This is a genomic window from Acidovorax sp. BLS4 (genome assembly GCF_032929295.1).
GTDB lineage: Bacteria > Pseudomonadota > Gammaproteobacteria > Burkholderiales > Burkholderiaceae_C > Paracidovorax.
Window position 1 is genome coordinate 1,348,010 of record NZ_CP136797.1, and the last position, 111,788, is coordinate 1,459,797.

Here is a 111,788-nt window from a genome sequence, read left to right on the forward strand (position 1 = left end):
CGTGGGCGCGACCCGACCGCTGGACGAAGCCATCAGCACCGCGGGCGGGGTGCCGTTCGAGGCGATGGATGGCAGTCTCATGCTGACGGCCCTGCCCGGCGTTTTCTGCGCGGGCGAAATGCTGGACTGGGAGGCCCCCACGGGCGGCTACCTGATGACGGCCTGCATGGCCAGTGGCATGGCCGCTGCCGAAGGGGCGAAGGCCTGGCTGCAGCGGGCCTGATCAGGCGCTTTGAGGCTGGGGCTGAGGCTGTGCCGTCGCTGCCGGGGACGCCTCGCCGTCGGGGCCGAAGTGCATGCAGAAACGGTTCTTGCCTTCGCGCTTGGCCCGGTAAAGGCCCAGGTCCGCGCGCCGGATCAGTTCGGAGGTGGTGCAGTCCGCCTCCCCGCGGGTCAGGCCTGCGCTGATGGACAGCCGGCGGCCCTGGAAGGCAGGGTGGTCCACCGGCACCGCGTACAACGTGTTCACGGTGTTGACCAGCGCCTGGGCGAGTTCACAGGCCTCGGGCAACGTGGCGGCATCCACCACCACGCCGAACTCCTCGCCGCCCAGGCGGCCGCACAGGTGCCGGCCGGCCTGCCGCTTCAATGCCGACGCGACGTCCTTCAACACCACATCGCCCTGGTCGTGCCCGAACTGGTCGTTGATCGATTTGAAGTCATCGATGTCGATCATCATGAAATACAGGCCTTCGATGTGCCCGGCGTCCTGCAGCGACTGCATGTGCTTGAGCAGGCTGCGGCGGTTGGCCAGGCCGGTCAATGCATCCTGGTAGGCCAGGGTTTCCAATTCCAGTTGCTGCCGGTGGCTGTCTTCCCGCAGGCGAAAGAGGGCCATGTTCAGCAGCATCCCGCACAGCGATGACAGGGTGACGATCAGCATGCTCCAGACCGGATCGTGCGCGGAGCGCATCTGCTGGAAATCGCCATGCCCGAACGCGAGCCAGATGACGGCCACGGACGCCAGGTACTGCCATGTCGTGATGAACATGAAGGCGATCAGCAGCGTGAAGGCCACCCCCAGGGCCAGGCAGAAGTAGACCCCGACCGGACTCGGCACCGACAGCAGCCAGAACCCGTGGGCCAGCAGGCCACAGGCCGGCAGGGCGGCCAGCACCACCCTGCCGGGGGTGCTGGCGAACATCGATGCGATGATGCAGCAGTAGAAGGCGATCGCCAGCAGGGCGAACAGGATGTTGTCGTAGTGATAGGTGGGCGCGGCCGTCCACCAAGCCGCCAGCCAGCCCAGGGAGCCGAACGCAAGGAGGGAGCCGTTGACGCGCCGCATCTTTTCGAACGTGAACTGGTCCAGTGGCTTGGGAGTGGACTCTTCTTCGATCGCTGACGGGCTCGCACTGGCAACACGCGCGGGTTCGGCTGCGGACGGCACACCCGCCGCGCCGCGCAGGGCGGCAGTTCCTTGCGCTGGACCTTCTGCCATAAGGGCTCCTCAAAAGAAACAAATAGTAACTTGAAATTGCTAAATGTGAATATTTTGATAGGTTGGCCGTGGTTTTTGAGCCGTGCAAAGACAAAGACGCGCGGGTGATGGCTGCCAGAGCGGGACCGGTCCGAATGCCGGCCACGGAATCGACCGTGGCGAATGCTACGAAGGCTTTGGAAGGGGAAAACCCTGCAGAAAGGGGGAGCCCTGAAGTGCGTGGACCGCTGGGGTGGCGCATGCCCTGCGCCAGGGGCCGTGATGGCATGGCAGGGATGGCTGAAAGATAGTTGACGAGCCTTACCCCCGGCACTGACTCTACAGTTAGGGCTGCTTGGTTCCCCACCTGACCCGGTTGGCTGCTTCACCATGCGGGGAGGCCCGTCACCGCCGATTGTAGGCGATAAAGCAGGCCGTTCCGGCCGGGACGACCCTGCACGCCGTGCAGGTGTTGGCCATGGTGGCCTGACAGCGGGGCGCACCGGGGCCCGGCGTGGAATCGGTACCCCGGCGATCCGGGAGGGCGCGCCCGGCCACATAGAATCCCCCCATGTCTTACCTCGTGCTCGCCCGCAAATACCGTCCCAAGACCTTCTCGGAGATGGTGGGCCAGGAGCATGTGGTGCAGGCGCTGTCCAATGCGCTCACGCAGCAGCGGCTGCACCACGCCTATCTTTTCACCGGCACGCGCGGCGTGGGCAAGACCACGGTGTCGCGCATTCTGGCCAAGTCGCTCAATTGCCAGGGCCCGGACGGGCAGGGCGGCATCACGGCCACCCCTTGCGGCGTGTGCCAGGCCTGCACCGACATCGACAGCGGCCGTTTCGTGGACTACACCGAGCTCGATGCCGCCTCCAACCGCGGCGTGGACGAAGTGCAGGGCCTGCTGGAGCAGGCGGTCTACAAGCCGGTGCAGGGGCGCTTCAAGGTCTTCATGATCGACGAAGTGCACATGCTCACCAACACGGCGTTCAACGCCATGCTGAAGACGCTGGAAGAGCCGCCGGAATACCTCAAGTTCGTGCTGGCCACGACCGATCCGCAGAAGGTGCCGGTCACGGTGCTCTCGCGCTGCCTGCAGTTCAACCTGCGCCCGATGGCGCCTGAGACGGTGCTCGAGCACCTGGGGCGCGTTCTGGCGCAGGAGAACGTGCAGGCCGAACCCCAGGCGCTTCGCCTGCTGTCGCGTGCGGCGCGGGGCTCGATGCGCGATGCGCTTTCGCTCACCGACCAGGCCATCGCGTTCGGCAGCGGCCAGTTGCAGGAAGCGGGCGTGCGCCAGATGCTGGGCAGCGTGGACCGGTCGTATGTGTTCCGCCTGATCGAAGCCCTGGCCCAGGGCGATGGCCGCACGGTGGTGGAAACCTCCGATGTCCTGCGCCTGAACGGCTTGTCTGCCGCCTCCACGCTGGAGGAGATGAGCGCGGTGCTCCAGCGCATGGCCGTCATGCAGGCCGTGCCGAACATGGCCCAGGCGCTGGATGCCAACGACCCAGAAGCCGTGGAAATCGCCCGTCTGGCCGCGCAGATGCCCGCGGACGAAACCCAATTGCTCTACAGCATCTGCCTTCACGGCCGTGCCGAACTGGGGCTGGCCCCGGACGAATACGCGGCGCTGACCATGGCGCTGCTGCGGCTGCTGGCCTTCAAGCCGGCGGATGGCTCGGCAGTCCCGGCCCCTTCGGCTGAAAAAAAAACTCTGACGCCGGTTGAGCCGGCACCCGCGCAGGCTGCGACCCGGGTGGCTGCGGCCGCCGATGCGTCGCCAGGGCAGCGGCCCGCGGCCGAACCGGCGCGCGATGCGGGTGCGCCAGCAGTGACCGTGCCTGCCGAGCTGATGCCCACGCAGACCACCAGCGCCCCCGTTGCTGAGCCGGAACCATCCGTCGCAGCCCTGCCGGTGCCTGCGCCCGATTCCACGCCCGCGTGGGAAGACGCCGGCACGCCAGTGCAACCCCCTCCCGGCGAGCCCCAGCCGGCAGCCTCGCCGGTGCGGCTACCTGTCCATTCGCCCGATGATTTCCGCCGCGCGGCCTCTCCAGCCCCTGTGCCAGCGCAACGACCAGTGGCGTCGGCGCCCGAATACATGGCGATCCCCGTGCGCACCGCTCCCGAGCCGGGCGCGCGCCTGCAGCCGCTCGCGCCGACGGGCTCCCTTCCCGCATCCGCCCGCTACACGGCCACGGAAGAGGGCGATGTCTGGCACGCCACCGTGCAGCAACTCGTGGCTGCCGAGGCCATTGCGGCGCTGGTGCGGGAATTGGCCCTGCAGTCCCAATTGGTGGCACGTGACGCCGGACACTGGCTGCTGCGCGTGGAGCGCGAATCGCTCAACCAGCCCGTGGCGCGCGAGCGCCTGCGGGCGGCGCTGGAGGCCGCGGGCCATGCGACCCAGATCAGCGTCGAACTGGGCGTGGTCATCGACAGCCCGGCCCGGCGCAATGCGGCCGCCGCGGCAGAGCGCCAGCGCGTGGCCGAGGAGATCGTGCACAACGACCCATACGTGCAGACGCTGGTGCGGGACTTCGGCGCCAAGATCGTGCCGGGCAGCATCAAGCCGGCATGACGGCAGGCGTTGCCATCCTCCAGACGATTCGCTGATTCATTCATTCCATTCAAGCCTCCCCTTCATTCCCATCAGAAAAGGAAAACTCACATGTTCAACAAGGGACAACTCGCCGGCCTCATGAAGCAGGCCCAGGCCATGCAGGACAACCTGAAGAAGGCCCAGGACGAACTCGGCAACATCGAAGTGGAAGGCGAATCCGGCGCGGGCCTGGTGAAGGTGCTCATGACCTGCAAGCACGACGTCAAGCGCGTGACCATCGACCCCAGCCTGCTGGCCGATGACAAGGACATGCTCGAAGACCTGGTGGCGGCCGCCTTCAATGCGGCGGTGCGCAAGGCAGAAGAAACCTCGCAGGAAAAGATGGGCAAGCTGACTGCTGGCATGCCGGGGCTGCCTCCCGGGATGAAATTCCCTTTCTGATCCAGGTGGCGGCCGCCGGGCGCGCCGCACCCTTTCATTGCCTTTCGCGGGCATGTCTCTTTGATTCTTGAACGGCGCCTTGCATGTCCGACACCAATTCCCTCGATGCCCTGGTCCAGGCGCTGCGCCGCCTGCCGGGCGTGGGCGTGAAGTCGGCACAGCGCATGGCCTTCCATCTGCTGCAGCACGACCGCGAAGGCGCCGAGGTGCTGTCGCGGGCGCTCCATGAAGCGACGGTGTCGGTGCACCACTGCGAACGCTGCCACACCTTCACCGAAGCCGCGGTGTGCGACACCTGCCTGGACCCGGAACGCGATGCCAGCCGGCTGGCCGTGGTGGAAACCCCGGCCGATCAGGCCGCGCTGGAGCGCACGGCGGCGTTTCGCGGGCTGTACTTCGTACTCATGGGGCGGCTGTCGCCACTGGACGGAGTGGGGCCGAAGGACATCGGGCTGCAAAAGCTCATGGAGCGGGCCACCGATGGCGTGGTGCAGGAGGTGATTCTGGCCACCAATTTCACGGCCGAGGGCGAGGCCACGGCCTATGTCATCAGCGAGGCACTCAAGAGCCGGGGGCTGCACGTCACCCGGCTGGCCCGCGGTGTTCCGGTGGGCAGCGAACTGGAATACGTGGACCTGGGCACCATCGCGCATGCGCTGGTCGATCGCCGCTGACACTATAAAATTGATAGCTGCCAGCGCAATGTTCAATGGCGCTGGAGCACGAAAAGGCTTGAACCATGAATTCCCTGCATTTGGCGCATTTCACCGTCGCCTACTGGTGCGTGCTGCTGATGGCGCTGCTGCCCACGGGGTGCGCCCTGATCGCCAAGCGCGGCAGCTTCCAGGTGTCGGACAACCGCGATCCGCGTGGATGGGCCTCCCGGCAGACCGACTGGCGCGCCCGTGCCCTGGCCGCACAGTCCAACACCTTCGAAGCGCTGCCGTTCTTCATCGGTGCGGTGGTGATCGCGCACCAACTGGGGGCCGGGCAGACGCTGCTCGATATCCTGGCGTTCCTCTTCGTGATGCTACGCGTCTTCTACGTGATGATGTACGTGTCCGACCTGCCCACCGCCCGCAGTGCCGTGTGGCTCGGGGCGCTGGTGGTCAACATCGCCATTCTCTTCATCGGCTACCGCTGAGGCGCCGCCGCGGTGGTACCGCGGCAATCCACCGCCTGGATCGCCCTGGCATCCATCCATTAACCCGACTTTCCGTGCCTGTCCCTCAGGGATTGCCCTGACGGGGCGGCTGCGCGCAGGTGGCACGATTGCTGCACTGCAGCATTTCCTTGAATTCGCTTTTCCCCATGGATTTTCCTCGCATCCGCCGCCGCCACTTCGGTACGTTGTCCGCCCTCTCGATGGCGGCCTGGGCGGGCGCGGATGCCTTGGCGGTGCCGTCGCCGTTCAAGGCTGGGACCGGTCCGCTGCGGGTGGCGGTTGGAGGCTCGGGGCTGCTGTACCACCTGCCGCTGACCATCGCTCAGGAGCTGGGCTTCTTCCGGGCCGAGGGTCTGCACGTGGTGGTTCAGGACTACCAGGGCGGCGCCCTGGCCTTGCAGGCGTTGCAGGACGGCGAGGCCGATGTGTGCTCGGGCGCGTACGACCACGTGCTGCGTCAGCAACTGCAGGGCCGCAGCTACTGCGCCATCGTGCTGCAGGGGCGGGCGCCGCAACTGGCCCTGGCGGCATCGACACGGGCATGGCCCGTCAAGAGCGTGAGCCGCTTCAAGGGCATGCGCGTGGGCGTGTCGGCCCTGGGGTCTTCCACCCACCATGTGGCGCAGTTGATGCTGTCGCGGGATGGCGCGCCGCTGGACGAGGTGTCCTTTGTCGGTGTGGGCTCCGCCCTGGGGGCGGTGGCCGCGCTGCGACAGGGGCGGGTGCATGCGCTGTGCCATGCCGATCCGATCGTCAGCGCGCTGGAGCAGCGCGCCGAGGTGCGGGTGCTGTGCGACACGCGCTCGCTCAAAGGGTCACAGGAGCTGTTCGGCGGCACCATGCCGGCCGCCAGCCTCTATGCGCCGCAGTCGTTTGTGCAAAAGCAGCCGGCCCGCTCGCAGGCCCTGGCCAATGCCATGGTCCATGCCCTCAAATGGCTGCAGACAGCCAGCCCGGCCGACCTGGTGCGTGCCGTGCCGTCCGGGTACCTGCTGGGCGAGCGGGGGGCTTATCTGGCGGCATTCCACAAGGTGCGGGACACCTTCTCGCCCGACGGCCTCATGCCCGATGACGGCCCGGCCAACGCGGCGCGGGTGGTGGCCCGCCTGCGATCCGAACTGGCGCCGCTCAAGATCGATCTGGGGCGCACGTTCACGAACGAATTCGCGCGCAAGGCCAAGCAGAAGTTCAATGCCTGAGGGGCAGGTCTCTGCGGTGCCTGCTTGCGCCGGCCGGCATTTTGGCTGAACTGTCCGACACACGGCGGCAAGGGCGTGGCGATAGAGTCGAGGGCGCGCCGGCGTCGGTCTCACCGCGGCGCTGCAACGCAACGGTTGCGCTCCTTCATTCCATCACTCCAACAAGGATCTTTCCATGTCGCTGAACCTCAGTATCGGCCCCCTCGTTTCCCTGATCGCAGGCATCCTGATCCTGGTCATGCCCCGCCTGCTCAACTACATCGTGGCCCTGTACCTCATCGTGATGGGCGTGCTGGGCCTGGTCGGCATGCACAACCTGCGCCTCTGAAGCGCATGCTTGCCGGGCCGCCCCGCGCAAGCGTTGGACGGCCAGCCTCTCTGGGGCGATGCCTTGATTCGGCCCGGCTGCCGCTCAGCGCTTCTTGCGCGAGGGCGTTCCACCCTTGCGGGTGGGGGCCGCAGGGGCCTTGGCGCCTCGCGTGGAGGTCTGCTTGATCGCCGGGCGCGCGGACGAGGTGGCGGCCAGCTTCACCGGCAGGTACATCACGACCTGCTGGCCGGCCTTGAAGGCGGCGTTGGCCTTGACGTCGTTCCATTCGGCCACGTTGGCGGCGCTCACCTTGTAGCGGTTGGCAATGCTGGCGACCGAGTCGCGCTTGCCGGCGCGCACCGTGGTGCGGCGCGTGACGATTTCCGGCGTGAAAGCCACCTGCCCGTTGTCTGCCACCTGGCTGGACACGTCCTGGCGCGTGGTGGTGGCACGGGGCACCATCAGGGCCGAGCCCGCCTTGATCATCATGCGCGGCGGAATGCGGTTCACGTTGCGCAGGTCGTTCTCGCTCATGCCGACGCGTTGGGCAGCGGTTGCCACCGTCATGGTGGTGGGCACGCTCCACACCGTCCAGCTGGCGTACTGGCCTTCGCGGTGGGCTTCCAGGTTCTTGAGGAACACCTTGGCGTTGTCCCAGGGCAGCAGGATCTGCGGCATGCCCGCGGCCAGGATCACGGGGCGGTGCAGCGAGGGGTTGAGTGCGCGGAAGTCCTCTTCGCGCACGCCGGCCAGGCTGGCCACCAGCGAGACATCGATGTCGTGCGTGATGTCCACCGTCTGGAAGTAGGGGTGGTTTTCGATCAGCGGCAGTTCGGTGCGAAACGCCTGCGGGTTGGCGACGATGTTCTTCACCGCCTGCAGCTTGGGCACGTACATGCGGGTTTCGGCCGGCATGGTGAGTTCGGTGTAGCTGGTGCCCAGGCCCAGCTTCTGGTTGCGGGCGATGGCCCGGCTCACGCTGCCTTCGCCCCAGTTGTAGGCGGCCAATGCCAGGTGCCAGTCGCCGAACATGCCATACAGGCGCTGCAGGTAATCGAGTGCGGCGCGCGTGGAGGCCAGCACGTCGCGGCGGTCATCGCGGAAGGCGTTCTGCTTGAGCTGGTAGTCGCTGCCGGTGGCCGGCATGAACTGCCACATGCCGGCGGCCTTGGCGCTGGAGACGGCCTGCGGATTGAAGGCGCTCTCGATGTAGGGCAGCAGGGCCAGTTCGGTGGGCATGCCCCGCAGCTCGAGTTCTTCGACGATGTGGAACAGGTATTTGCTCGAGCGCTCGGTCATGCGCTGCATGTAGTCGGGGCGCGTGGCATACCACTGCTCGCGGTCTCGCACGAGGTCCTGGTCCAGGTCGGGCATGGCGAAACCGCGGCGGATGCGGTCCCACAGGTCGGAGGGCGCGTAGAGCGATGCCACCTCGCCGTTGCTGGCCTGCACGGCCGAGATCGGCTGCAGCGGCCCGGAGGGGATCAGGGGCGTGTGGGAGGACGAAGACGAGCTGTCGGTGGTGGCCGGCGAAGAACCGTCCTTGTTCGCGGCGCTTCCGGGCGGGGTGCCTTGCGTGGCGCAGCCGGTGAGCCAGACCACGCTTGCCAGGCCCAGGATGTGCAAAATTTTCATTGAAACTCGTTTTTCCATTGGCGCAGCGCCGCGAGAACGGCCACTGCATCTTGGGGATCGACCTGCGCATCGAAGGCCCGGGCGGCCTGGGCCACCGTGGGTTGCCGCGTGCGCAGGAAAGGGTTGATGTCGCGCTCGGTGGCCAGGCGCGAGGGCAGCGTGGGCCGGCCCTGCTGCCGCAGCGCCTCGCAGTCGCGGGTGTACTGCCGCAACGCCCCGTTGCCGGGCTCCACCGCCCGGGCGAACTTCAGGTTGGACAGCGTGTACTCGTGTGCGCAGCACACACGGGTGTCGCCTGGCAGCGCGGCCAGGGTGTCGAGCGACGCCTGCATCTGCGCGGGCGTGCCTTCGAACAGCCGGCCGCAGCCGCCGGAAAAGAGGGTGTCCCCGCAGAACAGCACGGGGGCGCCGTTCACATCGGGGGCGTAATAGGCGATGTGCCCCGCCGTGTGGCCGGGCACGTCGAAGACCTGAAAGCGCAGGCCCAGCACCTCGGCCGTGTCGCCCTGCACCAGGCGGGCGATGGGCTCGGGCACGGTTTCGTGCGCGGGTCCGAAGACGCGGGCGCCAGTGGCCTCGCGCAGCGCCGGCACGCCGCCGACATGATCGGCGTGGTGGTGCGTGACTAGAATCGCCTGCAATGGCAGGTCCAGGGTTTGCAATGCCTGCAACACCGGGCCCGCTTCTCCCGGATCGACCACGACCGCAGCCTGCGCGTCGTGCAGCATCCAGATGTAGTTGTCGGTAAAGGCGGGCAGCGGCAGCAAGTTCATGAGCGATGAAATTATAGGTTTGCACCACTGGTTCGACTCTTCCCCCGGCCGATACCTGCTGGCGTGGGAGCAGGAACGCTATGACGAGCTGGTGGCCGACATCTTCGGCTACCACGCCCTGCAGCTCGGAATGCCGGGTTTGCAGGGCCTGCGCGCCAACCGCATGCCTCACCGCTGGCTGGCGTTGGGCGCCGAAGAAACCCTGCTGTGGACCGACGAGGCGGCCGGCTGGCACGCGGCCGGGGCCCTGGGGGGCGGAGAACCGGGCGAGCCCGCCCTGCTGGCCGATCCGGTGGCCCTGCCTTTCTCGGAGAACAGCCTCGATCTGGTGCTGCTGCCGCATGCGCTGGAACTCAGCATCGACCCCCATGCCGCGCTGCGCGAGGTGCAGCGCGTGCTGGTGCCCGAGGGGCGGGTGGTCATCAGCGGCCTGAACCCCGTGAGCCTGTGGGGCCTGCGCCAGCGCCGGGCGCGGCTTTACCAGCGCCTGGGTGCGGGCGGGCGGCTGTACCTGCCCGACGTGGGCGAGTTCATCGGCCACTGGCGGCTGCGCGACTGGCTGCGGCTGCTCAATTTCGAGGTCGAGTCGGTCAGCTTCGGCTGCTACCGGCCGGCGGTGCGCAGCGCGCCCTGGCTGGAGCGTTTCGACTGGATGGACGGACTGGGGGCCCGCTGGTGGCCGATACTCGGGGCCGCCTATGTGGTGGTGGCGGTCAAGCGCGTGCACGGCGTGCGGCTGCTGGGCGCGCCCTGGCGCCGCGCGCCCAAGGGCGCTGCGGCGCCGGTGCCGGTGGCCAATCGCGGCACGGTCCGCGATGGCGGGCCGGCCTTTCATGTGGATGGACGGGAGTAACGTTTTTGAATCAGGTTGTGATCTATACCGACGGGGCTTGCAAAGGCAATCCGGGCCCTGGCGGCTGGGGGGTGGTGCTGCGTTCGGGCGCGCTGGAAAAGGAATTGTTCGGGGGGGAGCTGGGCACGACGAACAACCGCATGGAGCTGCTCGCGGTGATCGAGGCCCTGGGCGCGCTCAAGCGGCCGTGCGAGGTGACGCTGTTCCTGGACAGCCAGTACGTGCGCAAGGGCATCACCGAATGGATCCAGGGCTGGAAGAAAAAGGGCTGGCGCACGGCCGCTGGCCAGCCGGTCAAGAACGTGGAGCTGTGGAAGCGGCTGGACGATCTGGTGGCCCAGGGCGGCCACGTGATCGACTGGCGCTGGGTGAAGGGCCATGCGGGCGACCCGGGCAACGAGCGTGCCGATGCCCTGGCCAACAAAGGGGTGGACAAGGCGCTCGGGCGCGGCTGAGGCCGCCGTCGAGGCCCGCGTCTGAAAAGCCTGCGTCCGTCAGGCCCCGGGCGCGATCGCCTGCAGGCCCGCCTGCAGCGGCTCCGGTCCCTGGGGCCGCACCACGCGGTCCACCTCCTTGCCGTCGCGCAGGAAGACGAGGGTCGGCCAGAGCTTCACGCCGAAGCTGCGGCCCAGTCGCTGGCCGGGTCCGTCCTCGACCTTGACGTGGGCCACATCGTCCCGGCCCTCCAGCGCGGCCTGGATGAGCGGCTGCGCCCCCTGGCAGTGGCCGCACCAGGGCGTTCCGAACTCCAGCACCGTGGCACCGGCCAGGCGGTCCACGTCTTCGCGGGCGGGGGGCTGTTCGAGGTGGCGGGCGCAATAGGTCATGGCGATGGGGTCCTTGTCATGTGGTTGTGGGCAGGGCCTGGGTTGGCGGGGGAATCTGTCTTTCAGCATAGGCCTGTGCCCGCAGGCACCGCGTCCGGCGCATGCGCCGCCAGGCTGTGGGACCGGACTGGCAGGCGGTTCACAGCGCGCCATCGAACATCATCACGTCCACGGTCTCTCCTGCGGCCACCGGCCCCCGGGGCGGGTGCAGCACGATGAGGCCGTTGGCCTGCACCATCGAATGGAGCACCCCCGAGCCCTGGTGGCCGGTGGTGCGCACCTGCAGCGATCCATCCGGCGCGGTGCTGACGATGCCGCGCTGGTATTCGGTGCGGCCGGCCTTCTTGCGCAGGGGCTCGGTGCTGACCGCACGCAGCAGCGGCGGGGCCGCGCGGGTGCAGCCCATGGCGCGCAGCAGCGCAGGCCGCACGAACGCCAGGAAGGCCACCATCACGGCGACGGGATTGCCGGGCAGGCCGAACCAGAGGGTCCCGCTGGTTGAAACTAATTTGCTATTATTTTCATAGCTAAATGCCCTAGTATTGATTGCTCTGGAGGCCATTTCGGCATCTGCTCCCGAAGCGTGCTCGCCGTGCAGCCGCCCCACCGCCATCGGCCGGCCGGGCCGCATGGCGACCTGCCAGAACGCCACGTCGCCCAGCCGTTGCACCGTGGAGCGCAGGTGGTCCGCATCGCCTTCGCTCACGCCCCCGCTGGTGATGACGGCATCCGCCTGCTGCCCTGCCTGGCGCAGCGCGGCTTCGAGTTGCGCGGGCGAATCGGGCACCACGCCCAGGTCGATCGGCTCCACGCCCAGACGGGCCAGCAGGCCGATGATTGCGTAGCGGTTGCTGTCGTACACGGCGCCCTCGCGCGGGGCGTCGCCCGGGGCCAGCAACTCGTCGCCGGTCGAAAAGCACGCCACGCGCAGGCGGCGCAACACGGTGACGGTGGGCAGGCCCAGGCTGGCCACCAGGCCGAGCGCGGCGGGGGTGAGCCGCTCGCCACGGGCCAGCGCCACGCCGCCCTGCACCAGGTCTTCGCCCGCGCGGCGCCGGTGGTCGCCGGGCCGCACCGCGTCGGCCGCGAGGTGCACGGTGCCGCCCTGCACGGTGGCCAGCTCTTGCGGCACCACCGTGTCCAGCCCTGGCGGCATGACGGCGCCGGTCATGATGCGAACGCATTCCCCGGGTGCGGCATGGCCCGTCCAGGGCCGGCCGGCCAGGGCGGTGCCGGCCACCCGCAGCGACAGCGGCTGGCCGGCGCGCAATGCCGAACCGTCGAATGCATAGCCGTCCATGGCCGAGTTGTCGTGCGGCGGTACGCTGATGGGCGAGACGAGGTCGCAGGCCAGCACCCGGTCGAGCGCCGCGGACAGCGCCACGGTTTCGGTGCCGGCCACCGGCTGCACCAGTTGTTCGAGGAAGGCGGTGACGGCCTCGGCACCCAGGGCGTGGGCGTCGTAGCCGGGCAGGCCGGCGGCGATCTGTGCAAGGGTCTTCATGCGGCAGAAAAAAGAGGGGAGGCCGGCAGCCACCGCACCATGTGCAGCTTGTCGTGCCCGATGCCCTGGATGACCACCGCGCGCGGCAGCAGGCCCCAGGCGCGAAAGCCCGCGCGCTCGTACAGGCGCACGACGTGGGTGTTGGCGGCGGTGACGGTCAGCACCAGCTGTTCCAGCCCGGCCACCTGTTCGGCGAGCTGCACGCAGGCGTGCACCAGCGCGCGCCCGACGCCGCCGCGCTGCGCGCGCGGCGCCACCATCATGCCCACCACGCTGGCGCAGTGGCGCTGCTGCAGGCGGGCCTCGCGCTCGCAGCCGATGCTGCCAAGCAACTGGCCGTCCGCGGCGAACGCCCCGAGGAAAAAGGTGCCCGTGGCGGGCGCGCCGAAGCGCTCGGCATACGACTGGGCCGGGCGCAGCACCGCGCTGGCGTGGTCGGAGGTGAAGGCCTCGGGCGCGCAGCGCAGCGCCTCGTCGCGCAGGGCCTTGTAGGCATGCAGGTGCGCGGTGCCGAGCACGTCGATCCGGAAGGGGTCAGGGGTCATGGGGCGAGCGCGCGTTCGAGCGCGTGCAGTTCGGCCAGGGTGTTGGCGTTGCAAAAGCCGAGCGGGTCGTCACCGGGCTGGTCGAAGGCGGCCACGGCGCACGGGTGCTGGGCGATCCAGGCGCCGATCTTGCGGCCGCCGCCCACCATGAATTGCGCGAGCGACTCCCGCAGCGAGGCCCGCAGGAGGCAGAACACCGGCTGCGTGCGCAGGGGCGCGGCGCCCGGTTCGCCCGCGTGGGGGGCATCGGCGGCCAGCCCATCGGATTGCGGCGCGGCGGCGATGGCCAGATCCACAGGCCCGCCCGCCGTGTCCATGGCCCAGGCCGCCGCCATCAGGCGCCGGGCCAGATCGGGCGGAAACAGCGGCGTGTCGCAGGGCACGGTGAGCAGCCACGGGGTTTCGCAGCGCGACAGGCCGGCCAGAAATCCCGCCAGGGGCCCGGCGTGGCCGGCCTCGGCATCGGTCACGACCGGGACGCCGAAGGTGGCGTAGCGGTCAAGGTGGCGGTTGGCGCTGACCAGCCGCGGGCCGACCTGGGACTGCAGCCGCTGCAGCGCATGCAGCGCCAGCGGAACGCCCTGGAAGGGCTGCAGTCCCTTGTCCTGCCCGCCCATGCGCGTGCCCTGGCCGCCGGCCAGCACCAGCCCGGTGATGCGGGTGGCGTCATCCATGCGTCAGCCGCCGATGTAGCTCATTTCCACCCGCCGCGCGCCCTGGCCGGTGTCCGCAGGCAGGCTGCTGCGCAGCTCCGAATAGCGGTCGCTGCGGCCGTTCCAGATGCCGGCGATGGCGGCGGCGATGTCGGCATCGGTGGCACCGCCGCGCAGCAGGCTGCGCAGGTCCCAGCCCTGGGTGGCGAACAGGCACAGGTAGAGACTGCCTTCCATCGACAGGCGGGCGCGGTTGCAGTCGCCGCAAAACGCTTGCGTGACGCTGCCGATCACGCCCACCTCGCCCAGCGCCGGGTCGTGGCGCCCGGTGGCATCGGCGTAGCCCCAGCGGCGCGCGGTTTCCCCGGGGGCCTGTTCGGGCAGGGGCACCAGGGGCAGGTGGGCCTGCAGCCGCGCGATCACGTCGGCGGATGGCAGCACCTCGTCCATTCGCCAGCCGTTGGTGGCGCCCACGTCCATGTATTCGATGAAGCGCAGCGTCACGCCCGTTCCGCGAAAGTGCCGCGCCATGGGCACGATCTCGTGGTCGTTGGTGCCGCGCTTGACCACCATGTTGACCTTGATGCGCGCGAACCCCGCGGCCTGTGCCGCGTCGATGCCGGCCAGCACCTCGGCCACCGGAAAGTCCACATCGTTCATGTGCCGGAACACCGCGTCCTGCAGACTGTCCAGGCTCACCGTGAGGCGGTTCAGCCCGGCGTCCTTGAGCGCCTGGGCCTTGCGCGCGAGCAGCGAGCCGTTGGTGGTCAACGTGAGGTCGGGCGCCGTGCCGTCCGGCATGCGCAGCTGCGCCAGCATGCCGACGAGGTTTTCGAGGTGCTTGCGCAGCAGCGGCTCGCCGCCCGTGAGCCGGATCTTGCGCACGCCGTGGTCGACGAAGCTGCGGGCCAGGCGGGTGATTTCCTCGAAGCTGAGCAGCGCGCTGTGCGGCAGATAGGGGTAGTCCTTGTCAAACACCTCTTTGGGCATGCAGTACGCGCAGCGGAAGTTGCAGCGGTCGGTCACGCTGATGCGCAGGTCCCGCAGCGGGCGACCGAGCGTGTCGGTCAGCCATCCCGATGGAATCCCGGACAGGCCCTGCGGCACGGCGGGGCGCAGCGCAGCGATGCGCTGGTCCACCAGGGGGATGACACGTTCAGCCATGGGCCGATTTTGCCGCATGGGGTGCGGTAGGGTTATCGGCGCAATGGGCCGCGCCGCTGTCGGCCGGCAGCGATCAGACGCAGCGGGCGCCATCCACTTCGATGCACACGCCGCTCACGAAGGCCGCTTCGTCGCTGGCCAGGTACAGCGCCGCGTTGGCCACGTCGAGCGCGGTGGAAAAACGCCCCAGTGGAATCGAGGCGAGAAATTGGGCGCGGCGCGCGTCGTCCACCGGCCCGCCGGCGAACTCGGCGGCCAGGCCCGTATCGGGGTTGAACACGGGGTTGATGCAGTTCACGCGGATGTTGTCGGGGCCCAGTTCGGCCGCCATCGACTTGCTGGTGGTGATGACCGCGCCCTTCGACCCGTTGTACCAGGTGAGGCCCGGGCGGGGCCGCAGGCCGGCGGTGGAGGCGATGTTGATGAAGCTGCCGCCCGCCGTGCCCAGGTTGGCGCGCATGGCCGGCACGGCGTGAATGGCCGAGAGGTAGAGGCTTTTGACGTTGATGGCATACACCTTGTCGAACTCTTCCTCGCTCACCTCCAGCATGGGGCGGTTGCGGTGCGTCCAGCCGGCGTTGTTCACGACCACGTCGAGCCGGCCATGCAGGCGCACGGCCTCGTCCACCAGGGCTTTCATGTCCGCAGAGCGGGTGACGTCGGCGGCGAAGAAGTCCGCCGTGCCGCCCGCCGCGCGGATCTCGGCCGCCACGCGCTGGCCCCCGGTGGCCTGGATGTCGTTGACGATGACCCGGCCGCCCTCGGCCGCGAGCCGCTTGGCGATGCCTTCGCCGATGCCGTTGCCGGCGCCGGTGACGATGATGGATTTGCCTTGCACGCGCATGAAGCCTCCGATGGCGCTATGTTTTCGATAGCTGCCTGCGCAATTTTCACCAGGGCGGTGGCGGGATTCCGTTGGATGGGTTCTCGCGGCCGGTGGCCGTCGGCTGCGCGGGCGGCCAAGGCAGTGTAGCCACCGCTTTGCCGCCCGGCGTGCCCGGCACTGCCCCCTGCGCGACAGGGTGGCCCGCCTGCCGGCGCGCCCAGAAGGCGGAACCGGGCCAGCGCGTTTCCATCGCGTAGAAGCCCTGCAGCTGCTTGCGGTACACCCGGTGGATGTCCCGCAGGTGGTCGGCATAGCGCTGCGGCGCCTGCAGGTCGCCCGCCCCGTGCGCCAGCACCGCCTGTGCCGCGCGCATGCCGGTATAGAGCGCGTTGCCGATGCCCTTGGACGACAGCGGGTCGAAGGCGAGGGCGGCGTCGCCCACCGCCAGCCAGCCCTCGCCGGCCGCGCAGTCAAGTTCGGCGCTGCAGGCATCGGCGCCCTGCACCGCGCCGTGGGGGCGATAGCCGTGCTCGGCGCACAGCGCGCCCAGGTGGGTGGTGTGCTGCAGGTGCTGCCACAGGCCATCGTCGTTCAGCAGGGTGCGGCGGTCCAGCAGGTCGGCATCGCCCAGGAAGGCCACCACGCGCTCGCCACTGGGCAGCAGCACGCTGTACCACCATCCGTATTCGACCGCCTCGACCCAGGTGCGGCCGTCCAGGTCGGTGCGGCTGTCGGTGCGCAGGCGCTGGTAGAAGGCCAGCAGCCGGTCGTAGTGGCGGCGGCGCGCGCCCAGCCGGCAGGCTTGGGTGGCCATGCGGCCGCTGGCGTCGATCAGCCAGTGCGCCGTCACGTGCGACAGGGATTCGCCCGCGCGGCGCAGCTGCAGCCGGTGCAACGGGCCGGATGCCTCCTGCGGGTCCGCCGAGGCGGTGCCGTTGCTGCCGGCGGGGTCGGCGCCTTGCGCATCGTCGCACTGCAGGTGGGTGGAAAGCGCGACCGTGCAGCCCGCCTCGCTGGCGGCGGCCCGCAGCGTGGCGTCGAAGCGCACGCGGTCCAGCTGCAAGCCATTGCCATGCAGCTGGCGCAGGGTGTCGTTGGCGTGGCCGGCCAGTCCGCCCCAATAGGCGAGGGTGCCGTAGCTGGGGCGGTGGCCGTCCGCCAGCACGCGGTCGAGTACGCCAAGCTCCCCCAGCAGGCTGCGCACGGGTGGCGGCAGGCCCTCGCCGATGCGAAAGGCCCGATCGCCGCCGCCGTCGGCCAGCAGCACGCGCAGGCCGGCGCGGGCCAGGGGAATGGCACAGGCCGCGCCGGCAGGGCCACCGCCAGCGATGGCCACGTCGAACGCCTGCGCGGTTTCCAGGCGGGGCACGCGCTCAGCCGCCCGGCGGCCGGCGGCGCACCGGCAGCGGCGCGTTCCGGGCTTCGGCGTGCGAGCCGAAATTGGCGCCGTGCGGCAGCGGGCGCGCCTTCGGGTGGATGGGGGCGGTGGCATCGGCCGCGTCGCTTTCGACGGCGGCGGCGCCCAGCAGGCGGGTCTGCGCGGCCAGCGCGGCGTCGCTGAGGCTGGCGGCGTCGCCGGCCGAGACATCGGGGCCGTACGACGCCACCATCATCTGCGCCGGGAAGGCCGGATCGTCCGGCACGCCCGGGCGCACTTCCACGAGCCCCATCGATCCGAAGATGCGCACCATTTCTTCCATCTGCCCGGCCGTGGTGCCGTGCAGCGGCTTGTTCCAGCTGGTGCGGTTGGAGAACGCTTCGATGCGCCGGGCCATGGGCTGCTGCGGGTCCACGACGATGGCGTAGTCCTCGGCCGTCAGCACGTGGTTGGGCACGCGGGCCGGCCAGAAGGTGGGCGCGAAGGGGTCGTAGGCGGTGTCGTACCCCGCCCGGCAGTAGGCCGTGTCGGCCTGCCAGGGCAGGCCCATCCAGCGGTTGATGTCGCCGGGCCCCTGGGCATACAGCGGCCCCTGGGCCGACAGCGCGGTGGCCTGGTCGAGCGTGGGCCCATAGCTGGGCTCGGCCGTGCCCGCCGGACGCTGGCGGATGCGGAACGGGCGGCTGTACAGCGTCAGATGGCGCATGGGCCAGGTCATTTCGCAGCCGGGGTGGAAGGCGTCGGCCAGGCAGAACTCCAGCGCCGCCCGGTCCAGCGTGGCGGGCTGCTGCGCGAGCGGCACCGCGTCGATGCTGGCCAGCAGCTGGCGGCCGGCATCCCAGTCGGAGACGAAGTCGCCCTGCACCCAGCGCGCCAGCACATTGCTCTGCGTCTGGCTGATGCTGGCGTTCTGGCGCGGGCTCTGGCCTGCGGGCACCGTCATCGCATCGCCGTACAGCCAGGGCCAGGGCATCTGGTTGCCGTCCGGTGGGCTGGGGGGGCGGAAGCTGTTGAACACCTGCCGGCGCAGTTCGGCGTTGGGGTCATAGCCGCCTGCGGGGGGCAGGGCGGAGAGCCGCTCGATCAGCGCGGGGTTCTCGAAGTCGTACTGCCCCTGGTGGCCGAACAGGGTGGCGAAGCCCTGGTTCACCCATTGCAGGCCCGACAGGCGCTGCAGGATGGGGTACACGTCGTCGGCGAACGAGATCGTGGCCGGCGCGGGCAGCCAGCCGGCCTGCACGTACAGGTCCTGCAGCAGGTCGTACAGCGTGCGCTGGGTCTTGACCTGCGGTGCGTAGTTGGGCGGGGCGGTCACCACCCAGGCGGATTCCACAGGAATCTCCTGGCCCTCGATGCGCACCGTGGCCGAGACCGGGCCGTCGCAGGTGTCGTCGTACCAGCCGTCGGCGTTGATGAACGAGTCGCCGTCGGCCGGATTGAAGATCGGGCTGCCCGTGGGCGAGGCCGAGACGCCGTGGCCGGGCAGGAACACCAGCCGGCCGCTGGCGTCGGTCTGCAGCTCGCCGATCTTGACCGGCACGCCGGTGAACTGCCCGGTGCAGGGCACCGGCGCCGCGTTGCGGCCCGCGATGCGCTGCACGCCCGCGTCGATGACCAGCGTGTCGCGCGCGGCGTTCTTGGCATTGCGCAGCGGCAGCTGGGTTTTGGCCGCCTCCGGAATGTCGAGCGCGATCTGCCACTGGTACCAGGCCGCCTTGCTGTTGGCGACGTGCACGGACCATTCGATGTCGGCCCAGTCGGCGGTCAGCTCGCGCACCACGTCGCCCGCGGCGTTGTAGCCGTAGATGCGGAACTGCGCGGCCTCGCGCTTGAGCGCGCCGGTGGCATCGCGGTAAAAGCCCTGGGGCTGCGGCGGCGGGTTCACCACCTGAGGGCCCAGATAGAACGCTGTCTCGCTGTTGCCCACCCGGGCGATGCCGATGGCCGGGTGGATGGCGGCGCGCACGATGTGCGTGTCCTTCGCGGCGGGGTAGTCCACGCCGGGCGCGTACTGCGCCGGACGGGGCACCACGGGCTCGCCCAGCGGCACGCCGTTCACGTTGCGGCGGTTTTCGGACGAGGCCCGGTACACGGCCTTGCGCGCCTCGGCGATGCTGCCCATGGGCATGTGCTCGGGCAGGGCATGCCAGGGGTTGTAGGCCAGGTTTTCGCCGTAGCCCGACTGGCCCCGGGCGTCCAGGTCCTGCTGGGGCAGCTCCAGGATGCCGACCTCGATCGGCACGCTGGCCTGCTCGCTCCAGCGCACCGTGGCGGCGTCGAGCGGCATGTCATGGTCGTTGGTCTGGAACTGCACCAGGAAGCGAAAACGCGCCGGGCCTTTGCGCAGGCGGGCATGCAGGTCGGCCCGCAGGTAGAACGGGTCGTCGAAGTCCGGCGGCGCGTCGGCCGGCGGCGCCTGCACCGGCTCGATCTTGTATTTGACGAAGCGGCCCTGGCCGAAGCAGGAGGGCAGCACGCTCCAGTAGTCGGTGGCCAGCACGGAGTCCACCGTCTTTTCCATGTCGTTCAGGATCTGCGCGGTGACGGGGTGCGCCTTCAGGTAGGCATCGCCCCGGCCGTGCAGCGATTCGCAGGTGAACTCGCACATGTCCCGCGCGGTGTCGGTGAAGAACACGTCGTGGTTCTGCAGGATGAAGTCGTGCGTGGTTGCGTCCTGATCGGGCTCCAGCAGCTTGCGCCCCTGCACCCCGAACAGCTTGATCGCGATGCCCGTGGTGCCCTTGAGGTCGGGGTTGCCGGGCTGCACGTCGGCCGAGAAGCGCACCCACACCGGGTACTGCGGCGCCTGTCCGAACACGCCGACCCGCAACTCGGGCGACAGGTTCGGATCGATGGTGAACTGGCCATGCGCCACGCCGTGCAGGCGCAGGAACACAGGCCGCGTGGCCGGGTCGCGGCCCGCCGCCATGCCCTTGCCCTGGAAATAGTCCACGAACAGCTGTTGGAGCCCGGCCACCGGATCGCTGTCGCAGCAGCAGGGGCTGGGCGGCAAGGTCGGGGGCAAGGTGATGGGTGTGCCGGCGCAGGTGCTGGTGGCGGCCGACGGCGCGGGTGGAACTGACGTGCTTTTCATCGCAACCCTCCTTTGTTTTATGGATCGTCCTGGACGATGTAACGCTCCCTCCCGAAAAGGCCAGCGTGAACGCCGTGCGCTTTGGGACCCGAACATTCTGCGGGGGAACGGCAGGGGGAATATTCAGGGTTTCCACCCGGTGGAAAAAGAGCGTCGCCACGGCGCGGCGCGTGTATGCAGGCGCAAATCCCACAAAACCCTGCGCAAAACCGTGCCATCATCGTGGTGAATGAAAATAATTATCATTTCCAAAAACGGGGTTTTCTGTGAAGACCACCGTCCAAAGACCGTTCCCCGGTCGCCCGGTCACCCGTTTCCGCTCCCTTTTTAGAAAGTGAAAACCATGCCCCATACGCTTCCCGCTCTGCCCTATGCCTACGACGCGCTCGAACCCCACATCGATGCGCAGACCATGGAAATCCACCACACCAAGCACCACCAGACCTACGTCAACAACCTGAATGCCGCGCTGGAAGGCACGCCGCAGGCCGACCTGTCCATCGAGGCGCTGGTGGCCCAGGTGCAGACGCTGCCCGAGAAGCTGCAGGCGCCTGTGCGCAACAACGGTGGCGGGCATGCCAACCACAGCCTGTTCTGGACCGTGATGGCGCCAGCGGGCCAGGGCGGCGGCGGGCAGCCCTCCGGCGCGCTGGCGCAGGCCATCGATGCGGAGTTGGGCGGGTTCGACGCCTTCAAGGAGGCCTTCACCAAGGCCGCGCTCACGCGCTTCGGCAGCGGCTGGGCCTGGCTGTCCGTCACGCCCGGCGGCCAGCTCGCGGTGGAGAGCAGCGGCAACCAGGACAGCCCGCTCATGGCAGGCCTGCTGTCGGGCAACACGCCCATCCTGGGCCTGGACGTGTGGGAGCACGCCTACTACCTGAAGTACCAAAACCGCCGCCCGGAATACATCGCCGCGTTCTATAACGTCGTGGACTGGGCCGAAGTGGCCCGCCGCTACGCGAAGGCCCGCGGTTGACGCCAGGCGAGGGCCGCAGCGATTCTTCGTTCTGACGGCGCTCCCCGTTTTCGATCCATCGATCCACCCTCCGACCAGGGCCTTGCACATGAACGCTGACGACACACTCACCGGACGCACCGGCTGGCGCATGCGCAGATGGATGGGGGTGGCCATCGTGCTGGCCGGCGTCCTGGTGCTGGGCCGGCAGTTCTTCCAATTCCTGGCCGACAACCCGCGCGTGGAGCAGGCCTGGCACGGGGGGCTGGTGGCGGCCCTGGCGACCGCGCTGGGCACGCTGCCGGTGGTGTTCTCGCAGCGGCTGTCCGAGCGGGTGCAGGACACGCTGTTCGGCTTCGGCGCCGGGGTGATGCTGGCCGCCTGCTCGTTCTCGCTCATCATTCCCGGCATTGCCGCGGCCCAGTCGGCGGGCGCGGGGGCCTGGGGCGCGGGCGGCATCATCGGCACCTCCATCCTGCTGGGCGGACTCGCGTTGCTGGTCATGGAGCGGCTGCTGCCGCACGAGCATTTCATCAAGGGCGTGGAGGGCGGCCCGTCGCCTCGCACGCTGCGGCGCACCTGGCTGTTCGTCTTCGCGATCGCGCTGCACAACCTGCCCGAGGGCCTGGCCATCGGCGTGGCCTACGGCGGGGCCGACGCGCTGCGCGCCGGCACGCTCACGGCCGGCATCGCCATCCAGGACGTGCCCGAGGGCCTGGTGGTGGCCGTGGCCCTCCTGGCCGCCGGCTACAAGCGCTGGCTGGCCGTGGCGCTGGGCATGGCGTCAGGCCTGGTGGAGCCGCTGGGCGCGGTGCTGGGCGCCACGGTCATCGGCTTTTCCTCTCACCTGCTGCCGTGGGGCCTGGGCTTTGCGGCCGGGGCGATGCTGTTCGTCATCAGCCACGAGATCATTCCCGAGTCGCACCGCAAGGGACACGAAGCCTGGGCTACGGGCGGGCTGATGATCGGCTTCGTGATCATGATGATCCTGGACACCGCGCTGGGCTGATCCAGGGGGCTGGAGGCCAAAAAGGCCTCCAGCACAATATCCACTAGGGCATGATGCTATATATTTAATAGCAATCGCTACCCGTGGCGGATCGCCACCGTCTTGAGGGTGGTGAATCCGTACAGCGCCTCGAAGCCCTTTTCGCGCCCGTGGCCGCTCGATTTCACGCCACCGAAGGGCAGTTCCACCCCGCCGCCCGCGCCGTAGTTGTTGATGAAGACCTGGCCGCTGGCGATGCGCCGCGCCATGCGGAACTGGCGCGCGCCGTCGCGCGTCCACACACCCGCCACCAGGCCGAAGCGCGTGGCGTTGGCCAGCTCCACCGCGTGGTCCTCGTCCTCGAAGGCCATGGCCGAGAGCACCGGGCCGAACACCTCTTCCTGCGCCAGGCGGTGGTCCACCGGCACGTCGCGCAGCAGCGTGGGGGCCTGGTAGAAGCCCGTCTCGGGCGCCTCGTCCACCACCGTGCCCTGCGCCACCAGCGGGATGCCGGCCACCTGGGCATCGGAGAGGAAGTCCCACACGCGCTGCTGCTGGCTCTGGCGGATGAGCGGACCCACGTCCAGGTCCATCGCCGCGGGGCCCACGCGCAGGGCCTCGAAGGCGCGGCCCAGGCGCTCCAGCAGCGGCTCGTAGATGAGCGAGTCGATCAGCACGCGCGAGCCGGCCGAGCAGGTCTGCCCGGCGTTCTGCACGATGGCGTTGATGACCACCGGCACCGCCGCATCCAGGTCGGCGTCGGCGAAGATCACCTGCGGGCTCTTGCCGCCCAGCTCCAGCGTGACGGGGCAGTGCCGCTCCGCCGCCGCCTGCTGGATCAGCGTGCCGATGCGCGGGCTGCCGGTGAAGCTGATGTGGTCGATGCCCGGGTGGCGGGCCAGCGCGTCGCCCGCCTCGTGGCCGTAGCCGGTGACGATGTTGATGGCCCCCGCCGGAAAGCCCGCCTGCGCGGCCAGCTGTGCCACGCGCAGCAGCGAAAGGCAGGCGTCCTCGGCCGGCTTGACCACGCACACGTTGCCCGCCGCCAGCGCGCCGCCCACGCAGCGCCCGAAGATCTGCATCGGGTAGTTCCACGGCACGATGTGCCCGGTCACGCCGTGCGGCTCGCGCCAGGTGAGCACGCTGTAGCCGTCCAGGTAGGGGAGGGTCTCGCCGTGCAGCTTGTCGCAGGCGCCGGCATAGAACTCGAAGTAGCGCGCCAGCGCCTGCGCATCGGCCCGGGCCTGCTTGGTGGGCTTGCCGCAGTCGCGCTGCTCGATGGCGGCCAGTTCCTCGGCATGCTCGGACACCAGCACCGACAGCCGCATCAGCAGGCGGCCCCGCTCGGCCGGCGCCAGCTTGCGCCACACGGCCTCGTGGCACTGTCGCGCCGCGTGGACCGCCGCGTCGATGTCCTCCTCGGTGCCGCGCTGGATCTCGTCGAAGGGCTGGCCGTCGGAGGGGTCGATCACGGCGATGGTGCGGCCGGAGGACGAGGCCACGGGCGCGTTGGCGATGTAGTGGAGCTGCATGGGCGGATTGTGCGCCAGCAGGGCCCGGGCGGCGCCCGCGAAGCCCGCACGCTGGCAGCGGTCGAGGGGCCTGCGCTCAGCCGCCCGCCGCGCGCAGCGCCGGCAGGTCGCACACCTCGATCTCCCCGCGGTGCACCTGCAGCAGGCCGCGCGCCTGCAGGTCTTTCAGGATCTGGTTGATGGTCTGGCGCGACAACGCCAGCATCAGCGACAGCTCCTCCTGCGACAGGGCGATCACGCGCCGCGACCGGCCCGCGTCCGTCCATTGGCCGTAGCCTTCGGCCATCAGCGCCAGCCGCCGCGCCACCCGCTGCGGCGCGGGCAGGAGGGCCATCTCTTCCATGGCGACCAGCGAGGTGCGCAGCTTGTCGGTCAACAGCAGGGCCAGCGCATGCCAGTGCTGCGGGTGCCGCGCCAGGTGGGCCAGCAGCAGCTCCTGGGGCACGTGCAGCAGCGTGGCCTGGGTGGCGGCGTGCGCATCGTGCGTGCGCACCGAGCCGTCGAACAGCGCGATCTCGCCGAACCAGGCCGGCGCCTCCAGCCGCGTGAGCAGCGAGGCGCGCGCCTTGTCGCTCTGGCCGCCCACGCCCGAGATGTCGATGGCGCCGCGCACCACGGCATAGAGCCCGCAGGGGGCGTCGCCGCGCAGAAACAGGGCCTGCGCCGGGGCCAGCGACCGCAGCTCGGCCCGCGCCATCAAGGCCTGCGCCAGATCGGCGGGCAGCGCGGCGAACCAGCGGCCGGAGCGCAGGGTGGGCAGGTGGTCGGCGGGGGAGGTCATGAAAGAGAAGGAGGGCGGCGCCCGGAGCGTGTTCGCGGGCTCCAGCCGTGGCGCGTTGTGTCGGCTGGCCGACAGACGCCCTGGCCGCACTGGCGCGATTATTCCGCGCAGCGGCGACGCACAGACCCCGGAGACACCCTATGAAAACCCTGATCGACCACCTGTCGGGCTATGCCGACTACCACCGCGACCCGCGCAACATCCACACCCATTTCATCGGCGTGCCCATGATCATGCTGGCCGTGACGGTGCTGCTGTCTCGCCCCGCAGCGATGCTGGGCGGGCTGCCCGTGTCGCTCGCGCTGCTGGCCGCGCTGGCCGCGTGCGTCTTTTATTTTCGGCTCGATGTGCGCTACGGCGTGACCATGGCGCTGGCGCTCGCCGCCATGCTGGCCGTGGGCCAATGGCTGGCCGCGCAATCCACGGCGCTGTGGCTGGGCGCGGGGCTGGGGCTGTTCGTGGTGGGCTGGGTCATCCAGTTCGTGGGCCACTACTACGAAGGCCGCAAGCCGGCATTCGTGGACGACCTGGTGGGCCTGCTCGTCGGCCCGCTGTTCGTGGCGGCCGAGCTGGGCTTTGCGATGGGCTTGCGGCGCGAGGTGCAGGCAGCCATCGAGGCGCGCTCGGGCCCGGTGCGCCTGCGCCCGCACGGGCAAGGCACGGCTGCCTGACGCGCCGTTTGGTTTCTTTTTATAAAAAGTTGCGATTTTCTATTCGGTGGACATACGCCATGCCAAGTAAAAAAATAGAAGCACTAATGCATTTTTAGAGAAATTGCCAATTGATTTCAATGGCGTGTGGGTTTTGTTGCGCTGAATGGCATGCAGATGTAACTGAGTGAAATTGCTCCAGTCATTGGTTGCGCCTCGCATAGGCTACGGGCCTTTCCAAAACCTGCGCGCAACCATGAATCGTCCAGAAACCAAAAATCTTTCCAACATCTCTGGCTCTTTCGGAATTTCCAAAACCACCACCAAGGTATTCGGGGTCATCGCCCTGTGCGTTTTATCGGCCTGCGGAGGCGGAGGGGGTGGCGACAGCAGCACCGGCACCACGGGTGGCACCACCCCCGTGACGCCCGCCCCAGGCGATACGGCACCCGCAACGCCCACCACCCCTTCGACCGTCGCCAGCGATTGCGGCGAGGACGGCCATGTCCTCACGGTGGCCGGCAATACCGCCCAGATCGACGCCAACGTGTATTACACCGACGGCACCACGGTCATTTCCACCCAGCAACGCAGATTCGCCACGTCGAATGGCGCGAGCTTTCGCGGCAGGACCGGGCTATTCCTGGTGAACCAGGTCAATACCACCACTTACAGCAACGCCGCCGTTAATGGATCCTTCGGCGGCAGCGTCATGACCACGACCGAAAACAATTATTCAAGCGTTGTCGGTGACGTGCGGCAGACCTACGGTTTGACCGTCTCCAATCTCTTTCAGGGCACGACCACCACGGCCAGCAGCTATTTCACGCCCTACGCCTATACGGGTGCACCGCTGAACCCTGCCTTGGACACGGCCTACGCGGCCAGTTATTCCACCACGACGGAAAGCGGCGGGACCACGCAGCCCGCGCTGGCGCAGACCAGCATCACCACCTATTCCACAGAGTCGGTCAGCGTGCTGGCCGGGACGTTTCCCGCCTGCAAGGTCAAGATCGAGGTGACCGGCGGCGCGACGACGTCCAACGTCAGCTACACCTGGCTGGTCGCCTCGGGCCGGTACAAGGGTCTGGTCGTGCGCACGGCCAATGCCAACGGCGTCAAGACGTCGGAGGCGACGCGCCTGCTGGTGAACGGGCAATAGGCCCCAAGCCGCTGGGCTCCAGGCCGCTGCCCGTGCCGGGGCGGGCTCACCCCCCGTGAAACCGCACCACCAGCGGCACGATCAGCAGCGCCACGATGTTGATGATCTTGATGAGCGGGTTCACCGCCGGGCCGGCCGTGTCCTTGTAGGGGTCGCCCACGGTGTCACCGGTGACGGCGGCCTTGTGCGCCTCGCTGCCCTTGCCGCCGTGGTGGCCGTCCTCGATGTATTTCTTGGCGTTGTCCCAGGCGCCGCCGCCGGTGCACATGCTGATCGCCACGAACAGGCCGGTCACGATGGTGCCCATCAGCAGCCCGCCCAGCGCCTTCGGTCCCAGCAGCAGGCCCACGGCGATGGGCACCACCACCGGCAGCAGGCTGGGGACCACCATCTCCTTGATGGCGGCGGTGGTCAGCATGTCCACGGCCTTGCCATACTCGGGCTTGCCCGTGCCGTCCATGATGCCGGGGATGGTCTGGAATTGGCGGCGCACCTCGACCACCACCGCGCCCGCCGCGCGGCCCACGGCCTCCATCGCCATGGCGCCGAACAGGTAGGGGATGAGCCCGCCGATGAACAGGCCCACGATCACCATCGGGTCCGACAGGTCGAAGCGGATGGCCTGGCCATAGGCCGAGAGCTTGTGCGTGTAGTCGGCGAACAGCACCAGCGCCGCCAGCCCCGCCGAGCCGATGGCGTAGCCCTTGGTGACGGCCTTGGTGGTGTTGCCCACGGCGTCCAGCGGGTCGGTGATCTCGCGCACGCTGGCGGGCATTTCGGCCATCTCGGCGATGCCGCCGGCGTTGTCGGTGATGGGGCCGTAGGCATCCAGCGCCACGACGATGCCCGCCATGCTGAGCATGGCCGTGGCCGCCACCGCCACTCCGTACAGGCCCGCGAGCGCATACGACACCAGGATGGCCAGGCACACGCACAGCACCGGCCAGGCGGTCGAGCGCATCGACACGCCCAGCCCCGCGATGATGTTGGTGCCGTGCCCTGTGGTGGAGGCCTGTGCGATGTGCTGCACGGGCGAATACTGCGTGCCGGTGTAGAACTCGGTGATCCACACCAGCGCGGCCGTGAGCACCAGGCCCGTCGCGCAGGCGCCGAAGAGCCGCATCTGGCTGCCGCTGGCCGCGATGGCGTTGTCCGGCACCAGCCAGGCGGTGACGAACCAGAAGGCCACCAGCGAGATCACGCCCGCGATCGCCAGGCCCTTGTACAGCGCCGGCATCACGTTCTTCATGCCGGGCGAGGCCTTGACGAAAAAGCAGCCCACGATGGACGCGAGGATGGACACCGCACCCAGCGCCAGCGGGTAGGTCACCGCGGCCACCGGCGCGGCCGTCACCATGAGGGCGCCCAGCACCATGGTGGCGATCAGCGTGACGGCGTAGGTCTCGAACAGGTCGGCGGCCATGCCGGCGCAGTCGCCCACGTTGTCGCCCACGTTGTCGGCGATCACGACGGGGTTGCGCGGGTCGTCCTCGGGAATGCCGGCCTCCACCTTGCCCACCAGGTCGGCCCCCACGTCCGCGCCCTTGGTGAAGATGCCGCCGCCCAGCCGCGCGAAGATCGAGATCAGCGAGGAGCCGAAGGCAAAGCCGATCAGCGGGTTGAGCAGCGCCGCCAGATCGGCCGTGGGCGTGAACTGCCCGCGTCCCACCAGCAGCCAGCAAAAGCCGGTCACGCCCAAAAGCCCCAGGCCCACCACCAGCATGCCGGTGATGGCGCCGCCGCGAAAGGCCACGTCCAGCGCCGGGCCCATGCCCTGCGTGGCGGCCTGGGCGGTGCGCACGTTGGCGCGCACCGACACGTTCATGCCGATGAAGCCGCAGGCGCCCGACAGCACCGCGCCGGCCACGAAGCCCCCGGCCGTCATGGCATCGAGGAACAGGCCGATGAGCACGGCCAGCACCACGCCCACGATGGCGATGGTGCGGTACTGGCGCGCCAGGTAGGCGGCCGCGCCGGCCTGGATGGCGCCGGCGATCTCCTGCATGCGGGGGTTGCCCGGGTCCTTGGAAAGGATCCAGCGGCGGGCCCATAGGCCGTAGGCCACCGCGATCAATCCGCAGATCAGGGCCAGTATCAGGGGAGGGTTCAACGCTGCCGGGTTCGCCATGCTCTTTCTCCTTGGGGTGTCGATTGCACGGAAAGGAAACACAACGCATCGGTGGTGCTTCCGCTGCGTTGCTTCCTCGTGCCCCGGGGCCTGCGCGCGAGCAGGCGGAGACGATTGGCCAACGCAGCCAATTTACTGCCAAGGGCCCGCGCGGGCAAGCGCGGCCGGGCGTGCGCCTAAAATCGCGCCACCCCCGGCCCGGTGCGGGCTGGCCCCGCGGCCGCCGGAGCCCATCACCTCCTCAACCTTCAGAGATCCATGTCCCTCAACAACGTCACCCCTGGCAAGAACACCCCTGAAACCTTCAATGTGGTCATCGAAATCCCCATGGACTCGGACCCCATCAAGTACGAGGTGGACAAGGAATCGGGCGCCATCTTCGTGGACCGTTTCATGACCACGGCCATGTACTACCCCTCCAACTACGGCTACGTGCCGCAAACGCTGAGCGGCGACGGCGACCCGGTGGACGTGCTGGTGATCACCCCCTATCCGCTGCTGCCCGGCGTGGTCGTGCCTTGCCGCGCGCTCGGCATCCTGAAGATGGAAGACGAAGCGGGCGTCGATGGCAAGGTGCTGGCCGTGCCCACCACCAAGGTCCTCAAGATGTACGAAAACTGGAAGACCGTGGACGACGTAAACCCGATGCGCCTGAAGGCCATCAGCCACTTCTTCGAGCACTACAAGGACCTGGAAGAAGGCAAGTGGGTCAAGGTGCTGGGCTGGGAAGGCATCGAGGCCGCCCACCAGGAAATCGTGGAAGGCCTGGCCAACTACAAGAAGTGAGAGGGCGCTTCCCTTTAGCTCCTTTTCCCCAGGTTCCTCAATTCCGGCCGCCGCCCTGGCGCCCGGGGCCGAACCTGCCAAAGCCTGCCGGCCTGCGTGCCCGCAGGCTTTTTTCATGGGGCGGTATCTGCGGATGGCGCTGGGCCGCAACGGATTTGAATACTGTATATTTAAACAGTCTTCGATGCCCACCCCATGTCCCGCCTTGCCCTTGCCTCCCTCCCGCCGGACGCCGCCGCCCGCAGGGAAAGCGCTGCCCGCCTGGAACTGCCCGGCGTGTGGCAGGGCGATGCGCTCACGGCGCAGAACGGGCGCGTGCAGCCTTCCGGCCATGCGCTGCTGGATGCGGCGCTGCCCGGTGGGGGATGGCCCCTGGGGGCCATGACCGAGGTGCTGCAGCCGCCGCAGGGCGGGGCCGAGTGGCCTCTGGTGCTGCCGGCGCTCGCCCGGGCGGTGGCGCAGCGGGGCGGGCAGGTGGTGCTGGTGGCACCGCCCGCCGAGCCCTTCGCTCCCGCGCTGCAGGCCGCGGGCCTGCCGGCCGACCGGCTGTGCCGCGTGCGCCCCCTGCCTTCGCGGCACGACCAGTCGGCCGCCTGGGCCAGCGAGCAGGCCCTGCGCTGCCGCGACGTGCTGGCCGTGTTGGCCTGGCTGCCCCAGGCGCCGCCCGAAGCGCTGCGCCGCCTGCAGCTGGCCGCGGCCCAGCAGGCGGCGCTGCTCTGGGTGTTCCGCCCGCAGGACCTTCGCCAGCAAGCCTCGCCCGCGCCGCTGCGGCTGTGGGTGGTGCAGGGCGTTCCAGCGATCCAGGGGATTCAGGGGGCAGAAGGTTCGCCAGCGCTGGGGCACGCGCCGGGGCTGCCGGCTCCGGCGCAAGTCCCGGGATGGCCGGACGGGGGCAGGGCGCCCGGCGTGCTTCAGGTGCATGTTCTCAAGCGGCGCGGGCCGCCGTTGATGCAGCCGGTGCCGGTATGCGCGCATGCGTCCGCGCTGTCCGCCGTGCTGGCGGCGATGCGGGCGTTGAAGGCGCGCCGGTTTCCGGGCGATGCCTCAGTGCCGGCTGCACAGCGGCCTGGCGCGCCACAGGGGGTGGCGGTCCATCAGGAGCGGGTCCATGCACTGGATCGCCGTGCCTTCGTCGCTGGATGAGCTGCCGCCCGGCGCGCCGGCCGCCTCGGCGGGCTGGTGGGCGCTGCGCTTCACGCCCCGGGTGGCGCTGCTCGACGAAGCCCTGCTGCTGGAGGTGGCCAGCACCGAGCGCCTCTGGGGCGGCCGGGCCCGGCTGCTTTCGCTGATCCGCCAGCACCGCCCGGCCTTCAGCGGGCAGGGCGAGCGGGCAGGGCCTGCCGAAGCGCAGGAAACCCCAGCGTCCGGACGGCCAAGGCAAGGGCCAGAACCAGAACCAGAACCAGGACCAGGACCAGGACCAGAAAAGGACAAGGCCGCCGCCCGCCGCCTGCCACAGCCCTCCGGCGGCGACACGGCACTGGCCCAAGGCGCCACGGCCTTCGAAGCCCTGGCCCTGCTGCGGCTGGCCCAAGCCGACCCTCCGCATCGCCCGCCGCGCCGGTTGCCGCACGACCTGCCCTTGCGCACCCTGGCCGCCCTGCGCCCGCACGCCGCCAGCCTGGAGCGCATGGGCTGCCGCACGCTGGGCGCGCTGCGGGCCTTGCCGCGGGCGGGCGTGGCCCGCCGGTTCGGGGCCGATGCCCTGCGGGCGCTGGACCAGGCCTTTGGCGACGTGCCCCATCCCTTGCCCTGGATCGAGCTGCCCGAGCGCTTTTCGCTGTCGGCCGAGCTGCCCGCGCTGGCCGAATCGGCCGGCACCTTGCTGTGGTCCGCCAACCGGCTGCTCGGGGTGCTGCACGGCTGGCTGCAGGCGCGCCAGCAGGGCGTGCTGGCGCTGGAGCTGGCCTGGCGCCACGACCTGCGCCGCATCGACGGCGTGGACCTGCCAGCCCAGCAAAGCCTGACGGTGCGCACGGCCGAGCCCACGCAGGACCTGGCCCATCTGCGCCGCCTGCTCGCCGAGCACCTGGGCCGCCAGCGCCTGGCCGCGCCGGTGAACCGGATCACCCTGAGCGGCACCGACACCCGTCCCTGGGCCGAGGCCAGCGCCAGCCTGCTGCCGCCCAGCCCCGAAGACGCACGGCGCGCGCAGGGAGAGCCCTGGCACCAGTGGGTGGAGCGGGTCTCGGCCCGGCTCGGTGCGCAGCAGGTGCAGGTGGCCGTGCTGCAGGCGGACCACCGGCCGGAATGCATGCTGCGCTGGGAGCCGGCCGCGGGCCAGGCCGCACCGGTGCCGGGGCCCGCCGGCACGCGCTCCCCCCGGGCACGCTCTGGAGGGGGGGCCGCGACCACGGCGGGGGCGGGCAGGGCGGACGATGGCCGTGCCACGGCGCCGGCCCGCCGCGACGGCGGCGCAGGCAGTGCTGGCAGCAGCGCCAGCACTGCCGACCACCGCGATTCCCGGCCCGCCGCCGTGGCCGCCGATGCCGCGCTGTGGCCCGGCTGGCTGCTGCGCCCGCCCCAGCGCCTGGTCTTGCAGGGCAGCCGCCCGCTGTGGCACGGCCCGCTGCGCCTGCTGGCCGGTCCCCACCGCTTCGATGGCGGTTGGTGGGACGCCTCGCAGCACCTGGAGCGGCGCGACTATTTCGTGGCCCACAACGACACCGTGGGCACGGTGTGGATCTTTCGGCAATGGGCGGGGACGCGCGAGGCAGGCCGGCACGAGTGGTTCCTGCACGGGGTGTTCGGATGAGCGGCGTCACCGCCTTCCCATCCCCGGGTGGGCCACCGACCCGGCCCACGCATGCCCTGCCGGACTATGCCGAGCTGCATTGCCTCACCAACTTCAGCTTCCAGCGCGGCGCCTCGCACCCCGCCGAACTGGTGCAGCGCGCGGCGGAGCTGGGCTACGCGGCGCTGGCGATCACCGACGAATGCTCGGTGGCCGGCGTGGTGCGGGCGCACACCGTGGCCAAGCGGCTCGGCCTGAAACTCATCGTGGGCAGCGAGTTCGCCTGGGGCGATCTGCGCCTGGTGGCGCTGGCGCGCGACGCCGAGGGCTGGGGCAACCTGTGCGAGTTCATCACCGCCGCGCGCCAAGCAGCCCCCAAGGGCGAATACCGCCTGCACGCCGGCACCGACTTCGCGCTGCTGCGCGGCTGCGAGGTGCTGCTGGCGCCGCGCCGCGACCGCCTGGGTGCTACTGATTTGATAGCTATCGAGGCATGTTTTTCTAGGGCATTGGCCCAATTGAGCCCATGGGGCATCGCCCCCTGGCTGTCCGTGGAGCAACCTTTGGCCCCCGACGACAGCCTGTGGCTGACCACGCTGGAGCAGGTGGGGCAGACGCTCGGCCTGCCGCTGGTGGCGGCGGGCGACGTGCACATGCACGTGCGCGGCCGCAAGCGCCTGCAGGACGTGGTCACCGCCGTGCGCCTGGGGCGGCCCGTGGCCGAATGCGGCTTCGCGCTGCAGCCCAACGCCGAGCGGCACCTGCGCGCGCGCATGCGGCTGGCCGCCATCTACCCGCCCGCGCTGCTGGCGGCCACGCTCGCCGTGGCGGCGCGCTGCACCTTCAGCCTCGACGAGATCCGCTACCGTTACCCGAAGGAAACCGTGCCGCCCGGCATGACCCCGGGCGAAGCCCTGGCCTGGTACACCGAGCAGGGCGCCCAGGGCCGCTACCCGATGGGCGTGCCGGAAACCGTGCGCACGCAGATCGCCAAGGAGCTCGACCTCATCGCGCACTGCCGCTACGAGATGTACTTCCTCACCGTGCACGACATCGTGCGCTACGCCCGCAGCCGGGGCATCCTGTGCCAGGGGCGGGGCTCCGCCGCCAATTCGGCGGTGTGCTTTTGCCTCGGGGTCACGGCGGTCGATCCGACCAAGACGCGGCTGCTGTTCGAGCGCTTCATCAGCAAGGAGCGCGACGAGCCGCCCGACATCGACGTGGACTTCGAGCACGACCGGCGCGAAGAGGTCATCCAGTACATCTACGACAAGTACGGCCGCGAGCGGGCGGCCATCGCGGCCGTGGTCATCAGCTACCGCACGCGCAGCGCGCTGCGCGACGTGGGCAAGGCGCTGGGCGTGGCGCCCGCGCTCATCGATGCCTTCGCCAAGGATCACCACTGGTTCGACGAGGCCATCGCCACCGAACGCCTGCAGGAACTGGCCGAGGCCGTGGACGAGCCGCTGGCGCCGCACATCGCCGACCTGTGGCTCAAGCTGGCGCGCGATCTGAAGGGCTTTCCGCGCCACCTGAGCCAGCACGTCGGCGGCTTCGTGCTCACCGAGGGCAAGCTCACGCGGCTGGTGCCCGTTGAGCCCGCCAGCATGGATGGCCGATCCATCATCCAGTGGGACAAGGACGACCTGGACGACATGCACCTCATGAAGGTGGACGTGCTCGCCCTGGGCATGCTGAGCGCGCTGCGCCGCGCCCTGGACCTGCGCGCCCTGCTGCGCGGCGAGCACTGGGACCTGGCCGGCATCCCGCGCGAGGACGGCACCACCTACGACATGATCTGCGCGGCCGACACCGTGGGCGTGTTCCAGATCGAAAGCCGGGCGCAGATGAGCATGCTGCCGCGACTGCGCCCGCGCGAGCTGTATGACCTGGTGGTCGAGGTGGCCATCGTGCGGCCGGGGCCGATCCAGGGCGGCATGGTGCACCCGTACCTGCAGGCCCGGGAGCGGCGGTTGCGCGGCGAGCCGCTGGAACTGGAGCACAAAGAGTTGACAGAGGCCCTGGAGCGCACGCTGGGCGTTCCCATCTTCCAGGAGCAGGTCATGCAGATCGCCATGATCGCTGCCCGCTTCACGCCTGGCATGGCCGATGAGCTGCGCCGCTCCATGGCCGCATGGAAACGCACCGGTGGCGTCCACCATTTCGAACAGCCGTTCATGGAAGGCATGGCTGCCAACGGCTATCGCGAAGATTTTGCCCGGCGCATTTTTCAGCAGATCAAAGGGTTTGGCGAATACGGCTTCCCGGAGAGCCATGCCTACAGCTTCGCCATGCTGGCTTATGCGAGCAGCTGGTTCAAGTGCCACGAGCCCGCATGCTTTCTGGCGGCGCTGCTCAACTCGCAGCCCATGGGTTTCTACACGCCCTCACAACTGGTGCAGGACGCCGTGCGCCACGGCGTGCGCGTGCTGCCCATCGATGCGGTGCACAGCGACTGGGACGCGACCCTGGAGGGCGAGCCCCAGCCCGTGCGTGGCGTGGCCGACCTGCAGCCGGCCGTGCGCATGGGCCTGCGGCTGGTGGCCGGGCTGGCGAAGGGCGCGGCCGAGCGGCTGGTCGCGGCGCGCGCGGTCCAGGCGTTCGCCGGCACCGAAGACCTGGCCCTGCGCGCCCGGCTGGACCGCCCCGCGCTGCAGGCATTGGCCGCAGCCGATGCGCTGCGCTCCCTGTCGGGCCACCGGCGCCAGCAGGCCTGGGACGCCGCGGCGCAATGGCGCGCGCCGGCCTTGCTGCAGGACGCGGCGGTGAACGAGGCACCCCTGGCCCTGCCCGAGGCGCCCGAAGGCGAGGAGATCCTGTTCGACTACGCGGCCACGGGCCTCACGCTGCGCCGCCATCCGCTGGCGCTGCTGCGCGGCCGGCTGGAGCGCTGGCGGCTGTTGACCGCCCTGGCGCTGCGCGACATGCCCAACGGCCGCCGCGTGCGTGCCTGCGGCATCGTCACCGTGCGCCAGCGGCCCGGATCGGCCAACGGCACCATGTTCATCACGCTGGAAGACGAGACCGGGCCGGTCAACGTCATCGTCTGGCCGTCGCTCGTGGAGACCTGGCGCAATGCGCTGCTGCGCTCGCGCCTGCTGGCGGTGGAAGGCCTGTGGCAGTCCAGTCCGAACCCGCCGGGAACGCCGCCAGGGCAGGGCGCGGTGCGGCACCTGGTCGCCCAGCGGTGCAAGGACATGACCCCCTTGCTCGGCCGCCTGGCCCAGGCGCTGGACGGCAGCCGCGATTTCCATTGAGGAGTGGGCGAGGTTCCCGGGGAACGGTGCGTCGGTGCAGCGCCTCGGCCTGCCTCGCTACTGCCTCGCTACTGCTGCTGCTGCTGCTTCGCGGTGTGCCGATGCCAGCAGGCGCCCCTTTCAGGCACCACCGCGTCGATCTCTCTCACGCAGGGTAGCGCGACAGGTCCGGCTCGTCGAGCTGGCGGTTCGTCAGCTTCGCGAACGCATCGCGCACTCCTGGCAGGCTGGCCAGATGCAGCGCGCCGTGCAGCAGGTGAATGCCCAGCCGGCTGTGGGGGTTCATCAGGCGGGGACCGATCTTGGGCACGTTCTGGCCCTGTTCAACCATCGGCCGCATGGCTTTTTCATAGGCGGCGAAAGCCTCTTCGAGCCTGCCTCCATCGCCAGCCCGTGCGATTTCACCGGCCAGCACATAGGCGCCCGTGAGGGCCAGCGTCGTGCCGATGCCTGCCAGCGGGGTGGCGCACCAGGCGGCGTCGCCCGTCAGCACCACACGCCCACGGTGCCACCGCGCAAGGCGCACCTGACGCAACGCGTCGAAGTAGAAATCGCTGGTCGTCTCCATGCCCGCCAGCACGCGCGGGGCCTGCCATCCGGCATCGGCAAACTGTTCGCGCAGAAAGCGCTTTTGCCTGTCCATGTCCCAGTCCTGCTCGCCCTCCGTGGGGCGCTGGATCGTCAGCATGGCGCGCGTGGTGCCGTGCCGGTCGGGCCGCAGCGAGACGCTTCGACCGCCGGTGGTGTGATACCAGCGCCACATCCGGTCGTCGTCGGGTGCACGGGCGATGGTGAAGTAGGCGAGCGTCAGGTCCATCCAGCGCGGTTCGTTTTCGCCGGAAAACACCCGTTCGCGCGTGGTCGAACCCACGCCCTCGGCGACGACCACCGCATCGAAGCGCTCCTGCTGCCCGCCCGCGAAGCGCACGGTCGCCGCCGTGCCATCGTCTTCGATGGCCGCCACATGGTCTCCGAACCGGTAATCGGCCCGCTTGCGCGCCGCGTCGTACAGCAGCCGGGCGAGGTCGCCACGCAGGATTTCCATCTCGGCGGTGGGCCCGTCGCTGGACAGTTCGTCGGTCTTGAACTCGGCGACGGCATGGCCATCCTCGTCGATCCAGGCCGTGCCTTCCTCGCCCGTGCCCTGGTCCAGCGCTGCCTGCTCCAGTCCCATTCGGCGCAGCACCTCGCGGCCTGCACCGCGCACGTCGATGTTCTGCCCGCCGTCACGGAACTCCGGCGCCCGTTCGACCACGGTGACTTTGCAGCCGGACCGGGCCAGGGCCCAGGCGGCGGTGTTGCCGGCGACGCTCGCGCCGGTGATCAGGATGTGCCGTGGCATGGGGTTCTTTCCAGATGGGTTTCTCGAGACCGCTGTGCGCAGGGAAAGCGCGCCTATGGGATGCGGGTCAAAAATGGCTTCGGCGCATATTGATCTAGGGGGTTACGCTATTAAAAATATAGCAATCATGCCCGCCTTGGAGCGCTTCAACGCACTTGAGCGTGCCTTTGCACGTCTCAGCGCGCCTTGGCCGGCGTGGAGGCTGGCGGTTTTGGGGCTGCCCCTGCGGCACCGCCCTGCACCTTGTCCCCGGCACGGGCCAGCAGCACGGCGCAGTTCTCGTCGTCGTCCGCTGCAGGCACCGTGATGGGGGCCAGCGCCAGCGCCACCGGCGCGACCACGGCGGCCGCCACGGCGGCGCCCGCGCGCAGCAGCAGCGGGCCGGCTTCCAGACCCACCTTGGGATCGGCGAACGGGCCCTTCACGTACAGCGGAGTGCGCAGGGAGAAGAACTTCCACTGCAGCGATTCGGGCTTGATGCGCAGGTCGAGGTGCTCGCGGCCCAGGTCGGCCGTGCCGGTGGCTTCCACCGTGGCCTCGTTGGTGCTCAGCTTCACCGAGCGGGTCTGCGCGATGCCGTCTTTCACCGCGAAGTCGGCCACGGCGCAGCGCAACTGCACTTCCTTGTCGTCGCCGAAGAGCTTGGCCACCACCACGCTCCCCACGTTGAGCGCGGCCAGGTCCAGCATCTGCTTGCTGAAACGGCCATCGCGGATGTACAGGCGGGTTTCGCCGCTGGCGCTGCCCAGCATGCTGGCCACCGACTGGCCACTGCCGTTCAGGGCCACGGCACCATCGAGCCGGCCGAAGCTCTTTTCCATCAGTTCGACCTTGGGAAACAGGCCCGACAGCCGCAGCCCTTCCACGCTGCCGCGCAACTGGGCCTTGAGCGGCTTGGTGCGGCTGTCCAGCACCACGGTGGAATCGATCTTGCCCTGCGCCACACCGAACTGCAGGGGCGAGAGGGTGAGCAGGGCGTTGTCCAGCACCGCATGCACGCGCAGGTTTTCGATCGGCAGGCTCTCGTCGCGCACGATCTGCTGGCCACTGAAGGTCAGGTCCAGGTCCATCGCGTTCCAGCGGTCGGTGGCGAATGCCACGTCGGGCAGCACCTTGCCGGGGCGTTTGGAGGTGCCTTTTTCCGCCTTGCCTTCGCCCGTCGGTGCGCCCAGCACGGGCCCCAGGTCGGCCAGACGCAGCTTCTTGGAGGTCATCGTGCCCTTGAGGCGGGGGCGGGGCTTGGCCGACGTGTAAGTCAGACTGCCATGCAGATCGCTGTCGCCCACGGTGCCGTCGAAATCGCGGTACTCCCACACCGCGTTGTCCGGCTCCAGGCTGCCCACCAGCCGGCCGCGCGTGCGAAACGGCGGCGTGTTCGGCAGCACCAGGCCGGTCAGGTCATACAGGTCGGCCATGCTCTCGGCCTTGAGCATCACCTTCAGGTCCATGCCCGACAGCGCAGCCGGGTTGGACAGGATGCCTTCCACCTCGGCTTCCACCGTGCCGGCCTTCGCCTTGAACCGCAGCGGGTAGTCCACGACCTTTTCGCGCAGATCCATGACGTGCCCGCCTTCGCCCCGGCCCTGGATGCGGGCCTTGGCGTAGCGGCCCCGCACCTCGAAGCGCACGCCGTACGGGCCGGGCGCCTGCCCGGCGGGCGTATCGATGGTTCCGAGCTTGGCGGTGAAAGCCAGGTCTTTCACGGCATCGGCATAGGCCAGCTGGCCATCGCGCACCACGAGCCGTCCCACGCTCACGCTCCAGGGATTGGGCTTCGCCGGCCCGCCGTCCTTGGCGGGGCGGTCGAAGGTCCAGTTGTTGCTGCCGTCGGCCTTGCGGGCCAGCGCCACGTCAGGCACGGTGAGTACCAGCGTGTCGATGGCCACATGGCGCGACAGCAGCGGCAGGAGCCGAAGCGAAGCACTGACGCTGCCCAGTGTGGCCATGGGCTGGCCGGACGCGGGCACCGAGGCCGTGCTGTCCGGCGCGGCCGGCACGGAAGCCGCCGATGCAGCCGACACCGCAGGCGTGGCCGATGCGGCGGCCTTCTCGGCACGCGCCTTCACGGTGGCGGTGGATGCATCGTCCGTCTGCACATCCAGGGCGCCGAAGTGCCCGAAGTCCGCCCGGTTGTCCATCACCAGCCGGTCCGCCTGCACCGTGACACCTGGAACCCAGCGGCGCCAGCCGGTTTCCACGGGCTGCGGCCACTGCCAGTGGGCCCTCAGATCGCCCTCGATGGCAAAGCGGCGGCCGGTGGCCTCGCTGACCTGCTGGTTGATCCAGGGCTTGGCCCGATTCCAGTCGAACCACGCCACGAAGGCCAGCAACAGCAGCAGCACAACGAGCAGCCCCGCCACTGCGGCAAGCGGCAGCCGCGACCGCCGCCTCCGGGAGGGCGTGGGCGATGCAGGGGTGGGCGCAGGGGAGGAAGGCGAAGTCTCAGGGGGCATGGTCATGGGCGTTTTCTTGGGGCCATGCTAGCCCGCGCTTGCGGCTTCCTCCCGCTGCCATGCCGCTTTGCCGCCGTTGTCCTACAGGGGCGACCATGCTGTTGCACGGGGCGGAATGACGTGCATCAAAGACTGTCGAACGGACCCGGTGGCATTGAGCGATGCGCTGCCGCGCCAAGCGGTTTCGGTCGGCAGGGCTCGGAAGAAATCCAGCAGCTGCTGCAGGAGCGGCTGCGGCGCGCGGCGTACTTGAAATCGGCCCGAACGTCAGCTTCGGACCTGTCGACCCGGCTGCCGCCCCTCGAGGAGCATCCCAGCGGCTCCACTGCCGATGCGAAAAAGCCCCCGCAAGACGACTCGTCAGCGAAATCCGTTCCGGCCAGGCCATAGAAAAAGGGGCTGAAAAGCCCCTTTTGCAGCGACCCAGAGACACATCGGCATCTGTGGATCAGGTATCGATTGGAGCGGGTGAAGGGAATCGAACCCTCGTATGAAGCTTGGGAAGCTGCCGTTCTACCATTGAACTACACCCGCATGGCGCCAGAGGCTGGGGCATTGATTGGCAATGCCTTTCGCTGTGGCGCGCCGGATTATATAAGGCTCGTCGGCCTGGTTTCCCGCACGACGTGGCAAAGATGCCATGCACGCGGTGCCTCGCTCGATTGCCCAGCCCTCAGCGATTGGCACGGCTTCGCCGCCGATGCATGAACAGTGCGAACGCTGCCATCAACGCCGTCAGAAGGTATCGCCCCCACTCGCTGATCGTCGGGATGGCCGCAGCCGCAGCCACGGGTGGCACCGCCACGGCAGTGCAGACGACAGCGACGTTGCTCACGGGGCCCGACACCGTGCCGCTGCCGTTCGTCACGGTGCAACTCTGCGCTGGCGATGTGGGCTGGTTCAGCACGGACACTGTATAGGTCGCGCCGTAAGGCACGGCCGATAGCGAGAACGCTCCATTCGCTGAAATCGACGCGTTGCCGCCGCCGTTGATTTGTAGAACGAGGCCCGTTCCCGTCAGCCCCGAAACCGTTCCGCCGACGGCATAGCTGCACTGGCTGGTGACATCCGATGCCACCCAATTGGAGGCGGTCCCGGTGAGTGCGAAGTTCTGCAGCGTGCCGTCATTGCCCCCGGCCCCATCGGGCAGGCTGGTCTGCCCGGCATTGTTGCCTCCTGCATTGCCTTGGTCGAAAGCATATGAATTCGACGCACCCGCCGGGGCCTGGCAGCCGGCTTTGGCCGTGGTGACCTCGGAGGCGGTCAGGACCCGGTTGAAAAGATCGAAGCGATCCATCGATCCGGGGAAAGACTGCGCTCCGTCGGTCCGCGAACCGATCGTCATCAACCCATTCGTGCCGGTGGAACTGGCCCCACCGGGCATGCTGGGCTGCAAGACGCCATTGATGTAGAGGGCGACGGTGCTTGTCGAAGCATCCCAGGTCATGGCAACGTGATTCCAGGCGCCTGCCGTGACCGCGTCGGTGGATCTCGTCGACACCGTGGCGCCACCATTGACGACATAGCCCAGGATTGCGCCAGAGGTGGACATCAGCAGCGTGACGAAGTTGGACGTGTCCGTCTGGGCGAAGAACACCCGGGCGGCCGTCGGCAGCGAATCGGGCTTGATCCACACCGTGGTCGAGAAACTGTTGGCTGCAGCCAGTGCCGCGGGAACGGGCATCGCGACCTGGTCGTTCGCGCCATCGAAGTGCAGCGCGTTGTCCGCGGCCGAAGCCGAAAAAGCGGCCACGATGAGGCCGATCGATGCCAGCATCCGCCATGGGTTCTGTGTCCAGGCCATTTCCGCATCTCCTCTTCATCGGTCACCAATGGATAGTTGTGGAATATATCTGCAGTGGCATTGATAGCAACGGCCCCACTTCTTTCCGAACCCATGCGCCATGGGCCGGCTCGCCACAGCCGTGCAAAGCAGCCCCGGGGCGCGGTTTGCCGTGCAGATGCAGCCCGTTGCGGGTCACCCGCCCGGGGTACCGGGCCGCATGGGGGTCATTCCAAGGCGCCCAATTCCCGCTCGCTGTCGAAACGCCGGGGCACTCCGGTGACCGGGTCGTCGAACACCAGCGACCGCGCCAACAACTGCAGCGGCTGCGAAAAGTCGCCTTCGGGCGGATCGTTGACCACGGGATAGAAAGCGTCGCCGCGCAGCGGCAGCCCCAGCGCCGCCATGTGCACGCGCAACTGGTGGCGCTTGCCCGTCACGGGCGACAGGCGGTAGCGGGCCCAGGCGCCGGCCACCTGCAGCACCTCGATGCGCGTGAGCGTGTTGGGTTCCCCCGGCACTTCCTGCATGCGAAAGAACTGCGGGCTTTCCTCCATGCGGCTGGCGTGTTCGCGGGGAAAGGCCAAGTCGTCGCGCCACGGCGCCACGGCTTCATAGGTCTTGGCGATGCGGCGGTCACGGAACAGGGCCTGGTAGGCGCCGCGCGTTTCGCGCTGCACCGAAAACAGCACCAGCCCGGCCGTGTCGCGGTCGATGCGGTGCACGGGCGCGAGGTCGGGCAGGTTCAGGCGGCGCTTGAGCCGCACCAGCAGCGTGTGCTGCAGGTAGCGGCCCGTGGGCACCACGGGCAGGAAATGCGGCTTGTCGGCCACGAGGAGGTGGTCGTCCCGGTAGAGCACGGCCTCCTCGAAGGGAATGGCGGTTTCCTGCTCCAGCGCCCGGTAGTAGTACAGCCGGATGCCGGGGGCGAAGGGCCGCTCGGCCGTGGCCGGCACGCCGAACTCGTCGACCACTTCGCGCGCGGCCATGCGCTGCAGCCAGCCTTCGCGGCCCACGGCGGGCAAGCGCTCCACGAGAAAGTCCAGCAGGCTGCCCTCGCCAGTCGAGGGCAGCGCCACGCAACTGGGGCTCACCCCGTTGCGCATGGGCAGGACGCGGGGATCGTGGCGGTTGTGCATGGCGGGCCGATTGTAGTGAGCCGCTCCGCCTGGGCCCGGTGCTGCCGCGCCATGCCGATTTCGTGGCGCCCCCACCGAAGGGGGGTTGGCTGGAATGGCCCGGCATGGTCCATTAGGGGCCCGAAATCTCTCACCCGAAGGAACTGCCATGCCAGACAGCGCGACGCCACTCCGTTGCAGGGTGCGATGGCCCGCCATGGGCGTGGCGGCCAGCCTGGCCTGCGTGCTGTCGGGCTGCGCGCTGACCGGCGCGGCCGGCTATCCGCCGAGCGCATCGCGCGTTCTGGTGGTGCCCGCCGACCTGCCGACCCCGCGCCTGTTCGACTGCGCCGCGGCTGGCCTGGCGCGCATGTCCGAGACCGGCAGTGCGTGGCCGGGGATCACGCGCAGGGACGATGCACAGGGCCTGCTGGAGTCGGGCCACTTTCCGGAGTGGAACCGCAGCGGCTTTCGCGTGCGCATCGAGCGCCCGCCCGGGGCCGGCGAGGCCACGCTGGCCCTCAAGGCCGGTGGCGCCTACCTCGTCGACCTGGGTGCGGCGCAGGCGATGAACGATTTCGAGGCGGTGTTGAGGCCCTGCATTGCCGCCGCAGGCGGCGGCAGAACTCAAGGCTGAAAGCCTGAAGCCTTTTGGACCCTATGCCCTAGGGTTTCATGCTTGTATTGCTATCAATTAAATAGCAAAACATTCAGGTGACCGCAAAGCCGTGCGTGCCGTCGCGCGCCAGTTGCTCCACCAGCCCGAACTCCCAGTCCAGATAGCCCTGCATGGCTTCGCGCGGGGCGTCGGTGCCTTCGTAGGGGCGGCGGTAGCGGTCGATGCGCGGGGAGGCCAGGCGCGTCTCGCTATGCTCCAGGGGCAGGTTTTCTTCGATCCATGCCAGGGTGCCGCCTTGCAGCACGGCCGTGGGCGCGCCGGTCAGCCGGGCGACAGCTTCGGCGGCATGGCGGGCGAGGGCGCTGGTGCCGCAGGTCAGCACATAGCGGCTGGCGGGCGGCACGCGTTCCAGTGCCTGCGCCAACTGGGACCGCAGGACGAACCAGGCACCGGGGATGTGGCGCCGAACGTATTGGGCGCTGGCGGTGAAATCCAGAACGGCTGTGTGCCCTTCGGGCTCTTCCCGCAGCCAGCGTGCGAGCTGACGTGGCGCGACCCAGGTCAGCGGCCCGTGCGGCTCGGGCGCGAGCGGCGGGGGCTGGCCCGTCTCCAGCGCGGCGGCAGGATCGGCGCCGTCCAGCACCCACACGTCCCAGCCCATCTGGGCGAGCCAGGAGGCGGTCATGTTCGCTCGCGTGCCATCGTCGTCGGCCAGCACGATGCGGGCGCCGCGCACGGGCGCCGCATGGTCGGTTTCCTGCACGAGCTGGCCGCCCGGCGCGCTGCGAAAACCGGGCAGGTGCCCGGCCTCGTACTCCTCGGGCGTGCGCACGTCGAAGCGGTAGGTGGTGCGGCCGGTTTCGGCGGCGAAGCGGGTGAGATCGGCCGGGCCGGCCCGGCGCACGCCGGCGCGGTCCGCCACCGCACGGGCGCGGGCGGCGGCAGCGGCGCGCTGCTCCGGCGGCACCGGCAGGAAGCGGCGGTCGGCGCCATGCTCCAGCGTCTGGCCGGCCAGCAGCCAGCCGATGGTGCCGTTGCGCAGCGCGGCCACGGGGTTGGGCAGGCCCGCGTTCACCAGCGACTGCGTGCCGATGATGCTGCGCGTGCGCCCGGCGCAGTTCACAATGATGCGCGTGGCCGGATCGGGCGCGAGCGCCTGGGCGCGCAGCACCAGCTCCGCACCGGGCACGCTGATGCCGCCCGGGATGTTCATGGTCTGGTATTCGTCGAAGCGGCGCGCATCCAGCACCACCACGTCGGCCTTGGCCTGCAGAAGCGCCTGCACCTCCTCGGCCGGCAGCGAGGGCGTGTGGCGTTCGCTCTCCACCAGTTCGCCGAAGGCCTTGCTGGGCACGTTCACGTCGATGAAGAGCTCGCCCCCGGCCTCCTTCCAGCCCTGCAGGCCGCCTTCCAGGAGCGACACGTCGGTGTAGCCCAGCGCGCGCAGGGTGCGCGCCGCAGGCTCGGCCAGGCCTTCGCCGTGGTCGTACACCACGATGGGCGTGGTCCTGCGAGGAATGCGGGTCCAGGCGTCCAGCTCGATCCGCCCGGCGGGCAGGTTGGCGGCGAAGAGCGGGTGGCCTTCGGCGAACGGGGCCTCTTCGCGCACGTCGAGCAGTGCGATCTCCTGCTGGTCGAGCAGGGCCTGGCGGACCTGTTGGGGGCGGGTGGTGGCAAAGGCGGTGGTATCGGTCATGGCACTCATGGGGCGGCGCAGGCGGAGGAAGCGGTGTGGGAGGCCGGGCCGGCGAGCGGCTGGTTCCAGAGGTTGGGCAGGGTGGCGTTGCTGTAGCCGGAGACGAAAGGGCGCACGGAACCGTCCTCGCGGTACACCGACCGCTGCACGGCCCCGATGTTGGCGCCGTACACGTGGATGCTGATCGATGTCTCGCCGGCCAGCGCGTTGCTCACGCGGTGCACGTCGCCAATGGTGGGCGAGACAGCCTCGGTGTCGCCCGGCTGCAGCCGGTGCGGGGCGCCGCGGGGCTGCCACCGGCCATCGCCGTCCTGCCCGTAGGCCTGCGACAGTTCCGCGCCGCGCAGCATGCCCACCAGGCCCCACACCGTGTGGTCGTGGATGGGCGTGGCCTGGCCCGGCCCCCACACGAAGCTCACCACCGAAAAGCGCCCGAGCGCATCGGCATGCAGCAGGTATTGCTGGTAGCGCTCGGGATCGGGCTGGGCATATTCCGGCGGCAGCCAGTCGTCGTGCGAGACCAGGTCGGCCAGCAGGGCGCTCCCGCGCGCGAGGAGGTCGGGCTCTGCCGGGCGGGGTTCCAGCAGGGCGGCGATCTGCTGCACGAAGTGGCGCAGGCGGGCCGTGTTGGGCGGGTTGTTCACGGGGGCGGTGGGCGAGGGGGCGGTTGGCATGCCGCCATTGCACCAGCCCGGCCGCCGGCAAAGGAAGCGGGTTTTTCATATGCATGCATGTTTTTCTTCTTTCCCCCAGCGCCCCGGACTGACGGCGCCCCCTTGCAGAAACCGAATGACCACAGGCGTTTTTCTTCGTTGGCGCGGGTGGGCGCGATGCCCATCATCGGTGGCTCGCTGTCTGTCTCACGTTCCTTCAAGGAGTCTCCATGGGTGTCCAGTTCATCGGCATGATCCAGCCGCACGAGGTGTCAGAAACCATCGCCCGCAAGGGCCCGGCCGTGGACCCGGCGTACGTGCGGGCCTTTGCCCAGGCGCATGAGCACGCGGGCTTCGACCGCATCCTGGTGCCGGCCAGCGGCACCAGCCCCGACACGCTGCTGACCGTGGCCTACGCCGCCTCGGCCACGCAGAAAATCGCCTTCCTGCTGGCACACCGCCCCGGCTTCGTGGCCCCGACCCTGGCCGCGCGCCAGTTGGCCACGCTGGACCACTACACCGGCGGCCGCGTGGCGGTGCACTACATCTCGGGCGGCTCCGATGCCGACCAGCAGCGCGACGGCGATTTCCTGGGCCACGACGAGCGCTATGCCCGCACCGACGAATACCTCACGCTGCTGCGGCGCGTGTGGACCGAGGACCGCCCCTTCGACCACCACGGCACCTACTACCAGGTGAAAGGCGCTGCGTCCGAGGTCAAGCCGCTGCAGGCGCCCTATGTGCCCATCTACTTCGGCGGTGCCTCCGCGCCCGCGCTGAAGGTGGCCGGCAAGCATGCCGACGTGTATGCGCTTTGGGGCGAGTCGCTCGCCCAGGCCGGTGACCTGGTGCGCCAGGTGCGCGCGGAGGCCGCGCAGCATGGCCGGCACATCGAGTTCAGCATCTCGTTCCGCCCCATCCTGGGCCGCACCGAGGAAGAGGCCTGGGCCCGCGCGGACCAGATCCTGGAAACCACCCGCCGCCTGGGCGTGCCCCAGGGCCACGCGCGCGGCACCGGCCCGCAGCAGAGCGAGGGTGCGCAGCGCCTGCTGGCCGATGCGGCCAAGGGCGACCGCGTGGACGAGCGACTGTGGACGGCCATCGCGCGCGAAACCGGCGGGCGGTCCAACTCCACCTCGCTCGTGGGCACGCCCGAGCAGGTGGCGGACGCACTGCTCAAGTACTACGACTTAGGGATCACCACGTTCCTGATCCGGGGCTTCGACCCGCTGGTGGATGCGATCGAGTACGGCCGCGAACTGTTGCCGCTGGTGCGGGCCAAGGTGGCCGAGCGGGATCGGGTGAATGCCAATCGGGCGGCGTTGAAGGTGGCTTGAACTCGGGCGATGGTGTCTTTTGCCCCTTGCTCCTCGGATGGGGCGCATCTATGTGCGCGCTGCCCACTGTGGCGAGATCAGTCCAGCGCCACCTAAACGATCAACTGACGCTGATACCTGACGGAGTGGAATGCAAATGTCTGATTCGCTTGGCAGTTGCAGTTGGGGAGCAGAAGAAGCGGTAGCACATTATGAATCGCCCCGGGATTCGCGGAGGCTGTTTGGTTTAAGTCAGGCCATCACCGTGGCGGCCTGATTGGCGAGTTGCCGGTAGTAGTTTGCCTCAGCCTCTGCCGGCTGTATGTAGCCGATGGGCTCGAGCAGGCGATGGTGGTTGAACCAGGGCACCCATTCCAGGGTCGCGAACTCCACCGCCTCCTTGGTCTTCCATGGCGCTCGACGATGAATCAACTCGGCCTTGTACAGCCCGTTGATGGTTTCGGCCAAAGCGTTGTCGTAGCTGTCGCCCTTGCTGCCCACGGATGGCTCGATGCCAGCTTCGGCCAGTCGCTCCGTGTAGCGAATGCTGACGTATTGCGACCCCCTGTCGGAGTGACAGACCAGGCTGCCGTCGCGTTCGGGCTGTCTGGCGTACAGGGCTTGCTCCAGCGCATCGAGCACGAAGTCAGTGCGCATTGAGCTGCTCACGCGCCAACCCACGATGCGACGGACAAACACGTCAACGACGAAGGCCACGTACAGCCAGCCCTGCCAAGTCGAGACATAGGTGAAGTCGCTCACCCACAACTGGTTCGGTCGCTCGGCACAGAACTGCCGGTTGAACCGGTCCAGCGGGCATGGCGCCCTGGCATCACCGACGGTCGCGCGCACGACCTTGCCGCGCATCACACCGCGCAGCCCCAGCTTGCGCATCAGGCGCTCGACCGTGCAGCGAGCCACGCTCACGCCTTCGCGCCCCAGTTGGCGCCACACCTTGTCAGCGCCGTAGACCTGCATGTTGGCCTGCCAGACGCGTTGAATCTGCGGTATCAACTGCTCATCTCGCAAAGCCCGAGCGCAGCGTTTGTGTGGCTCGCGCAGCAGCGCAGCACGTCTTCAACAAGCCGACGGAGCAATCTGCAAGACCTTGCAGAGCGGCTCGACCCCGAAGGTATTGCGATGCCTGTCGATGAAGTCCTTCAGGACTTGAGCCGGCGGTCGAGCTCCGCCTGGGCGAAAAACGCGCTGGCCAGCTTCAATATCTCATTGGCCCGCCGCAGCTCCTTGACCTCGCGCTCCAGTTCCTTGACCCGCGGAGCCTCGCTGGTCGTGACGCCTTCACGCACGCCAGCGTCGACCTCCGCGCGCTTGACCCATTCGTTCAAGGTCTGCGGCACACAGCCAATCTTGGGGGCGATGGGCTCGATGGCGGCCCACAACGACGGGTACTCCCCACGGTGCTCCTGCACCATCCTCACTGCACGCTCACGCACCTCAGGCGAGAACTTGTTCGTCTTCTTCATGGCTCAATCCTCTCAGAGTGTTGAGCCTCCTCAAAACCTGGTGCGATTCACAGCGTATGTGGCGCTCTCCTGGTTGCGGAAGGGGGCAAGTTCTTAGGTACTTTCACATACTGTTGGTGTGTATATGTACTGCCGCGTAGTGGCCTGATCGATTTGTAGAAAAATGGCTATTGAGGCGGTCCGCAGAGCGGACTAACCTAGTGTCCAGCTTTGGCGTGGCTGGTGAAAATTGATGCTCGTTTCAGCTGTGTCTCTGCTACGGGATTTGCTGGCTACGAGGCGAGATGGCGACGGCTGGAGACATCTTCAGGAGCTTTCAGAACGCCATCCGTTTGTGTGCGGATATTCGCCTCGTGGGCAGCGCAGCCTCTATCGATATATCAATTTAACTCGGCAAACCCTTCGAGCACGCAGGCCCAATTTCGTGAGCTACATAGTCGACCCTGGAAGAAGGTGCTCCAAAAAGGTTGGATCCGTCGATTACGACTGACCGCACATCTGCTTTCTTTCCTGAAATATATCCGCACAAGTATGAATAGTTCATCCGCAATGCCTCCTTGTCGATTCAACCGCAATCAAATACTAGAGGCACTGTTGGAGCGCCCCCCTGAGTGGGTGTCATCCATCAAAGAGCAATACGATGGCAACTGGGACTTGCTGCTAGAGGAAATCGTTGCGAAGCTGCCCGGTGAGCCCGGACGTTCGCTGGCAGACATGCTATCGGGGCGCAGTTTGACGGTGGACGAGTTGGTGGTGCTCCCGGAACACATCCATTTGGGCGCCGTACTCATCCACGCCGGGCGCCCTGAGGGGGTCGAAGTGGTTCTGGCTGCCTTGACGGGAAGCAATGAGAGATTGCGCTGTTTGGCATTGACGGCCATTCCAGCTATGTGTGGCGAAGGCTTGGGGCGAGGTGGACGGCCGGGCGCCATGCCGCTGAGCATTGAAGCGCTGAGTTCCGCACTTGGCATTGCGCTACAAGGCATGTTTCAGGCAGAGGCCAATGATGCGATGAAGGAGTTCGGTCAGTTCGAGCCACGCGCATACCTGCCAGTCCTGACCCCTCTGCTTTGGCACGAAGACCCGCAGGTTTTTCGGCCTGTGATCAAACACTTTGTCGAGATAGATTGCGACGACGGTGCGCTGGATGTGATAGCCAAACATCTGCTGGAGCCCGGTATTCGGACGGCGAAGGATTTGATGACCCAGTCACGCACCGCCCACGATCTGTGTGAATATCTGGCAATGTGGATCGATCCGTCCAAAGCCGAGCCGAACAGACGGCGTGCCGCGCAAATTGCCAGTCAAGCCATCACCGAGGCGCTGGATTCGGAGAACCCGCACGAACGCTTGGCTAGTGCCTCGAAGGGGTGGCTGTCTGCTGAAGAGTTGCTCAAAGCGATCTACCTATGTCCGTCCGGTGCAACCGCTGATCTGCTGGAGCGCGTCGCATCGGCCGGCAATCTAGAACCTCGCACACGCGTGGAAGCCCTGTGGAGACACAAGAGCCTCACCGGGACGATTCTTTCGGTGCGGGCGACCGTGATCCGCGATTTCTTCGCGTCTGACACCGGCAAGCCGGAGCTTGGCAAACTCATCGAAAACCTGGTTGCACAGGACCTGGTGACGCTTGATGAGCTGGCGCACGGTGCCGCAAATTCCAAATGGACATATAGCGTGACGGAAGCGATCACCCAAAAATTGCGTGGAGAGGATCTGCAAAAGGATGCTGCGGTTGCACTGAAGGGTCTGCTTGCCGCCCTGGGCGCATTGTGTGAAAGCTTTTTGCACGACACAGAAGAGATCCGTTACGTCGCCGAGTGCCTTGCATCTCTACCGCGATCACCTGCGGACAATGCGGGGATTGGACGAGCATTGAATGTGGCCCTGGTGGGAGCTCAGCGCATGTCCAAGTACCCTTGGCTCGCCCAGGAGGTGATGACCCTGCTGCAGATGTTTGGTGGAGGCGCTGAGCTTGATTTGGACTCCATGGATCCATGGGATGCCATGGTGGAGCACTGGCGACGCGAGAACATCGATTGGCCAAGCGCCGCCAAGCTGCTGGTGGATGCCGGTGCCGTCAGCCCTGAACGTAAGTTGGATCTACCGCCAGAGGTGGGCGACGCAAGAACAGGGGGCATACATCCTCAATTGCTTTCCGTCTTGCGGGCTGGTGGGAGGGGGTGTCATGAATGGTTGAACAACACATCATACGAGCATCACCACGACAAGCTGTTTTCAGCGTTTGTCGCCCTGGCACACCAACCCATCGCACTGGACACGGTGGTGCAGTTGGGCGAAATGGAGTTTGCAATGGTCCCTGACGACGAACAACCGCAGGAGGCAAAGGACTATGGCATTCCGGTTTTCTCCACGGAAGGCACGCGGCAGCAGGTAGTGGCTTCCTTTAAGGGACAAACATTCAAGTTCCTCGCACATCCTAACGGCACTTACATGGACGCTTGGGCCGTCCTCCACGCGTTCAATCAATTCATGGTGCAGTTGGGGCGACCAGAGCAACTATTCTGGCTCGGCAGTGAGCAGGAAGGCGAAGACTCGGGCTTTTTTGTCTGCGCTTTGTCGGCGAGATTCTTGCCGGTCTGCGAAAAGTTGCGTTTGCCGGTGCGCAGGACTCGTTGATTCGACGCGGCTTTGTGCAGAAGAGCCCAATTTGGCGCCAGTCCATGTAGCGTCAGTGTGAGTGGAAGCAGATGTTTTTTCCATCACGGTCTGCCGCTCCACCCATACTTTTCCCCTGATTTTCTTTATGAGACAGAACGTCCATTCACGGCATTTTTCTTTGGAAGCGGATCCATCTGCCCCGCCAGCTCTGCTCAAAGACGTCCTGTCCGTAATTCGGCAGCATGCACCGCATAGCGATATCAGCGAGTCCGATATCGAGGAGTTTCGCCTCTCTCCACAAGAGGAGTTCGGCGCTGATTCGATTATGGGAACAGTCGATGGTGATCGACTAGTGTCGATTTGTGTAGAGCGCACCTGCGGAATTTGGAATGACCTAATCTACGACCTGATGAGTCAATTCGGATACCATTTTGTTGCACATGGTTACGGAAAAATCACCACGATAGCCGAAATGGGGTTGAGCACGCCGGAGGAAGAGTTCGAGAGGAATCGCGCGAGGGCGTCGCGAGCCCGCTTGAGTAAGTAGTAGGCACGCTGGCAGTTCATCGGACTCATCTATGTTGCGAACGGCCTGGGCCGCGCTCCATTGCGGCTTTAACCCCGCGCCGCCCTATGTCGCATGCGCGAAATTTTCAACGCTCATGTATATAGGCTAAGGAAATCCTGCAAAACCTCGCGATCAGCCTGATAGGGGCAGCGCGGTCATGGCATCCTCACAGGCATGAAGCAAAGCAGCCTTGAGCTTAACCTGAGCACCAAGAAGAACCGCAAGCAAGAGCTGCTGGCTCAGATGGATCGGGTGGTTTCCTGGGCTGCGTTGGTCGACTCAATGCCCCGTATTACTCAGAGCGCAAGAACGGCCGCCCACCCTTTGCCCTGGAGACCGTGCTGCGCATCCACTGCATGCAGCCATGGTTCACCCTGTCGGACCCGGCAATGGAAGAGGTCTTCTTTGACACGCCGATCTGCGGGGATTTTGCAGGCCTTGATGCCCATGGGCGGATGCCTGACGAGAGCACCATCCTGAGGTTTCGTTGTTGGTGCCGATGCAATCTTGACCAGCACGTCCCGTCATTTGTCTACACTTGATCTTCGCGCTTAGTTGACCGCTCGAAGCACCGCCTTCAGGCGGCTCACAGCGTCAGGAACCTCTGCCACCTTGAGATTGGAAAAGCCAAGCATGAAGCCGTGCATCGCAGGTTTGCGCAAAAAATGGGGAGAAAGCGGCCGAATCGTGAGTCCAGCTTCCGTTGCTCTTGCGCTAATTTCCACATCTATCCCACTATTGAGTTGCACAGGAACGAAGAGTCCCTGGTCGCAAGGAAGCAATGTGAGTTCGTCGGCTACCTGCCTCGATAGTTGTGTGCACAGTGCATCGTGGCGCTCTTGCATGATGAGCCTCACCCGGCGCACATGGGCTTCGAAAGCTCCGGTAGAAATGAAGCTTTCCAGCGCCATTTGTTCCAGGAGGGGGGAATGCAGATCCGCCAATCGCTTGGCACCAGCGAATGCGTCGATGAGGCAATCTGGGACGATGACATAGCCAAGGCGCAGGGACGGCGAGAGGGCCTTGCTGAAGCTCCCGACATAGATCACTGCACCTTGTCTGTCCAACCCCTGTAGGGCGGGAAATGGTTGGCCTGCATATCGGAACTCACTGTCATAGTCGTCCTCGACAATCCAACCTCCAGTTGCCTCAGCCCACTGAAGCGCTGCAAAGCGTCTTTGCATGGAAAGCACCATCCCCAGCGGATACTGATGCGATGGGGTAAGGAACATCGCCCGCGGAGGCACGCCTGTTTTAGCAGGGTGCGGGATGGCTGCGCCTTGGGCATCTACTTGCATGCCGATGCGCTTGACCCCCGCATCCGAGAGAAGTGCCCGAAGTGGCAGGTAGCCTGGATCTTCGATCAACGCGTGATCTCCTCTGGCTAGCAAAACTTTGACGGCCAATGCCAAACCTTGTTGGGCCCCGGATGTCATCACGACCTGCTCTGGACGGGCATTTACGCCGCGCGCACCACGGACGTGGCTGACTATTGCTTGGCGTAAATCAAGCAGTCCTTGAGGCCCCGAGTAGCTTCCGTTCAATCGCAGTCGACGGGTTGCGGAAACGACATGCCGTTCCCACACCTTGCCGGCACTGACTTCCTCGCCCTGGGTGCTAACTGAGAAAAGTCTGTGAAGCGGGGGGGGCATCAACTGCCGAAGAGGCTCCAGATTCCTTGCAGTCCTGGGCAGATCGCGTGCGCCTCTCTGTGTGACCGACTCTGCTTGAGGCTTGCCCAGATACGTGATGCCGCGAAGCTGCTTTGCTACTGCGGTACCGGAGCCGATTTGAGCGGTGAGATAGCCCTCTGCTAGCAACTGATCGTATGCGCTGGTGAGAGTTGCCCTCGAGACGCCCAACTGTTCAGACAAGTGCCTTGTCGAAGGCAGTTTGGACAGCGGTCGCAAATCGCCATCGATGACCAATTGTCGGATCTGGCTGGCAATCTGCGTGTGCAAGGAGATCCTGGAGTTCCTGTCTACGAACACCTTGAGCAGATCGGCTGCAATTCTTCGTCTTGCCATAGTGGACTGATTTTATGACTCATAAATGGCTACTGAGGCGGTCCATTTAACAACTCACTCTCGGACGTAGTTCTCATGGAGACGTTGGTTGGGTGTGCTGAAGCGGTCATCTGACTTCCGTCCTGCGGATGGAATGCACTGTCCTTTCTTTGGGTTCGTTGGTGTGTGTTCGTCTAGCCCATGCGGAACCGACTCGCAGCATGGTCTGAGGTGACGTTCGGTCATGTCTTACCGCAGGCTGAGCAATAGCAACCGAGAAGTGCCAGGTGGCGCGGTCTTAATGTGCTTCGGCACTGGATGTGGAGATGAGCTTGATCAAATTGAGGGAATGTTGAGCATGAGTCGGGAGCGAATCGAGTGGGCTTTGCCTCGGTGGTTGAGGCCCGACCTGCACCAATTTTTCTTTTGTGCGATTTGACCGAATGCGTTCGCAGTCCTGCTCGGAAGGGACCTGCAGGCAATTCGATGGAGATTCAGACTGTGGTGTTAGAGGGACCTGTAGGGGACATGATGAGGCGGCTCTCGTTTGTGTGGCAGTTATCTTTTAAGCACGCGTAGCAATCCGTATTGTCCGCTTTGCGTTCTGAGTTTTCGATTGCCTTCGGCCCATAGCATCTCCTCAATCACCCATCCCCACCTGGCGCTCGCATGCCGGCCAAGGTTGGCAAGGTAGCGCGCATCGCATCCAGAAACCGCCGCAGCCGCGCCGGATAGAACCGGGCATGCGGATACACCAGGTACACCGGCAGCGGCGCCGCCTGCCACGCGGGCGCCAGGTGCCGCAGGCGGCCCTGGCGCAGGTCGGCCTCCACCGCCCAGGCGGAGGCCACTGCCGCGCCCAGGCCCGCCAGCGCCGCGCTGCGCAGGGCATAGAGGCTGTCGGTGCCCATGCGCGGGTGGATGGCGAAGCGCTCCACCGCGCCGTCCGGCACGCGGGTGAGGGACACCTCGCGCTGGTAGTAGGTGCGCAGGGCCAGCCAGGGCAGGTCGCGCAGCGCGCTCGCGTGCTCGGGCACGGCGCCGCCCGGCAGCAGCTGAGGCGTCGCGACGACGATGCGCGGCACCTCGGCCAGGTGGATGGCGACCACCGAGGGGTCGTCCACCGCCCCGACCTGCACCGCGCAGTCGATGCCCTCGGCGATGAAGTCGGGCCGGCGGTCGTGCAGCAGCCATTCGACCGACACCTCGGGATACTGCCGCAGGTAGTCCGCCAACGGGGCGATGAGCTGCTCCTGCCCGAAGGCATGCGGCACCAGCACACGCAGCGTGCCGCGCGGTGTGTCGTGCGCGCCCCGCAGGTCGGCCTCCATCGCGCGCCAGTCGTCCAGCAGCGCCTTGGCATGCGCGAAGCAGCGCTCGCCGTCTTCGGTGAGCTTCATGACATGGGTGGAACGCTGCAGCAGCCTGAGCCCCAGCGACCGCTCCAGCGCCTGGAGCCTGCGGCTCACCGTGGGCTGGGTGGTACCCAGTTGCTGGGCGGCGGCGGAGAGGTTGCCGGCTTCGACGATGCGCACGAAGGTCTGCATGAGTTCGATGCGATCGACGCCGGCAAGGGAGGCCGTGGCAGAGGCTTGCTTCATACGCCAAGCGTATAGCAGATGTGCGCATGAGCCCACTACCCAGAGCGAGGCGGTTCGCACAAACTCCGGCCCATCGCTTCCATTCAAGGGTCTTCCCCATGTCTTCCATTCAAAACCCGCATGCAGCCGCTGAGACGGGTGGTCCTTCCACGGGCGTGCCGGCGCCGCTATTGCTGCTGCTGGCCACTGCCGCGGGCTTGAGCGTGGCCTCGCTCTACTACAGCCAGCCCATGCTGGGCGTGCTGGGCCCGGACATCCACGCCAGCGAGCGCGCCGTGGGCCTGGTGCCCACGCTCACGCAGTTGGGCTATGCGCTGGGCATCTTGTTTCTGGCCCCGCTGGGCGACCGCTACGACCGCCGCCGCATCATTTTGGCCAAGGCCGCCGTGCTGGCCCTGGCCTTGCTGATGAGCGGGTTCGCTCCCGGCATCGGCTGGCTGCTCGTTGCCAGCCTGGCCATCGGCCTGTCGGCCACGCTGGCCCAGGACGTGGTGCCGGCCGCGGCCACGCTGGCCCCGGTGGCCCATCGCGGCAAGGTGGTGGGCACGGTGATGACCGGGCTGCTGCTGGGCATTTTGCTGTCGCGGGTGGTGAGCGGTTTCGTGGCCGAGCACTTCGGCTGGCGCGCCGTGTATGTGGCCGCTGCCGTGTCGATCGCGCTGATCGGCATGGCTGCCTGGAAAGGCCTGCCCAGCTTTGCGCCCACCACGCCGCTGCCGTACCGGGCGTTGATCGGCTCGATGGCCGCGCTGTGGCGCCGCCATGGCGCACTGCGCCGCGCCGCCTGGGCACAGGGATTGCTGTCGGTGGGCTTCAGCGCCTTCTGGTCCACCCTGGCCGTGATGCTGCATGGCTCGTTCCATCTGGGCAGCGCAGCCGCTGGCGCTTTCGGCCTGGCCGGCGCGGCGGGTGCCCTGGCTGCGCCGCTGGCCGGCCGCATCGCCGACCGCAGCGGCCCGGAGCGGGTGACGCGGCTCGGCGCCGGACTGGCCGTGATCTCGTTCGCCGCCATGGGCCTGGCCCACTGGCTGCCGCCGCAAGCCCAGCTGGGGCTGATCGTGGCGAGCGCCATCGGGTTCGACTTCGGGGTGCAGGCCACGCTGGTGGCGCACCAGACCATCGTGTACGGCATCGAGCCCGCCGCCCGCAGCCGCCTGAATGCGCTGCTGTTCACCGGCATGTTCGTGGGCATGTCGGCCGGCGCGGCGCTGGGCAGCCTGGCGCTGGCGCAATGGGGCTGGCTGGGGGTGGTGGCGCTGGCCACCGCCGCTTCGGCCGCGGCCCTGGCCGTGCGGTGCCTGCCGGGGCGTGGGGCTGCCACCGCCGCGGCGATCTGATCGTGTGGCGCGCGGTGCTCAGGCGGCGGCGGGGTCCGCGCCCGCCAGCACCGGGCCGAAGCTGCGGTCCCACAGCGGCGCCACCTGGGCCTTGCCGTCGAGCACGCCCAGTTGCAGGAAAGCATCGGCCACGGACTGGTGGCCCTGCACCACGGTATCGGTCACGGGGCGCAGGTCGTAGTCGGTGCTGCGGTTGTTCCACAGCTCGATCAGATCGCCCACCGGCACCCGGGTTTCGGCCGCCTGGGCCCGCGCGTAGTCCAGGTAGTTGCCATTGGCCCACAGGTAGGCGCGGCGCAGCCGCTGCAGGTAGTCGGCCAATGCCGCATGGCGCAGCGGATCGGCCACCGCGCGCGGGTTGGCGTAGAGCGGAAAGTTGCCAGAGAGGTAGCCCACCCCGGTCTTGAGCACCCGCGCGCCGTAGCGCAGCCGGGCGATCTGCCCGTTGTAGCCGTAGATGGCCCAGGCATCCAGGTCGCCCCGGTCGAAGGCCGACAGGCCATCGGACGGCGTGAGGCTGACCGGCGTGATGTCCGCGAACGACAGGCCCGCCTCGGCCAGCTGGCGGCTCAGGAAGTAATGCGAGGTGGTGGCCCGCACATAGCCCACGCGCTTGCCCTTCAGATCGGCGATGCGCTGGATGGGTGCATCCTTTCGGGCGAGCGTGACCTGGTTGTTCAAATCCTCGCGCGTCACGGCCACGAAGCGCACCTGGGCCTTCTGCCGCGCCGCGAACAGCGCGGGAATCTCGCTGCCCGACCCCAGGTCCAGCGCATCGCCGTTGATGGCCTCGATGTGCAGCACGCCGTTGTTCAACTCGCGCCACTCGATGCGGTAGGGCGTGTTGGCCAGGCCTGCCGCGCTGATCAGTGGGCGCCACAGGCCCTTGTAGGTGCCGATGCGCAAGGTGACGCCGGACAGGTCGGTCCCCGCAGCCGGTGGCCGCGCCAGGGCCGGCAGGCCCAGCGCGGCGGCGGCTCCCGCGGCCAGCGAGCGTTGCAGCAGCGCGCGGCGCTGCGGGGACGGGGGATGGGTGGCGGTGTCGGGGCGCATGGCGGGTTCTCGCTTCGGGCGGTTGGATCGAAGGCCCGAGCGTGCGGCCGGCGGGCGCCATCGCCAACGACGGATCCGTAGCAAGCTCATGCGGAAAAGCCGCGCCGGCCGCTGGGTGCGCCTCATGCCGAAACCGCATGTGTTCACGCGCTTTTCTTCGTTGGTGGGGGCGCCGCGCGCTCCTAAGGTGGGCGCAGTCCCATCCCTCGTTCCCGACCGAAAGCCCACCCCACGATGTCTGCCGTTCTCTCGCTCCCGACCACCGCGCTGCAGCGCCGCCCCGATCCCCAGCGCAAGGACTGGTTCGACGCGCCGCCGCCGCGCCCCACGGTCGAGGCCGAGCGCCGCCACCGGCAGGAGCAGCTCGCGGTGGCATTTCGCCTGTTCGCGCGGCATGGCTTCGACCACGGGCTGGCGGGCCACATCACGGCGCGCGATCCCGAGTGGCACGACCACTTCTGGGTGAACCCGCTGGGCCTGCATTTCTCGCGCATCCGCGTGTCGGACCTGCTGCTGGTGAACGCGCGCGGCGAGATCGCCATCGGCGAGGGGCCGCTCAACCGCGCGGCATTCGCCATCCACGCGGCGCTGCACGAGGCGCGGCCCGACATCGTGGCCGCCGCGCACACGCACTCCACGTACGGCAAGGCATGGTCCACGCTGGGGCGCACGCTCGATCCGCTGTCGCAGGACGCCTGCATCTTCTACGAGGACCATGCGCTGTTCGACGACTTCACGGGCGTGGTGTGGGAAACGGACGAGGGCTTTCGCATCAGCGAGGCGCTGGGCGCGCGCAAGGCGGTCATCCTGAAGAACCATGGCATCCTCACGGCCGGGCCCAGCGTGGAGTCGGCCGCGTGGTGGTACATCGCGCTGGAAAACGCCTGCCACACCCAGTTGCTGGCCGAGGCCGCCGGCACGCCGCAGCCCATCCGGCACGAGGTGGCGCGCCACACCCATGGGCAGATCGGCGGGCCGGGCGGGGCGCATTTCACGTTCAAGAGCCTGTTCGAGACCGTGGTGCGCGAAGACCCCGGGGTGCTGCAGTGAACGCACCGCTCACCGCCGGCCAGCGGGCCCGCACGCTGGCCGCCGAGTTCGGCGCGCGCGCGGCGGCGCACGACCGCGAGGCCAGTTTTCCGCACCAGAACTTCGCCGACCTGCAGCAGGCCGGGCTGCTGGCGCTCGCCGCACCCCGGTCCCTGGGCGGGCAGGGCGCGAGTGCCGCGCAACTGGGCGAGGTGATCGGCGCGGTGGCGCAAGGCTGCCCCGCCACGGCCCTGGTGTTGACGATGCAATACATCCAGCACCGCGGCATGGGCCGGCCAGGCTCCGCGTGGCCGGTGGAGCGGGCCCGCCAGCTGGTGCAGGAGGCGGTGCAGGGCGTGTCGCTCATCAACGCGCTGCGGGTGGAGCCCGAGCTGGGCTCGCCCGCGCGCGGCGGGCTGCCGGCCACCGTGGCGCGGCGCACGGCAGAGGGCTGGCGGCTCAGCGGGCACAAGGTGTACAGCACCGGCGCGCCGGCGCTGCGCTGGTACGTGGTGTGGGCGCGCACGGACGATGCCGAGCCGCGCACGGGCTCCTTCCTCGTGCGGGCCGGCCAGCCCGGTGTGCGCATCGAGCCCACATGGGACCACCTGGGCCTGCGGGCCAGCGGCAGCCACGATGTGCTGTTCGATGAGGTGGCGGTGCCCGCCGACCACGTGCTGGAGCTGCGGCTTCCCAAGGACTGGGCGCGCGGCGAGCCCGCCATGCAGGCCGAGATGGCGGTGATGCTGGGCTCGCTCTACACCGGCGTGGCCCGCGCGGCGCGCCACTGGCTGGTGGGTTTTCTGCAGGAGCGAAAGCCGGCCAGCCTGGGCGCGCCGCTGGCCACGCTGGCGCGCGCGCAAGAGGCCGTGGGCCGCATCGAAGGCCTGCTGTTCACCAACGACCGGCTCATCGCCGGGCTGGCCGCCGCGCTCGACACCGGCGCTCCGCTGCCCTCCGAGGAGAGCGGGCTGGTCAAGGCCACCACCACCCACAACGCCATCGAAGCGGTGCAGTCGGCCCTGGCGCTGACCAGCAACCACGGCCTGGCGCGCAAAAACCCGCTGGAGCGCCACCTGCGCGACGTGCTGTGCGGGCGCGTGCACACCCCGCAGGACGACAGCGTGTACCTGGCGGCCGGGCGCCGCGCGCTGGGGCTGTGATCGCTGACGCGCGGGGCGCGGTGGCGCCGCCTCCTTCCTTTTCCTCTGCCTTTTTTCCTTCCTTTCAGAACACGGAGCTTCCATGGCCTTGCAACGGCGACATTTCCACCGCTTCATGACGGCCTCGGTGGCCGCGGCGTCCTTTCTCTCGCCCGTGCTGGGTCACGCGCAGCAGCGGATCGCACTGCGCGCGGGCGACCAGAAGGGCGGGCTGCACGCGCTGCTGGAGGCGGCGGGCGAGTTGAAGGGCCTGCCCTACGACATCCAGTGGAGCGAGTTCCCGGCCGCCGCCCCGCTGGCCGAGGCGCTGAACGCGAACGCGGTGGACTTCGGTCCCATCGGCGACGCGCCCCTGCTCTTCACCCTGGCGGCCGGCAGCCAGGTGCGGGCATTCGCCGCCAACCGCTCCGACCCGTACGGCACGGCGGTGCTGGTGCGGCCCGACTCACCCTTGAAGACGGCGGCCGACCTCAAGGGCAAGCGCATCGCCACCAACCGCGGCTCCATCGGCCACTTCGTCACGCTCAAGGCGCTAGAGTCCGCGGGCCTGAAGGGTGCGGACGCCGACGTGCGGTTCATCCCGCCGGCCGACTCCAAGCTGGCGCTCACCCAGGGCTCGGTCGATGCCTGGGCCACCTGGGAACCGTACACGGCACTGGCCGAGACGAGCGGGCACGCGCGGGTGCTGGTCAACGGGCGGGGGCTGTCGAGCGGGCTCAGCTTTCTCGCGGCCACGCAGGGGGCGCTGGACACCAAACGCGAGGCCCTGCGCGACTTCAAGGAGCGCGTGGAGCGCGCGCAGCTCTGGTCGTACCGCAACGCCCGGCCGTTCGCCGAATCGCTGTCGCGCATCATCGGCATCCCTGTGGAGGCGGCGCAGCTGCAGTTCGAGCGCCGCGCGACGAAATGGGTGAACATCGACGCCGCGGTGGTGGCCGACCAGCAGCGCACGGCCGACTTCTACCTGGGGGCCGGGCTGCTGCGCCAGCGGCTGGAGGTGCGGCAGACCTTCGATACGGGGTTCAACCGGGGCCGGGCGTGAGCCGGGGCCTTGGCTGGGGTTCTGGGTAGAAAATGCCTCCAGCGCAATATCCACTAGGGCATATTGCTATGAAATAGATAGCAATCGAATCCACCCGGTGCAGGTTGGGCGCGGGTCGAGGCCCGCTGCGACCCACCGCCCGGCCATCCCGAACGGCCCAAAACCCCAGCACGGGAAAAGATCGTTTTGCCACGACTTCGGCGCGGCTACATAACCGCAATGTCTTAGCACCCAATTTCAGGGTCGTTGGCGTTTGGGGTGCAAGCCCGTACATTCCCGCATCCGCATTTTTCCTTTTCAGCGCCGCCGCGGCCCGCGGGCCCCGGTGGCGCCATGGCATTTTCATGATCGATTTACGGGGTATCACCCAGATTTACCAGGGCTCGCAGGGGCCGGTGGAGGCGCTGCGCGGCATCGACCTGCACATCACGCCGGGCGAAGTGTTCGGCATCATCGGGCGCAGCGGCGCGGGCAAGAGCTCGCTGGTGCGCGTCATCAACCTGCTGAACCGGCCCACCCGGGGCGAGGTGATCGTGGCGGGTCGCGACCTGACCCGGCTCAATGATGCGCAGCTGCGCGAGGCGCGGCGCGAGATCGGCATGGTGTTCCAGCACTTCAACCTGCTGTCCTCACGCACGGTGTTCGAGAATGCGGCCCTGCCGCTGGAGCTGGCCGGCATGGACAATGCCGCCATTCGCGGCCGGGTCGATCCGCTGCTGGACCTGGTGGGCCTGTCGGCCCTGCGCGACCGCTATCCGGCGCAGATCAGCGGTGGGCAAAAGCAGCGCGTGGGCATCGCCCGGGCGCTGGCCAGCCGGCCCAAGGTGCTGCTGTCGGACGAGGCCACCTCGGCGCTCGACCCGGAAACCACCCGCTCCATCCTCGCGCTGCTGCGCCAGGTGAACCAGGAGCTGGGCCTGACGGTGGTGCTCATCACCCACCAGATGCAGGTCATCAAGCAGGTGGCCGACCGCGTGGCCGTGATCGATGCCGGCCGCATCGTGGAGCAGGGCCCGGTGCTGGAGGTGTTCACCCGGCCCCAGCAGCCCATCACCAAAAGCCTGATCGACGAGATCGTGCCGCAGGAACTGCCCGCCAGCGTGTTGGACCACGTGCGCCACCTGGCGTCGCAGCTGCGGGCCGCGGGCCAGGGCGGCGTGGGCCAGCTGCTGCGCCTGTCGTATGCCGGCGAGCGCGCCTACCAGCCCATCCTGTCGCGCCTGATCCGCGAGCACGGGCTGGACCTGTCGATCCTGCACGGGCAGATCGACGAGATCCAGGGCCAGACCTTCGGCTCGCTCGCGGTGTATGCCAGCGGCGATGCCGCGCGGCTGGCCACGGCGATCGCGCAATTGCGCGCCGAGGGGGTGGTGGTGCAGGAAGTGCAAGCGAGCGAAGAGAGCGGGGTCTGAGATGTTCGAGAATTTTTCGGAAATGATGCTGGAGCTGTTTGCCACCTCGCTGTGGGAGACGGTCATCATGGTGGGCATCTCGGGCGTGGTCGGCGCGCTGCTGGGCATCCCGCTGGGCGTGTTCCTGCGGCTGACTGACCGCGGTGGCGTGCTGGAGAACGGCCCGCTGAACAAGACGGTGGGCTGGATCGTGAACGCCGTTCGCTCCACGCCGTTCATCATCCTGCTGGTGGCGATCATCCCGTTCACGCGGCTCATCACCGGCTCGTCCATCGGCACGGCAGCGGCCGTGGTGCCGCTGACGCTGGCCGCGGCGCCGTTCGTGGCGCGGCTGGTGGAAGCCTCGCTGCGCGAGGTGGACAACGGCCTGATCGAAGCAGCCCAGGCCATGGGCGCCACCACCGGGCAGATCGTCTGGAAGGTGCTGCTGCCCGAGGCGCTGCCCGGCATCGTCGCGGGCCTGACCATCACCTTCGTCAGCCTGACGGGCTACTCGGCCATGGCCGGCGCGATCGGCGGCGGAGGCCTGGGCGACCTGGGCATCCGCTATGGTTACCAGCGTTTCCTGCCCGACGTGATGCTGGCGGTGGTGGTGGTGCTGATCTTCTTCGTGCAGGCCGTGCAGAGCCTGGGCGACTGGGCGGTGCGCCGGCTGAGCCACCGCTGAGCGGCCCGCAGGGAGGGCGCCCGGGCCGGATCGCGTGGTCCGGCGGCCGCCCGCATCAAGGGGTGGATCCAGGGTCTGCCGGCACCCGGTAGTGGTAGCGGTAGGTGTCGGTGAACCCCAGCGCGGCGTACAGCCGCCGGGCCGTGGCGTTCTCGCCGCGCACCTGCAGGTAGGCAGACCCCGCGCCGCCCGCCTGGCCCCACTGCATCAGCGCCTGCACCAGCGCGCGCCCGTGGCCCTGGCCTCGGTGCCCGGGCGCCACCACGATGTCGAACAAGCCGACGGCCCCGCGCTCGCGCACGCCCAGGCCGAAGCCCACGGCGTGGCCGTGCTGGCGCACGGTGGCGAAGGCGCAGGGCAGGGCGATCGACTGCACCATGGCATGGTGCGTGGCGTGGTGCGCCGCTGCTACGCCGTTGGCGGCGGCGAACCCGTCCAGCCATTCAGCTGTCGGCGCTTGCGCGATTTCCACCGAGGGCTGCGGCGGTGCGCTCTCCGGCAGAGGCGCCTGCATGACCCACGTGGGCTCGAAAAGCGCATAGCCCGCGTCCTGCAGCGCCTGCTCGGCGCTGGCGCTCACCAGCGGCGAGATCCGGAACACGGGCCGCAGGCCGTGGCTGGCGTAGAGCGTTTGTGCCGCCTCGCGCACGCCGTCGAACGGCATTCCGGGCTCCAGCGCATTGACCGAATTGGCCCGCTTGGTGAAACCGCCGGACAGGCGGAACACCCAGCCCTGGTGGAAAACGGTCTGGCGGGCGGGCCAGGCATTGAAAGCGCGCTCTTCCAGCGCGCGCACGGTGGGCAGGTCGAAATCCGGAGCAGAGGTGGCATGGGAGGGCATGCAGGATTTATAGCAGCGCCATCTGCCCGTGTTTTTATGTCCACCCGTAGTAAGGAAATGAAAACGTATTCTTATGGGTTTTATAAGGCAAACCCTAAGATGCAGACATCTCTTCTCAAAAGGTGTTTTCCGTGAACAAGCGTTTCCTGCTGCAATCGACCCTCGCCCTGGCCCTGGCCGCTGGCTTCCAAACCGGCGCGCTGGCCCAGGACAAGCCGCTGAAGATCGGCGTCACCGCCGGCCCGCACGCGCAGATTTTCGAGCAGGTCAAGAAGGTCGCTGAAAAGGACGGCCTCAAGCTCCAGATCGTCGAGTTCAGCGACTACGTGCAGCCCAATGCGGCGCTGGCGTCCGGCGACCTGGATGCCAACAGCTACCAGCACAAGCCCTACCTGGACGCGCAGGTCAAGGACCGCGGCTACAAGCTCGTGTCGGCGGGCTACACGGTCAATTTCCCGATCGGCCTGTATTCCAAGAAGGTCAAGAAGCTCGAAGACCTGAAGGAAGGCGCCAAGTTCGGCATTCCCAACGATCCGACCAACGGCGGCCGCGTGCTGCTGGTGCTGCAGGACAAGGGGCTCATCAAGCTCAAGGAAGGGGCCGGCCTGAAGGCCACGCCGCTGGATGTCGCCTCCAACCCCAAGAAGCTGAAGTTCGTCGAACTCGATGCGGCGCAACTGGCCCGCTCGCTGGACGATCTGGACGCCGCCGCGGTCAACACCAACTTCGCGCTGTCCGCCGGCCTGAACCCCGCCAAGGACGCCATCGCGCAGGAAAGCGCCAAGAGTCCCTACGTCAACCTGATCGCCGTGCGCGAGGCCGACAAGGACAAGCCCTGGGTCGCCAAGCTCGTGAAGGCCTACCAGTCGGAAGAAATCCGACAGTACATCCAGACGGAATTCAAGGGCGCGGTGCTGCCGGGCTTCTGATCGGCCCGCGCTCCACATCCAGCCGCCAGCGCCTTCCCGGGTGCTGGCGGCTTTTTTCATGGGTGTGAGGTGTCGAGGTGGGCCGTTAACAGGCTTAACGAGTTGCTTAGATGTTTTTCGATGGAGAAGCCGATTTTTTATTCGTTGGATTCGCGCCGGCGCGGTTCTACATTGGCTTGGACGGCCAGGCCCCGCCAAACGGGCGGCTGCAGCCACCCATTCACACAGGTCCAAAGGAACGATCCATGTCCACCGCTGTGCAAGACACCGAACTGCCCACCGCATTGCAAGCCGCCCACAACGACGCCCAGGCCTCGGGCCTGGCCCACGCCGGCGGCGTGCCACCCACGGTTGCGTGGGACCTGTTCACCTCGGGCCAGGCCCTGCTGGTGGATGTGCGATCAGGCGAGGAGCGCAAGTTCGTCGGCCATGTGCCGGGCAGCCTGCACGTGGCCTGGGCCACGGGCACGGCGCTCACCCGCAACCCCCGCTTCGTGCGCGAACTGGAGGCCGCCATCACCAAGGCCGCCACGCGCGATGCCCCCGTGCTGCTGCTGTGCCGCAGCGGCAAGCGCTCGGTGCTGGCGGCCGAGGCCGCGGCCAAGGCGGGCCTGCAGAATGTCTTCAATGTGACCGAGGGCTTCGAAGGCGAGATCGACGATCGCCAGCAGCGCGGCGCGTCGGATGGCTGGCGCTATCACCGCCTGCCCTGGGTGCAGGACTGATGGCGGCCTCGCGGCCCCACCAGCGGCCCGCTGCGGGCCGCCATTTTTTCATCCCAGGCAGGAGGCCTTGATGGCTGTCTTCGAGATCGATCACATCGTGCAGTCGCTGCACGCCGTCCGCCGCGAATGGCGCGATTCCCAAAAGCGCTCCCAGGAACCCGGCGGGCGCGAATTTCCGTCGCGCGATGCGCTGGCACAGGCGCTGGAGCAGCTGAAGGGCGCGCTCTTTCCCATGCGTCTGGGGCCGCACGACCTGCGCCAGGAAAGCGAGGACTGGTACGTGGGCCACACGCTCGACCTGGCGCTGCACACCTTGCTGGCGCAGATCCGGCTGGAGCTGCGCTACGTCGCGCGCCAGCAGGGCTCGGGCGACGGCACGGCCATCGAGCCGCAGGCGCTGGAGGCCGCGCAGGCGTTCGCCGCATCGCTGCCGGACATCCGCCGCCTGCTGGACAGCGACGTGCTCGCCGCCTACCAGGGCGACCCCGCCGCGCGCAGCGTGGACGAGGTGCTGCTGTGCTATCCGGGCGTGCTGGCCATGATCCACCACCGCATCGCGCACCGCCTCTACACGCTGGGCCTGCCGCTGCTGGCGCGCATCGTGGCCGAACTGGCGCATGGCCAGACCGGCATCGACATCCATCCGGGCGCGCAGATCGGCGCGGGTTTTTTCATCGACCACGGCACGGGCGTCGTGATCGGCGAGACGGCGGTGATTGGCGAGCGCGTGCGCCTGTACCAGGCCGTCACGCTGGGCGCCAAGCGCTTTCCCACGGATGCCGACGGAACTCTGCAGAAAGGTTTGCCGCGCCATCCGATCGTGGAGGACGACGTGGTCATCTATGCGGGCGCGACCGTGCTGGGCCGGGTCACTCTGGGGCGTGGGGCAGTCATCGGCGGCAACGTGTGGGTCACCCATGACGTGCCGCCGGGCGGCAACGTCACGCAGGCGGTGTCGCGAGAAGGGTAGGTGCGGCGCAGCCCCCGAAAACAGGGCGCGGCGCTGCCAAGGCATCAGCAAAAAGAAACAGGGAAACGCATGTCTGTACTGATCAAGAACTTCGGGGTCGCGGTGCGCCAGTCGCGCGAGGCGCAAGGCTGGTCGCAGGAACGGCTGGCCGAGCATTCGGACCTGAACCGCTCCTACGTCGGGGAGATCGAGCGGGGCGCCGCCATCGCCTCGCTGCTCACGGTGGAAAAGCTGGCCGGCGCCCTGGGCGTGCGGCCCTCGGCGCTGGTCACGCGGGGCGAGTCGATCGGCCATGCGAATCTCGTGCGGGGACTGCAATTGACGGCTATAGCCTGTTGAGCGATGCGCTGGAAGCTTTGACACTGCCCAGGCTTTCTTCAACAACGCACGGAGTTCTCCATGTCTGCAACTGTGGGCGGTACGACCGCCTTGGGTGACAACGCCGCACGGCAATTGGCCAACGCGACCAAGACGGTCCCCCAACTCGAAACCATCAGCCCCCGCTGGCTCACGCACCTGCTGCAATGGGTGCCGGTGGAGGCGGGCATCTACCGCGTGAACAAGGTCAAGAACCCGGAATCCATCCGCGTCACCTGCACGGCCAAGGAAGAAGAAAACCAACTGCCGCGCACCTTCGTCGATTACGAAGAAAACCCGCGCGAATTCTTCCTGAACGCCGTGAGCACGGTGCTGGACGTGCACACCCGCGTGTCGGACCTGTACAGCAGCCCGCACGACCAGATCAAGGAGCAGCTGCGCCTGACGATCGAGACGATCAAGGAAAACCAGGAAAGCGAACTCATCAACAACCCCGACTACGGCCTGCTGGCCCAGGTGACCGACGCGCAGCGCATCTTCCCGCTCACCGGCGCCCCCACGCCGGACGACCTGGACGAGCTGCTCACCAAGGTGTGGAAGGAGCCCGCCTTCTTCCTGACCCACCCGCTCGCCATTGCCGCCTTCGGCCGCGAGGCCACGCGCCGCGGCACGCCGCCGCCCACGGTGAGCCTGTTCGGCTCGCAGTTCATCACGTGGCGCGGCATTCCGCTCATTCCGTCCGACAAGGTGCCGGTGGCCGACGGCAAGAGCAAGATCCTGCTGCTGCGCGTGGGCGACAAGCGCCAGGGCGTGGTGGGCCTGTTCCAGCCGGGCCTTGCGGGCGAGCAGGGGCCGGGCCTGTCGGTGCGCTTCATGGGCATCAACAACCACGCCATCGCGTCCTACCTGATCTCGCAGTACTGCTCGCTGGCCGTGCTCACCAGCGATGCGCTGGCCGTGCTGGACGATGTCGAGGTGAACAAGTACCACGACTACCCGGACACCTACAAGTGAAGCGCAAGGAGCGGCCATGACCCTCGCTTCCTTCTCGCCGGGCGCCGACGCGTCCGGCGCCCCCATCGACCCGGCGCTGATCGCGCGCATGGCCAATGCCCTGTTCTCGGCGCTGCCGGGCGAGGCGGCATCGCCTGCGGGCGTGCACTCCGCGGGCGGCCTGCCTTCGGTGCCGCCTTCGTCCGTGCCCGGCCTGGGCGCCGTGCCGCCGGGCGTGCAGGCGCCGGCCAACATCGCGCCGCCCGGCTCGCCCCTGGCCAGCCCCGCCGGCTTCGGGCCCAGCGTGCCCGGCACGCCGATCCCGCAGGGCCAGGTGCCCGGCACCAACCTGCTGCCGGCTTCGCCCACGCAGGTGCTGTCGCTCGGCCACCGCGCCCCCGCGCTGCTGCCGCACGCCACGGCGGCCAACGGCCTGCCCGACACGGTGGTGAGCACGCTGCCGGCCTACGAGCCGCGCCTGGGCAGCGGGGTGCTGGGCGTGACCGAGGCCTCGGGCGCGAGCGCGTCGCAGGCCGCCGCCCATCCGGCAGCGCCTGCCTCTGCGGCCTCGCCGTACTACTTCGTCGGCGAGCGCCAGGCACAGCCGTCGCCCCGGGGCGCGCCGGTGCCCACGCCCCCGTCGGGCGACCGGCTGGATGCGCTGGCGCGCCTGCCGTTCGCGCAGCCGCAGGCAGCGCATGCGGGCCAGGCCCCGGCCGCACCGGCCGGCCTGGCGGCTGCGCCGTCGTCCGATCCGAAGTTCTACTTCGTCGACGCGGTGGTGCTGCCCAGCGGCTATGTCACGCCGGCCAAGCCCGCGCCGCACAGTACGGTGCCGCTGGCGGGCCAGGGGCAGCACCCGCCGTTCGACGTGCACGCCATCCGGCGCGACTTTCCCGTGCTGTCCGAGCGCGTGAACGGCCGCCAGCTGGTGTGGTTCGACAACGCGGCCACCACGCACAAGCCGAAGGCGGTGATCGACCGCATCAGCCACTTCTACGCGCACGAGAACTCGAACATCCACCGCGCGGCGCATGAACTCGCCGCCCGCGCCACGGACGCCTACGAAGGCGCCCGCCAGCGCGTGAAGACGTTCATCAACGCGCCCGACGTGAACGAGGTGATCTTCGTGCGCGGCACCACCGAGGCCATCAACCTGGTGGCCAAGAGCTGGGGCGGCCAGCACGTGGGCGAGGGCGACGAGATCATCGTCAGCCATTTGGAGCACCACGCCAACATCGTGCCCTGGCAGCAGCTCGCTGCCGCCAAGGGGGCGAGGCTGCGCGTGATTCCGGTGGACGACTCGGGCCAGGTGCTGCTCGATGAATACCAGAAGCTCCTGAACGACCGCACCAAGATCGTCGCCGTCACGCAGGTCTCCAACGCGCTGGGCACCGTGGTGCCGGTCAAGGAGATCGTGGCGCTGGCCCACCGTGCGGGCGCGAAGGCGCTGGTCGATGGCGCGCAGTCGGTCTCGCACATGCGGGTGGACGTGCAGGACATCGGCGCGGACTTCTTCGTGTTCTCGGGCCACAAGGTGTTCGGGCCGACCGGCATCGGCGTGGTCTGGGGCAAGCGCGAAGTGCTCGAAGACATGCCCCCGTGGCAGGGCGGCGGCAACATGATTGCCGACGTGACGTTCGAGAAGACCGTGTTCCAGCCGATCCCGAACAAGTTCGAGGCCGGCACGGGCAACATCGCCGACGCGGTGGGCCTGGGCGCGGCGATCGACTACGTGAACCGCGTGGGCATCGAGAACATCGCGCGCTACGAGCACGAGCTGCTGGTGTACGGCATGCAGCAGCTGCGCGCCATCCCGGGCGTGCGGCTGATCGGCACGGCCGATGACAAGGCCAGTGTGATGTCGTTCGTGCTGGCCGGCTACTCGACCGAGGAAGTGGGCAAGGCGCTGAACGACGAAGGCATCGCCGTGCGCACCGGACACCACTGCGCGCAGCCCATCCTGCGGCGATTCGGCGTGGAGACCACCGTGCGGCCGTCGCTCGCGTTCTACAACACGTTCGACGAGATCGACCGGCTGGTGCATGTGGTGCGCCGCCTCGCCGGCCAGCGCCGCGCCGGGTAGGACAAGCGCGCGTTTGCGCCAGACCCCGCACCCCCGGATGCTGCGCTGCAGCGCCGGGGGTGTTTTGCTTGAAAAGGGCGCCAGCGCAATCAATACTAGGGTATATAGCTACAAAAATAATAGCAAATGGCGCTTTGGCGTTCCTCGAAAGCGGGCCCTGAAGGCGCCGCGCGCAGCGCTGGAACGCCGCAGGCCGTGTCTATCATGGCCCGTTGCGGCCCCGCGCCGTCCCGTCTTTTGGCTGTTTCACAAGGAGTGCTCATGGACCAATACCAGATCGCCGTCATCGTCGGCAGTCTCCGCAAGGACTCGTTCAACCGCAAGCTGGCCACGGCGCTGGCCCGCCTTGCGCCGCCGGACTTCCACTTCACGCAGCTGCGCATCGACGACCTGCCGCTGTACAACCAGGACGACGACGCCCATCCGGCTCCCGCCGTGCTGCGCCTGAAGACAGAGATCGCCCAGTCGCAGGGCCTGCTGTTCGTCACGCCCGAATACAACCGGTCGATTCCCGGCGTGCTCAAGAACGCGCTGGACCACGCCTCCCGCCCCTATGGGCAGAGCGCCTGGGGCGGCAAGCCGGCCGGCGTGATCGGGGTATCGATCGGCGCCATCGGCACGGCCATGGCCCAGCAGCATCTGCGCAACGTGCTGGCTTACCTCGACGTGCCCACGCTGGGCCAGCCCGAAGCCTTCGTTCAGGCCAAGGATGGCCTGTTCGATGACGACGGCAACATCGGCGAGGCCAGCCGCCAGTTCCTGCAGGGCTGGGTGGAGAAGTACGTGGCCTGGGTCAAGCAGCACGCCAAGCTCTGACCAGCCGCTGGTTTTCAGCGCCTCCAGTCCGGCCGCCCCGCCATGGGCGGCCGGACTTTTTTATTTGCCTTTCGTGTTTTTGATTGCTAAAGTCAACCAATTGTTTGATGAAGGCAAATGAAAATGGTGTCAGATCCCCAGGTCGCTCCCGCGCCTGCGCCCGTCCCCGCGGCCGCGGTCAAGGCGCTTCGGCAGTTCAACCGGTTCTTCACGCGCCGCATCGGCGTGCTCGACGCCTATCTGGGCAGCGACCTGTCCCTGACCGACGTGCGCGTGCTCTACGAGCTGGCCCACCGCACCGAGCCCGTCGCCACCGACATCGCCAGGGACCTGGGCCTGGACGCCGGCTATCTGAGCCGCATCCTGCGCCGGTTCGAGAAGTCCGGCTGGCTGGAGCGCCGCCCGGGCGCAAAGGATGCGCGCCAGAGCCTGCTGCGCCTGACCGACGCCGGACACGCCGCGTTCGCCCCGCTGCAGCAGCGCTCGCGCGACGAGGCGGCGGCGATCCTGGCGCGCTTGTCGCCCACGCAGCAGGCCGACGCGCTGGCCGCCATGCAGCGCCTGGAGACGCTGCTGTCTCCCGAGCCGCCCAGCCGCCCCCGCCTCGTGGTGCTGCGCGACCCGGTGCCCGGTGACATGGGCTGGGTGGTGCAGATGCATGGCGAAATCTACTGGCGCGAATACGGCTGGAACCAGCCGTTCGAGGCCATGGTGGCCGAGATCGCCGCGCGGTTCGTGCGCGAATTCCAGCCCGGGTTCGACCGGTGCTGGATCGCCGAGGTCGACGGCGAACGCATGGGGGCGGCCTTCGTGGTGCGCGAGTCCGACACCACCGCCCGGCTGCGCATGCTGATCCTGGCGCCCCAGGCGCGGGGCATGGGACTGGGCGGCCGGCTGGTGGACGAGTGCATCGCCTTCGCGCGGGGCCAGGGCTACGCGGAGATGACGCTGTGGACCAACAGCTGCCTGGCCGCGGCCCGCCACCTGTATGCGCAGCGCGGCTTCACGCTCGTGGCCTCGGAACCCTACACCGCCTACGGCCAGTCACTGGTGGGCGAGACTTGGACGCGTGCGCTGTAGGCGCCTTGCGGCGCACGCAAAAAAGCCGGCGCAAGGCCGGCTTTCTGGTGACTGCGCAGTTGTCCGGTGGATCAGGCGGCTTCGGCCACGGCTTCCTGGCGGGATTGCGCCACGTGTGCCCGGATGTCTGAATCCGCGCTGTCCAGGGCCTTGGACTTGGCGTCCGGTCCCATGGCCACGCCTTCGGCGCGCACGAAGCGCACGTCGGTGATGCCGAAGAAGGCGAACACGGTCTGCAGGTAGCTCTCCTGGTGTTCCATGGCGCGGCCGGCATCGCTCGTCGAATACACACCGCCGCGGCTGGAGGCGACGATCACCGTCTTGCCCTTGGCCAGGCCCTGCGGGCCAGCGGCGGTATAGGTGAACGTGCGGCCCGGCTGGGCGATGCGGTCGATCCAGGCCTTGAGCTGCGTGGGAACGCCGAAGTTGTAGAGCGGCGCGCCGACCACGATCACATCGGCCGCCAGGAACTGGCTCACCAGCTGTTCGGACACGGCGTTTTCACGGCGCTGTGTTTCACTCAGGCCTTCGGTCTGGCCGGTGCGCGGCGCCATGGCCTCCATCGTGAAATGGGCCGGCGCCTGGGCGACCAGGTCCAGGTGCTGCACTTGCGTGCCGGGATGGGCCTCGACCCACGCCGCCACGGTGCGGGCGGTGAGTTGGCGCGAAACGGACTGTTCGCCGGTGATGGCGGAATCGATGTGCAGCAGTTGCATGGAAGGTTCTCCTCGGGATGGGGGCCGCACCCGGTGTGCAGCGTTGCATAGATTGTGCAGATGAGCGCATTGATTGATAAGCTGGCCACTTTGCGATAGATTGTTCTATGGGTGGAACAATCTGCGAGGGATGACGGTGCAAGATCTCAACGACATGCTGTATTTCGCCGAGGTGGTCGAGCGCGGCGGGTTCGCCGCTGCGGGCCGGGCGCTCGGTATCCCCAAGTCGCGCCTGTCGCGCCGCGTCTCCGATCTGGAGGCACACCTGGGCGTGCGGCTGCTGCAGCGCACCACGCGCAAGCTGTCGCTCACCGAGGTGGGCGAGGCCTATCTGCGCCACTGCCAGGCCATGCGCGAATCGGCGCAGGCGGCGGCCGACACGGTGGCCCACGTCCAGGCCGAGCCGCGCGGCACGATCCGCGTGGTGTGCCCCGTCACGATCGCGCAGACCCTGCTCGGCGACATGATGCCGGTGTTCATGGCGCGGTACCCGCTCGTGCGGGTGGAGATCCAGGTGAGCAACCGCGTGGTCAACCTGGTGGAGGAGGGCGTCGACGTGGCGCTGCGCGTGCGGGCCAAGCTGGACGACAGCGGCAGCATGGTCATCAAGCGGCTGGGCGAGGGCGACCTGCTGCTGGTCGCGAGCCCCGCGCAGCTGGCGCGCCAGGGCACGCCGCACACGCTGGAGGAACTGTCACGCATGGACAGCATCGCCATGTCCGCCGCCGACGGCCGTGCGTCGCTGCGGCTGGTGGGCCCCGGAGGGCAGGAAGCCGTGTGGCAGCACAGCCCGCGCTATGTGGCCGACGACCTGCTCACGCTCAAGTTGGCCGCGCAGGGCGGCGTGGGCATCTGCTGGCTGCCCGACTACATGTGCCAGGACGAGTTGCGCAATGGCCGGCTGGTGCATCTGCTGCCTGACTGGGCCCCGGAGCGCGGTGTGATGCACGCGGTGTTTCCCTCCCGCCGCGGCCTGACGCCCGCGGTCCGGCGGTTTCTGGACTTTCTGGGCGAGACGCTGCAAGGCGCGACGACGGCGGCGCCGGCATCCGATACCGAGGGCCTTGGCAGCGCGGCATCGATCGCTTCTTAAGATCAATTCGCGATTAATTCAAAAGAATATATTCGTTTGGGTTTTAAGGGCGGAATCGCAGAATGGTCCGCATCCACCGTTGAGGAGCCTGTTCCATGGCCACTGCACTGTCGTTCCGCACCTCCTGTGGGGTTCGAATCCTTCCCTTGTTCCATGCCCTGGCCACCGTGCCCCGCCGGCCATGAGCAGCAGCGCATCCACGTCTTCGTCCGCATCCGGGCGGCCGGTCGGCCGGCTCGACGGCGCAGCGCCGCAGGCGGCCCCGTCCGCACGCACCGCTGCGGGCAGCCCGGTCTCGGTGGTCATCGTCCCGGGCTGGCGCGATTCCGGACCCGGCCACTGGCAGAGCCTGTGGGCGGAGCGGCTGCCCGGCGCACGGCGCGTGGTGCAGGACGACTGGGTCACGCCCGCGCGGGTGCCCTGGGTGGCGGCGCTGGAGCGCACCGTGCTGGAGGCGCCGCACCCGGTCGTGCTGGTGGCGCACAGCCTGGGCTGCATCACCGCGACGCACATGGGCGAGCCGGCCGCAGCCCGGGTGCAGGGCGCCTTGCTGGTCGCCCCGGCCGATCCGGAGCGCCGGGCGGTGCTGAGCGACTTCGCCCCCGTGCCTTACGCGCCGCTGCCGTACCGCAGCATCCTGGTGGCGAGCAGCAACGATCCCTACTGCCCCATCCGCCTGGCCGGCGCTTACGCGAGGGCCTGGGGCAGCGAGTTCGTTCGCCTGCCGCAGGCGGGGCATGTGAACGTGGACTCGGGCCATGGCGAATGGCCCCTGGGCTGGGCACTGCTGCATTCGCTGGTGGATGGCGCGGAGTGGGGCCTCGGCCAGGGTGCCACGGAGACCCGCTCCGCCGCCTGACAAGGTTGCTATTGTTTTTGTAGCTAAACGCCGTAGTACCCATTGCGCTGGAGGCATTTTTGGCTGAAATCCACCATGCGCCCCTTGGTTTTGCCGGGGTTCTATATTCTGGAAATCGATTAATTAACAAGAATATATTCTTTTGAGTTTTAAGCGCCGCCGCCCACAATCGGTTTCACTTTTTCAGTAACGAGGGCGCAGACATGACTTCCCGGACAAAACTCAAGACTTTCCTGGCCGTGCTGGCCTTGGTCGCTGGCGGCGTCGCGTCGGCACAGACGTCCACGCTGCTGAACGCTTCCTATGACGTGGCCCGCGAGTTCTACAAGGACTACAACCCCGCCTTCGCCGCCCACTACAAGAAGACCACCGGCAAGGACGTGAAGATCGACCAGGCCCATGGCGGCTCCAGCGCCCAGGCCCGCGCAGTGAACGACGGCCTCGACGCCGACGTGGTCACGATGAACACCACGACCGACATCGACTTCCTCGCCACCAACGGCGTGGTCGCCAAGGACTGGGCCAAGCGCTTTCCCAACGATGCATCGCCCACCACCTCGACCATGCTGTTCCTGGTGCGCAAGGGCAACCCCAAGAACATCAAGGACTGGGACGATCTCGCCAAGCCCGGCGTGCAGGTCGTCGTGGTGAACCCCAAGACCGGCGGCAACGGCCGCTACGCCTACCTGGCGGCCTGGGGCAGCGTGCGCGAGAAGGGAGGCACCGACGCCCAGGCCGCTGAGTTCGTGGGCCAGGTGTTCAAGAACGTCCCCGTGCTGGGCAAGGGCGGGCGCGATGCCACCAGCATCTTCCTGCAGCGCAACACGGGCGATGTGCTGATCACGTTCGAATCCGAGGTGCTGTCCATCGAGCGCGAATTCGGCAAGGGCAAGGTCGATGCGGTGTACCCCTCCAGCAGCGTGCTGGCCGAAAACCCCGTCGCGGTGGTCGAGCGCACCGTCGCCAAGAAAGGCACGGGCGAACTGGCCAAGGCCTATCTGGACTACCTCTACTCCGATGAGGCGCAGGAGATCGCGGCCCGCCACGCGCTGCGCCCGCGTTCCGAAGCGGTGCTGAAAAAGCACGCCGACCTGTTCAAGCCCGTCAAGCTGTTCACCGTGGCCAAGTACTTCGGCTCCCTCGGCGAGGCACAGAAGGTGCACTTCAACGACGGCGGCCAGTTCGACAAGCTCTACACCCCCGGCGCCAAGTAAGACATGAACGCTGCGACCTCTGCCTTGCCCGGCGCCGCCGTGGCGTCCACGGGCGGGGCCCGGCGCAGCCCGAAGCGGGTTCTGCCCGGCTTCGGCCTGACGCTGGGCTACACCATCTTCTACCTGAGCATCATCGTGCTCATCCCGCTGTCGGCGCTGGTCTTCAAGACCTTCACGCTGACCTGGGACCAGTTCTGGACCGCCATCAGCGCGCCGCGCGTGCTGGCGTCCTACCGGCTCACCTTCGGCGCGTCGTTCATCGCGGCGGTGGTCAACCTCGTGTTCGGCCTGCTGATCGCCTGGGTGCTGGTGCGCTACCGCTTTCCGGGCAAGAAGATCGTCGATGCCCTGGTGGACCTGCCGTTCGCGTTGCCCACGGCGGTGGCGGGCATTTCGCTCACCGCCTTGCTGGCCGGCAACGGCTGGGTCGGGCAGTACCTGGAGCCGCTGGGCATCCAGCTGGCCTTCAAGCCCGCCGGCGTGGTGATCGCGCTGATCTTCATCGGGCTGCCCTTCGTGGTGCGCACGGTGCAGCCGGTGCTGGAAGACGCCGAGAAGGAGCTGGAAGAAGCCGCCACCAGCCTGGGCGCCACGCGCTGGCAGATCTTCACGCGCGTCATCCTGCCTGCGATCACCCCGGCGCTGCTCACGGGCTTTGCCATGGCGTTCGCGCGGGCGGTGGGTGAATACGGCTCGGTCATCTTCATCGCGGGCAACATGCCCATGATCTCCGAGATCACGCCCCTCATCATCATCGGCAAGCTGGAGCAGTACGACTACGCGGGCGCCACGGCGGTCGCGGTGGTGATGCTGGTGATCTCCTTCGCGCTGCTGCTCGTCATCAACGCATTGCAGGCCTGGCAGCGTCGCCACGCAGGAGGCCCGGCATGACTTCCACCGCTTCCAACTCCGGCGGGCGCAACGTGGTGCGCCGCGCCCAGGCCGGCACGACCGAGGCCCCCTGGGTGCGCTGGACGCTGATCGGCATCGCGCTCGCGTTCCTGCTGCTGTTCCTCGTGCTGCCGCTGGCCGCCGTGTTCACCGAGGCGCTGCGCAAGGGCTTGGGTGCCTACGTGGCGGCGCTCAAGGAGCCCGATGCCTGGGCCGCCATCCGGCTGACCCTCATCACCGCGGCCATCGCGGTGCCGTTGAACCTGGTGTTCGGCGTGGCGGCGGCCTGGGCCATCGCCAAGTACGAGTTCCGGGGCAAGGCGTTCCTGACCACGCTGGTGGACCTGCCGTTTTCCGTCTCGCCCGTGGTGGCCGGCCTGGTGTACGTGCTGATGTTCGGCGCCAACGGCTGGTTCGGCCCCTGGCTGGCGGCGCACGACGTCAAGATCATCTTCGCCGTGCCGGGCATCGTGCTGGCGACGATCTTCGTGACCTTCCCGTTCATCGCGCGCGAGTTGATTCCGCTCATGCAGGCCCAGGGCAGCGACGAGGAGCAGGCGGCCATCGTGCTGGGCGCGAGCGGCTGGCAGACCTTCTGGTACGTGACGCTGCCCAACATCAAGTGGGGCCTGCTGTACGGCGTGATCCTCTGCAATGCGCGCGCCATGGGCGAGTTCGGCGCGGTGTCGGTCGTCTCGGGCCACATCCGCGGGCAGACCAACACCATTCCGCTGCACGTGGAGATCCTCTACAACGAATACCAGTCTGTGGCGGCGTTCGCTGCGGCCTCGCTGCTGGCCCTGCTGGCACTGGTCACGCTGGTCATCAAGTCCATTGCCGAATGGCGCAACGAGCAGGAGCGCAAGGCCGCGGCCGCACTGCCGCCCGAGCGCCCCGCACCCGCCGCCGTGGGCGCGCGCTGAACGAAAGCACACCATGAGCATTGAAATCCGCAACATCAGCAAGCAGTTCGGCAGCTTCCAGGCACTGCGCGACGTGAGCCTGGACATCCAGTCCGGCGAACTCATCGCGCTGCTCGGTCCCTCGGGCTGCGGCAAGACCACGCTGCTGCGCATCATCGCGGGGCTGGAGACGCCCGACGTGGGCACCATCCACTTCTCGGGCGAGGACACCACCGACGTGCACGTGCGCGACCGTGGCGTGGGCTTCGTCTTCCAGCACTACGCGCTGTTCCGGCACATGACGGTGTTCGAGAACGTCGCCTTCGGCCTGCGCGTGAAGCCGCGCGGCGAGCGCCCGAGCGATGCGCAGATCAAGCAGAAGGTGACCGACCTGCTCAAGCTCGTGCAGCTCGACTGGCTGGCCGACCGCTATCCGTCGCAACTGTCCGGCGGCCAGCGCCAGCGCATCGCCCTTGCGCGCGCCCTGGCGGTGGAGCCCAAGGTGCTGCTGCTGGACGAGCCCTTCGGCGCGCTCGATGCCAAGGTGCGCAAAGAGCTGCGCCGGTGGCTGCGCCGCCTGCACGACGAACTGCACGTGACCAGCATCTTCGTGACCCACGACCAGGAGGAAGCCCTGGAAGTGGCCGACCGCGTGGTGGTCATCAACCAGGGCCGGATCGAGCAGAGCGGCTCGCCCCAGGAGGTGTGGGACCAGCCGGCCAGCCCGTTCGTCTATGGTTTCCTGGGCGACGTGAACCTGTTTCGCGGCCGCGCCCACGAAGGGCTGGTGCACGTGGAGGGCATGGCCATCGATTCACCCGAGCATGCGGGCGCCCAGAACGCCAGCGCCTTTGCCTATGTGCGTCCGCACGACCTAGACGTGCAGCGCTACTCGCCCGGCGAGGGCGTGGACGCCGACGGGCGCCCGCGCGGCATCGTCGCACAGCTCAGCCGTGCCATCGTCGTGGGGCCGATCGCGCGGCTGGAACTTATTCCCGATGCCGACCACAAACCAGCGGACAATGCGAGCCCCGACTCGGTGATCGAAGCGCAGATTCCTGCGCAGCAGTACCGGGAGATGGGTTTCAGGGAGGGTGAAACGCTGGTGGTCACACCGCGCCGCGCCCGCGTTTTTCTGGACCACGCCGCCGGTATCTGATGCAGCCTTCGAGGGCTGCCGACCGCGGCCTTCAAGGACAAGAACAATGGTGTTGAACTGGTTGGATGCCGCGCCCCGCCGCGTGCTGGGCCTCATCGCGGCGGCCTGCGTGGCCATGCTGGCTTTTGGCATGTACCTGCAGCATGTCGTGGGGCTCGAGCCCTGCCCGATGTGCATCGTGCAGCGCTATGCGCTCATCGGGGTCGCCGTGTTTGCGGCCCTGGCCAGCGCCCGGGGCACCCGGGGCTGGTGGATGTCGTGGGCCGTCCTGGCGCTGCTGTCGTCGGGATTCGGCGCCTTCGTGGCGGCGCGGCAAAGCTGGCTGCAGTGGTACCCGCCCGAGATCGCCACCTGCGGTCGCGACTTCTACGGAATGATCGAGCACTTCCCCATCGGCCGCGCGATCCCCATGATCTTCCGCGGTTCGGGCGACTGCGCCGCGGTGGACTGGACCTTCCTCGGAGGCTCCATCGCCAACTGGTCGTTCATCTGCTTCGTGCTCATGGCCGTCGTGCTGCTGGTGCTGCTGGCCCGTGGTGGGCGAGGGGGCGCCAACCGCCGCCCGCTGGCTGCGGCTTGAAACCGGCCTGAACCCCGTTGAATGAAAAAGGCGCCTTGAACAGGCGCCTTTTTCTTGGGCGTTGCAAATCCGTCAGATCGGTGCCGGCGCTGCCATGGACTCCTGGGCGGGAAACACCGGGCCCCGGGTTCCGGGCACCCAGGGCGCCATCTTGTCCATCACCTGCGTGAACGCCGTGCTGGCCTCCCATGCTGCCAGCCAATTTCGCACATGGGGCCAGGGGCCCGCCTGCCAGTCCGTGGCGTCGATGCCTGCGAACTGGCGCACGAACGGCATGATGGCCACGTCGGCCAGCGTGGGCCGCGGGCCGCACAGGAAGGCGTGTTGCGCCAGCCGCTCGTCCCACTGGGTCAGGAACGCGGTGGCGGTGGCCTGGGGCGTTGGCGCGTCCTCCACGCCGTCCTCCGTGCCGGTCTGCTGCGGATAGCGGTTCGGGTACTTGCAGCGGTCCAGGGCCTGTTTGAAGGTGCCGTCGCAGGCCGCGATGAGCGCATCGGCGTCCCGGGCCGTTGCGGCATCTTCGGCCATCCAGCCCTGTGGATCGTGGCGAGCGAGCGCCCAGCGCATGATCTCCAGGCTTTGTTCCAGCACCTGGCCATCGGGCAGCACCAGCACGGGCACCGTGGCTTTGGGCGATGCGTCCCGCAGGGCTTGCGGCTTGTCGCGCAGCACCACCTCGCGCAATTCACAGGCCTGCCCGCTGGCCGCGATCGCCATGCGGGCGCGCATGGCGTAGGGGCAGCGGCGAAAGGAATACAGCACGGGCAGGCCGCTGGGCGCGTCCGATGGTTGACGATCGGACTGCGCCACACCGGAGGCGCCCAGGCGCGCGCCGATGTGTTCCTGCCCGCGCTGCCGCGCGAGCTCCATCTGTTGCTCGCGCTCGGCCAGGGCGCGCTCCTGCTCGGGCGTGCGCGTGCCATGGCAATAGGGGCAGCTCACGCCGGGGCGGTACTGGGGCGATGCGAGTTCGGCCTCGCCCAGCGGCATGCGGCAGGACCGGCACAACTGGTGCCGGCCCGTGGACAGGCCGTGGCCCACCGACACGCGTTCGTCGAACACGAAACAATCGCCGTGCCAGCGGCTGTCTTCGGCGGGCACGTCTTCCAGGTACTGCAGGATGCCGCCGTCCAGGTGGAACACCTCGTCGAAGCCCTGCGACTTGAGCAGGGCGGTGGACTTCTCGCACCGGATGCCGCCCGTGCAGAACATGGCCACCTTGGCCCGGTGTGCCAGCACGCCGCCCGGCGCGCGCTGCTGCTCCACCCAGGCCGGAAATTCCGTGAAGCTGCGCGTGCGCGGGTTGATGGCCCGGGCGAAGCTGCCGATGCCCACTTCATAGTCGTTGCGCACGTCGATCACCACCACCTCGGGGTCGTCGATCAGGGCGTTCCATTGCGCCGGCGGCACGTGCGTGCCGGCATTGCGTGCCGGGTCCAGTCCGGTCACACCCAGGGTGACGATCTCGCGCTTGAGCCGCACCCGCATGCGGTAGAACGGCATGCGGTCGCCCAGCGCCTCCTTGTGGCGCAGGCCGGCCAGCCGCGCATCGGCACGAAGCCAGGCCAGCACGGCCCGCACGCCTGCGGGCTCCCCTGCGATCGTGCCGTTGATCCCCTCGGGCGCCAGCAGCAGCAGGCCCCGCACGCCATGGGCCTCGCACACGGATTGCAGTGGTGGCTGCAGTGTGGCGCAGTCGGGCAGATCGACGAAATGGTAGAGGGCGGCGGTGAGGATCTCGGGCATGGGGTGGCGATGATAGCGGGGCATCTGGAACGGCCGGGGCGCGGGCGGCCGATCAGGCCGGGTTGCTCGATGCACTGCCGCAGCCGGCCAGCAGCCAGCCGCGAAAGGCCTGCAGCGCAGCGCTGGGCGGGCGGGATTTCAAGCGCGTGAGCCAGTAGGCACCCAATGCGATGTGCGTGCCAAAGGGCTGCACGAGCCGCCCCTGTTGCAACTCCCTTTGAAAAAGCCGCACCGGCAGCAGCGCCACTCCCGCGCCCTGCGCGGCGGCCTCGGCCAAGGCCAGGGAGGAGTCGAACACCGTGCCCCGCACGAGCGGGCAGGGCACACCGGCCGCGCTGAACCAGGCGGCCCACTCGTCCGCGCGGTAAGAACGCAGCAGCGATTCGTGCGCCAGGTCGGCCGGCGCCCGCAGCCGCGGGGCGATGGAGGGCGCGCACATGGCGGACAGCGGCGCTTCCAGCAGGCGGTCGGCCTCGGTGCCATGCCAGGCGCCGTCCCCGAACCGGATGGCGCAGTCCAGCCCCTCGCCCGCGATGTCCACCCGGTTGTTGTGCGTGAGCAGGCGCAGGTCCACGAAGGGGCACGCCTGCTGGAACTCGCGCAGCCGCGGCAGCAGCCACCCCACAGCGAAGGTGCCCACGGCGCCGACGGTGAGCACTTCGCGGGGGCGGGTGTCGCTGAACTGCTCCAGGGCACCGGCAATGCGGCCGAACGCATCGGCCAGCACCGGCAGCAGGGCCAGGCCTTCGTCCGTCAATGCCAGTCCGCGCGGCAGGCGCCGGAACAGCGGTTTGCCCAGGCGCTCTTCGAGGTTGCGGATGTGCTGGCTGACCGCGGTCTGGGTCACGCACAGCTCCTGGGCTGCACGGGTGAGGTTGAGGTGGCGCGCCGAGACCTCGAAGGCGCGCAGGGCATTGAGGGGCAGGTGCATGGCGTCGGAATCAGGCAGGCAAGTAGCAAGCAGTTTTTCTTGGGGCTCTTCCCGATTATTGTCGATGGTGCTCTGGCCGACATGTCTCTATCGTTCGGGTCTTCTTGCTTCCAACGACAGGTTCATTCCATGCAAAGACGCCAGTTTTCCTTTGATCTCTTCGCCGCCGTGGCTGCCGCTTCGACGGCCGCCTTGTGGGCCGGCCCGGCCCATGCTGCCGCGCCAGCGGGCCAGCGCAACGCGCGGGAGGTGGCCTGGCAGGCCGCCATGCGGCAGCTTGAATCGGCACTGGACGGCCACCCCAAGGCGCGGCTCGGGGTCGCCATGCTCGACACGGGCTCCGGGCTGTCGCTGGGCTGGCGCCAGGACGAGCGCTTTCCCATGGCCAGCACGTTCAAGCTGCTGCTGGCCGCGTGGATGCTGGAGCGGGTCGACCGGGGCCAGGAGGCGTTGGACCGCCGGGTGCATTTCGACGCGTCGGCGCTCGTCGCCTATTCGCCGGTGACGGAAAAGCGGGTGGGCGACGTCGGCATCACGGTCGGCGAGCTGTGCGAAGGCACCGTCACGCTGAGCGACAACACCGCGGCCAACCTGCTGCTGTCGCGCCATGGCGGCCCGCAGGGCTTCACCGCCTTCGCGCGGAGCCTGGGCGACACGGTGACGCGGCTGGACCGCACCGAGCCCACGCTGAACGAGGCCATTGCGGGCGATCCGCGCGACACCACCACGCCGCAGGCCATGCTGCAGTCGCTGCGCAAGGTGGCCTTGGGCGATGCGCTGAGCCCGGCCTCGCGTGCCCAGCTGGTCGAATGGATCGTGGCCACGAAGACGGGCGACAAGCGGCTGCGTGCCGGCGTGCCGGGCTGGCGGGTGGGCGACAAGACGGGCACGGGCAACCAGGGTTCGTCCAACGACATCGGCGTGCTGTGGCCGCCCGGCGGCGGTGCGCCCATCGTGGTCACCTGCTACATCACCCAGACCACCGCCACGTCGGAAAAGCGCGATGCCACCATCGCCGAGGTGGCGCGCCAGGTGGCCCGGGCGGTCGCCGCCTGAGCGGTGTGGCCGCGGGCCGGGCCGCCGCCTACAGTTTCTTGACCAGCACCTGGCTGCGGCGGTCCCAGTTGTACTTGCGCTTGCGGGCTTCGGGCAGCCACTCGGGGTCCACGGGCTGGAAGCCGCGCTTGATGAACCAGTGCATCGTGCGCGTGGTGAGCACGAACAGGCTGGTCAGGCCCATGCCCCGCGCCCGCTGCTCAATGCGTTTGAGCAGCTTTTCGCCATCGCCCGTGCCCTGGCTGTGCGGCGACACGGTCACGGCCGCCATCTCGGCCGTGCTGCCCTCCGGATAGGGGTAGAGCGCCGCGCAGCCGAAGATCACGCCGTCGTGTTCGATGATGGTGTAGTTGGCGATGTCGCGTTCGATCTCGGTGCGGTCGCGCTTGACGAGCGTGCCGTCCTTCTCGAACGGCTCGATCAGCTGCAGGATGCCGCCCACGTCGTCCGGCGTGGCCTCGCGCAGTTCTTCCAGCTTCTCATCGACCACCATGGTGCCGATGCCGTCGTGCACGTAGATCTCCAGCAGCAGCGCACCGTCCACCGCGAAAGGAATGATGTGGCTGCGCTCCACGCCGTTCTGGCAGGCCTTCACGCAGTGCTGCAGATAGAACGCGGTGTCGGTCGGCCGCTGGCTGGGTGGCACGCGGGCCAGCATCTGCCGGGCCTGGGCCAACGGCAGCTCCGTGTCGATGGGGTTGTCGTCGCTCTCGGGCTCGTCGGGGTTCATGCGGATGCCGGGCACTTCGCACACGAAGACCAGCTTGTCGGCCTTGAGCGCGATCGCCACGGAGGTCGCGACCTCTTCCATCGTCAGGTTGAAGGCCTCGCCGGTGGGCGAGAAGCCGAAGGGCGACAGCAGCACCAGCGCGTCCATGTCGAGCGAGCGCCGGATGCCGGCCACATCCACTTTGCGCACCAGGCCCGAATGCTGGAAATCCACCCCGTCCACGATGCCCACGGGCCGCGCCGTCAGAAAGTTGCCGGAGATCACGCGCACCGTGGAGCCCGCCATCGGCGTGTTGGGCAGGCCCTGGCTGAAGGCGGCCTCGATCTCGTAGCGCAACTGGCCCGCGGCCTCCTGCGCGCAGTCGAGCGCCACCGAATCGGTGACGCGGATGCCGTGCGAATACTTCTCGGCATGCCCCTTGGCCGCGAGCTGCTCGTTCACCTGCGGGCGAAAGCCGTGCACGAGCACGATCTTTACGCCCATCGCCTGGATCATGGCCAGGTCCTGCGCGATGGCCTGGAGCTTGCCGGCCGCGATGGCCTCGCCCGTGAGCCCGATCACGAAGGTCTGGTGGCGGAACTTGTGGATGTACGGCGCCACCGAGCGGAACCAGGGGACGAAGGTGAAGTTGAAGACGGCGGACATGGCGAAAGGTGAAGAGAGCGGGGACTGCACCCTGCGGAGCGGCGCAGGTTGCGTGGGGAGGGCGGGGCGTTTTCCGCTGCGGCCGAATTATCGTCGCCATCGCTGCGGACGGAACGGCGCCAGGTCGATCTCGGGAGGCTGCCCGTCCATGCATTGGGCCACCACCCGTCCCGTGCGGGCCGAAGCGCCCAGGCCCACATGGCCGTGGCCATAGGCATGGATGACGTCCGCGCAGGCGCTGGCGGGTCCGATGCAGGGCAGTCCGTCGCTGGTGCTCGGACGCCGGCCCATCCAGAAGCGGGCGCCGTCCTCCAGCGCGGCGCGGGGCAGCGAAGGGTACAGATCGAACAGGTGTCCCAGCAGGATGCGGGCGCGGCGCCAGTCGGGTGCGGCGTGCAGGCCGGCGATCTCCACCTGGCCCGCCACCCGCAGGCCGTGCGCCATCTGGTGCACGATGAGCTTACGGTCCATCACCATTGTGGAGGTGCGGGGGCCGGCGGGCGCGGGCTCCCCGGCGCGGGCCTGCACGTCCAGCATCGCGTGGTACCCGCGCTCGGTGTCCAGCCACACACGGTCGCCGGCGGCTAGCGCCAGCGGCCGCGAATAGGCGCCCGCCGCGATGACCGCACCCTGGCAGGGCAGGTCGCCCTGGTCGGTCCGCACGGCGTGCAGGCGGCCTGCCTCGATGTGCAGCCCGGTGGCCTGGCCCGTGACCCAGCGCGCGCCGAGGGATTGCGCATGGGCCACCAGGGCAGCGAGGTAGGCGCCGGGGTTGGCGCAGTGGCCGGCTTCGGCCACGCGCACGCCGAAGCCGTAAGCCGGGGCCAGGTCGGGCTCCTGTGCGCGCAGGCTGGTGCCTTCCACCGTCTCGAACGCAATGCCTTCCTCGCCGCGAAGCCGCCAGCCCAGCGCATCCGCCTCGAAGTCCGCCCGCGAGCGGTAGGCGTGCAGCAGGCCGCGCTGGGCCACCAGATGCGGGACGCCGGCTTCGCCGGCCAGCCGGGCATGCAGCGCCGGCGCATCGCGCAGCAACTGGCGCAGGGCATGCGCGGTGCGGGCCACGTGCGCAGGCGTGCGGCCCGAGCGCAAGAAGCGCCACAGCCACGGCAGGGCGCGGGGCAGGTAGCCCCAGCGCACGGTGAGCGGGCCTTGCGGGTCCAGCAGGTAGCCAGGCACCTGCTTCCACATGCCGGGCCCTGCGGGCGGAAGAATGGAGTGGGAAGACAGCCAGCCCGCATTGCCGTAGCTGGTGGCTTCTTCGCCGGCGGGGGCATGGGGGTTGAGCAGCGTGACCTGGCGGCCGGAGCGCAGCATCTCGATCGCGCACACCGTGCCCACGATGCCGGCCCCGATCACCACGACGTGCCGGCGCCGGTCTGCAGGCCCGGTGGCTCTGGCCTGGGTGGCGTGTTCGGCAAGGGCGGGAGTGGCGAGGGCTGTGGCGGGCATGTGTGCGGCTGCGCAGGGCAGCGAGAAGAAGAGGGGGGGTGGGCCGGACCCGGTCGTGCCATTTTTCCACGAAAGGGTCCGGTCCACGGTGCCCTGCCGGCCTGGTGCCCGGTAAGCGCCGGCGAATCAGCCGTCCTCGCCGCGGCGCACGGCACGCTGCAGCGCCATGCGGTCGGCGCGGCGCTGCGCGCCCTGGCTGCGGATGTGCTTGCCTGCCGCGGCGCTGGTGCCGCGCGCCGCCAGCGCGCGGGCCACCGGGTTGCGCGGCGGTGCGCTGGCTTCGAGGTGCAGCACCATCGGCTGCTTCATGCGGCGCAAGGCCTTGACCCGGCCTTGCTGGAAGGCGCGGGAACGTTTCTGAGCACTCATGTGCGATTCCTGAAAAGCAAAAAGCCCCGGCTGAGCAAGCCAGGGCTTTCGTGCGGCGTACCCCCCATTCGAATGGGGCGGGGGAGCGCAGCCACCTTGGCTGAACGGTGTGTGAGCGACACGGTTCAGCCGGGGCGAGGAACCGTGTTCAGTGAGGGGGGGTGAACAAATAAGGCATGGAAAGACAGCTCCTGAAAGGTGCGCCGCAAGGGTGCTCGTTGCGGCGCTGGTGAAGCGAAGGCGCGATTATCGAAGCGGCTTCGCGGGCGTGGCAAGGCCTGCTGCGGCCCCTGGCGGCCCTTGTTGTGCAGGGCCAACGGCGGGCTCGGATAATGCAGCCCTTCATGACCGAATCCGCGCCTTCCTCTTCTTCCCCTTCTTCCTCCACCGCCGGGGCGCCCAGCGCGCCGTTGCGCATCACCTTCCCGCCGTCGCTGCCCGTCTCGGCGCGGCGCGACGAAATCATGGCGGCGATGCGGGAGCACCAGGTCATCATCGTGTGCGGGGAGACCGGCTCGGGCAAGACCACACAACTGCCCAAGATCGCGCTGGCACTGGGGCGCGGCAAATGCAACGCCGCGCCGGGACAGAAAGGCCAGCTCATCGGCCACACGCAGCCGCGCCGCATCGCCGCCAGCAGCGTGGCCAAGCGCATCGCCGAAGAGCTGCAGACCCCACTGGGCGACGTGGTGGGCTACAAGGTGCGGTTCCAGGACCGGCTGTCGCGCGACGCCTCGGTCAAGCTCATGACGGACGGCATCCTGCTGGCGGAGACCCAGACCGACCCGCTGCTCAAGGCCTACGACACGCTCATCATCGACGAGGCGCACGAGCGCAGCCTGAACATCGACTTCCTGCTGGGCTACCTGCGGCAGATCCTGCCGCGCCGGCCCGACCTGAAGGTGGTCGTCACCTCGGCCACCATCGATGCCGACCGCTTTGCCAAACACTTCGCCTTGCCGCGGCGCCTGCCGACCCGCTCCAGGTCCGGCGAGGGGCCGCAGGGCGATGCGGCGCAGGCAGCCGGGCCGCAGGGCGCGGAGCTGATTCCCGCGCCGATCATCTATGTGTCGGGCCGGACCTTCCCGGTCGAGCAACGCTGGCGTCCATTCGAAGAGTCGCGCGACTATGGCCTGAACGAAGCCATCGCCGACGGCGTGGACGAGCTGTGGGCCGGCAACGCGGGCGGCGACATCCTCGTCTTCCTGCCCGGCGAGCGCGAGATCCGCGAGGCCGCCGACCACCTGCGCAAGCACCTGGCGCACCAGCCGGTGATGCGCAATGCCGAGGTGCTGCCCCTGTTCGCGCGGCTGTCGCAGGCCGAGCAGGACCGCATCTTCGACGGGCACACGGGCCGGCGCATCGTGCTGGCCACCAACGTGGCCGAGACCTCGCTCACCGTGCCCGGCGTCCGCTACGTGATTGACGCCGGCACCGCGCGCGTGAAGCGCTACAGCTTCCGCAGCAAGGTGGAACAGCTGATGGTCGAGCCCGTCAGCCAGGCCGCCGCCAACCAGCGCGCGGGCCGCTGCGGCCGCGTGGCCAACGGCATCTGCATCCGGCTCTACGACGAGGCCGACTTCAACGGCCGGCCCCGGTTCACCGACCCAGAAATTTTGCGGTCCTCGCTGGCCGGCGTCATCCTGCGCATGAAGTCGCTGCACCTGGGCGACGTGGCGCAGTTCCCTTTCATCGAGGCGCCTTCGGGCCGTGCGATCGCTGACGGCTACCAGTTGCTGGGCGAGCTGGGTGCGGTGGACGACTCCAACGAACTCACGCCGATGGGCCAGGAGCTGTCGCGCCTGCCGCTCGACCCGCGCGTGGGCCGCATGATCCTGGAGGCGCGCGAGCGCCAGGCGCTGGACGAGGTGCTCATCATCGCCAGCGCCCTGAGCGTGCAGGACGTGCGCGACCGCCCCATGGATGCGCAGCAGCAGGCCGACCAGGCCCACGCCAAGTTCGACGACGAAAAGAGCGAGTTCAGCGGCTACCTCAAGCTGTGGAAGTGGATCAATGAAGCGCGCGGTGGCGCGCCCACCCTGCCGTCGGCGCGCATGCAAAAGCAGGCCGCGCGCAAGGGCGCGCCCTCGCAGGCCGTGCTGCCCGTGGCACAGCGCATGGCCGCGGCGGCCGTGGCTCCGCCGGCGGCCACCGAGGCCGCAGCGGCTGCGCCCACCCACAAGCTGAGCAACCGCCAGTACGAATCGCTGCTGCGCCAGAACTTCATCAGCGTGCGCCGACTGCGCGAGTGGCGCGACATCCACACGCAATTGCTGACCGTGGTGACCGAACACCGCTGGCGCATCAACGACCGCCCTGCCAGCTACGAGCAGATCCACCTGTCCATGCTGGCCGGGTTGTTGGGCAACATCGGCGTCAAGAGCGACGAGGACGACTGGTACCTGGGCGCACGCGGCATCAAGTTCTACAAGCACCCGGGCGCGCACCTGTCCAAGAAGCCCGGGCGCTGGATCGTCGCGGCCGAGCTGGTGGAGACCACGCGCCTCTTCGGCCGGGGCATCGCGGCCATCGAGCCGCAGTGGATCGAGCAACTGGGCGGGCACCTGCTCAAGAAGCAGCTGCTCGACCCGCATTGGGAAAAGAAGGCGGCCGAGGTCAACGCGCTGGAGCGCGCCACGCTGTACGGCATCGTCATCTACAACAACCGGCGGGTGAACTTCGGCAAGGTGGACCCTTATGCGGCGCGCGACATCTTCATCCGCGAGGCGCTGATCGGCGGGCAGTGGGAAACCCGTCTGCCTTTTCTGGCCGCCAACCACAAGCTCATCGCCAAGGTCGAAGAGCTCGAACACAAGTCGCGCCGACAGGACGTGCTGGTGGATGACGAGCTGATCTATGCCTTCTACGACCAGCAGTTGCCGGCCGACGTGTGCAGCGGGTACAGCTTCGAGGCGTGGTACCGCGAGGCGAGCGCGTCGAAGCCCGACCTGCTCAAGCTGACGCGCGAAGAACTCATGCGCCACGAGGCCGCGGGCATCACCGGCAATGCCTTCCCGCGCACGGTGCGGCTGGGCGGCGTGGATTGCGCAGCGAGCTACCTGCACGAGCCGGGCGATGCGCGCGACGGCATCACGGTCACCGTGCCGCTGTTCGTGCTCAACCAGGTGAGCGACGAGCGCTGCGAATGGCTGGTGCCCGGCATGCTGCAGCCCAAGATCCAGGCCCTGCTCAAGAGCCTGCCGCAGCGCCCCCGCAGCCGGTTCGTGCCGCTGCCCGACAGCGCAACCCGGCTGGCCGGGCTGCTCGGCACGCCCGAACGCTTCGGCCACGGCAGCCTGGTCGAGGTGCTGCTCAAGCAGGTGCGCGATGAGACCTCGCTCGACGTCAAGCGGGCCGATTTCAAGCTCGACATGCTGAGCCCGCACCTGTTCATGAACTTCCGCGTGGTGGACGAACACGGGCGCCAGCTCGGTCATGGGCGCAACCTGGGTGCCCTCAAGGCCGAATGGGGTGCGAAGGCGCGTGGCGCCTTCCAGGCCCTGGCGGGGCTCAAGCTGGGCGGCGATGCCAAGGGTTTTGAACAAAAAAAGGCTCCAGCGCAAGAAGTACTAGGGCATTCTGCTATCAAAAGTGAAGCGCCTCCCGCTGCAGCGGGGCGCCGCGGCCCTGCGGCGGTGACGGCGCCGGCCGCTTCCTCGCCAGCCGCCGCTTCGGCCCGGCAGGCGCCCGCCGGCCAGCGCCACACCGCATGGACCTTTGGGGAGCTGCCCGAGCTGATGGAGATCCGCAAGGGCGGCCAGACGCTGATCGGCTTTCCCGCGCTCATCGACGGTGGCGATGCCGTCACCGTCGAGGTGTTCGACGAGCCCGAACTGGCCGCCGCCCGGCACCGTGCGGGCCTGCGCCGTCTGTTCGCGCTGCAGATCAAGGACGCGCTCAAGTACCTGGAAAAGAACATTCCCGACCTGCAGAAGATGGCTGTGGCCTACATGCCGCTGGGCACGCAGGAAGAACTGCGCAGCCAGATCATCGACGTGGCGCTGGACCGGGCCTTCCTGCTCGACCCGTTGCCCACCGATGAGACCGCGTTCAAGCGCCGGGTGGACGAGGGACGCGGCCGGCTCACCCTGATCGCCAACGAGGTCGCGCGGCTCGCCGGCACGATCTTGCTGGAGTACGCCGCCGCAGCGCGCAAGATCAAGGACACCAAGAACGCACCCGAAGCCGTGCAGGACGCGCAGCAGCAGTTGCAGCGCCTCATGCCCAAGGCGTTCCTGGCTGCGGCACCGTGGGCGCAACTGGCGCATTTTGCCCGCTACCTCAAGGCGATCACGCTGCGGCTGGACAAATACCGCGCCGATCCGGCGCGCGACGCCACCAAGCTGGCCGAACTGCGCCCGCAGGAGCAGCGCTACTGGCGCCTGGTGGCCGAACGCAAGGGCGCGGTGGATGCACGCATGCAGGAGCTGCGCTGGCTGCTGGAAGAGTTGCGGGTGAGCTTTTTCGCCCAGGAGCTGCGAACCCCGCAGCCGGTGAGCGTGAAGCGGTTGGACAAGCTCTGGGCGCAACTCAACAGTTGAGGCCGGCAGCCAGGCTGCGCGGCGCTTCGCATCGACATCGGCACGGTGGGCGGCGGGGCACGGGGACCCATGGTGGAAGACTTGCCCAACCCTGCTCGGCCCCATTCATCGCGGAGCGGCTTCCCCCGAGCACCCACCAGGCACCCACCAGGCACCCACCAGGCACCCACCAGGCACCTCCGGGTGCTTCAGGGTTGCCGGGCTGCGGCTGGGATGTGCGGCCTCAATGGGGCGCCTGCAAGGCCGCCTCGGCCCGCACGAGGCGGTCCAGTTCCGCGCACACATCGGCCATGCGGCCGGAGATCAGCACGCGCGCCGCCGCACCGGGGCCGCGGCGATCCAGCACCCGCAGCGGGCGCGCAGCAGGCCGGGGGCGGCTGCAACCCGCAAATGCCCCACTGTCATTGGCGCTGGTGCTGGGCCATGACCGTGCAGACGGGGTTGTCGCCAGTGTGGGGGGACATGCTGAAAAGGGCTGGTCGGGCGGTGCCTGCCGCGGCCGAACCACCACGAAGCGCCGTGGCAGGGGGGCGAGCGCTGTAGGACACGGCAGGCCCTCTGCCGCCGCACTTTCCAAGGCGGTGCATGGCAGCGGTTCGATGGCAGCCGGCCGCGTGGCGGACGGGCTGATGGCGTCGGCATGGAGGCCTGGGGCCACGGCATGCACCGTGCCTCTGCCGCTGGCGCCGCCGCCTGGCTGGCCTGCGACGGCCCTGCGGTCCTGGCGCGGAGGGCGGCAGGCGGGCGCGCGCAGCCACCGCGCCAAAGCATTCAGCGGTTGCGAAAAGGAAGAAAAAGCGAGCAGGGCAAATCCCATGTGAAAACTCCAGCGAAGTGCGAGGGGGTTGAACACAGGCAGGATTGCCGAGGAAAAACACACTGCCGCAGGGTTGGCTGACCAGGGCTTCTTGCCCCTGGCCGCCAGACGCCCGCCACCTGCGGCGGTGTGCAGCGGGCTACATCAGCATGGTGTTGCGGATCAGGCCCACTGCGAGCCCTTCGATTTCGAAAGGCTCGCCCGGATGCACGGTGATGACGGGGTAGTCGGGGTTTTCGGGCAGCAGCTCGATGGCGGTGGCCGTGCGGCGCAGGCGCTTGACGGTGACGTCGTCGCCCAGCCGGGCCACGATGATCTGGCCGTTGCGCGCCTCGCGGGTGGATTGCACGGCGAGCAGGTCGCCGTCCATGATGCCCGCATCGCGCATGGACATGCCGCGCACCTTGAGCAGGTAATCCGGCTTGTGCTGGAACAGGCTGCCCTCCACGCTGTAGGTTTGGTCGACGTGTTCCTGCGCGAGAATGGGCGACCCTGCCGCCACCCGCCCCACCAGGGGAAGCGACAGCTGCGACAGGCCCGGCATGGGCAGGTTGAACTGGGTGCCGCGGGCGGCATTGATGGAGCGCACCGTGTCGCTGCGCAGCCGGATGCCGCGCGATGTGCCGCTGACCAGTTCGATGACGCCCTTGCGGGCCAGGGCTTGCAGGTGCTCTTCGGCCGCATTGGCGGACTTGAAGCCGAACTCGGCGGCGATTTCCGCCCGGGTGGGGGGCGCGCCGGTGCGGGAGATGGCGGTCTGGATCAGATCGAGGATCTGCTGCTGGCGGGCGGTGAGCTTGGGACTGTCGAACATGAGTGACTCCGGTGCTGAACGGATAGGCAGGTAGAGGCCTGTTTTTTAATCCAGTCACTGTATTTTTAACCAGTTTTTTGGAGCGTGCAAGTGGGCACAGGAAAAATCGTGGTGCTGGGCACCGGCGGAACCATCGCGGGCAAGGCCGCCAAGGCCGGAGACAACATCGGCTATACCGCCGGTCAGGTGAGCGTGGGGCAGTTGCTGGAGGCGATTCCTGGGCTGGCGCAGGCGGCCCGTGGCCGGATCGAAGCCGAGCAGATCGCGCAGATCGACAGCAAGGACATGGATTTCGCCGTATGGCGGCAACTGGCCCACCGCTGCACGCAGTTGCTGGCCGATCCCGATGTGCGCGGGGTGGTGGTCACGCACGGCACCGACACGCTGGAGGAGACGGCGTGGTTCCTGGACTCGGTCCTGGACACTGCCGAACGCCCCGTGGTGCTGGCCTGCGCCATGCGGCCGGCAACGGCGATCGCGCCGGACGGTCCGCAGAATCTGCTCGATGCGGTGGCGGTAGCGGCCACGCCCGGGGCGCGCGGGGTGCTGGCGGTGGTGGCAGGCACGATCCACACCGCGCGCGACGTGCAGAAAGTGCACCCCTATCGCGTGGATGCCTTCAGTTCAGGAGACGCCGGGCCGCTGGGCTGGGTGGAGGAGGGCGCGGTTCGCCTGGCCCATGGCTGGCCGGCCCCTTCGGTTCCGCGATTGGATGCGCTTCACCACATCGCCAACACTTACCTGTGGCCGCGGGTGGAGGTGCTCATGAACCACGTCGGCGCCGACGGCCGCATCGTCGACCTGCTGGTGCTGGACGGCGTGGATGGCCTCGTGGTGGCGGCGACGGGCAACGGCACGCTGCACCATGCCCTGGCCAAGGCGCTGGAGCGCGCGCACGAGAGCGGTGTGGAAGTGCGCGTGGCCACCCGCTGCCCGCTGGGCCGGGTGCTGCCCAAGCCGGGGGACGCCTTGCCCCACTCGGAGGGGTTGAGCCCGGTGAAGGCCCGCATCAGCCTGCTGCTCGATCTGCTCGCCCGGCCTCGGCGCCCCTGAAATGGCAACGCCCCGCAGAGGGCGGGGCGTTCCAGGCACGGCCGAGGTGCCGTGCGGGTTCAGTCGGCAATCAGCCGGCCAGTGCGGCCAGCGCGCGCTGGGTGATCTCTTCCACGCTGCCCGTGCCGCTGATGGCGCGGTATTTGGGAGCGCCGGCCGGATCGGCCTTGGCCCAGCTGGAGTAGTACTCCACCAGCGGACGGGTCTGGGCGCTGTACACATCCAGGCGCTTCTTGACGGTGGCCTCCTTGTCGTCTTCGCGCTGGATGAGGTCTTCGCCGGTCACGTCGTCCTTGCCTTCCACCTTGGGCGGGTTGAACTTGACGTGGTACGTGCGACCGCTGGCCGGGTGGGAGCGGCGGCCGCTCATGCGTTCGATGATGGCATCGAAGGGCACGTCGATCTCGAGCACATAGTCGAGCTTGACGCCCGCGGCCTTCATGGCGTCGGCCTGCGGGATGGTGCGGGGAAATCCGTCGAACAGGAAGCCGGACGTGCAGTCGGGCTGTGCGATGCGCTCTTTCACGAGATTGATGATGAGGTCGTCGCTGACCAGCGCCCCCGCATCCATGACGGCCTTGGCCTGCTGCCCCAGCGGCGTGCCTGCCTTGACGGCGGCGCGCAGCATGTCACCGGTGGAGATTTGCGGAATACCGTATTTCTGGCAAATGAATGCGGCCTGCGTGCCCTTTCCGGCGCCGGGTGCGCCCAAAAGAATCAGTCTCATGGATGTCCTCTAAGTGTTGAATTCGGCTGGCGCCACTGGCCACGGGCTTGCCTCCGGCCCGGGATGCGGCGCTCTGATCGCGGGCAAGGATAGCACGCGGGTCCACGCGCTTTCCTGACACGGCGGGGACTCTGAAAACGCTAAGAAAACAGCGCTCGCACGCGTTCCAGATCCTGGGGGGTGTCCACGCCGGGGCCGGGTGCCGAAGCGGTCACATGCACGGCGATGCGGTGGCCGTGCCACAGCGCCCGCAACTGCTCCAGTGCCTCGACCGCTTCAGTGGGCGCGGGCGGCAGGGCCGGAAACTGCCGAAGGAATGCGGCGCGGTAGCTGTAGAGGCCGATGTGGCGCAGCGGCGCATACCCTGGCGGCACGCCGGTGGCCGCGCCATCGGGCCCCTGCGTCCACCAGGCAGCGTCGGCATGGTCGCGTGCATGCGGAATGGGCGCCCGGCTGAAGTAGTGCGCGAGACCGCGCGCATCGAGCACGACCTTCACGACATGGGGGTTGGTGTAGTCGGCCAGCGTGCCGATGGCATGGGCGGCGGTCCCCATGCTGGCGTCCGTGCGGGCCGGCAGCAGGGCGGCCACGGCATCGATCAGCGCGGGGTCGATCAGCGGCTCGTCGCCCTGCACGTTCACCACGATGTCGTCGCCTGCCAGGCCCAGCTGTTCGCAGGCCTCGGCCAGGCGGTCGCTGCCGCTCGGATGGTCGGGCCGCGTGAGCAGGGCCTGCACGCCATGCGCCTGGCAGGCCGCGAGGATGCGGGCATCGTCCGCCGCCACGATGACGCGCGTGGCCTGGCTTTGCGCCGCGCGTTGCGCCACGCGCACCACCATGGGCAGCCCGGCGATGTCGGCCAGCGGCTTGTCGGGCAGCCGCGTGGAGGCCAGCCGCGCCGGTATCAGGATGGTGAAAGGCGTGGCGGGCGCGGTCACGCCTCCAGCTCCTCGTCCGTCAGGGTGCGTGCTTCGTTTTCGAGCAGCACCGGAATGCCGTCGCGCACCGGGTAGGCCAGGCGGGCGCTGCGCGACACCAGTTCCTGCCGCTCCCGGTTGAAAGTGAGCGAGCCCTTGGTGACGGGGCAGACCAGCAGTTCGAGCAGTTTGGGATCCATGGCGGTAGTGGCTTCGGGGTCAGTCGGAGGGCGATGATAGCGAGCGGCGTGCGGCAGCCCGCAACCGCTCGTCCAGCAGGGAGAAAAAAGCGCTGTCGATTTCCAGGTGCAGCGGCACGGCCAGCGCCTGGGGGTGGAGTCGCCACAGCTTGGTGGCGTCCTTTTCGGTGCAAACCAGCGTCATGCCGGCGTCTTGATTGTCTTTCCAGCTATCAAAATCATAGTGATCGGGCAAGGCGGTGGTCTGCTGCAGCGTGAGTCCTCTTGCCCGCAGCATGGCAAAGAATTCCTGTGGCCTGGCGATGGCGGCCACGGCGTGCAAGGGCCGGCCGCGCCACTGCGCCAGGGGCTCGGTGCTGCCGTCCGCACGCATGGCGTCCGGCCCGAGCGAGCGTCTCAGGGAGAACGCCGGCGATGCGCCGGCCGGAGCCCGTCCGGCATGGAGCACGCAGTCGACCTGGCGTGGCCAGGGTTCGCGCAGCGGTCCGGCCGGCAGGAGGAATCCGTTGCCCACGCCGTCGTCGTTGAATACGCAGATTTCGATGTCGCGGGCCAGCGCCAGATGCTGCAGGCCGTCGTCGCAAACGATCACATCGGTGCGGGGATGCTGTGCCAGCAGTGCGCGCGCCGCCTGCGCCCGGTGCCGCGCCACGAACACGGGAACGCCCGTGCGCTTTGCGATCAGCAAAGGCTCGTCGCCCACTTCGGTCGCGCGGCTGTCCGCGCACACTTCGCGGCAGTCGTCGGTGGACCGCCCGTAGCCGCGCGACACCACGCCAGGCTGCCATCCGCGCGCCACCAGATGTCGCACGATGGCCTGCGTGACCGGGGTCTTGCCCGCCCCTCCGGCGATCACGTTGCCCACGACGATCACCGGCACCGCCACGCGCTCGGCGCGCAGGACGCCCAGCCGATAAAGCGCTCGCCGAATGGCTACAGCGATCCGATACAGACAGGACAACGGCCACAGCGCCCAAGCCAGCGGCCCACGCCGTTTCCAGGCCGCTTGCAGGGTGGGTGCCTGGGCATGGGGGGCGGTGGAAGAGGACGCAGAGGGCGGCTGCGGCCCGGCGGCAGCCATCGCGACTACTTGCCGGCGCTGGCCGTGGACTGGGTGGCGAAGGTGATCTGCGACAGGCCCACGCGGCGCGCGGCTTCCATGACGGTGACCACGGCCTGGTGCGGCGAATTGGCGTCGGCACTGATGATGACGACGCTGTCCTTGCCGGCGCTGGCCGCCGCGGCCAATGCCTGGGCCACCACGTCCACGCTCTTGCCCTCGACCGCCAGCTTGTTGATGGCATAGCGGCCATCTGCGGCGACGGCCACGATCACTTCCTTGGGGTGATCGCGCTGCTGCTCGGCATCGGCCACGGGCAGGGTCAGTTGCAGTTCGGTGAACTTGCTGTAGGTGGTGGACAGCATCAGGAAGATGAGCACCACGAGCAGCACGTCGATGAACGGAATCAGGTTGATTTCCGGCGCTTCGGTGGGTCGGGAGCGAAAGTTCATGTCCGTTCAGCCGATGGGGTGTGGGCCATGATTCACTTGCGAAGCCGGCTGATGTGCCGCACGAACTGCTCGGAGGCCAATTCGAGGGTCAGCAGATAGGCATCCACGCGGCTGCGGAAGTACCGCCAGAAGATCAGCGCCGGAATGGCCACGATCAGGCCGAACGCCGTGTTATACAGCGCAATGGAAATGCCCTGTGCCAACTGGGCCGGGTTGCCGCCGCCGGACTGACCGGCCCCCGCTTGGGAGCCGAAAATCTCGATCATGCCGATCACCGTGCCCAGCAGGCCCAGCAACGGGGCGGCGGACGCGATGGTGGCCAACGCACTGAGGTATTTTTCGAGGCGGTGCGCCACGGCCCGGCCGGAACTCTCCATCGCAGTGCGCACGTCGGCCTCGGTGCTTTGCGGATTGCTGTTGAGCATGCGCAGGCCGCTGGCCAGCACCTCACCCAACGCGGAGTTCTGCGCCAACTGGTTCACCACATCGGGCGTGGGAACGGAGCGGGACGACACGGTGATCGCTTCATCCAGCAGCTTGGGAGGTGCGACCCGGGCGGTTTTAAGGGCGATGAAGCGCTCCACGACGAGTGCCAGCGCCAGGACGGAGCAGGCTATCAAAGGCCAGATCGGCCAGCCTGCGGCTTGTATGATCGACAGCAATTCTCTCTCCGCGCAGATGGAAGCAATCCGCGATTATGGCCCAGTTGACGTGGTGGTCCGTGGCGGAAAACGGCCGGGCTGCCCGGCGCGTTCTGCACCTTCGCATCCCCTGTCGTCACCCACATTTTCTGTGGATAACTTTGTGGGCAACCGGGCTGCGATGGCCCGCCAAGCGGCTCCAGCCCGTGAATTTGACAGATTGATGAAAAATAACGCACCAAAAAAACGTTTGAAATCAAGGGGTTGCACGTATCTGCTAGCGATGCGCAGGGATGGGCGCCTGTGTACAGGGCCAATCAGCCATCCTCGCGCGCTGTGGACTAGTGCCTCCTGGCAATGGCCTGCAATCCCTTGCTCCATCGGTGTCTGAGGCCATGAACCTCGCAACGGCGCCACGTATCTGGCAGGTTGGGGCGCTATGCCGCGCCATTGCTGACACCCTGGAGGCCCGGTTCAATCCCGTGGCCGTGCAGGGCGAGATCACGGGCTTTTCGCGCGCGTCCAGCGGGCATTGCTATTTCACGATCAAGGACGGCCAGGGCCAGATCCGCTGCGCCATGTTCCGCCGTGCCGCCCTGTTGCTCGACTTCGCTCCGCGGGACGGGGAACTGGTCGAGTTGCGCGGCCGCCTGGGGGTGTACGAGGCGCGCGGCGATCTGCAGCTCATCGTCGAAAGCATGCAGCGGGCCGGCCAGGGTGCCTTGTTCGAGCAGTTCATGCGGCTGAAGTCGCAACTGGAGGCCGAAGGGCTTTTCGACAGCGCGCGAAAGCGGCCCTTGCCTTTGATGCCGCGTGGCATCGGCCTGGTCACTTCCCCGGGCGCGGCGGCCCTGCACGACGTGGTGACCGCCCTGCGCCGGCGCGTGCCGCACATTCCGGTCACGCTGGTGCCTGCGCTGGTGCAGGGCGCCAATGCGCCGGCGTCGATGCGGGCCGCGCTGTCCAAGCTCTACGCACTGGTGGACGCGGGCAACGGGGCGCAGGGCACGCCGTCCCGCCAGCCCCCGTGCACCATCGATGTCATCCTTCTGGTGCGGGGCGGTGGGTCCATGGAGGACCTGTGGGCATTCAATGACGAGCAGTTGGCTCGCACCATCGTCCAGAGTCCGGTGCCGTTGGTTTGCGGTGTCGGGCACGAAACCGACTTCACGATTGCCGATTTTTGCGCCGATCTGCGCGCACCGACGCCGACCGCCGCCGCTGAACTCATCTCCCAGCCACGGGCCGTCTGGCTGGGCGCCATCGATCTGTTGGCCGATCGCTTGTCGGACGGTGTTCAGGCGCAGTTCGATGTGCGCCATCAACGCCTGGACCTGGTGGCCCAGCGCCTGGGACGGCCTTCCGGCCTGGCGGCGCGCCAGCAGACGCGTCTGGCACGGCTGGCGGAGCGCATGCGCCACAGTGTGCTACTGAAAATGCAGCGCCTGACTCAGCAGCAGCAAGCGCTGGAGGCACAGTTGCCGCAAATGCTCCAGCGGCGAATGGGCCGCCAGTCCGAGCGGCTGGACCGTGCGGCGCTGCGCCTGCAGTTGCTGGATCCGCATCTCGTCCTGCAGCGGGGCTATGCACTGCTCACCGATGCGCAAGGCCAGCCGGTGACGAAGGTGGCCCAGGTGCAGCCAGGCGACGCCGTCCGGGCGGCGGTGACCGATGGTGAGATCGATCTGCAGGTGCCACCGCGACGGTTGCTGTGAATGGAGCGGTTGGGGCGCTTTTTCTGCCATTGGCCCTCGCCTACAGCAGGCGCTGCTATTACTTTCTACAATGCCCGTTCGGACCGCGCCAGCCCCTGGAGGGCAGCGGTCCCATTCCAAGAATTTCAACCCACGAAGGACTGCACCATGGAACATACCCTGCCACCGTTGCCCTATGCGATCGACGCACTGGCGCCTCACTACAGCCAGGAAACCCTGGAATACCATCACGGCAAGCACCACAACGCCTACGTGGTAAACCTGAACAATCTGCAAAAGGGCACGGAATTCGAGAGCATGACGCTTGAGGAAATCGTGAAGAAGTCCAGTGGCGGCATCTACAACAACGCAGCCCAGATCTGGAATCACACCTTCTTCTGGAATTGCATGGCTCCCAGCGGCGGCGGCGAGCCGTCCGGCGCCCTGGCCAATGCCATCAACGCCAAGTGGGGCAGCTATGCCGCCTTCAAGGAAGCTTTCGTGAAGAGTGCCGTGGGCAACTTCGGCTCTGGCTGGACGTGGCTCGTGAAGAAGGCCGACGGCAGCGTCGATATCGTGAACACCGGCGCGGCCGGCACCCCGTTGACCACGGCCGACAAGGCCCTGCTGACGGTCGACGTGTGGGAGCACGCGTACTACATCGATTACCGCAACCTGCGCCCCAAGTTCGTCGAAACCTTCTTCGACAAACTGGTGAACTGGAAATTTGCCGAAAGCAACTTCGCCTGAGCGTTCCGCGCCCAATAAAAAACGGCCCTTTTGGGCCGTTTTTGTTTTGGCATGTCCCCTGTCCGTAAGGGCAGGCTTGCGGGCGTGCTCCGCCGGTCAGCGGCGGGCAAAGGGCGTGCCGGACAGTTTGAAGCCCGCCTTGATTCCCTTTTTCGAGAACCAGCCCTGGTTCATTTCCAGCACGTAACGCACCGGCTTCTCCGAGCAGTGCGAGTCCTCGGTCTGCGGCTTCATGTCCGCCAGATTGACGATGGTGCCGTCGTCCGCGACGAAAGCGGCGGTCAAGGGCAGGATCGTGTTTTTCATCCAGAAGCACTGGACGGCAGGCGCTTCGAACACGAACAGCATGCCTTCCTGCTGGGGCATCTCCTTGCGATGCATGAGGCCGATCTGCCGCTCTTGCGGAGACACCGCGACCTGCGCGTCGATGCGGTGCATGCCGGCACCCAGTTCAACGCGCTGCAGGTTCATCTGGGGTGACTCCTGGGCGCCTGCCGCCGTACAGACGGAGAGGACGAGCGCAGCCAAAAGCGGGGCAAGGGCTTTTTCAGAGCCGTCCGCCGCGCGCACGAGAAAGGATTTCATCATCCGGCTTTCCATAAATGCAATGGGAATCGAAAGGGTAGCAGCCAAGGCAAAAAAGCCCGCGGAGGCGGGCTTTTTTTGAGGGCGTCGGCGCGGGCTGAAGGCCTTGCCGACGATGGTGCTTACTCTTTAGGCAGCCGTCTTGGCGTGCTTCTTGGTGGCCTTCTTGTGGGCGACCTTGTGGGCTGCAGGCTTCTTGGCCTTGGCCTTGGCGTGCGCCTTGGGGGCGGGGGCGGCTGGCTCGGCGCTGGGGGCGGAAGTCACGGCGGGGGTTGCCGGTGCGGCTGGCGTTGCGCCTTGTGCAAAAGCACCAGCGGCGAACAGACCAGCAACCAGGACAGCGAGGAGTTTTTTCATATATGCCAATTCCTTGAAGAGGTTCGGATGGGAGCCGCGCGAAGTGCCGCGAAGCACCTCCACAACGGCGCCGTCACGGGGGCCGTTGACAGGAAATATGTGATTTTTTTAAGGCTTAGAATTGCTGGCTGTACCGCGTTTGCCTAACCAGCTGAAGCCCCTTCATCGTTTCACCGGAGAGACCCGTTCAATGAGCAGCTACCAGCACATCAAGGTGCCAGCCGAAGGCCAGAAAATCACCGTCAATGCCGACATGTCATTGAACGTGCCGGATCAGCCCATCATTCCGTACATCGAGGGCGACGGCACTGGTTTCGATATCACGCCCGTGATGCTCAAGGTCGTGGACGCTGCTGTGGCAAAGGCCTATGGTGGTAAGAAGAAGATCCACTGGATGGAAGTGTTCGCTGGCGAAAAGTCAACCAAGGTCTACGGCCCCGACGTGTGGCTGCCGGAAGAGACGCTGCATGCCGTGCGCGACTACGTGGTGTCCATCAAGGGCCCGTTGACCACGCCCGTGGGCGGTGGCATCCGTTCGCTGAACGTCGCGCTGCGCCAGGAGTTGGACCTGTATGTCTGTCTGCGCCCCATCCAGTACTTCAAGGGCGTGCCCTCGCCGGTCAAGGAGCCCGAAAAGACCAACATGGTGATTTTCCGCGAGAACTCGGAAGACATCTACGCCGGGATCGAGTTTGAAGCCGAGTCCGAAAAGGCCAAAAAGCTCATCAAGATCCTGCAGGAAGAGTTCGGCGTCAAGAAAATCCGTTTTCCCGACACTTCCGGCATTGGTGTCAAACCCGTGTCCCGCCAAGGCACCGAGCGACTGGTGCGCAAGGCGATCCAGTATGCCATCGACAATGACAAGCCCAGCGTGACCATCGTGCACAAGGGCAACATCATGAAGTTCACCGAAGGTGGCTTCCGTGACTGGGCCTACGCGCTGGCGGCAAAGGAATTCGGTGCCGAGCTGATCGACGGCGGCCCCTGGATGAAGTTCAAGAACCCCAAGACGGGCAAGGACATCACCATCAAGGACAGCATTGCGGACGCCTTCCTGCAGCAGATCCTGTTGCGCCCCGCCGAGTACAGCGTGGTGGCCACGCTCAACCTGAACGGCGATTACATCTCTGACGCGCTGGCGGCCCAGGTGGGCGGCATTGGCATCGCTCCTGGCGCCAATCTGTCCGATACGGTGGCGATGTTCGAAGCCACGCACGGCACCGCGCCGAAGTATGCTGGCAAGGACTATGTGAATCCCGGCTCTGAAATCCTGTCGGCCGAAATGATGCTGCGTCACATGGGCTGGACGGAAGCTTCCGACCTGATCATCCGGTCCATCGAGAAGTCGATCGCCAGCAAGAAGGTCACCTATGACTTCGCCCGTCTCATGGAAGGCGCGACGCAAGTGAGCTGCTCTGGCTTTGGCCAGGTCATGATCGACAACATGTAATCACTTGGGCGGGTGCCGAGAGGCATCGGCTTACTGGTGCGGAAACCCTCGAAGTCCTGTCCGGATTTGGAGGGTTTTCTTTTGGCCAGGGCGCGTTTCTGGCAGATGAATGGCTGGTCGGTGGCTGGTCAGCGTTTTGCCAGCCGCTGGCCTTGGTTCGGCAGGGATTCCAGCGCCCGCTCGGCATTGACCATCCATGGCCTGCCCACACTTTTTTCGCTCTCCAGCAGGAGGTTCTTAATGGTCGTGAGGTCGAGTTGCGGGGCGCTGGATTGGAGCAATGCAATCATCCCGCTCACGTGGGCCGCAGCCATCGAAGAGCCTGTGGCGAAGTCGTAACGCCCCTGGGGCTGCAGCGTGAGCACGTCTTTTCCGGGCGCAGCCAGAACACCCTTGGCCGCCAGATTGGCGTTGTCGGCCATTCCCACGACGATCACGCCGGGCACGCCGGCAGGAAAACCCGTGCGCTCTCCGTTGGACGGAAGCGCGGCGACCACCGCACGGCCCTGTTTGACCAGTTGGCCCAGCAGCGTGCCGAGCAACGGATCCTCAGGGCCTCCCAGGCTCATGTTGATGGTGCGCGCATCGGACGACATCACGGCCACGAGCGCCTTGGCGAGAGTGAACGAATTGCAGCGTGCGCCGGCTGCTGGCTGATGTGCCGGATACCAGCAGGCTTTGTAGAGGCTCACCTTTGCCTCGGGTGCGACACCGACGATTCCCTGCAGGTTGTTGCCCGCCGCGGCGATGATGCCCGCGACCTGGGTACCGTGCTGATCTTGCTGAAAGCCCGCGGCATTTTCATCGACGAGGTTGTAGGCGGCATCGATCTGCCCGCGCAACTCCGGATGCTCCGTCTGCGCGCCCGTGTCTATCACGGCAATGTGCGCTCCTTTGCCGGTGCTGAGCTTGTGCGCCCGTGCCACCTGCATGTCCACAAAGCCCTGTTGCAAGGGCATGTAGGGGTCGTTGTAGGCCACGGCCGAAGTCTCCGGCTCGGGGCTTGCGTTGACCGAAAAGTCCTGCAGGGGCTGCGCCAGTTGCACGCGGGCATCGCGCGAAAGCGCGTGCAGCAGCGCGTCGCGGGACGCGGTGGCGCTGATCTCGAACACCACGCAGTGCGCATTCATCGGCGGGATTGGCCAGGCAGTCACTTCCCGCAGGCCGTAGTCCACGGCGATGGCCTGGACTGTCCTTGCCGCGCGGTTGCCCATGGTGTAGCGCGGCGGGGCGCCGTAGCTGGAAAGGCTGGTGCCCGCGCGGCCCGGTACATGTTCCAGCGGATTGGGAACCGCCACGATGATGTAGCGGGTGCTGTCGGCACGCATGCCCGCCTCACCGGAGGGCTGCAGCGTCCTAGCGTCGGGAGGGGGGTCCGCCGGCACGCTGCTGCAACCGGACAGTGTGCATGCCAGCAGCAAGGCCGCAGTCAGAAGACGGGTGGTCATGGCGGGCCTCCGATGGGTTCGACCATCTGCATTCCCGGGGTGCTGCGCAGCCGCTCCAGGGCCTGGGTATTTGATTGGCGCATGTCTTTCGCAGACACCGCATAAGCCCCCATCGCGTTGGGGCCACTGACCACCTGCAGGTTCAGCGAATCCAGCAACGCCTTCCAGTCTGCCAGCGTGATGCGTCCATCGGGAACGACGCGGATGGCGTTTGGCTGGCCAGCGGCCGCAGTGCCCGGGGCTGGGGGGCTGCTCAATGTCTGGAACGCCGATGGTTCCTGTTCGGACAAGCGATGTCCCATGAAGGCCAAGGCAACGGCTTGCAAGACGGCGAAGGTGGCCAGTGCATAGGTGAGCCGGCCACCGTGCCGGCGTGCACCTGCCATGGGTTTAGGCAGCGGTTGATCGCAAAGGGCGTCCATTTCGATGCGCTCCAGCAGTTTGGCCAGGCCCGCCTGTTCATCGGGCATGCGCGTGGGGGCCAATGCCATGGCGGCCTGCACCTGCTGCTGCGTCTGGAGTTCGTCCCGGCAGTCGGCGCACTGTGCCAGGTGCTTTTCCACTTCCGCACGCTGCTCATCGCTGGCACGGCCATTGACGATCCAGGGCAGGGCTTCCTGGGTCAGTAGATGGGAGCGGTCCTGGCTTGGGGAATCAGGAAAACGGGAGGGCATGGTGCAATCCTATTGAGCGGTGCTGCGGGTGGCCAAGGCCGGCAGCAAGTTGCGCAGCTTCACTCGCGCGTGGAACATGCGCGCTTTGACGGTTCCGACGGGTGACTGGGTGATGACGGCGATTTCTTCCAGCGAATGCCCGCCGGCATAGGCCAGTTCCAGTACCAGCCGCTGGTCCACCGAGAGCCGCTCCATGCCCTTGTCCAGCCAGTTGCGCAGTTCCCTCGCTTCGCCGGGGTCAGTGGCCAGATTGGGCTGGACTTCCAGATCGTCGTCCGCAATGGAGAGCATGTCCGTTCCCCCGTCCTGCCGCAGGGCCTTGAGCCCGCAGCGATAGGCGATGCCCATGATCCAAGTGGAGACTTTCGACTCTTCACGGAAACTGCCCGCTTTTTGCCAGACGATCCAGAAGCAATCGTTGATGACCTCTTCGATCAGGTCGGACCGGCGGGTCAGGCGAGTCAGAAACTGGCAGAGCCGGCGGTGGTACGCCCGGTACAGTGCTGCCAGGGCCGCGCGATCGCCGGACGCGATGCCATGCAGCAGTTCGAGATCGGCTGAATCGTCGGGAAAGGAGAGGGCAGCCATGGCGTAGAAGCGGGCGGATGAGCGTCGTGGAAGGTGGAATCTTGCGACGTGTGTGCCTGCAATGCACCAAAAGGTTGCGGATGCTTCAAAAAGAACGGGCCCACATGAACGACCAGTGGCCTGCAGTGTTGCCGGGGGACAACGGGCGGGCCCGACTGTCGGTTGCCAAATAGCTGAGTGAGGCGCGCCAGGGGCCCTGGCGCCAGGCGGCGCCGACGCTGCCATACGCATAACGGTCTTGCGGGCGGACCTCGGCCAGGCCGATGGTGCCCGTCAAGGAAAATTGCTCGTCGATCGGTAGCCGACCGCCCAGATCCACGGCCCACCGCATGGGCCGGGCGGCATCCCGGGTGTGGGGATATCGAAATACCGACGCACCTGCCGTGATCAGATCGCGATAGCTGAAGCTCAGGGCCGTTTCCAGCCGGTCCAGCAACTGGGCGGTGGGGTTGTCCGGATAGGCGTAGTACTGGGTAACGGCTTGGTACTGCCAGTCATTGGACAGCACACCGTCGTAGGCGAGGCGGACGATCGCCCGGCCATAGCGGCGGCCGTTGGTCTGCATTCCCAGCACGGCGCCGGCCGACCATCCCGTCGCATCGTAGAGCGTGAGCAGCCCCTGGACGATGGGGCGCTTGATGGGCGTCTGGAAACCCCGTTCGGTGAGGTCGCTGCTGACGGCGATTTCACCGGTGACATCACGGGTCTGCGCGCCGCAGCCGGCTGTTGCTCCCAAAAAGATCCAGGGCAGCAGGCTTCGGGCGGTGTTGTCAGGCCATGCGTGTGAAAAAGGCATGACAGCAGTTTAGGCCAGCCTTGCGGGTCAGCGAACGAGGCAAGGGCGCTTGGGATCGAACTTCCAGCCGGCGTGAAGGTACTGCATCGCGATGCTGTCGTCGCGTGCGCCCAGCCCATGCTGGAGATAGAGCTGGTGCGCGCGCTCCACGGCCGCCATGTCGAGCTGAACGCCCAGGCCCGGGGTGGTCGGCACGGTCACATGCCCGTCCACGATCTGCAGCGGCGATTGTGTCAGGCCCTGGCCATCCTGCCAGATCCAGTGGGTGTCGATGGCCGTGACCTTGCCCGGGGCCGCGGCCGCCACATGCGTGAACATGGCCAGCGACACGTCGAAATGGTTGTTGGAGTGCGAACCCCAGGTCAGGCCCCAGTCGCGGCAGGTCTGGGCCACGCGCACCGAGCCGGCCATGGTCCAGAAGTGCGGGTCGGCCAGTGGAATGTCGACCGACTGGAGCGAGAGCGCATGCACCATCTGGCGCCAGTCGGTGGCCACCATGTTGGTGGCCGTGGGCAACCCGGTGGCGCGGCGGAACTCGGCCATGATCTCGCGGCCCGAAAAGCCGTCTTCGGCACCGCAGGGGTCTTCCGCATAGGCAAGCACGCCGTGCAGGTCCCGGCACAGGCGAACGGCGTCCTTGAGCAGCCAGCCGCCGTTGGGATCGAGGGTGACGCGCGCCTTGGGAAAGCGCTCATGCAGCGCCCGAATGGCCAGGACTTCGTCCTCGCCGCGCAGCACGCCTCCCTTGAGCTTGAAGTCGTTGAAACCATAGCGTGCGTGGGCGGCCTCGGCCTGGCGCACGATGGTCTCGGGCGTGAGGGCCTGCAGATGGCGCACGCGGCTCCAGTCGCTCTCGGTGGCATCCACATCCTGGGCGCGCACGTAGGGCAGATCGGTTTGGCCGGCATCGCCCACGAAGAACAGGTAGCCGAGCATTTCCACGCGGTCGCGCTGCTGGCCTTCTCCGAGCAGTGCGGCCACCGGCACGCCCAGGTGCTGGCCCAGCAAGTCGAGCAAGGCCGACTCCACGGCGGTGACGGCGTGGATGGCGATGCGCAGGTCGAACGTCTGCAGGCCGCGTCCGCCGCTGTCGCGCCCTGCGAGCGCGGCCTGCACCTGCTGCAGCAGCGCCAGGTGGTTGCCCACCGGCTGCCCGACGAGCAGGGGCCGGACATCTTCCAGGGCCTGCCGGATCTTTTCGCCGCCCGGCACTTCGCCGACCCCGGTGCGCCCGGCACTGTCGGTGAGGATGAGCAGGTTGCGCGTGAAGAACGGGGCGTGCGCGCCGCTCAGGTTGAGCAGCATGCCGTCGCGCCCGGCGACCGGAATGACGCGGACTTCGGTGACGGTAGGGGTGTGCATGGCAATGGGCATGGGTGTGGGCTTCGGAGAGTGGCGGAGCGAAGTGGGTTCAAGCCGTCCCGGTGCTGGGCACCGGGGCGCGGACAGCACCCGTGGCGTAGAAGGCGTGCAGGTTGTCCAGCACCATGTCGGCCATGGCGCGGCGGGTTTCATGGGTGGCGCTGGCGGTGTGCGGTGTCAGGACCACGTTGTCCAGCGCCAGCAGCGCGGCTGGTACCGATGGTTCGTTTTCGAACACGTCGAGGCCCGCGCCCGCGATGCGGCGTTCTGCCAGGGCGTCGATCAGGGCGGCCTCATCGACCACGCTGCCCCGTGCCACGTTGATCAGAAAACCTCGGGGGCCGAGGGCCTCCAGCACGGCGCGATCGACCAGATGGCGGGTTTCCGCCCCTCCGGCCACGGTCAGCACCAGGTAGTCGGCCCATCGGGCCAGTTCCAGCAATGAGTCGAAATAGGGCAGGGCGGACTGGGCGCTGGGCCGGCGGTTGTGGTAGCCGACCTCCATGCGAAAGCCCGAGGCCCGTTCGGCCACGGCCTGCCCGATGCGGCCCATGCCGACGAGCCCCAACCGCTTGCCGGACACCCGGGTCTGGGGCGCGAACCGGGCGGTGGTCCAGTCGCCGCGCCGCACGAAGCGGTCGCTGGCGCTGACGCCGCGCGACACATCCAGCAGCAGGGCAAAGGCCAGGTCGGCCACGCAATCGTTCAAGACGCCGGGCGTGTAGCCCACCTGGATGCCCCGCGCGCTGGCCGCTGCGATGTCCAGCGCGTCGAACCCCACGCCGAAGCTGCTGATGACCCGCAATCTCGGCAAAGCATCGATCACCTCCCGTTTCAGGCCAATGGAGGCGGAGGTGACCACGCCCGTGAAGTCGGCGCCGCGTTCGGCAAGGAACGCGGCGGGATCGGGTTGGTCGGACAGGCAAACGATGTCGAACTGCGCAGCCAGGTCGGCTTCGAGCGCCGGCAGGGGCAGGCGGGCGATTTGCAGGAGGCGGGGCCGGGGTGTGGTGCTCATGGGCGGGGATGGTACGGCGGCGCATCCAGGGCCTTGGGGTGCAGGCCGGTGTGAAAGCGGTCGCAGGGAGCAAAAAGAATTCGAAGCCCCACGAGAAAGCCGCACGCGCGGCCTCCTCGTCGGGGGGGAATCAGGGCGCTGCGCGGACGGCCTGGCGGGCCAGCAGCTTCCAATCGGCGCCTTGCTTTTGCCAGACGCCCAGGATCTTGATCTGCACCTTGCCGGGCTTGCCCGAATCGTTGGTATCGGCCGTCAGGGTGTGGCGGACGATGGCCACGTCGCCGACCACCTTGATGGTCTGGTCGCTGATGACGATGGTGACGAAGTCGGACTTGCCGTCGAGCAGGTCGCTGATGAAGCTGGCCTTGGTGTCCACCCGGCCTCCCGAGTGGCCATAGCTCAGGTCGTCGGCCACGAGCTGGTTCAGCGCGGCGGGGGTCGGGTCGATCATGGCGATTCGCAGGCGCTCAGCCGCGGTGGCGACCGACTGCGGCACATCGGCGACCGCGCCGGCCGGTGCCGTGGCGCAGCCGCCCAGGGCCAGCAGGGTGACGGCCGTGGCCGCCGCAAGGAACAGTTTCTTGTACATCTCTTGTCTCCGTTGTGGTGTGGTTTTATGGATGCCCCGTGCGGATGGCTTGACCCACCGGCGCCCGTGCACGGCCGGGCGCCGGATCTTCAGCCGCGGCGCCTTATTGCGGGCCGAGCTTGTCGATGAGTGCCTTGAGTTCCTGCATTTCGCCGGGCTTAAGGTCCGTGAGCGGGGCGCGCACGGGGCCGGCGTCGTGGCCGACGATCTTCGCGCCGGCCTTGACAATGCTGACGGCATAGCCGGCCATGCGGTTGCGCAGTTCGAGATAAGGCATGAAGAACTCGCGCAGCAGGTGGTGCTGCGTCGCCAGATCGTCGTTGGCCACGGCCTTGTAGAAGTCCATCGCCGTCTTGGGGATGAAGTTGAACACGGCCGACGAATACACCGGCGTGCCCAGTGCCTTGTAGGCCGCGGCATACACCTCGGCAGTCGGCAGGCCGCCCAGGTAGGCGAAGCGGTCGCCCATCTTCATGTAGATGGAGTTCATCAGTTCGATGTCGCCCACGCCGTCCTTGAAGCCCACCAGGTTGGCGTTGCGCTCGGCCAGGCGTGCCAGCGTTTCGGGGGTGAAGCGGCTCTGGCCGCGGTTGTAGACGATCACGCCGAACTTCACGCTCTTGCACACCTCTTCGACGTGCGCGGCCAGGCCTTCCTGGCCGGCTTCCGTCAGGTAGTGCGGCAGCAGCAGGATGCCGTGGGCGCCGGCCTTTTCGGCCGCCTGGGCGCACTGGATGGCAAAGCGGGTGGGGCCGCCGGCGCCGGCGATGATCGGTACCTTGCCGCGGCAGGTGTCCACGGCGGTCTTGATGATGCCGGGATACTCGTCCGCCGTGAGCGAGAAGAACTCACCCGTGCCGCCTGCCGCGAACAAGGCGCTGGCACCGTAGGGGGCCAGCCATTCCAGGCGCTCCGCGTAGCCCTTGGCGTTGAATTGGCCCTGGGCGTCGAAGTCCGTGAGCGGGAACGACAGGAGGCCGGAGCCCATGATGGTCTTGAGTTCTTGAGGTTGCATGGCGGTACGGGGTAGTGGGTGGAAAAAGGGAAAAGTGAAAAATCAGTCGAGTCGGATCTGCGCCGCCGACACCACACTGGCCCAGCGTGCGCGCTCCTTCTCGAAGAACTTGTCCTGCTCGGCGGAGGCCATGGTCACGACCTCGGCGCCCTGGCCCGCGAGGCGGGAGCGGATTTCCGGCGTGCGGATGACGGAGATGAGGGCCGTGTTCAGGCGCTGCACGATCGGATCGGGCGTGCCGCGCGGCACGAGGATGCCTTGCCAGGTGCCGGACTCGAAGCCGGGGATGCCCTGCTCGGCAATGGTGGGCACATCGGCCAGCAGCGGCATGCGCGTGGCCTTGGACAGCGCCAGCACCTTGAGCTTGCCGCTTTGCACGTGGGGCAGGGTGGCGAGCATGCCGTTCATCAGCACCTGGGTCTGGCCGGCCATGGTGTCCTGGATGGCGGTCACGCCGCCCTTGTAGGGCACATATTGCCAGCGGGCACCACTGGCGCGCTCCAGCGCCACGCCGGCCAGGTGCGGTGCGCTGCCCGTGGCGGTGACGGCGAAATTCAGGTCGGCCGTCTTGGACAGGGCGATCAGTTCCTTCAGGTTGTTGGCGGGCACGGACGGGTGCACCACCAGCATGTGCGGGGAGTAGGCCAGCATGGTCGCGCCACGCAGGTCCTTGGAGGGGTTGAATGGCAGCTTGGTATAGACCGAGGGGCTGATGGCCAGCGCCCCCACGTCGCACAGCAGCATGGTGTAGCCGTCGGGCTGCGCCTTGGCGACGAAGTCAGCGCCCAGGTTGCCGTTGGCGCCGGGCTTGTTTTCCACGATGACGTTCTGCTTGAGCAGGTCCGACAGCGGCTGGCTGATGGCGCGCGCAATGATGTCCGAACTGCCGCCGGGCGGGTAGGGCACGATGAGGCGCAACGTTTTGGTGGGCCAATTGGCGGTCTGGCCCATGGCCGTGGTGCTGGCCAGGGCGGCGGCACCATAGACCATGGCGTGGCGGCGGTTCAAAGTCATTGCATGTCTCCTTGCTTGGGTTGGGTCACTTTTTGTTGTACGTCATCATACAACTTAAAAATGGCAAGACACAAGCGCCGGAGGATGCTTTTCCGCGGCTCTTCGGGTTAACGATGACCCGCGCTGCCCGGCCTTTGGACCGGTGGCTGGGTTTCAGGCTTCGGGTGTGGCGGCGGGGGCTTGCACCGGAGCCGGCGGTGTTTTGGCCGCCTCCTGCGCCAAGCGCAGGCGCTCGCGGCTGTTGGTGAGGTGGATGCGCATGGCCGCGCGCGCCGACTCGGGGTCCTTGCGGGCGATGGCCGAATAGATCTCTTCGTGTTCGCGGTTCACCCGGCTCAGGTATTCGTGGCCCCGCACTGCGTTGCGGATGCCCGAGATGCGGGTGCGCGGAATCAGCGTGGTGCCCAGGTGGTTCATGATGTCGGCGAAGTACGGGTTGCCCGTCGCCTCGGCGATCTGCAGGTGAAAGCGGAAGTCGTGCCCCACCGTGTCGCCGCCCATGGCCACGTTGCGCTCGAAGTCGTCCAGCGCCTGGCGCATGGCCTGCAGGTGGGTCTCGCTGCGGCGCATGGCCGCAAGGCCGGCCGACTCGGTTTCCAGGCTGATGCGCAGTTCCAGCACGGCCAGAACGTCCACCGACGCCGTGAGTTCGGACGGGTCCAGGCGGAACACGCCGCCGGCGCGCGGTGGCAGAACGAAGGTGCCGATGCCGTGCCGCGTTTCCACGAGGCCGGCGGCCTGGAGCTTGGACAGGGCCTCGCGCACCACGGTGCGGCTCACGTCGTGGGCGCGCATGATTTCCGATTCGGTGGGCAGCTTGTCGCCCGGCGTCAGCAGCCGGTCGCGGATCTTTCCAGAGAAGTCTTCCACCACGGCGTTGGCCAGTCCGCGGGCGCGCCGGACCGGGGCCGGGGACAGGTTCGGGGCCGTTGATTCGGTGGGGGCGGGGTATGCGGGTAATCCCTTTATCGGTGCGGCCATGGCGGTGATGATAATCGCTGAACGTTGTATGACAACATATGACAAATACTAGCCAGAGGAGCTTCATGAGCCAGCCTTCCCGTTTACCCCGTCTTCTTTTGACCGGCGCCGCAGGCGGCCTGGGCCAGGTGTTGCGCGAAAGACTGCGCCCGTATGCCGAGGTGCTGCGGCTGTCCGACATTTCCCCCCTGGCCCCTTCGCGTGGCCCCGATGAAGAGGTGGTGCCCTGCGATCTGGCCGACAAGGCTGCGGTGGACGCGCTGGTGGCCGGCTGCGACGCCATCGTGCACCTGGGCGGGGTATCGGTGGAGCGGCCCTTCGAGCAGATCCTGGAAGCCAACATCAAGGGCGTGTTCCACATCTACGAAGGCGCGCGTCGCCACGGCGTGCGCCGCGTGGTGTTCGCCAGCTCCAACCATGTGACGGGCTTTTACCGCCAGGACGAACGCATCGACGCCAACGCGCGCCGCCGGCCCGATGGCTATTACGGCCTGTCCAAGTCGTTCGGCGAAGACATGGCCAGCTTCTATTTCGACCGCTATGGCATCGAGACGGTGAGCCTGCGCATCGGCTCCTCGTTCCCTGCGCCGCGCGACCGCCGCATGATGAGCTCCTGGCTGAGCTACGACGACCTCACCCAGCTCGTCGAAAAGGCCCTGTTCACCCCGGACGTGGGCCACACCGTGGTGTATGGCGCCTCCGCCAACCGCGATCTGTGGTGGGACAACCATGCGGCAGCGCACCTGGGCTTTACGCCCAAGGACAGCTCCGAACCCTTTCGTGCCCAGGTCGAGGCCCAGCCCGCACCCGCGCCGACCGACCCGGCCGCCATCTACCAGGGCGGGGCCTTCACG

99 protein-coding genes, 1 tRNA gene, 1 other RNA gene, 2 pseudogenes and 1 other annotated feature (2 of these 104 running past the window's edge) are annotated in these 111,788 nt (G+C 67.9%); of the genes and pseudogenes, 50 read left to right on the forward strand and 53 right to left on the reverse strand.

The annotated features are described in order from the left end of the window. On the forward strand, positions 1-223 hold the 3' end of the coding sequence (locus R1Z03_RS06180; protein ID WP_317357782.1) for a TIGR03862 family flavoprotein. The gene continues 1,145 nt to the left of window position 1, outside the view; 223 of the gene's 1,368 nt are visible here — the last part of the coding sequence; the start codon falls outside the window, past its left edge; it ends in the stop codon at positions 221-223. On the opposite strand, the gene R1Z03_RS06185 is transcribed toward R1Z03_RS06180, so the two are convergent. Next, positions 224-1,441 (reverse strand): GGDEF domain-containing protein, encoded by a 1,218-nt coding sequence (locus tag R1Z03_RS06185; protein WP_284403821.1) that lies wholly within the window; start codon positions 1,439-1,441, stop codon positions 224-226. A 289-nt stretch (positions 1,442-1,730) separates the two neighbouring features. Then, positions 1,731-1,827, reverse strand: an RNA gene (gene ffs, locus R1Z03_RS06190) — signal recognition particle sRNA small type. A 164-nt stretch (positions 1,828-1,991) separates the two neighbouring features. Between ffs and dnaX the strand changes: the two genes are divergently transcribed. The 6 genes from dnaX to R1Z03_RS06220 all read left to right on the forward strand — a co-directional run bounded on the left by dnaX (position 1,992) and on the right by R1Z03_RS06220 (position 7,122). Next, positions 1,992-4,007, forward strand: coding sequence for a DNA polymerase III subunit gamma/tau (gene dnaX, locus R1Z03_RS06195; protein ID WP_317357786.1), 2,016 nt, complete (start codon positions 1,992-1,994; stop codon positions 4,005-4,007). A 90-nt stretch (positions 4,008-4,097) separates the two neighbouring features. Next, positions 4,098-4,430: a YbaB/EbfC family nucleoid-associated protein gene (locus R1Z03_RS06200; RefSeq protein WP_272568985.1), complete on the forward strand. Its 333-nt coding sequence runs from the start codon at positions 4,098-4,100 to the stop codon at positions 4,428-4,430. A gap of 83 nt (positions 4,431-4,513) precedes the next feature. Beyond that, positions 4,514-5,104 carry a recombination mediator RecR gene (recR, locus tag R1Z03_RS06205; protein ID WP_284400952.1) on the forward strand — a complete coding sequence of 197 codons (591 nt, stop codon included), beginning with the start codon at positions 4,514-4,516 and terminating at the stop codon, positions 5,102-5,104. A gap of 65 nt (positions 5,105-5,169) precedes the next feature. Then, on the forward strand, positions 5,170-5,574 hold the full coding sequence (locus tag R1Z03_RS06210) for an MAPEG family protein (RefSeq protein ID WP_317357791.1): 405 nt from the start codon (positions 5,170-5,172) through the stop codon (positions 5,572-5,574). Between the two features lie 167 nt (positions 5,575-5,741). Next, on the forward strand, positions 5,742-6,794 hold the full coding sequence (locus R1Z03_RS06215; RefSeq protein ID WP_317357794.1) for an ABC transporter substrate-binding protein: 1,053 nt from the start codon (positions 5,742-5,744) through the stop codon (positions 6,792-6,794). A gap of 175 nt (positions 6,795-6,969) precedes the next feature. Beyond that, positions 6,970-7,122, forward strand: a complete 153-nt coding sequence (locus tag R1Z03_RS06220; protein WP_272547845.1) for a DUF3096 domain-containing protein — start codon at positions 6,970-6,972, stop codon at positions 7,120-7,122. An 84-nt stretch (positions 7,123-7,206) separates the two neighbouring features. Here the strand turns inward: R1Z03_RS06220 and R1Z03_RS06225 are convergent, their stop codons facing one another. Both R1Z03_RS06225 and gloB read right to left on the reverse strand, forming a co-directional pair. Continuing rightward, positions 7,207-8,739 carry a transglycosylase SLT domain-containing protein gene (locus R1Z03_RS06225; protein WP_317357799.1) on the reverse strand — a complete coding sequence of 511 codons (1,533 nt, stop codon included), beginning with the start codon at positions 8,737-8,739 and terminating at the stop codon, positions 7,207-7,209. After that, positions 8,736-9,512 (reverse strand): hydroxyacylglutathione hydrolase, encoded by a 777-nt coding sequence (gene gloB, locus R1Z03_RS06230; RefSeq protein ID WP_284400939.1) that lies wholly within the window; start codon positions 9,510-9,512, stop codon positions 8,736-8,738. The genes R1Z03_RS06225 and gloB overlap by 4 nt, the downstream gene beginning before the upstream one ends. Between gloB and R1Z03_RS06235 the strand changes: the two genes are divergently transcribed. After that, a complete protein-coding gene (locus R1Z03_RS06235; RefSeq protein WP_284403833.1) occupies positions 9,511-10,365 on the forward strand; it encodes a class I SAM-dependent methyltransferase in 855 nt (284 codons plus the stop codon). The genes gloB and R1Z03_RS06235 overlap by 2 nt on opposite strands. 5 nt (positions 10,366-10,370) lie before the next feature. Further along, positions 10,371-10,820 (forward strand): ribonuclease HI, encoded by a 450-nt coding sequence (rnhA, locus tag R1Z03_RS06240; RefSeq protein ID WP_284400891.1) that lies wholly within the window; start codon positions 10,371-10,373, stop codon positions 10,818-10,820. Between the two features lie 39 nt (positions 10,821-10,859). Here rnhA and R1Z03_RS06245 read toward each other — a convergent pair whose 3' ends face one another. From R1Z03_RS06245 to R1Z03_RS06280, 8 genes are all read right to left on the reverse strand, one after another. Then, positions 10,860-11,192 (reverse strand): thioredoxin family protein, encoded by a 333-nt coding sequence (locus R1Z03_RS06245; protein ID WP_284428527.1) that lies wholly within the window; start codon positions 11,190-11,192, stop codon positions 10,860-10,862. Between the two features lie 139 nt (positions 11,193-11,331). Continuing rightward, the gene (locus tag R1Z03_RS06250) at positions 11,332-12,696 is read right to left on the reverse strand and encodes a molybdopterin molybdotransferase MoeA (protein ID WP_317357805.1); all 1,365 of its coding nucleotides are present in this window, start codon (positions 12,694-12,696) and stop codon (positions 11,332-11,334) included. Beyond that, positions 12,693-13,241, reverse strand: coding sequence for a GNAT family N-acetyltransferase (locus R1Z03_RS06255; protein ID WP_317357807.1), 549 nt, complete (start codon positions 13,239-13,241; stop codon positions 12,693-12,695). The genes R1Z03_RS06250 and R1Z03_RS06255 overlap by 4 nt, the downstream gene beginning before the upstream one ends. Then, positions 13,238-13,915 carry a molybdenum cofactor guanylyltransferase MobA gene (mobA, locus tag R1Z03_RS06260; protein ID WP_317357809.1) on the reverse strand — a complete coding sequence of 226 codons (678 nt, stop codon included), beginning with the start codon at positions 13,913-13,915 and terminating at the stop codon, positions 13,238-13,240. The genes R1Z03_RS06255 and mobA overlap by 4 nt, the downstream gene beginning before the upstream one ends. 3 nt (positions 13,916-13,918) lie before the next feature. Beyond that, on the reverse strand, positions 13,919-15,058 hold the full coding sequence (gene moaA / locus R1Z03_RS06265; protein ID WP_317357811.1) for a GTP 3',8-cyclase MoaA: 1,140 nt from the start codon (positions 15,056-15,058) through the stop codon (positions 13,919-13,921). Between the two features lie 73 nt (positions 15,059-15,131). Then, complete coding sequence (locus R1Z03_RS06270) at positions 15,132-15,902, reverse strand: SDR family oxidoreductase (RefSeq protein WP_317357814.1); 771 nt, start codon at positions 15,900-15,902, stop codon at positions 15,132-15,134. Positions 15,903-15,948: 46 nt separating this feature from the next. Further along, entirely contained in the window at positions 15,949-17,253 is a 1,305-nt protein-coding gene (locus R1Z03_RS06275) for an FAD-dependent monooxygenase (RefSeq protein WP_317357816.1), read from the reverse strand. Between the two features lie 4 nt (positions 17,254-17,257). Then, entirely contained in the window at positions 17,258-20,356 is a 3,099-nt protein-coding gene (locus R1Z03_RS06280; protein ID WP_317357819.1) for a LodA/GoxA family CTQ-dependent oxidase, read from the reverse strand. A 343-nt stretch (positions 20,357-20,699) separates the two neighbouring features. Between R1Z03_RS06280 and R1Z03_RS06285 the strand changes: the two genes are divergently transcribed. Continuing rightward, positions 20,700-21,332, forward strand: coding sequence for a superoxide dismutase (locus R1Z03_RS06285; RefSeq protein WP_284400868.1), 633 nt, complete (start codon positions 20,700-20,702; stop codon positions 21,330-21,332). An 88-nt stretch (positions 21,333-21,420) separates the two neighbouring features. After that, positions 21,421-22,320: a ZIP family metal transporter gene (locus R1Z03_RS06290; protein WP_284412771.1), complete on the forward strand. Its 900-nt coding sequence runs from the start codon at positions 21,421-21,423 to the stop codon at positions 22,318-22,320. Between the two features lie 77 nt (positions 22,321-22,397). Here R1Z03_RS06290 and R1Z03_RS06295 read toward each other — a convergent pair whose 3' ends face one another. After that, positions 22,398-23,831: an aldehyde dehydrogenase family protein gene (locus R1Z03_RS06295; protein WP_317357823.1), complete on the reverse strand. Its 1,434-nt coding sequence runs from the start codon at positions 23,829-23,831 to the stop codon at positions 22,398-22,400. Positions 23,832-23,907: 76 nt separating this feature from the next. Continuing rightward, on the reverse strand, positions 23,908-24,612 hold the full coding sequence (locus R1Z03_RS06300) for a Crp/Fnr family transcriptional regulator (RefSeq protein ID WP_317357825.1): 705 nt from the start codon (positions 24,610-24,612) through the stop codon (positions 23,908-23,910). Positions 24,613-24,752: 140 nt separating this feature from the next. Here R1Z03_RS06300 and R1Z03_RS06305 point away from each other — a divergent pair, with 140 nt between their 5' ends. Both R1Z03_RS06305 and R1Z03_RS06310 read left to right on the forward strand, forming a co-directional pair. Continuing rightward, complete coding sequence (locus R1Z03_RS06305; RefSeq protein WP_317357827.1) at positions 24,753-25,283, forward strand: Mpo1-like protein; 531 nt, start codon at positions 24,753-24,755, stop codon at positions 25,281-25,283. A 235-nt stretch (positions 25,284-25,518) separates the two neighbouring features. Continuing rightward, positions 25,519-26,424, forward strand: coding sequence for a hypothetical protein (locus R1Z03_RS06310; RefSeq protein WP_317357829.1), 906 nt, complete (start codon positions 25,519-25,521; stop codon positions 26,422-26,424). A 46-nt stretch (positions 26,425-26,470) separates the two neighbouring features. Here the strand turns inward: R1Z03_RS06310 and R1Z03_RS06315 are convergent, their stop codons facing one another. After that, positions 26,471-28,552: a sodium-translocating pyrophosphatase gene (locus R1Z03_RS06315; protein WP_317357832.1), complete on the reverse strand. Its 2,082-nt coding sequence runs from the start codon at positions 28,550-28,552 to the stop codon at positions 26,471-26,473. Positions 28,553-28,810: 258 nt separating this feature from the next. Between R1Z03_RS06315 and ppa the strand changes: the two genes are divergently transcribed. The 4 genes from ppa to R1Z03_RS06335 all read left to right on the forward strand — a co-directional run bounded on the left by ppa (position 28,811) and on the right by R1Z03_RS06335 (position 35,329). Continuing rightward, positions 28,811-29,338, forward strand: a complete 528-nt coding sequence (ppa, locus tag R1Z03_RS06320) for an inorganic diphosphatase (RefSeq protein WP_272569020.1) — start codon at positions 28,811-28,813, stop codon at positions 29,336-29,338. A 195-nt stretch (positions 29,339-29,533) separates the two neighbouring features. Beyond that, a complete protein-coding gene (gene imuA, locus R1Z03_RS06325) occupies positions 29,534-30,481 on the forward strand; it encodes a translesion DNA synthesis-associated protein ImuA (RefSeq protein ID WP_284428509.1) in 948 nt (315 codons plus the stop codon). Further along, complete coding sequence (locus tag R1Z03_RS06330; protein ID WP_317357837.1) at positions 30,447-32,093, forward strand: DNA polymerase Y family protein; 1,647 nt, start codon at positions 30,447-30,449, stop codon at positions 32,091-32,093. The genes imuA and R1Z03_RS06330 overlap by 35 nt, the downstream gene beginning before the upstream one ends. Next, positions 32,090-35,329: an error-prone DNA polymerase gene (locus tag R1Z03_RS06335; RefSeq protein ID WP_317357840.1), complete on the forward strand. Its 3,240-nt coding sequence runs from the start codon at positions 32,090-32,092 to the stop codon at positions 35,327-35,329. Before R1Z03_RS06330 ends, R1Z03_RS06335 begins: the two co-directional genes overlap by 4 nt. A 145-nt stretch (positions 35,330-35,474) precedes the next feature. Here the strand turns inward: R1Z03_RS06335 and R1Z03_RS06340 are convergent, their stop codons facing one another. The 5 genes from R1Z03_RS06340 to R1Z03_RS06360 all read right to left on the reverse strand — a co-directional run bounded on the left by R1Z03_RS06340 (position 35,475) and on the right by R1Z03_RS06360 (position 42,046). After that, positions 35,475-36,671, reverse strand: a complete 1,197-nt coding sequence (locus R1Z03_RS06340; protein WP_317357842.1) for an FAD-dependent oxidoreductase — start codon at positions 36,669-36,671, stop codon at positions 35,475-35,477. Between the two features lie 176 nt (positions 36,672-36,847). Then, entirely contained in the window at positions 36,848-39,124 is a 2,277-nt protein-coding gene (locus R1Z03_RS06345) for an AsmA family protein (RefSeq protein WP_372588269.1), read from the reverse strand. Positions 39,125-39,584: 460 nt separating this feature from the next. Then, a tRNA-Gly gene (locus R1Z03_RS06350) sits at positions 39,585-39,658 on the reverse strand. A gap of 139 nt (positions 39,659-39,797) precedes the next feature. Beyond that, complete coding sequence (locus tag R1Z03_RS06355) at positions 39,798-40,928, reverse strand: IPTL-CTERM sorting domain-containing protein (protein ID WP_317357846.1); 1,131 nt, start codon at positions 40,926-40,928, stop codon at positions 39,798-39,800. A gap of 206 nt (positions 40,929-41,134) precedes the next feature. Then, positions 41,135-42,046, reverse strand: coding sequence for a pseudouridine synthase (locus R1Z03_RS06360; protein WP_317357849.1), 912 nt, complete (start codon positions 42,044-42,046; stop codon positions 41,135-41,137). Between the two features lie 148 nt (positions 42,047-42,194). On the opposite strand from R1Z03_RS06360, the gene R1Z03_RS06365 reads away from it, so the two are divergent. Then, complete coding sequence (locus R1Z03_RS06365; RefSeq protein WP_317357852.1) at positions 42,195-42,662, forward strand: hypothetical protein; 468 nt, start codon at positions 42,195-42,197, stop codon at positions 42,660-42,662. A 73-nt stretch (positions 42,663-42,735) separates the two neighbouring features. On the opposite strand, the gene R1Z03_RS06370 is transcribed toward R1Z03_RS06365, so the two are convergent. Both R1Z03_RS06370 and R1Z03_RS06375 read right to left on the reverse strand, forming a co-directional pair. Next, positions 42,736-44,340: a rhodanese-related sulfurtransferase gene (locus R1Z03_RS06370; protein ID WP_372588238.1), complete on the reverse strand. Its 1,605-nt coding sequence runs from the start codon at positions 44,338-44,340 to the stop codon at positions 42,736-42,738. A 5-nt stretch (positions 44,341-44,345) separates the two neighbouring features. Continuing rightward, on the reverse strand, positions 44,346-45,014 hold the full coding sequence (locus R1Z03_RS06375; protein WP_317357858.1) for a cysteine dioxygenase: 669 nt from the start codon (positions 45,012-45,014) through the stop codon (positions 44,346-44,348). A gap of 209 nt (positions 45,015-45,223) precedes the next feature. Between R1Z03_RS06375 and R1Z03_RS06380 the strand changes: the two genes are divergently transcribed. After that, the gene (locus R1Z03_RS06380) at positions 45,224-46,330 is read left to right on the forward strand and encodes an LLM class flavin-dependent oxidoreductase (protein WP_284428499.1); all 1,107 of its coding nucleotides are present in this window, start codon (positions 45,224-45,226) and stop codon (positions 46,328-46,330) included. Between the two features lie 231 nt (positions 46,331-46,561). Here R1Z03_RS06380 and R1Z03_RS06385 read toward each other — a convergent pair. Then, positions 46,562-47,793: pseudogene (locus tag R1Z03_RS06385) on the reverse strand (IS3 family transposase). After that, positions 47,399-47,515: a sequence feature (AL1L pseudoknot), on the reverse strand. Its footprint overlaps the pseudogene before it by 117 nt. A gap of 615 nt (positions 47,794-48,408) precedes the next feature. On the opposite strand from R1Z03_RS06385, the gene R1Z03_RS06390 reads away from it, so the two are divergent. The 3 genes and pseudogenes from R1Z03_RS06390 to R1Z03_RS06400 form a co-directional block, all read left to right on the forward strand. Next, positions 48,409-50,433, forward strand: a complete 2,025-nt coding sequence (locus R1Z03_RS06390; protein WP_317357861.1) for a hypothetical protein — start codon at positions 48,409-48,411, stop codon at positions 50,431-50,433. A 61-nt stretch (positions 50,434-50,494) separates the two neighbouring features. Further along, on the forward strand, positions 50,495-50,962 hold the full coding sequence (locus R1Z03_RS06395; RefSeq protein WP_317357864.1) for a hypothetical protein: 468 nt from the start codon (positions 50,495-50,497) through the stop codon (positions 50,960-50,962). 195 nt (positions 50,963-51,157) lie between these two features. After that, a pseudogene (locus tag R1Z03_RS06400) lies at positions 51,158-51,471 on the forward strand (transposase); the annotation flags it as partial. A 63-nt stretch (positions 51,472-51,534) separates the two neighbouring features. Here the strand turns inward: R1Z03_RS06400 and R1Z03_RS06405 are convergent. Beyond that, complete coding sequence (locus R1Z03_RS06405) at positions 51,535-52,944, reverse strand: PLP-dependent aminotransferase family protein (protein WP_317357867.1); 1,410 nt, start codon at positions 52,942-52,944, stop codon at positions 51,535-51,537. A gap of 689 nt (positions 52,945-53,633) precedes the next feature. Next, the gene (locus R1Z03_RS06410; RefSeq protein WP_317357871.1) at positions 53,634-54,590 is read right to left on the reverse strand and encodes a LysR substrate-binding domain-containing protein; all 957 of its coding nucleotides are present in this window, start codon (positions 54,588-54,590) and stop codon (positions 53,634-53,636) included. Positions 54,591-54,688: 98 nt separating this feature from the next. On the opposite strand from R1Z03_RS06410, the gene R1Z03_RS06415 reads away from it, so the two are divergent. After that, positions 54,689-55,927 (forward strand): MFS transporter, encoded by a 1,239-nt coding sequence (locus tag R1Z03_RS06415; protein ID WP_317357875.1) that lies wholly within the window; start codon positions 54,689-54,691, stop codon positions 55,925-55,927. An 18-nt stretch (positions 55,928-55,945) separates the two neighbouring features. On the opposite strand, the gene R1Z03_RS06420 is transcribed toward R1Z03_RS06415, so the two are convergent. Further along, a complete protein-coding gene (locus R1Z03_RS06420) occupies positions 55,946-56,980 on the reverse strand; it encodes an ABC transporter substrate-binding protein (RefSeq protein WP_317357878.1) in 1,035 nt (344 codons plus the stop codon). Positions 56,981-57,214: 234 nt separating this feature from the next. Between R1Z03_RS06420 and R1Z03_RS06425 the strand changes: the two genes are divergently transcribed. The 5 genes from R1Z03_RS06425 to R1Z03_RS06445 all read left to right on the forward strand — a co-directional run bounded on the left by R1Z03_RS06425 (position 57,215) and on the right by R1Z03_RS06445 (position 62,293). Next, the gene (locus R1Z03_RS06425) at positions 57,215-58,030 is read left to right on the forward strand and encodes a class II aldolase/adducin family protein (protein WP_284428493.1); all 816 of its coding nucleotides are present in this window, start codon (positions 57,215-57,217) and stop codon (positions 58,028-58,030) included. Continuing rightward, positions 58,027-59,172 (forward strand): acyl-CoA dehydrogenase family protein, encoded by a 1,146-nt coding sequence (locus R1Z03_RS06430; protein ID WP_317357881.1) that lies wholly within the window; start codon positions 58,027-58,029, stop codon positions 59,170-59,172. The genes R1Z03_RS06425 and R1Z03_RS06430 overlap by 4 nt, the downstream gene beginning before the upstream one ends. An 82-nt stretch (positions 59,173-59,254) precedes the next feature. Next, positions 59,255-60,214 carry an ABC transporter substrate-binding protein gene (locus R1Z03_RS06435; protein WP_372588239.1) on the forward strand — a complete coding sequence of 320 codons (960 nt, stop codon included), beginning with the start codon at positions 59,255-59,257 and terminating at the stop codon, positions 60,212-60,214. Positions 60,215-60,558: 344 nt separating this feature from the next. Next, complete coding sequence (locus tag R1Z03_RS06440; protein ID WP_317357884.1) at positions 60,559-61,626, forward strand: methionine ABC transporter ATP-binding protein; 1,068 nt, start codon at positions 60,559-60,561, stop codon at positions 61,624-61,626. Position 61,627: 1 nt separating this feature from the next. Continuing rightward, positions 61,628-62,293 (forward strand): methionine ABC transporter permease, encoded by a 666-nt coding sequence (locus R1Z03_RS06445; protein ID WP_272547794.1) that lies wholly within the window; start codon positions 61,628-61,630, stop codon positions 62,291-62,293. Positions 62,294-62,348: 55 nt separating this feature from the next. On the opposite strand, the gene R1Z03_RS06450 is transcribed toward R1Z03_RS06445, so the two are convergent. Next, positions 62,349-63,134 carry a GNAT family N-acetyltransferase gene (locus tag R1Z03_RS06450; protein WP_317357888.1) on the reverse strand — a complete coding sequence of 262 codons (786 nt, stop codon included), beginning with the start codon at positions 63,132-63,134 and terminating at the stop codon, positions 62,349-62,351. A 131-nt stretch (positions 63,135-63,265) separates the two neighbouring features. On the opposite strand from R1Z03_RS06450, the gene R1Z03_RS06455 reads away from it, so the two are divergent. From R1Z03_RS06455 to R1Z03_RS06490, 8 genes are all read left to right on the forward strand, one after another. Further along, positions 63,266-64,063, forward strand: a complete 798-nt coding sequence (locus R1Z03_RS06455) for a MetQ/NlpA family ABC transporter substrate-binding protein (protein WP_317357890.1) — start codon at positions 63,266-63,268, stop codon at positions 64,061-64,063. A 245-nt stretch (positions 64,064-64,308) separates the two neighbouring features. Then, complete coding sequence (locus tag R1Z03_RS06460) at positions 64,309-64,788, forward strand: rhodanese-like domain-containing protein (RefSeq protein WP_317357893.1); 480 nt, start codon at positions 64,309-64,311, stop codon at positions 64,786-64,788. Between the two features lie 70 nt (positions 64,789-64,858). Continuing rightward, positions 64,859-65,758, forward strand: coding sequence for a serine O-acetyltransferase EpsC (gene epsC / locus R1Z03_RS06465; RefSeq protein ID WP_284428486.1), 900 nt, complete (start codon positions 64,859-64,861; stop codon positions 65,756-65,758). Positions 65,759-65,827: 69 nt separating this feature from the next. Then, positions 65,828-66,097 carry a helix-turn-helix domain-containing protein gene (locus R1Z03_RS06470; protein ID WP_272569047.1) on the forward strand — a complete coding sequence of 90 codons (270 nt, stop codon included), beginning with the start codon at positions 65,828-65,830 and terminating at the stop codon, positions 66,095-66,097. Positions 66,098-66,157: 60 nt separating this feature from the next. Then, entirely contained in the window at positions 66,158-67,090 is a 933-nt protein-coding gene (locus R1Z03_RS06475; protein WP_317357898.1) for a family 2A encapsulin nanocompartment shell protein, read from the forward strand. Positions 67,091-67,106: 16 nt separating this feature from the next. Continuing rightward, a complete protein-coding gene (locus tag R1Z03_RS06480) occupies positions 67,107-69,155 on the forward strand; it encodes a family 2A encapsulin nanocompartment cargo protein cysteine desulfurase (RefSeq protein WP_317357901.1) in 2,049 nt (682 codons plus the stop codon). A 261-nt stretch (positions 69,156-69,416) separates the two neighbouring features. Beyond that, a complete protein-coding gene (locus tag R1Z03_RS06485; protein WP_284412884.1) occupies positions 69,417-69,971 on the forward strand; it encodes an NADPH-dependent FMN reductase in 555 nt (184 codons plus the stop codon). A 123-nt stretch (positions 69,972-70,094) separates the two neighbouring features. Continuing rightward, positions 70,095-71,051: a helix-turn-helix domain-containing GNAT family N-acetyltransferase gene (locus tag R1Z03_RS06490; protein WP_317357906.1), complete on the forward strand. Its 957-nt coding sequence runs from the start codon at positions 70,095-70,097 to the stop codon at positions 71,049-71,051. A 71-nt stretch (positions 71,052-71,122) separates the two neighbouring features. Here R1Z03_RS06490 and R1Z03_RS06495 read toward each other — a convergent pair whose 3' ends face one another. Further along, positions 71,123-71,767, reverse strand: coding sequence for an FMN-dependent NADH-azoreductase (locus R1Z03_RS06495; protein ID WP_317357909.1), 645 nt, complete (start codon positions 71,765-71,767; stop codon positions 71,123-71,125). 136 nt (positions 71,768-71,903) lie between these two features. Here R1Z03_RS06495 and R1Z03_RS06500 point away from each other — a divergent pair, with 136 nt between their 5' ends. The 7 genes from R1Z03_RS06500 to R1Z03_RS06530 all read left to right on the forward strand — a co-directional run bounded on the left by R1Z03_RS06500 (position 71,904) and on the right by R1Z03_RS06530 (position 78,465). Further along, the gene (locus R1Z03_RS06500) at positions 71,904-72,860 is read left to right on the forward strand and encodes a LysR substrate-binding domain-containing protein (protein ID WP_317360270.1); all 957 of its coding nucleotides are present in this window, start codon (positions 71,904-71,906) and stop codon (positions 72,858-72,860) included. Positions 72,861-73,041: 181 nt separating this feature from the next. Then, a complete protein-coding gene (locus R1Z03_RS06505; RefSeq protein WP_317357912.1) occupies positions 73,042-73,719 on the forward strand; it encodes an alpha/beta hydrolase in 678 nt (225 codons plus the stop codon). A 203-nt stretch (positions 73,720-73,922) separates the two neighbouring features. Further along, positions 73,923-74,933, forward strand: a complete 1,011-nt coding sequence (locus tag R1Z03_RS06510; RefSeq protein ID WP_284428481.1) for a sulfate ABC transporter substrate-binding protein — start codon at positions 73,923-73,925, stop codon at positions 74,931-74,933. 3 nt (positions 74,934-74,936) lie between these two features. Next, positions 74,937-75,824: a sulfate ABC transporter permease subunit CysT gene (cysT, locus tag R1Z03_RS06515; RefSeq protein ID WP_317357917.1), complete on the forward strand. Its 888-nt coding sequence runs from the start codon at positions 74,937-74,939 to the stop codon at positions 75,822-75,824. After that, positions 75,821-76,747, forward strand: coding sequence for a sulfate ABC transporter permease subunit CysW (cysW, locus tag R1Z03_RS06520; RefSeq protein ID WP_317357920.1), 927 nt, complete (start codon positions 75,821-75,823; stop codon positions 76,745-76,747). Before cysT ends, cysW begins: the two co-directional genes overlap by 4 nt. 13 nt (positions 76,748-76,760) lie before the next feature. Then, a complete protein-coding gene (locus R1Z03_RS06525; protein ID WP_272569061.1) occupies positions 76,761-77,885 on the forward strand; it encodes a sulfate/molybdate ABC transporter ATP-binding protein in 1,125 nt (374 codons plus the stop codon). 46 nt (positions 77,886-77,931) lie between these two features. Then, complete coding sequence (locus R1Z03_RS06530) at positions 77,932-78,465, forward strand: disulfide bond formation protein B (protein ID WP_317357923.1); 534 nt, start codon at positions 77,932-77,934, stop codon at positions 78,463-78,465. Between the two features lie 72 nt (positions 78,466-78,537). Here the strand turns inward: R1Z03_RS06530 and R1Z03_RS06535 are convergent, their stop codons facing one another. Together R1Z03_RS06535 and R1Z03_RS06540 are read right to left on the reverse strand one after the other, a co-directional pair. After that, complete coding sequence (locus tag R1Z03_RS06535; RefSeq protein ID WP_317357926.1) at positions 78,538-80,211, reverse strand: rhodanese-related sulfurtransferase; 1,674 nt, start codon at positions 80,209-80,211, stop codon at positions 78,538-78,540. A gap of 52 nt (positions 80,212-80,263) precedes the next feature. Further along, the gene (locus tag R1Z03_RS06540) at positions 80,264-81,142 is read right to left on the reverse strand and encodes a LysR family transcriptional regulator (RefSeq protein ID WP_284403928.1); all 879 of its coding nucleotides are present in this window, start codon (positions 81,140-81,142) and stop codon (positions 80,264-80,266) included. 129 nt (positions 81,143-81,271) lie between these two features. On the opposite strand from R1Z03_RS06540, the gene bla reads away from it, so the two are divergent. Next, positions 81,272-82,198, forward strand: coding sequence for a class A beta-lactamase (gene bla / locus R1Z03_RS06545; protein ID WP_284428478.1), 927 nt, complete (start codon positions 81,272-81,274; stop codon positions 82,196-82,198). A 28-nt stretch (positions 82,199-82,226) separates the two neighbouring features. Here bla and argA read toward each other — a convergent pair whose 3' ends face one another. From argA to R1Z03_RS06560, 3 genes are all read right to left on the reverse strand, one after another. Then, on the reverse strand, positions 82,227-83,573 hold the full coding sequence (argA, locus tag R1Z03_RS06550; RefSeq protein ID WP_284412906.1) for an amino-acid N-acetyltransferase: 1,347 nt from the start codon (positions 83,571-83,573) through the stop codon (positions 82,227-82,229). Between the two features lie 87 nt (positions 83,574-83,660). Further along, positions 83,661-85,022 carry an FAD-dependent oxidoreductase gene (locus tag R1Z03_RS06555; RefSeq protein WP_317357933.1) on the reverse strand — a complete coding sequence of 454 codons (1,362 nt, stop codon included), beginning with the start codon at positions 85,020-85,022 and terminating at the stop codon, positions 83,661-83,663. 126 nt (positions 85,023-85,148) lie between these two features. Beyond that, positions 85,149-85,391 carry a hypothetical protein gene (locus R1Z03_RS06560; protein WP_284412915.1) on the reverse strand — a complete coding sequence of 81 codons (243 nt, stop codon included), beginning with the start codon at positions 85,389-85,391 and terminating at the stop codon, positions 85,149-85,151. 344 nt (positions 85,392-85,735) lie between these two features. On the opposite strand from R1Z03_RS06560, the gene hrpA reads away from it, so the two are divergent. Then, complete coding sequence (hrpA, locus tag R1Z03_RS06565) at positions 85,736-89,932, forward strand: ATP-dependent RNA helicase HrpA (protein WP_317357938.1); 4,197 nt, start codon at positions 85,736-85,738, stop codon at positions 89,930-89,932. A gap of 223 nt (positions 89,933-90,155) precedes the next feature. On the opposite strand, the gene R1Z03_RS06570 is transcribed toward hrpA, so the two are convergent. Further along, positions 90,156-90,278 carry a hypothetical protein gene (locus tag R1Z03_RS06570; RefSeq protein ID WP_272569070.1) on the reverse strand — a complete coding sequence of 41 codons (123 nt, stop codon included), beginning with the start codon at positions 90,276-90,278 and terminating at the stop codon, positions 90,156-90,158. 610 nt (positions 90,279-90,888) lie between these two features. Continuing rightward, positions 90,889-91,563 (reverse strand): transcriptional repressor LexA, encoded by a 675-nt coding sequence (gene lexA, locus R1Z03_RS06575; RefSeq protein ID WP_317357942.1) that lies wholly within the window; start codon positions 91,561-91,563, stop codon positions 90,889-90,891. A gap of 84 nt (positions 91,564-91,647) precedes the next feature. Here lexA and R1Z03_RS06580 point away from each other — a divergent pair, with 84 nt between their 5' ends. Next, the gene (locus R1Z03_RS06580) at positions 91,648-92,616 is read left to right on the forward strand and encodes an asparaginase (protein ID WP_317357944.1); all 969 of its coding nucleotides are present in this window, start codon (positions 91,648-91,650) and stop codon (positions 92,614-92,616) included. Between the two features lie 70 nt (positions 92,617-92,686). On the opposite strand, the gene adk is transcribed toward R1Z03_RS06580, so the two are convergent. From adk to R1Z03_RS06610, 6 genes are all read right to left on the reverse strand, one after another. Next, a complete protein-coding gene (gene adk / locus R1Z03_RS06585) occupies positions 92,687-93,343 on the reverse strand; it encodes an adenylate kinase (RefSeq protein ID WP_284412921.1) in 657 nt (218 codons plus the stop codon). A gap of 140 nt (positions 93,344-93,483) precedes the next feature. After that, positions 93,484-94,281, reverse strand: coding sequence for a 3-deoxy-manno-octulosonate cytidylyltransferase (kdsB, locus tag R1Z03_RS06590; protein ID WP_317357947.1), 798 nt, complete (start codon positions 94,279-94,281; stop codon positions 93,484-93,486). Further along, a complete protein-coding gene (locus R1Z03_RS06595) occupies positions 94,278-94,460 on the reverse strand; it encodes a Trm112 family protein (protein ID WP_272547767.1) in 183 nt (60 codons plus the stop codon). Before R1Z03_RS06595 ends, kdsB begins: the two co-directional genes overlap by 4 nt. Before the next feature lie 19 nt (positions 94,461-94,479). Beyond that, positions 94,480-95,541, reverse strand: coding sequence for a tetraacyldisaccharide 4'-kinase (lpxK, locus tag R1Z03_RS06600; protein WP_317357951.1), 1,062 nt, complete (start codon positions 95,539-95,541; stop codon positions 94,480-94,482). 5 nt (positions 95,542-95,546) lie between these two features. Beyond that, positions 95,547-95,972 (reverse strand): biopolymer transporter ExbD, encoded by a 426-nt coding sequence (locus R1Z03_RS06605; protein WP_284403947.1) that lies wholly within the window; start codon positions 95,970-95,972, stop codon positions 95,547-95,549. A 32-nt stretch (positions 95,973-96,004) separates the two neighbouring features. After that, a complete protein-coding gene (locus R1Z03_RS06610; protein ID WP_317357954.1) occupies positions 96,005-96,634 on the reverse strand; it encodes a MotA/TolQ/ExbB proton channel family protein in 630 nt (209 codons plus the stop codon). A 374-nt stretch (positions 96,635-97,008) separates the two neighbouring features. Here R1Z03_RS06610 and xseA point away from each other — a divergent pair, with 374 nt between their 5' ends. Continuing rightward, positions 97,009-98,328, forward strand: coding sequence for an exodeoxyribonuclease VII large subunit (gene xseA, locus R1Z03_RS06615; RefSeq protein ID WP_317357957.1), 1,320 nt, complete (start codon positions 97,009-97,011; stop codon positions 98,326-98,328). Between the two features lie 147 nt (positions 98,329-98,475). Then, positions 98,476-99,057: a superoxide dismutase gene (locus tag R1Z03_RS06620; protein WP_272569080.1), complete on the forward strand. Its 582-nt coding sequence runs from the start codon at positions 98,476-98,478 to the stop codon at positions 99,055-99,057. A gap of 96 nt (positions 99,058-99,153) precedes the next feature. On the opposite strand, the gene R1Z03_RS06625 is transcribed toward R1Z03_RS06620, so the two are convergent. After that, a complete protein-coding gene (locus R1Z03_RS06625) occupies positions 99,154-99,642 on the reverse strand; it encodes a DUF192 domain-containing protein (RefSeq protein WP_317357961.1) in 489 nt (162 codons plus the stop codon). A gap of 129 nt (positions 99,643-99,771) precedes the next feature. After that, positions 99,772-99,906 (reverse strand): hypothetical protein, encoded by a 135-nt coding sequence (locus tag R1Z03_RS24925; protein ID WP_372588240.1) that lies wholly within the window; start codon positions 99,904-99,906, stop codon positions 99,772-99,774. Positions 99,907-100,189: 283 nt separating this feature from the next. On the opposite strand from R1Z03_RS24925, the gene icd reads away from it, so the two are divergent. Further along, positions 100,190-101,449: an NADP-dependent isocitrate dehydrogenase gene (gene icd / locus R1Z03_RS06635; protein ID WP_317357964.1), complete on the forward strand. Its 1,260-nt coding sequence runs from the start codon at positions 100,190-100,192 to the stop codon at positions 101,447-101,449. A gap of 128 nt (positions 101,450-101,577) precedes the next feature. On the opposite strand, the gene R1Z03_RS06640 is transcribed toward icd, so the two are convergent. The 10 genes from R1Z03_RS06640 to R1Z03_RS06685 all read right to left on the reverse strand — a co-directional run bounded on the left by R1Z03_RS06640 (position 101,578) and on the right by R1Z03_RS06685 (position 110,934). After that, a complete protein-coding gene (locus tag R1Z03_RS06640; RefSeq protein WP_317357967.1) occupies positions 101,578-102,897 on the reverse strand; it encodes a S8 family serine peptidase in 1,320 nt (439 codons plus the stop codon). Beyond that, complete coding sequence (locus tag R1Z03_RS06645; protein WP_284428467.1) at positions 102,894-103,571, reverse strand: anti-sigma factor; 678 nt, start codon at positions 103,569-103,571, stop codon at positions 102,894-102,896. The genes R1Z03_RS06640 and R1Z03_RS06645 overlap by 4 nt, the downstream gene beginning before the upstream one ends. Before the next feature lie 9 nt (positions 103,572-103,580). Next, a complete protein-coding gene (locus R1Z03_RS06650; RefSeq protein ID WP_284428466.1) occupies positions 103,581-104,159 on the reverse strand; it encodes an RNA polymerase sigma factor in 579 nt (192 codons plus the stop codon). 85 nt (positions 104,160-104,244) lie between these two features. After that, the gene (locus tag R1Z03_RS06655; RefSeq protein WP_284428465.1) at positions 104,245-104,955 is read right to left on the reverse strand and encodes a hypothetical protein; all 711 of its coding nucleotides are present in this window, start codon (positions 104,953-104,955) and stop codon (positions 104,245-104,247) included. A gap of 27 nt (positions 104,956-104,982) precedes the next feature. Further along, complete coding sequence (locus tag R1Z03_RS06660) at positions 104,983-106,317, reverse strand: enolase C-terminal domain-like protein (protein WP_317357971.1); 1,335 nt, start codon at positions 106,315-106,317, stop codon at positions 104,983-104,985. Between the two features lie 49 nt (positions 106,318-106,366). After that, entirely contained in the window at positions 106,367-107,335 is a 969-nt protein-coding gene (locus R1Z03_RS06665; protein ID WP_317357974.1) for a 2-hydroxyacid dehydrogenase, read from the reverse strand. A gap of 130 nt (positions 107,336-107,465) precedes the next feature. After that, on the reverse strand, positions 107,466-107,924 hold the full coding sequence (locus R1Z03_RS06670) for a nuclear transport factor 2 family protein (RefSeq protein ID WP_317357976.1): 459 nt from the start codon (positions 107,922-107,924) through the stop codon (positions 107,466-107,468). 103 nt (positions 107,925-108,027) lie between these two features. Beyond that, positions 108,028-108,939 (reverse strand): 5-dehydro-4-deoxyglucarate dehydratase, encoded by a 912-nt coding sequence (gene kdgD, locus R1Z03_RS06675; protein WP_272569093.1) that lies wholly within the window; start codon positions 108,937-108,939, stop codon positions 108,028-108,030. Positions 108,940-108,981: 42 nt separating this feature from the next. Next, positions 108,982-109,953 (reverse strand): tripartite tricarboxylate transporter substrate binding protein, encoded by a 972-nt coding sequence (locus R1Z03_RS06680; protein WP_272547750.1) that lies wholly within the window; start codon positions 109,951-109,953, stop codon positions 108,982-108,984. 153 nt (positions 109,954-110,106) lie between these two features. Next, complete coding sequence (locus R1Z03_RS06685; RefSeq protein ID WP_284428461.1) at positions 110,107-110,934, reverse strand: FadR/GntR family transcriptional regulator; 828 nt, start codon at positions 110,932-110,934, stop codon at positions 110,107-110,109. A 65-nt stretch (positions 110,935-110,999) separates the two neighbouring features. On the opposite strand from R1Z03_RS06685, the gene R1Z03_RS06690 reads away from it, so the two are divergent. Further along, on the forward strand, positions 111,000-111,788 hold the 5' portion of the coding sequence (locus tag R1Z03_RS06690) for an NAD(P)-dependent oxidoreductase (RefSeq protein ID WP_317357981.1). Its footprint extends 24 nt past the window's final position; 789 of the gene's 813 nt are visible here — the first part of the coding sequence; it begins with the start codon at positions 111,000-111,002; its stop codon lies beyond the right edge, outside the window.

What these genes read in the sequence shown, in the direction of transcription:
- R1Z03_RS06185 (WP_284403821.1), bottom strand. Translation starts at nt 1,441, where the DNA reads ATGGCAGAAGGTCCAGCGCAAGGAACTGCCGCCCTGCGCGGCGCGGCG.
- dnaX (WP_317357786.1), top strand. Translation starts at nt 1,992, where the DNA reads ATGTCTTACCTCGTGCTCGCCCGCAAATACCGTCCCAAGACCTTCTCG.
- R1Z03_RS06200 (WP_272568985.1), top strand. Translation starts at nt 4,098, where the DNA reads ATGTTCAACAAGGGACAACTCGCCGGCCTCATGAAGCAGGCCCAGGCC.
- recR (WP_284400952.1), top strand. Translation starts at nt 4,514, where the DNA reads ATGTCCGACACCAATTCCCTCGATGCCCTGGTCCAGGCGCTGCGCCGC.
- R1Z03_RS06210 (WP_317357791.1), top strand. Translation starts at nt 5,170, where the DNA reads ATGAATTCCCTGCATTTGGCGCATTTCACCGTCGCCTACTGGTGCGTG.
- R1Z03_RS06215 (WP_317357794.1), top strand. Translation starts at nt 5,742, where the DNA reads ATGGATTTTCCTCGCATCCGCCGCCGCCACTTCGGTACGTTGTCCGCC.
- R1Z03_RS06220 (WP_272547845.1), top strand. Translation starts at nt 6,970, where the DNA reads ATGTCGCTGAACCTCAGTATCGGCCCCCTCGTTTCCCTGATCGCAGGC.
- R1Z03_RS06225 (WP_317357799.1), bottom strand. Translation starts at nt 8,739, where the DNA reads ATGAAAATTTTGCACATCCTGGGCCTGGCAAGCGTGGTCTGGCTCACC.
- R1Z03_RS06235 (WP_284403833.1), top strand. Translation starts at nt 9,511, where the DNA reads ATGAGCGATGAAATTATAGGTTTGCACCACTGGTTCGACTCTTCCCCC.
- gloB (WP_284400939.1), bottom strand. Translation starts at nt 9,512, where the DNA reads ATGAACTTGCTGCCGCTGCCCGCCTTTACCGACAACTACATCTGGATG.
- R1Z03_RS06245 (WP_284428527.1), bottom strand. Translation starts at nt 11,192, where the DNA reads ATGACCTATTGCGCCCGCCACCTCGAACAGCCCCCCGCCCGCGAAGAC.
- R1Z03_RS06250 (WP_317357805.1), bottom strand. Translation starts at nt 12,696, where the DNA reads ATGAAGACCCTTGCACAGATCGCCGCCGGCCTGCCCGGCTACGACGCC.
- R1Z03_RS06255 (WP_317357807.1), bottom strand. Translation starts at nt 13,241, where the DNA reads ATGACCCCTGACCCCTTCCGGATCGACGTGCTCGGCACCGCGCACCTG.
- mobA (WP_317357809.1), bottom strand. Translation starts at nt 13,915, where the DNA reads ATGGATGACGCCACCCGCATCACCGGGCTGGTGCTGGCCGGCGGCCAG.
- moaA (WP_317357811.1), bottom strand. Translation starts at nt 15,058, where the DNA reads ATGGCTGAACGTGTCATCCCCCTGGTGGACCAGCGCATCGCTGCGCTG.
- R1Z03_RS06270 (WP_317357814.1), bottom strand. Translation starts at nt 15,902, where the DNA reads ATGCGCGTGCAAGGCAAATCCATCATCGTCACCGGCGCCGGCAACGGC.
- R1Z03_RS06280 (WP_317357819.1), bottom strand. Translation starts at nt 20,356, where the DNA reads ATGAAAAGCACGTCAGTTCCACCCGCGCCGTCGGCCGCCACCAGCACC.
- R1Z03_RS06285 (WP_284400868.1), top strand. Translation starts at nt 20,700, where the DNA reads ATGCCCCATACGCTTCCCGCTCTGCCCTATGCCTACGACGCGCTCGAA.
- R1Z03_RS06290 (WP_284412771.1), top strand. Translation starts at nt 21,421, where the DNA reads ATGAACGCTGACGACACACTCACCGGACGCACCGGCTGGCGCATGCGC.
- R1Z03_RS06295 (WP_317357823.1), bottom strand. Translation starts at nt 23,831, where the DNA reads ATGCAGCTCCACTACATCGCCAACGCGCCCGTGGCCTCGTCCTCCGGC.
- R1Z03_RS06300 (WP_317357825.1), bottom strand. Translation starts at nt 24,612, where the DNA reads ATGACCTCCCCCGCCGACCACCTGCCCACCCTGCGCTCCGGCCGCTGG.
- R1Z03_RS06305 (WP_317357827.1), top strand. Translation starts at nt 24,753, where the DNA reads ATGAAAACCCTGATCGACCACCTGTCGGGCTATGCCGACTACCACCGC.
- R1Z03_RS06310 (WP_317357829.1), top strand. Translation starts at nt 25,519, where the DNA reads ATGAATCGTCCAGAAACCAAAAATCTTTCCAACATCTCTGGCTCTTTC.
- R1Z03_RS06315 (WP_317357832.1), bottom strand. Translation starts at nt 28,552, where the DNA reads ATGGCGAACCCGGCAGCGTTGAACCCTCCCCTGATACTGGCCCTGATC.
- ppa (WP_272569020.1), top strand. Translation starts at nt 28,811, where the DNA reads ATGTCCCTCAACAACGTCACCCCTGGCAAGAACACCCCTGAAACCTTC.
- imuA (WP_284428509.1), top strand. Translation starts at nt 29,534, where the DNA reads ATGTCCCGCCTTGCCCTTGCCTCCCTCCCGCCGGACGCCGCCGCCCGC.
- R1Z03_RS06330 (WP_317357837.1), top strand. Translation starts at nt 30,447, where the DNA reads ATGCACTGGATCGCCGTGCCTTCGTCGCTGGATGAGCTGCCGCCCGGC.
- R1Z03_RS06335 (WP_317357840.1), top strand. Translation starts at nt 32,090, where the DNA reads ATGAGCGGCGTCACCGCCTTCCCATCCCCGGGTGGGCCACCGACCCGG.
- R1Z03_RS06340 (WP_317357842.1), bottom strand. Translation starts at nt 36,671, where the DNA reads ATGCCACGGCACATCCTGATCACCGGCGCGAGCGTCGCCGGCAACACC.
- R1Z03_RS06345 (WP_372588269.1), bottom strand. Translation starts at nt 39,124, where the DNA reads ATGCCCCCTGAGACTTCGCCTTCCTCCCCTGCGCCCACCCCTGCATCG.
- R1Z03_RS06355 (WP_317357846.1), bottom strand. Translation starts at nt 40,928, where the DNA reads ATGGCCTGGACACAGAACCCATGGCGGATGCTGGCATCGATCGGCCTC.
- R1Z03_RS06360 (WP_317357849.1), bottom strand. Translation starts at nt 42,046, where the DNA reads ATGCACAACCGCCACGATCCCCGCGTCCTGCCCATGCGCAACGGGGTG.
- R1Z03_RS06365 (WP_317357852.1), top strand. Translation starts at nt 42,195, where the DNA reads ATGCCAGACAGCGCGACGCCACTCCGTTGCAGGGTGCGATGGCCCGCC.
- R1Z03_RS06370 (WP_372588238.1), bottom strand. Translation starts at nt 44,340, where the DNA reads ATGACCGATACCACCGCCTTTGCCACCACCCGCCCCCAACAGGTCCGC.
- R1Z03_RS06375 (WP_317357858.1), bottom strand. Translation starts at nt 45,014, where the DNA reads ATGCCAACCGCCCCCTCGCCCACCGCCCCCGTGAACAACCCGCCCAAC.
- R1Z03_RS06380 (WP_284428499.1), top strand. Translation starts at nt 45,224, where the DNA reads ATGGGTGTCCAGTTCATCGGCATGATCCAGCCGCACGAGGTGTCAGAA.
- R1Z03_RS06410 (WP_317357871.1), bottom strand. Translation starts at nt 54,590, where the DNA reads ATGAAGCAAGCCTCTGCCACGGCCTCCCTTGCCGGCGTCGATCGCATC.
- R1Z03_RS06415 (WP_317357875.1), top strand. Translation starts at nt 54,689, where the DNA reads ATGTCTTCCATTCAAAACCCGCATGCAGCCGCTGAGACGGGTGGTCCT.
- R1Z03_RS06420 (WP_317357878.1), bottom strand. Translation starts at nt 56,980, where the DNA reads ATGCGCCCCGACACCGCCACCCATCCCCCGTCCCCGCAGCGCCGCGCG.
- R1Z03_RS06425 (WP_284428493.1), top strand. Translation starts at nt 57,215, where the DNA reads ATGTCTGCCGTTCTCTCGCTCCCGACCACCGCGCTGCAGCGCCGCCCC.
- R1Z03_RS06435 (WP_372588239.1), top strand. Translation starts at nt 59,255, where the DNA reads ATGGCCTTGCAACGGCGACATTTCCACCGCTTCATGACGGCCTCGGTG.
- R1Z03_RS06440 (WP_317357884.1), top strand. Translation starts at nt 60,559, where the DNA reads ATGATCGATTTACGGGGTATCACCCAGATTTACCAGGGCTCGCAGGGG.
- R1Z03_RS06445 (WP_272547794.1), top strand. Translation starts at nt 61,628, where the DNA reads ATGTTCGAGAATTTTTCGGAAATGATGCTGGAGCTGTTTGCCACCTCG.
- R1Z03_RS06450 (WP_317357888.1), bottom strand. Translation starts at nt 63,134, where the DNA reads ATGCCCTCCCATGCCACCTCTGCTCCGGATTTCGACCTGCCCACCGTG.
- R1Z03_RS06460 (WP_317357893.1), top strand. Translation starts at nt 64,309, where the DNA reads ATGTCCACCGCTGTGCAAGACACCGAACTGCCCACCGCATTGCAAGCC.
- epsC (WP_284428486.1), top strand. Translation starts at nt 64,859, where the DNA reads ATGGCTGTCTTCGAGATCGATCACATCGTGCAGTCGCTGCACGCCGTC.
- R1Z03_RS06470 (WP_272569047.1), top strand. Translation starts at nt 65,828, where the DNA reads ATGTCTGTACTGATCAAGAACTTCGGGGTCGCGGTGCGCCAGTCGCGC.
- R1Z03_RS06475 (WP_317357898.1), top strand. Translation starts at nt 66,158, where the DNA reads ATGTCTGCAACTGTGGGCGGTACGACCGCCTTGGGTGACAACGCCGCA.
- R1Z03_RS06480 (WP_317357901.1), top strand. Translation starts at nt 67,107, where the DNA reads ATGACCCTCGCTTCCTTCTCGCCGGGCGCCGACGCGTCCGGCGCCCCC.
- R1Z03_RS06485 (WP_284412884.1), top strand. Translation starts at nt 69,417, where the DNA reads ATGGACCAATACCAGATCGCCGTCATCGTCGGCAGTCTCCGCAAGGAC.
- R1Z03_RS06490 (WP_317357906.1), top strand. Translation starts at nt 70,095, where the DNA reads ATGGTGTCAGATCCCCAGGTCGCTCCCGCGCCTGCGCCCGTCCCCGCG.
- R1Z03_RS06495 (WP_317357909.1), bottom strand. Translation starts at nt 71,767, where the DNA reads ATGCAACTGCTGCACATCGATTCCGCCATCACCGGCGAACAGTCCGTT.
- R1Z03_RS06505 (WP_317357912.1), top strand. Translation starts at nt 73,042, where the DNA reads ATGAGCAGCAGCGCATCCACGTCTTCGTCCGCATCCGGGCGGCCGGTC.
- R1Z03_RS06510 (WP_284428481.1), top strand. Translation starts at nt 73,923, where the DNA reads ATGACTTCCCGGACAAAACTCAAGACTTTCCTGGCCGTGCTGGCCTTG.
- cysT (WP_317357917.1), top strand. Translation starts at nt 74,937, where the DNA reads ATGAACGCTGCGACCTCTGCCTTGCCCGGCGCCGCCGTGGCGTCCACG.
- cysW (WP_317357920.1), top strand. Translation starts at nt 75,821, where the DNA reads ATGACTTCCACCGCTTCCAACTCCGGCGGGCGCAACGTGGTGCGCCGC.
- R1Z03_RS06525 (WP_272569061.1), top strand. Translation starts at nt 76,761, where the DNA reads ATGAGCATTGAAATCCGCAACATCAGCAAGCAGTTCGGCAGCTTCCAG.
- R1Z03_RS06530 (WP_317357923.1), top strand. Translation starts at nt 77,932, where the DNA reads ATGGTGTTGAACTGGTTGGATGCCGCGCCCCGCCGCGTGCTGGGCCTC.
- R1Z03_RS06535 (WP_317357926.1), bottom strand. Translation starts at nt 80,211, where the DNA reads ATGCCCGAGATCCTCACCGCCGCCCTCTACCATTTCGTCGATCTGCCC.
- R1Z03_RS06540 (WP_284403928.1), bottom strand. Translation starts at nt 81,142, where the DNA reads ATGCACCTGCCCCTCAATGCCCTGCGCGCCTTCGAGGTCTCGGCGCGC.
- bla (WP_284428478.1), top strand. Translation starts at nt 81,272, where the DNA reads ATGCAAAGACGCCAGTTTTCCTTTGATCTCTTCGCCGCCGTGGCTGCC.
- argA (WP_284412906.1), bottom strand. Translation starts at nt 83,573, where the DNA reads ATGTCCGCCGTCTTCAACTTCACCTTCGTCCCCTGGTTCCGCTCGGTG.
- R1Z03_RS06555 (WP_317357933.1), bottom strand. Translation starts at nt 85,022, where the DNA reads ATGCCCGCCACAGCCCTCGCCACTCCCGCCCTTGCCGAACACGCCACC.
- R1Z03_RS06560 (WP_284412915.1), bottom strand. Translation starts at nt 85,391, where the DNA reads ATGAGTGCTCAGAAACGTTCCCGCGCCTTCCAGCAAGGCCGGGTCAAG.
- hrpA (WP_317357938.1), top strand. Translation starts at nt 85,736, where the DNA reads ATGACCGAATCCGCGCCTTCCTCTTCTTCCCCTTCTTCCTCCACCGCC.
- lexA (WP_317357942.1), bottom strand. Translation starts at nt 91,563, where the DNA reads ATGTTCGACAGTCCCAAGCTCACCGCCCGCCAGCAGCAGATCCTCGAT.
- adk (WP_284412921.1), bottom strand. Translation starts at nt 93,343, where the DNA reads ATGAGACTGATTCTTTTGGGCGCACCCGGCGCCGGAAAGGGCACGCAG.
- R1Z03_RS06595 (WP_272547767.1), bottom strand. Translation starts at nt 94,460, where the DNA reads ATGGATCCCAAACTGCTCGAACTGCTGGTCTGCCCCGTCACCAAGGGC.
- lpxK (WP_317357951.1), bottom strand. Translation starts at nt 95,541, where the DNA reads ATGGCTGCCGCCGGGCCGCAGCCGCCCTCTGCGTCCTCTTCCACCGCC.
- R1Z03_RS06605 (WP_284403947.1), bottom strand. Translation starts at nt 95,972, where the DNA reads ATGAACTTTCGCTCCCGACCCACCGAAGCGCCGGAAATCAACCTGATT.
- xseA (WP_317357957.1), top strand. Translation starts at nt 97,009, where the DNA reads ATGAACCTCGCAACGGCGCCACGTATCTGGCAGGTTGGGGCGCTATGC.
- R1Z03_RS06620 (WP_272569080.1), top strand. Translation starts at nt 98,476, where the DNA reads ATGGAACATACCCTGCCACCGTTGCCCTATGCGATCGACGCACTGGCG.
- R1Z03_RS06625 (WP_317357961.1), bottom strand. Translation starts at nt 99,642, where the DNA reads ATGAAATCCTTTCTCGTGCGCGCGGCGGACGGCTCTGAAAAAGCCCTT.
- icd (WP_317357964.1), top strand. Translation starts at nt 100,190, where the DNA reads ATGAGCAGCTACCAGCACATCAAGGTGCCAGCCGAAGGCCAGAAAATC.
- R1Z03_RS06640 (WP_317357967.1), bottom strand. Translation starts at nt 102,897, where the DNA reads ATGACCACCCGTCTTCTGACTGCGGCCTTGCTGCTGGCATGCACACTG.
- R1Z03_RS06645 (WP_284428467.1), bottom strand. Translation starts at nt 103,571, where the DNA reads ATGCCCTCCCGTTTTCCTGATTCCCCAAGCCAGGACCGCTCCCATCTA.
- R1Z03_RS06650 (WP_284428466.1), bottom strand. Translation starts at nt 104,159, where the DNA reads ATGGCTGCCCTCTCCTTTCCCGACGATTCAGCCGATCTCGAACTGCTG.
- R1Z03_RS06655 (WP_284428465.1), bottom strand. Translation starts at nt 104,955, where the DNA reads ATGCCTTTTTCACACGCATGGCCTGACAACACCGCCCGAAGCCTGCTG.
- R1Z03_RS06660 (WP_317357971.1), bottom strand. Translation starts at nt 106,317, where the DNA reads ATGCACACCCCTACCGTCACCGAAGTCCGCGTCATTCCGGTCGCCGGG.
- R1Z03_RS06665 (WP_317357974.1), bottom strand. Translation starts at nt 107,335, where the DNA reads ATGAGCACCACACCCCGGCCCCGCCTCCTGCAAATCGCCCGCCTGCCC.
- R1Z03_RS06670 (WP_317357976.1), bottom strand. Translation starts at nt 107,924, where the DNA reads ATGTACAAGAAACTGTTCCTTGCGGCGGCCACGGCCGTCACCCTGCTG.
- kdgD (WP_272569093.1), bottom strand. Translation starts at nt 108,939, where the DNA reads ATGCAACCTCAAGAACTCAAGACCATCATGGGCTCCGGCCTCCTGTCG.
- R1Z03_RS06680 (WP_272547750.1), bottom strand. Translation starts at nt 109,953, where the DNA reads ATGACTTTGAACCGCCGCCACGCCATGGTCTATGGTGCCGCCGCCCTG.
- R1Z03_RS06685 (WP_284428461.1), bottom strand. Translation starts at nt 110,934, where the DNA reads ATGGCCGCACCGATAAAGGGATTACCCGCATACCCCGCCCCCACCGAA.